The organism is Nonomuraea sp. NPDC052265, assembly GCF_044547985.1.
Taxonomy (GTDB): domain Bacteria; phylum Actinomycetota; class Actinomycetes; order Streptosporangiales; family Streptosporangiaceae; genus Nonomuraea.
In genome coordinates this window covers 56,997-167,593 of sequence record NZ_JBIUBJ010000001.1, presented here as the reverse complement: position 1 = coordinate 167,593, position 110,597 = coordinate 56,997, and the positions used below count along the sequence as shown (strand labels likewise).

Sequence of the window (110,597 nt, the reverse complement as noted above, 5' to 3'; positions counted from 1 at the left end):
GGCGCAGGCCGGTGGCCACGGTGTGGGCCAGCTCCTCGTGGTCCTCGACGATCAGCACCCTCATGGTCCGCCCAGCATGCCCGGAGCGGGGTTACAGCGGGGTAACGACCGTCGTTCCCGGGCGGTAACCGGGGGCACGGTTCGCCATGAGCTTTTCGGGGCTGCCCGTCCTGTCCTGATTCGGGGTGGGACGGGCATGGCGCAGGACGGGGAAGATCCGTAGAATCTTGTTCGGTTCCGAGCGAGGAGGCACTGTGGGCGCGTTCGACCTGTCCGGCAGGACGGCTCTGGTCACCGGGGCGTCGAAGGGCATCGGACGGGCCATCGCGCTCGCCTACGCCGCCGCGGGCGCCGACGTCGCCCTGGTCTCCAGGTCGGCCGAGACCCTGGCCGAGGTCGGCAAGGAGGTCGAGGCGCTCGGCAGGCGGGCCGTCGTGATCGCCGCCGACCTCACCGACCGCGACGTACGCCGCCGCCAAGGCCGGGCTGGTGGCCCTGACCAAGACGCTCGCGGCCGAGTGGGCGTCGGCGGGCGTCCGGGTCAACGCCCTGTGCCCCGGCTGGACGGCCACCGACCTCAACCGCAACCTGTGGGAGGACGAGGCCACAAGCGCCGCCACGATCGCCGGCGTGCCCATGCGGCGGTGGGGGACGCCGGTGGAGATGGCCCAGCCGGCCGTGTTCCTGGCGGGGGAGGCGTCGTCGTACATGACCGGGCAGGTGCTCTTCATCGACGGCGGGGCCACCGCGATCGGCTGAGCCTGCTCGCGCGGCGGGCGGGCATATCGCGGTATACCGGCATACGTCAATAAGTGATTGTCAACGGGAACCGGGCTACCGTGTGGTCCGTGCAGCTCTACACGAGATCGGCCGGGACCGGACTCCCGGTTGTGCTGCTTCACGCGTTCCCGCTGTCGTCGGCGATGTGGCTGGCCCAACGCGAAGGGCTGTCGAGGGTCTGCCGGGTCGTCACCCCCGACCTGCGCGGGTTCGGCGGCTCCCGGCTGGGCGACGACGAGCCCTCCCTCGACCTGATGGCCGACGACGTCGCCGCGCTGCTCGACGAGGAAGGCATCGATCGGGCGGTGGTCGGCGGGTTGTCGATGGGCGGCTACGTGACCATGGCCTTCTGCCGACGGCATCCCGACCGGGTGCTCGGCGTGATCCTGGCCGACACCAAGGCCGGCCCCGACCCGCCCGCGGCCAGGGACAACAGGGAACGCATCGCGCGGGCCGTCCTGGACGAGGGGAGCGAGGTGCTGGTCAGCGAGGTGCTGCCGGCGCTCATCGGCCCCACGACCAAGGAACGCAGGGCCATGGTCTTCGGCCGGGTCAAGGGCCTGGTGCAGTCGGCCCCGCCGGGAGCCGTGGCCTGGGCGCAACGGGCCATGGCCGCCCGTCCCGACTCCTTCGGCACGCTGGGCGAGCTGAAGGTGCCCCTGCTGATCGTCGTGGGGGAGGAGGACGAGCTGTCGCCGCCGGCCGACGCCGAGGCCATGGCGCGGGCCGCGCCCGAGGGCAGGCTGGAGGTCATCCCCAAGGCCGGTCACCTGAGCGCGGTCGAGCAGCCGGAGGCGTTCAACGCGACGGTGACCGAGTTCCTCAGGACCGAGCTTGGCGGGGCAGCACGATCTCCCGGATGATCAGCGCGATGGCGGCGGCCACCGGGATCGCCAGCAACGCTCCGACGATGCCGAGCAGGGCGCCGCCGAACAGCGCGGCGATCACCGTCACGGCGGGCGTCACGTCCACCGAGCGCTTCATCACCCTGGGGTAGATGAAGTAGTTCTCGACCTGCTGGTAGACCACGAAGAAGATCGCGCACGCGATGCCGGCGGGCAGCGACTGCAGCAGCGCGACCCCGGTGACGAGCACCGCGCCGATCGTGGCGCCCACCAGCGGGATCAGGTCGGTCAGGGCCACGACGAGGGCGAGCGCGAGCGCGTACTGCACCCCGGCGATCGACAGGAAGATCCACGTCAGCACGCCCGCGATGACCGAGATGAGCACGTTGCCCGCGACGTAGCCGCCGATGCCGGTGAGGATCTGCTCGGTGATGGCCGACGTACGCGACCGGCGCGAGGCCGGGACGAGCTTGAGCAGGTACTCCTTGATCGTGTGCAGCGAGCCGAGGAAGTACAACATGAGCACCAGCAGCGTCACCGTGGTGAACACGCCGTTGAGCACCACCAGCCCCGCGCCCATGATGCCGCTGGCCAGCGCGGGCCCCAGCGTGCTGGTCACGAACTGGCGCACCTGCGCGAGCACGTGGTACTCGGCCTCGATCTGGCGGACCGTCGGATGGTTGCTCAGGTCGGTGATGTAGCCGGGCACGGCCGCGATGAACTCCGACAACTGCTGGCTGACCGGCGGCACCACGGCCAGGCCGAACAGCGTGAACGCCACGATCACCCCGGTGAACACGATCGAGATCGCCAGCCGCCTGGCCAGGCCGCGCCGCTGTAACGCCTCGACCGCCGGGTTGAGGCCCACGGCCAGGAACATCGCCACGACGATGAGGATGATCGTGCTGAGCGACTTCTCGATCATCTGCGCGAGCGCGATGGCGGTCAGCACGCCCAGCCCGCCCACCAGCCCGAACAGGAACGGCCCGCGGGCCAACGGCTTGCCGGGCAGCCCGTACGGCGCCGCCTCCTCGGACGGCCCGGCCTCCTGGGGCGACTTGGCCTCCTCGGCGGTCCTGGGCTCGGTTTCTGCGGACACGGAGGGCTCCTAGGGGGACGGGAGATGTCGGGATACACGTGTCGGTGAAGCGGTGTCGTGAAACAGAAAGAGAGCCTAGCGACCCAAGGTCACCAGGCTCTCTTTCCAGCCGTGCTCAGCCCCCGTGTGCAGTCTCCGTCTAGCCCGCCGTCACTCCTGCCACCACTCCGCGTCGTCCTCGCTCCTGGCCTCGACCTTGGGAGCGGGCGTCGTGGGCGGCGCGGCCGGCTCGGCGGCCGGGGCCGCGATGGCCGGCTTGGCCGGGGCCGCGGCGACCGCGGGCTCCGGCTCCAGGCCCGGCAGGGCGGCGCCGCCGAGCAGCTGGCGCAGCTGGGCCAGGTGGCTGGTGATGCTGTCGCGCTGCCTGGTCAGCTCGTCGACCTGGCGCTGCATCGTCGTACGGGTGCGCTCGGCGTCGTTCTTCGCCTCGGTGACGATGGTCTCGGCGCTGGTCTTGGCCTCCGACATGATCGTCTCGGAGCTCTTGCGGGCGTTCGCGACGAGCTGCTTGGCGTGCAGGTCGGCCTCGCGGCGCGTCTGCTCGGCCTGCTGGGTGGCCTTCGTGGCGCGCGACTCGGCCGTGGCGGCCCGCTGCTCGGCCTCGGCGACCATCTTCTGCGTGTTGGCCTGGGCGGTGGCGTGGCGCTCGGCCTCCTGGCGCTCGGCCTCCTCCCGGCGGGAGGCGAGCTGGATCTCGAACTCCGCCTCGTCCTGGGCCCGCTTGGCCTCCGACTCCTCCAGCACCCGCTGAGCCTGTGCGCGCATCTCGTCGGCCTGCCGCTTGGCGGTGGTCAGCACCTCGTCGCGCTCGCGCTTGGTCGAGGCGCGCAGCTGCGCCACCTCGCGCTCGGTGGTGGTGCGCAGCTTGGCGATCTCGCGCTCGGCGTCGGCCCGCTTCTCGGCCACCTCGTGGTCGGCGGTGGCCCGCAGCTTGGCGGCCTCGCGCTCGGTGGTGTTGGTCAGCTCGTCGGCCTCGCGGCGGGCGGTGGAGCGGATCTCCTCGGCGTCCCGCTCGGCGGTGGAGCGCATGTCGTCGCTCTCGCGCGTGGCCTGGGCCCGCTTCTCGGCGGCCTCGGCCTCGGCGGCTGCCCGCAGGTCGGCCGCCTCGACCTTGGCGGCGGCCTTGATCTCGTTGGCCTCGGTCCTGGCGGCCTGCACGAGCTCGGTGGCCTGCTCCTCGGCCAGGCGCAGCAACTGCTCGATGCGGGCGCCGAGACCGGAGTACGTCGGACGCTCCTGCTCCTGCAACTGGCGCTGGGAGTCGGACAGATCGCGCTGCAGGTTGGTGGCCTGCTCCCTCGCCTGGCGTAGCTCCAGGTCGAGCTGCTTGAGGTGATCGTGTACCTGGTGCCGGTCGTAGCCCCTGAGCACGACGTCGAACTCGCGTGCCGGGGCGTCCTCGAAGAAGTTGTTGAGCTGGGCGTCGATGTCGGACTGCATGGAGGCTCGATCCTGGGTTGTCGAGACGGCTACACGGGCCGGACGGGGGGTTCGGGGCAGCCGAGCCAGGAGCCTGTGCCTCGCGGCAGACTCCCTGTCCGGTGGGAAGCCAGCGTACTCCGCTGGTGCCACCTTCGGGCCCCGTCCAGCTTTCTGCGTGACTAGTTACTTATGTACGAATATCTGTTTGCTAGCGCGAGGCTGCTTGGACCAACTCGGTGAGCATTCCTCCCACATCTTTGGGATGCAAGAACGCGATCTGCGACCCCATGGAACCGTGGCGCGGACGTTCGTCGAGCACCCTCACGCCCTTCTCGTTGATCTTAGTCATGGCCTCGGTGACGTCGGAAACCCCAAATGCCACATGGTGGACACCTTCGCCCCGCTTAGCGAGGAATTTTCCCACAGGCGAGTCGTCGGAGAGCGGTTCCAGCAGCTGAATGTAGGAGCCCCCGCCCTCGCCGTCGGCGATGTGCAGCATGGCCTCCTTGACGCCCTGCGCCTCGTTGACCTCGCGTGCCACGACGGTCAGTTCGAACGTCTCCGAGAAGAACGCGATCTTCTCCTCCAGGTCGTGGCAGGCGATCCCGATGTGGTCGATGCGCATGAACATTGTGTGGCCTACCTCCATAGCGGGCGAGCTCCTACTCGTGGGTATGGTGTCAAAGAACCCCCCATGAACACAGGAGGCCGCCGCCAATGTCCAGTTCCGTCATCGTCGCCGGAGCTCGTACCCCCATCGGCAAGCTGCTCGGCGCCTTGTCCGGGCTGCCCGCCGTCGAACTGGGCGGCATCGCCATCAAGGCCGCGCTGGAACGTGCCGGAGTGGCCCCCGAGGCCGTCGAGTACGTGATCATGGGCCAGGTCCTCCAGGCGGGGGCCGGCCAGATCCCCTCCCGCCAGGCCGCGGTCAAGGCCGGCATCCCGATGACCGTGCCCTCGCTGACCGTCAACAAGGTCTGCCTGTCGGGCCTCGACGCCATCGCCCTGGCCGACCAGCTCATCCGCGCCGGCGAGTTCGACATCGTGGTCGCGGGCGGCATGGAGTCCATGACCAACGCCCCCCACCTGCTGCCCGGGCTGCGCAAGGGCGTCAAGTACGGCGGCTCCGACGTGGTCGACTCGATGGCCAACGACGGACTGTTCTGCGCCTTCGACCAGTGCGCGATGGGCGAGTCGACCGAGCGGTACAACGCCAGGCTCGGCATCGGCCGCGAGGAGCAGGACTCCCTGTCGGCCCGCTCCCACCAGCTCGCCGCCGCCGCGACCAAGAACGGCGTCTTCGAGGAGGAGATCGTCCCGGTCGAGATCCCGCAGCGGCGTGGCGAGCCGGTGATCGTCCGGGAGGACGAGGGCGTACGCGGGGACACCAGCGTCGAGACGCTGGCCAAGCTGCGCCCGGCCTTCGCCGCCGACGGGACCATCACCGCCGGGTCGGCCTCGCAGATCTCCGACGGGGCGTGCGCCGTGGTGGTCATGTCGAAGGCCAAGGCGGAGGAGCTCGGGCTGCCGTGGCTGGCGGAGATCGGACGGCACGGCAACGTGGCCGGGCCCGACGCGTCCCTGCAGTCGCAGCCGGCCAACGCCATCAAGCACGCGCTGTCCAAGCAGGGGCTCACCGCGGACGACCTGGACCTGGTCGAGATCAACGAAGCCTTCGCCAGCGTCGTGCTGCAGTCGGCCAAGGAGCTCGGGGTGCCGCTGGACAAGGTGAACGTCAACGGCGGCGGCATCGCGCTGGGGCACCCGATCGGTGCCTCGGGGGCGCGGATCGTGCTGACGCTGGCGTACGAACTGAAGCGGCGAGGCGGCGGGCTCGGGGCGGCGGGGTTGTGCGGCGGGGGTGGGCAGGGGGACGCGCTCATCATCCGCGTTCCCTGACCTTCCTGAGCCCGCCCCCCCGTTGCCTGGCTACCGGGTGGGCTTGTCGGCGCCTTCGGCGCCCATGGCCCACCCAGCCCGTCGCCTGGCTACCGGGTGGGCCCGCTGGAACCCGACCATGAGGGCCGCCTTGGGCGTTTCATGGTCGGCGCTGCCCACCCGGTCACCGCCACCCGTGAACGATGGGGGCACCCCTCAACGGCGCCCACTCGCCGTACGCCGCCCGTCCGACGGAACCAGCTCGCACCGCCCCTCGGAGCAGGACCGCTGCATCCGTCCCATGGACACGAGCTGCACCAACGCCATGACCCAGCACGCCGGACACCCCCGCAGGGCGATCGCCCCGACGATGGCCAGCACCAGGCTGACCGGCCCCACCAAGGGGATCAGCGCGACCGACGCGACCAGCGCGCCGAAGCCCAGTGCGCCGCGTGCCAGATGCCGGGGCAGTGACGCCCCCGCAGCGTGATCAGTCATGGAGGGCTCCTTGGGACAGCAGGCCGTGCACGGTCGCACGGGCGCGGTGCAGGCGGGACTTCATCGCGGGGACGCTCAGCCCGAGGGCGTCGGCGACCATACGGCCGCTGAGGCCCTGGACGTCCCGCATGATGAGCACCCGTCGCTGGTCGGCGGGGAGTGCCGCGATGGCGGCGGCCACCCGCGCGGCCTCCAGGCGCTCGAACATCTCCTCCTCGGCCGACTGTGCGGCGGCCGAGGAAGGCACGGGCGGGTGGGGGCGCAGCATCAGGCGGGCCCGCCTGATGCATTCGTTGCGGATGATCCGGAACATCCACGAGGCCAGCGCTCCGGACGCGCGCAGGGTGCCGATCTTGCGGTACAGGACGATCAGCGCCTCCTGGGCGGCGTCCTCGGCGTCCTCGGGCGTGGCGCACAGGGTGTGGGCGAAGCGCCGCACGTGCGGGTGGGCGCCCGACACCAGCGCGGCGATCGAGTCGGCATCCCCTGCGCGGGCCGCGCTCACCAGCCTCTCGTCCGACCACGCCCGCCCGGCCGCGCCGGAGGAGACCGGCCGCTCGTCCGACCACGCCTGCCGTGCGGGGCCGGGCGTGTCGAGGTGCTGCGGGTCAGTCACGATTCTTGCCCCTTCGCCGCAGGACGACCACACACGTGCAGATCAGTACGGCCGCCACCCCGACCGCGATGCCAACCACCATGACGAACTCCCATTGTCTCGTTCAGCTGTACGGACATGAGAGGCATCAACCCCCGAAAAGGATTCAGGAGGTACGGGTGAAGTCGGCGATCCAGTTCGTCTCCCAGGTCGCCCCGCCGTCGGGGGAGAACCGCTGCTCCCAGCGGCACGACTCGCCGGTGATGTCCGACCAGACGTACGCGACCTCGATCGGCCGGCCGTCGTACACGTCGTCGCAGGTGAACACCCCGCGCCCGGTGTCGTCGAAGCGGCCCACGACGGGCGGCAGGGACATGCCGGTGGCGCTGCCGGCCCAGTAGAGCGCCCATTCGTCGGCCGCCTTGTCGTACAGGCGTAAGGTCACCCCGGCGGAGCCCTCGCTGGGGAAGGTGACCTCGTCGATGTTGCCGGCGCCGTCCAGGACGCTCCAGCACCTGGTGTGGCCGGTGAACTCGTACCACTCGTCGCTGCCGGCCAGCGCCTTGCGCAGCCGCCGCTGCCGTGAGGTCCAGGTGCCGACGAAGAAGTCGAAGCTGTTGTCCATGCCCGGACGGTAAGCGTCGATCCCTGACATCTTCCGTCAGTGTCCCTGGCGGCGGCGCGTTCACGCCGTACGAGCCCCCGCGACGTACGGCGTGAACGCGCGACACCCCGGTCCCACCAGGAACGGGAACCGGGGTGTCGCAGACGCTGCGCTCGGGCCGGCCAGGAATCCGGCACCGGACGCGCCCCCTAAGGGGGCATTTCAGCCCGGCCGCGAGGGAGGTTGCGGCCGGGCTGCTTGTGGGACGTCATGAAGCCAGGAACTTGGCGAAGACCGAGCGGTGGCGACGCTCGGAACGCTGTCCCTTCAGCGCTTCCCGTACGCGCCGCTGCTCGGCGGCGGCCTGACGGAGTTCGGCGGCGTGGTGCTGCATGACGGTGTATTCGAGTTCGGCGTTCATCCGAGTGCTCCTGCTGTTCGTGTTCCTTGTTCCCTGCACTCTTGAGACTCCTCCTAAGGCCCCTCCCGCCACATCGGGCGGATGTCCTATCTGCCGGGGTTCGGGCAGGTAGGGAGGTACTTAGGCGGACGCGTCCATGGACTAAGGACGCGCGGGGATACCTAGGCGGGAACACGGACGGACCGCCTCAACCGAGGTGAGGCGGTCCGCCGGCAGGGCCGGAACGCAGGTCGGGGACGGGGTCAGGGCTCGTCGGTGAACTTGACGGTCACCTTGGAGAACCCCAGCGACCTGAGCATGCCCGTGAGCATCGACTTGGTGTTGGCGTCCGCCCGCGCCCGCAGGTCGCTGGCCACGGCCGCCTCGGTGATCTTCTTCTCCGCCAGCAGGTAGAGCTCGCGCTGGTCGCCCGGGGAGCCCGACAGGAAGTCCTGGACGCGGTCGAGCAGGCCACGCTGCTGGGCGAACACGTACGAGCGGTTGTTGTCCAGGTTGGGCTTCTCCAACTGGGCGCGCGGGAGCCGGACGGTGGCCTCGGTGCGGTCCTTGTTCACGGTCACCGCGCCCGCCGCCATGGCCGAGAAGTCCACGTACGCGTCGACGCCGCCGGCGCCCACGAACAGCGTGCGGGTGCCCTTGACGGCGTCGGGCAGGAAGTTGGCGTCCTTCTCCAGGTCGACGACGACCTGGAAGGTGCCCGTGGCCGCCTCGAACCGGCTCAGGTCCTTGATGGACTGCAGCAGCACCGGCTGGCTGCGGTCGACGGTCTGCTCCCCGAACGGGTTGAGCCAGGTCCAGGCCAGCCGGCCGCCCACCACGAGCAGGACCGCCAGGACGAGGAACCCCGCCGCATATCGCCACCTGCGGCGCCGCCGGGGAGCCAGGTCCGGCGGCGTCGTCTGGGATGTCGTCATGGGGCATGACTACCCGCTGGGCGATCATCAGTGCCACCCGTACGGTGACATCTTCGTCGTCAGCCGGAGGTGCCCGCGGTGCCGGGGTCGGGGTAGACCGGGTAGACGTGGTTGCTCTCGGGCGTGGCGCCGGCGGGAGGCGTCATGACCGCGGTGGGGGCCGGACCGCCGCCGAAGTGCGTGCTGGACAGGCGGCACGCCTGGAAATCGCTGTAGAACATGCGCAGCCACTCCCTGCGCTGGTGCTCGTCGAGGCCGGAGAACCAGGACGCGGCGTACTGGTGCTCGGGCAGCGGGCCGCCGGGCAGCGGCTCGCCGCGCAGCCAGGCCATCACGATCTCCCGGTAGCCGTCGGCCGGCGTGCCGGGGCAGCGGGCGGCCAGCGCGTCGATGTACTCGTAGGCCGCCTCCTCGGCGAACCCCGCCGACAGGTCGGGCACGTGGATCGGCGCGAGGCCGTTGGAGGGCTTCAGCGGCTCGTCCAGCGGCCGCTGCTCCACCCGCGTGAACGCGGCCGGCGTGCCGGCCAGGCGCGAGGCGATCTGCGTGAACACCGCGCCCAGCTCGGTCTGCCCGGCCCGCATCCCGGGATGCAGGCAGACCGTGATCGGCCATTCCTGGCAGGCGTAGGCGATGTCCTCGGCCGCGGCCGGCTTGGGGTGGGCCAGCATCCGCGACACGCCCATGCCCGCCGCCAGCACGGCCAGCAGCGCGCACGCCAGCACCAGGGCCTGCCTGGTCACCAGCGCCGCCCAGCCGAGCAGCAGCGCGCAGGTGATGCCGAGCAGCCAGATCGTCTGGTCGAAGAACGGCGCCCCGCCCAGCCCCTGGAACAGGTCGTACGGCTCGCCCGTGCCCGGCACCAGCCGGTCGGCCAGCCCCCGGTCGTCGGCCAGCCACGAGAAGGCGACATAGCAGGCGAGCCCGGCGATCGGCGGCGTGAGCGCCTTGGGAACGACCCAGCCGGCCACCCACCCGATCACCGCGTAGAGCGCCAGGCCCGCCATGCCCATGCCGAGGCCGGACAGGCTCAGCCGCCCCGCCTGGTCGGTGAGCACGGTCTTGACCGCCAGCACCAGCACCGTCGCGCCGAACGAGCCCAGCACCACCACCACGATCGCCAGCGGCGCCTTGAGCGCCCGCCACGTGGTCAGCGAACGCCCGCGCAGGGCGCGCCGCTTGCGCAGCGCCACCCACGCGGCGAACGCGGCCGCCACGGGCCCGGTCATCCGCAGCGAGCCGATGACCGCGGCCAGGATGTTCTCCCACGCGTCGACGCCTGGAATCAGGACGTTCCACGCCGCGACCAGGCCGAGAGCGAGCAGGACCGCCACTGTCACGGCCGCGCTGTGCTTCAGCTCCTCGCGTGTAACGCCCGAGTGCTCACGCACCCTGTATCCCGTTGAAGTTCACCAAGCACCCCCCGTGCCCCTGGCAAAGCGGAAGAATGCCAGCCCCAACCCGTCCCCACGGCAGATGGACTTGGCTTCCGCGTCACCTTACGTAAGAGAACCATAACGGAGCGTGATGATTGACGGTCGGATTCTTGGTCAAGCGGTGAAGCCTGTCGCTCCAGGTAGCCCGACGAAACCGGGACGAGAGGCGCGCTAACGTAGCGCTGTGTCCCAGCCGAAGCCGCTCAATCTGCCGTTCGATCCCATCGACCGCGCCGCGGAGAGCTGGCGTGCCCGCTTCGGGCCTTCCTCCGCGATGGCCGCGGTCACCTCGATCATGAGAGCACAGCAGATCCTGCTGTCGCAGCTCGACTCCCTCCTGAAGCCCCACGATCTCACCTTCGCCCGCTACGAGGCGCTGGTCCTGCTGACCTTCAGCCACACCGGCTCGCTGCCGCTGTGGAAGATCGGCGAACGGCTGATGGTCCACCCCACCAGCGTCACGAACACGGTTGACAGGCTGGAGAAGTCCGGGTTCGTCTGCCGCCTGCCCAACCCCCGCGACGGCCGCGGCGTGCTCGCCGAGATCACCGTCAAGGGCAGGGAGGTCGTGCGCCGGGCGACGGACGACCTGATGGCCGCCGAGTTCGGCCTGACGATGTACGCCGAGGACGAACTCCAGCAGATCTTCGACCAGCTCCGCACGCTCAGGGTGGCGGCGGGTGACTTCGCCGGCCCGTCCATGCGGCAAGATGAGGAGCATGGCGGACTTCTCTAGGCCCGGGTCGCTCTACGGAGCTGTGGACCTGGGCGCGCGCAAACAGGCACTGGAGGCCCAGGCCCGGCGGGAGACCGTCGGTCCCCAGGGGGCCACCTCGGCCTCGGTCGTCGACGTGACCGAGGAGACGTTCACGACGGACGTCATCGACCGTTCGATGACCGTGCCGGTGGTGCTCGACCTGTGGTCGCCGAGGGCGCCGGGCAGCGCCCAGCTCAGCCCCGTGCTGGAGAAGGTGATCGGCGACCTGGGTGGCCGGGCCGTGCTGGCCAAGGTCAACGTCGACACCAGCCCCCAGATCGCGCAGGCGCTGCGGGTGCAGGCCGTGCCGACCGTGCTGGCCATCTTCCAGGGGCAGGCCGTCACCGGCTTCCAGCAGGTGCTGCCCGAGCAGGAGGTGCGCCGCTGGCTCGACGAGCTGATGGGGGCGGTCGAGCAGTTCTACGAGGCCAACCCCGACGCCCGGCCGCCCGCGGCCGAGGAGGGGCCGGAGGTGCCCGCCGGGCCGCCCGCCGACCCCGACCTCGTGGCGGCCGAGCAGGCCATCGACGCCGGAGACCTCGACGCGGCCGAGGCGGCCTACCAGCGCCTGCTGGCCCGCGTCCCCGGCGACGAGGACGCCAAGATGGGCCTGGCGGGCGTCGGCCTGATCAAGCGCACCTCCGAGGCCGACCCGGCCGACGTGCAGCGGCGCGCCCAGGACCCGTCCGACATCGACGCGCAGCTCCTCGCCGCCGACCTGGAGATGCTCTCCGGCGCGGTCGACGAGGCGTTCGAGCGCGTCGTGGCCGTGGTCAAGCGCACCTCGGGCGACGACCGTGACCGGGCCAGGAAGCACTTGCTCGGACTTTTCGATGCGTTGCCGACAGACGACCCATCTTTGGTGAAAGCGCGTAGAGCATTGGCGAGCGCCCTGTTCTAACCTGGGGGTATGCGGGTCGTCACGATCTCCGCGGCCTACGGCACGGCCGGCAGCCACATCGGCCCGGCCGTCGCCGAACGGCTCGGCGTGCCCTTCGTCGACCGTGCCATCCCCAGCGCGGTCGCCAAGGAACTCGGGTGCACGCTGGAGGAGGCGCTGGCCCACGACGACCGCGCCGAGCACGGCCTCGGCCGGCTGTTCTCCGGCGCCATCCGGCTGCCCACGGTCACCTTCGGCGGCGTGGACATGTACGTCCCGGGCGCGATGCCCCTGCCGCCGGAGGAGTTCGTCCGGCGCACCGAGCGCATGATGAAGGAGATGGCCCTCGCCCAGGGAGGCGTCTTCCTGGGCCGGGCCGGGGCCCTGGTGCTGGCCGACCATCCGGGCGCGCTGCACGTCCGGCTCGACGCGCCGATCAAGCGCCGGATCCGCCAGACGGCCACGCTGAGCGGGACGAGCGAGCGGGAGGCGAAGTCCGTCATCGAGGACAACGACCGGGCCAGGACGGCGTACGTGCGCCACTTCTACCGGGCGGATCCGGGCGATTCGTGCCATTATCACCTTGTGCTCGACAGCACCACGATCCCCGTCCCCGCGTGTGTCGAACTGATCGTCCTCGCTGCGACGGCACTGGATTGACCTGATGCCCCCTATCCTGGGATGACTTCTTGGTCAGTCCCGAAGGAGCGATTGACGTGGCGACCGTCCCGAGTGTGTCGTACTCCATAACCGTGCGTCTTGAGGTGCCGGCAGGCGGCAAGGCCGTGAGCCAGCTCACCCACGCCGTAGAGTCGGCCGGAGGCGTGGTGACCGCCCTCGACGTCACCAATGCGGGCCACGAGAAGCTCCGCATCGACGTCACCTGCGCCGCCCGTGACACCGACCACGCGCAGGCCATCGTCGACCAGCTGGAGGCCGTCGAGGGCGTCGTCATCCACAAGGTGTCCGACCGCACGTTCCTCATGCATCTCGGCGGCAAGATCGAGATGAAGTCGAAGGTGCCGCTGCGCAACCGCGACGAGCTGTCGATGGCCTACACCCCGGGCGTGGCGCGCGTGTCGATGGCCATCGCCAGGAACAAGGAGGACGCCCGCCGCCTGACCATCAAGCGCAACTCGGTGGCCGTGGTCACCGACGGGTCGGCGGTGCTGGGGCTGGGCAACATCGGGCCGGAGGCGGCGCTGCCGGTCATGGAGGGCAAGGCGGCCCTGTTCAAGCGGTTCGCGGGCATCGACGCCTGGCCGATCTGCCTCGACACCCAGGACGTCGACGAGATCGTCCGCACGGTGCAGTTGATCGCGCCCGGGTTCGGCGGCATCAACCTGGAGGACATCGGCGCGCCGCGCTGCTTCGAGGTCGAGCGCCGGCTGCGCGAGCTGCTGGACATCCCGGTCTTCCACGACGACCAGCACGGCACGGCGATCTGCGTGCTGGCGGCCCTGACCAACGCGCTGCGCGTGGTGAACAAGCCCATCGAGAACGTCAAGATCACGATGGCCGGCGCCGGCGCGGCCGGGAACGCGGTGCTACGGCTGCTGCTGGCCGCCGGCGCACGCAACGTGGTGGTCTGCGACTACCTCGGCGCCGTGCACAAGGGCCGCGACGACCTCGACGAGTCGCTGCGCTGGATCGCCGAGCACACCAACGCCGACGGCTACGCGGGCGACCTGCGCGGCGCGGTCAAGGACGCCGACGTGTTCGTGGGCGTGTCCGCGCCCGGCATCCTGACCGGCGACGACATCGCGACGATGGCCAAGGACTCCGTGGTGTTCGCGCTGGCCAACCCCGAGCCCGAGGTCTCGCCCGACGACGCGCGCGAGCACGCCGCGGTGGTGGCGACCGGGCGCTCCGACTACCCCAACCAGATCAACAACGTGCTGGCCTTCCCGGGGGTGTTCCGGGGGCTGCTCGACGCGCAGGCCGGCGGGGTGACGCAGGAGATGCTGCTGGCCGCGGCGGGCGCGCTGGCGGCGGTGGTGACGCCGGAGGAGCTGGGCCCCAACTACATCGTGCCGAGCGTGTTCCACCCCGACGTGGCGACGGCGGTGGCGGCCGCGGTCCGCGAGAGCGCCGGCGGCCGGGCCCGAGGCTTCACCGAGGCGTGACGCGTGAGGGGCCGATCCATCCGGGTTCGGCCCCGTACGCCAGACGGAAGCCGTGAAGACGGATGGCCGGGAGCGGACCGTCTACGTGTGGGTGACGGCGGGGATGAGGCGGTAGCTTTCCTGGAAGACCAGGTTGTGGGCGTCGGCGGCGGCGATGGCGCGCAGCGTGGTGAGCTGGCCGGCCGCGTCCGAGTGGCCGTAGACGTTCAGCGGCCAGTCGCCCACCGTGTTGCCGCGCAGGTGCGGGTGGTGGAAGTCGGCGCCGTAGTGGGCCACGATCGCGATCGGCAGGATGTCCTTGTCGCGCTGCTCCGGCCAGGTGAGTGACCACATGGCGTTGAGCCCGCCCTCCTGAGACCTGGTGAGCCCGCTGGCCACCACCTGCCCCGTGCCGAGGAGCAGGTCGGCGTTGAACTCGTCCAGCGTGGCCCGCGCCACGGGGTCGAGCAGCTCGACCGCCGTGGCGAACAGGCGTTCCTTGTCCTCCCGCGCGGTGACGCCGCCGTGGACGCCGTCGCGCAGGTCGGTGAAATGCCTGATCAGGGCCTCGTTCATGGCAGTGCGCATGCCTACCCTCTTCCCCCGGGACGGCGGCGACACCCCGTGCGGCGGCGATGCGCCGCACGGGTACGCCCAGGTCAGGCGGCGAACGGGGCCGGACACCGGTCGCGGATGGCCAGCTCGTAGATCTTCTCGTAGGCCATGGCCATGCCGAGCGCGTCGAAGTTGCGCCTGACGTGCATGCGGCAGTCGGCCGGGTTCAGGCCGCCCGCGGCTGCGACGGCCTCGGCCAGGTCGGCAGGGTCGTCGCAGACGTAGCCGGTGATGCCGTCGACCAGGACCTCGCCCACGGCGCCGCCGCGCAGCGCGACCACCGGGGTGCCGCTCGCCATGGCCTCGGTCATCACCATCCCGAAGGACTCCTCCCGGCGGCTGGGGAAGAGCAGGCAGTGCGCGTTCGCCAGCAGCTCGCGCTTGCGCGGGCCGTCGGCCTCGCCGACGTAGACGGCGTCGTCGCCGAGCCGGGGGCGGATGTGGGTGTCGAAGTAGTCCTGCTCGGACGGCTCGTTCAGCCCGCCGGCGAGCAGGATGCGCCGTCCGGCCTTCCGGGCGGCGTCGATGGCCAGGTGGGCGCCCTTGTCGGGGCTGAACCGGCCGAGGAAGAGCGTGTAGTCCTCCTTGCGCTCGCGGAATGGGAAGCTCTTGAGGTCCACGCCGTTGTGCACGGTGCCCACCCAGTTGAGGTCGGGGGCCTGCATCCGCTGGAACGTCGAGGTGGACACCAGGCCGACGGAGTCGCCGAGCCGGCGGCAGCGCTCGGCCTGCTCGCCCGAGGCCGGGCCGTGCACGGTCGTCACCGTCGGGATCCGGGGGGTCAGGGCGGTCAGCGGGCCGGTCGGGGAGTGGTCGTGGACGACGTCCACGTCCAGGTCCTCCAGCCGGACGCCGGGGACCGCCGTCCCAGGGGCGGGTTCGTCCAGCGGGTGGGAAGGGGGTTCGGTGTAGGCGGCGAGGAAATGGGCGGAGGTGCCAGGACGGCCGGCTCCGATCAGGGTGACCTGGTGGCCCAGTCTGAGCAGGGACCGCGCGAGGTCGTCCATCATGACCTTGACACCGCCGTACGAGCGGGGCGGGTTCTCGAACCTCGGGGGAGTCACCATCGCGATGTGCAGCCGGGACTTGGCGGACATGACGTCACCTCCGTTGGGGCGGCAGAAGAGGGTTCAGCCGGTCGGCGGCCCGCCGCCTCGATGCGGGCCCGGGGGTTCCCGGCGGCCATCGGCGACGGACGCAGACGTTGCCGATTCCCGGAATCGACCGCTTTGAACCTGTGATCTGCGGTGACGCCCGTCACCCGGCCGCGGTGGCGGGGGCGCCGCGGCCGGGTGACGGTCAGCCGAGGAGCTGCTCGATCCGGGTGCGGACGTCGGGCGTGTCGAGCCCGCGCACGGTGAGCGTGGTACGTCGGCGCACGACGTCGTCCACGGTGGCCGCCCACTCGTGGTCGCGGGCGTAGACGGCCTGGGCCCAGATGTCGGGCCCGTCGGGGTGGATGCGCTCGCCGAGCGAGGGGTCCTCGCGGATGAGCCGGGCCACGTCGAAGGCGATCGTGCCGTAGTGGGTGGCCAGGTTGCGGGCGACCAGCGGGTCCATGCGGGCGCCCGGCTCCCGTTCGGTCCACAGGCGCATGGCGACGGCGTCCGGGCTGGCCAGGCCGGGCAGCGGCACGGCCGGCAGGATGGCCGCCAGGTCGTCGCCGAGCGGCCTTCCCGGCAGGCGGGCGAGCGTCTCCAGGACGTGCCTGCCGATGTGGCGGTACGTCGTCCACTTGCCGCCCGCGACCGACAACATGCCGCCCGCGCCCCTGGTCACCACGGTCTCCCGCTTGGCGGCCGACACCTGGCCGGGGCCGCCGGGGAGCACCCGCAACCCGGCGAAGGCGTAGGTGATGTCCTCGCGGCGGAGCTGGCAGTCGCGTACGGAGTGGCCGGCCTCGTCCAGGATCTGGGCGATGTCGGCGTCGGTGGCGCGCACGTCGGCCGGGTCGCCCTCGTACGCCTCGTCGGTGGTGCCGAGCAGCAGGTGGTCCTCCCACGGGATGGCGAAGGAGACCCGGTACTTGTCGATCGGCGTGGTGAGCGCGGCCTTCCACGGGTCGTGGCGGCGCATGACCAGGTGGGCGCCCTTGGACAGCCGGATGCTCGGCGCGGCGTGCGGGTCCTCCATCCGCCGCAGGTGGTCCACCCACGGGCCGGTGGCGTTGAGGACGAGCCGGGCGTCCACCCCGAACTCGGTGCCGTCGAGGCGGTCGCGCAGCTCGGCCCCGGTCACGTTGCCGCCTGACTTGCGCAGTCCGACGACTTCGGCGTGGTTGAGCACGACCGCGCCCGCGTCCACGGCGGCGCGCACGGTCATGACGGCGACGCGGCTGTCGTTCATCTGGTGGTCGCCGTAGACGGCGGCGGCGCGCAGGCCCTCGCTGCGCAGCGCGGGCACCCGGGACATGGCCTGGTGCGGCGTGATGACCTTGCCCATGCCGTCGCCGAACACCGACAGCGCGGAGTACAGGAAGACGCCGGCGCCGAGCTTGGCGGCGCCGTGCGGGCCGCCCTTGTAGATCGGCACCAGGAAGGTGAGCGGTTTGACGAGGTGGGGCGCGATGTCGGCGGCCAGGGCGCGGCGTTCGCGGTGGTTCTCGGCGACCAGCTTGACGTTGCCGGTCTGCAGGTAGCGCAGGCCGCCGTGGACCAGTTTGGACGACGCGCTGGAGGTGGCCCCGGCGAAGTCGCCGGCCTCGACCATCGCCACCCGCAGCCCGGCCTGTGCGGCCATCCAGGTGACGGAGGTGCCGAGGATGCCGCCGCCGATCACCAGCAGGTCGTACGTGGCGCGGGAGAGCTCGTCCCGGATCTCGGCCCGGTCGGCGCCGATGGCGATGTTCATGACGTGCTCCAGTCCTACTGTTCGACCCAGTCGAGGGTGCGGGCCACGGCCTTCTTCCAATTGCGGTACTCCCGCGCGCGGGCCTGTTCGTCGATCTCCGGCCGCCACTCCGACGCCTTGTGCCAGTTGGCGCGCAGGCTGTCGAGGTCGGGCCAGTAGCCGGTGGCCAGGCCGGCGGCGTACGCGGCGCCGAGCGCGGTGGTCTCGGCGACCATCGGCCTGATCACGGGAACCGCCAGCACGTCGGCCAGCGTCTGCATGAGCAGGTTGTCGGCCGTCATGCCGCCGTCGGCGCGCAGCGTGGTCAGGTCGAGCCCGGAGTCGGCGTTCATCGCGTCGACGACCTCGCGGGTCTGCCAGGCGGTGGCCTCCAGGACGGCCCGCGCGATGTGGCCCTTGGTGACGAACCCGGTCAGCCCGGCGATCACGCCGCGGGCGTCGGAGCGCCAGTGGGGCGCGAACAACCCCGAGAAGGCCGGGACGAAGTAGCAGCCGCCGTTGTCGTCGACGGTCTTGGCCAGCGTCTCGATCTCGGCGGCGCTGGAGATCAGGCCCAGGTTGTCGCGCAGCCACTGCACCAGCGAGCCGGTGACGGCGATCGCGCCTTCGAGCGCGTAGGTGGCCGGGCCGTCGCCGATCTGGTAGCCGACGGTGGTGAGCAGGCCGTGCCGGGAGACGACGGGCTCCTGGCCGGTGTTCATCAGCAGGAAGCTGCCCGAACCGTAGGTGCTCTTGGTCTCGCCGGGCTCGAAGCAGGTCTGGCCGAACAGCGCCGCCTGCTGGTCGCCGAGCGCGGAGGCCACCGGCACGCCGGCCGCGGTGTGGCCGTAGACCTCGGCGGACGGGCGGATCTCCGGCAGCATCGCGCGCGGCACGCCGAGGGCGGCGAGCAGCTCGTCGTCCCAGCTCAGCGTGTGGATGTTCATCAGCATCGTGCGGCTGGCGTTGGTCACGTCGGTGAGGTGGCGGCCGGTCAGGTTCCACAGCAGCCAGCTGTCCATCGTGCCGAACAGCACCTCGCCGCGCTCGGCCCGCTCCCGCAGCTCGTACGCGTCGAGCAGCCAGCGGATCTTCGGCCCGGAGAAGTACGTGGCCAGCGGCAGCCCCGCCTTCTCCTTGAACAGCCCCTCGTGCTCGGCGAGCGTGCGGGTGAGCGCGTCGGTGCGGGTGTCCTGCCACACGATCGCGGGGCAGACGGGACGCCCGGTCCCCCGGTCCCACAGGACGGTGGTCTCGCGCTGGTTGGTGATGCCCAGCGCGGCGATGTCGAGCCCCTCGGTGGCCTCGGCCATGACGGTGCGGACCGACTGCCAGATCTCCTCGGCGTCGTGCTCGACCCAGCCCGGCTTGGGGAAGATCTGGCGGTGCTCGCGCTGGGCGACGGTGACGATGTTGCCGGCCTGGTCGAAGACGATGCACCGGCTGGACGTGGTGCCCTGGTCTATGGCTGCGATGTAGTGCGGTCGAGGCACGAGGTTCCTCGCTTGGGAGTCGGGGTTCGACATTGTCGAACGATGTGAGCGATGTTACGTGTTTGCCCCGGTGTTGTTCAACCGGTCATCTGGCCAGATCTCGGGTGATCGCGCGGGCGGCGTCGCGGACGTAGGAGACATACTCCATGGTCAGGGCCCCGTCGGCGGTCAGTCGTTCGACCGCGCCCCGGATGCCGATGGCGCCCACCACGAGGCCGCGCGGGTCCTTGATGGGAGCCGCGATGGCGACCTCGCCCTCGGTCAGCTCCTCCATCTCGGCAGCCCATCCCCGCGCCCTGACCTGCTCCAGGTCCTCCTCCAGCTTGGCGGCGTCGACCAGCGTCCGGTCCGTGTACGCCGGCAGCGGCGGCGCCGCCAGGGACTCCCCGTAGGGGTCGTAGGCGAGCAGCACCTTGCCGAGCGCGCTGGCGTGCGTCGGCAGGTAGGTGCCGACCTGGAGGGTCTGCATGCTGTCGTCGGGGCGGAACACGTGGTGGATCACCAGCACGTGGCCCTCGTGCAGGGTGCCGATCCAGGCGCTCTCCCTGCTCCGCCCGGCCAGGGCGTCGGCCCAGTTGATCGAGCGGGTGCGCAGCTCGTTGACGTCGAGGTAGCTGCTGCCCAGGTGGAGCAGCGTGGCCCCGAGCCGGTACTTGCCGGTCGTCGCGTCCTGCTCGACGAAACCGACCCGGACCAGCGTGCGCAGGATGCCGTGGAGCGTGCCCTTGGGCAGGCCCAGCGCCCTGGCCAGCTCGGCCACGCCGAGCTGGCGGGGGCCGGAGGCGAGCAGCCGCAAGATCGCGGCCGCCCGCTCCACCGATTGAATCGTCTCTCCCACGGCGGCAACCATAGCGCAGATCAGTTCGACATTGCCGAACGCTTTCGCGGAATCAGCGCTCCCGCGAACGTCAGCGCGGCATTGACGAGCACCGCCACGATCACGCCCTGGAGTACGGTGCCCATCGCGGCCGTGGCCACGGCGCTCATGACCGGGATGCCCATGGTGATGCCGACCTGCTGCGTCATCGTCGCCAGGCCGGTGGCCAGCCCCTGCTCGGAGTCCGGCAACCCGGACGTGGCCGTCACCATGAACCCGACGATCGCCACCATGTTCCCGACCCCGCCCGCGAACGTGGCGGCCAGCAGCAGCCAGATCCAGCCGGGGCCGGTGCCGAGCAGGGCCAGCGAGGCCGTGGCGACGGCCTGGAGCCCGAACCCGGCCGCCAGCGCCCTGCCCGTGCCGAGCCGGCCGAGGACCCGGGGCGCGACCACGCCGCCGAGCACGGTGCCGAGCCCCAGTACCCCGAACGCCAGCCCGGTCGCCAAGGCCGAGTAGCCGAGCACCTTCTGCAGGTAGAGGGTCATGAGGAAGACGAGGGACGTCTCCGTGGCGAAGGCGATCAGGCCGGCCAGGTTGCCCCACGTGACGTTGGGCCTGGCCAGGACCGTGACGGGCACCAGGGGCGCGGCGGCGCGGCGCTCGACGTACCAGAAGGTGACGAGCAGGGCGGCGCCGGCCGCGAGCGCGCCGAGGCCGAGGGGGTCGGCGAAGCCGCGCTCGCCGGCCCTGGTCAGGCCGAAGACCAGCGCGAGCAGGCCGGCGGTCACGCTCGCCGCGCCGGGCACGTCCATCCTGGGCCGCTCGGCGGGACGGCTCTCCTTCAGCACGGCGGGCGCGGCGACGACCACGGCCAGCGCGACGGGCACGTTGACGAAGAACGCCCACCGCCAGCTCAGCAGCTCGGTCAGCAGGCCGCCCAGCACCGCGCCCGAGGTGAACCCGGCCGACATCAGCGCGCCGTTCAGCCCCAGCGCCCTGGCCCGCAACGGCCCCCCGGGGAAGGCCGTGGTCAGCAGCGCGAGCCCGGCGGGCGTGACGACGGCCGTGGCCAGGCCCTGGGCGACGCGGGCGACCAGCAGCACGCCCGGCGAGGTCGCCAGGCCGCCGGCGAGCGAGGAGAGCCCGAGCAGCACCATGCCGATCAGGAACAGCCGGCGCCGCCCGAACAGGTCGGCGATCCTGCCGAACAACAACGTGAAACCGGCGGCGGCCAGCGCGAACGCCGTCGCCACCCACTGCAGGTCGGCCAGCGCGAAGCCGAGACCCGAACCGATGACCGGCAGTGCCACGTTCAGAATGGAGAAGTCCACGGCGAGCATGAACTGGGACCCCAGCAAGAGCACCAGAACCAGCCGTTGTGCGGGCGTCATCCGATCGGATCGGGGCCGGTCGGCGAGTACGGTCATGTCAACTCCCTAATGGGACATGTGTTCCGTTAAGATGCGTCATGACGGTAGCACGAAAGGAGTGTTAATGGAACAAGAATCCCGTTTGGCGGGAACTGTGCGGCCGGGGGGCCGCACCGCGCGCGTGCGCGCGGCCGTGCTGGAGGCCACTCAGGACGAGCTGGTCGAGCACGGCTTCCATGGGCTGACCATGGATCAGGTGGCGGCCAGGGCCGGCGTGGGCAAGACCACGGTCTACCGGCGCTGGGGGAGCAGGGCCGGGCTGGTCACGGACCTGATGATCGAGCTGGCCGAGCAGTCGTCACCGCACGCCGACACGGGATCCGTCGAGGGCGACCTGCTGGCCAACGCCATGGCCGTCGTGGGCGCGGTCAACGACCACCGGCTCGGGGCCACGTTCCAGGCGGTGATCGCGGCGGGCACCTCCGACGCGCAGGCCGTCCAGGCGTTGCGGGCGTTCTACCTGCGGCGCATCGAGGAGTGGGCCAAGGTCGTCGACCTCGCGGTGAAGCGGGGGGAACTGCCCGAGGGCACTGACGGGATGGAGGTGATCCGGGCGATCTCCGCGCCGCTCTACTACCGCCTGCTGGTCACCAAGGAGCCGGTGGACCAGGGGGTCGCCAGGGACGCGGCGCTGCGCACACTGGCGGCGGCGCGGGCGGGCGCGTTCGTTCCACGGGACGCCTGAAACGACACGGGCGGGGTCACCGGGGGCCGTCGGGGACCGAACGCGGCCAGACGGAGCCGTACCACCACATGATCCCGCCCATCACCACGAGCCCGCCGCCCGTGGCCAGCTTGCCCAGCAGGTCGGAGGGCGGCCCGGTGTACGGCAGGCGGCGGCTGTGCCCCCGTCCCCAGGCGCAGTCGTTGCGCACCCGGGTGGAGTCGATGAGCGTGTCGGGGTGGGTGTCGGTGACGGAGTAGGCCTCGATCTCGCGGGTGGTGCCCCGGCTGATCCTGACCGTCCTGACCACCTGCTTGCGGGCCGGGATCGAGCCCGTCGCCACGCTGGTCGCGTCCGCCCGCAGGTCGAACCGGGCGAGCTGGGGGGTCTGGTTGCGCAGCGTGACCCGTACGGACCCCGACCCGCACGCGAGCTTGTCGGTCGTCATCGTGAACGGGTCGCCCCGGTCGGGCAGCGGCCACGCCTCGGCGGACGACGGCAGCAGCAGGACCGCGCCCACGGGAAGGGCGGCCAGGACGAGGCGTGTACCGATGCGCATGTGCTCCTCCCGAGCCCTCCGCAAGAGTGATCTTTGCTACACATCGTGCCCATACGCGCACACAAAGTAACATGGCCGAGCCGGGGGAGCGGAAAGCCCGTCACACCCTTCATGATGGAGGTATGGCGGAAGCGATCTACGTCGGCGGTTTGTTGGTGGCGACGCCGCTTCTTGACGACCCCAACTTCCGGCGTAGCGTCGTGCTGATCCTCGAACACGACCACGACGGCGGCACTCTCGGCGTGGTGCTCAACCGGCCGAGCGACATCTCGGTCACCCAGGTGCTCCCGGTCTGGGATCCGCTGGTGACGGGGCCGCCGGTGCTGTTCGAGGGCGGTCCCGTGCAGACCGACAGCGCCCTCGCCCTGGCGGCGGTCCCGAGCGGTGAGGAGCCGCTCGGCTGGCGCCGGCTCCACGCGGGCACCCCGGCCGTCTCGCGGCTGGGCACGGTCGACCTCGACGCGCCTCCGGAGATCCTCCAGGACGAGATCGCGCAGATGCGGATCTTCGCCGGATACGCCGGCTGGACCTCGGGCCAGTTGGAGAGCGAGATCGCCGAAGGCGCCTGGTACGTCGTCGACTCCGAGGCCGGCGACACCTTCCACGGCGACCCCGGCTCGCTCTGGCGGCACGTCTTGCGGCGTCAGCCGGGCGAGCTGGCCTTCGTGGCGACCTGCCCCGACGACCCCACGATGAACTAGGCCGACGGGCGGGTGTCCCAGCCCGGCCGCAGCGACGCCTCGGCCAGCGCGACCGCCTCGGAGATGCGCGTGACGATCTCCGGCATGGTGGTCTCCCTGCGGGGGCACTCGAAGCCGATGCGCATGGTGGACATCGCGAACGCCACGATCAGGTAGGTCAGCTGATCGTCCTCGGGGGCGACGCCCCTGCGGGCGGCGACGGCCTCGGCCAGGCGGACTTCGGTCTCGGCGCCCCGGGCCACGGACTGGCCCACCAGGTGCGGATATTTATCGAAAAGTTGCCGCAGCTTCAGGAACCTCTCGGTGTCCTCCGGCGTTGACCCCTGCATGTCGTCCACCATGGCCCGCAGGCCGTGCATGAGCGACGTGAACGGGGGCTCGTCCGCCGGACGACCGGCGAAGGCCTCCAGCAGGATCTCCTCGCCGTGGTCGTGGAACCACAGAACGAGATGGTCCTTGCTGGTGAAGTAGCGGAAGAAGGTACGAGGAGAGACTTCGACCGCCCCCGCTATCTGGTCGATCGTGGTGGACTCGTATCCTTGTTCGAGGAACAGGTCGAGCGCCGCGTCGAGGAGCGCGAGGCGCGTCTTCTCCTTCTTGCGTTCCCGTAGACCCACTGCGGACACCCCTTCGCCACCTTTCTGTCACAGTGTGCCAGAAGTCATGCGGCGTCTTTTTAAAATCGTTTGTCATAAGTCACGGCCTGACATACCCTACCTGAGGCTTACGAGACCTATGCCGCTTGTTGAGGCGGTATGTAACTGAGGGGGACCTTATGGCTAACGCGAAGGCGGTCGTCGAACCGTCGTCGCCCGGCCTCGGTAAGACGGGGACAGGTGGCGGAAACCCGTGGCTGGTGCTGCTGGCGGTGAGCCTCGGCGTCATCATGGTGATGCTGGACGGCACGGTGGTGGGCATCGCCAACCCCGTCATCCAGACGGATTTGAAGGCGTCGCTGTCCGACCTGCAGTGGGTGACCAGCGGCTACCTGCTCGCGCTGGCCGTGTTCCTGATCACCGCGGGCAAGCTCGGTGACCTGTTCGGGCACAAGCGCGTCTTCCTGATCGGTGTGACCGGCTTCGCTCTGTCCTCGGTGGGCATCGGTCTCAGCCAGGAGCTGGCCGACATCGTTCCCGGCCTTTCGCCGGTCGGCGCGCTGATCGGCCTGCGGGTGCTGCAGGGCCTCTTCGGCGCCCTGCTCCAGCCGGCCGCCCTGGCCCTGCTGCGTGGCGCCTTCCCCGGTGAGAAGCTGAACCAGGCGATGGGGGCCTGGGGGGCCATCATCGGCCTGTCCAGCGCCGCCGGCCCGATCGTGGGCGGCGTGCTGGTGGAGAAGGTGAGCTGGGAGTCGGTCTTCTTCATCAACGCCCCGGTGGGCATCGTGGCGCTGATCATGGGCATCCTCCTGATCAAGGAGAACCGCGTCCAGACCTTCGCCAGGATCGACTGGCTCGGCGTGCTGCTGCTGTCCGGCGCGATGTTCTCGCTGGTCTGGACGATCATCAAGGCCCCCGAGTGGGGCTGGGGCGACTCGACGACGCTGACCTTCATCGGCGCGTTCGTGGTGCTCATCGGCCTGTTCATCTTCTGGCAGAGCAGGGCCAGGCAGCCGCTGGTGCCGCTGTCGCTGTTCAGGAACGCCTCGATCTCGATCGGCACCCTGCTGATGATGATGGTCGCGTTCGCGATGTTCGGCGCGATGTTCTTCCTGGGCTTCTTCTTCCAGGGTGTGCACGGCCTGACCCCGCTTGAGGCCGGTATGCGGATGTTGCCGATGAGCGCGGGCATGATCGTGGCCTCGCCCCTGGCCGGCATGGCGATCGGCAAGCTCGGGCCGAAGATCACGATGGCCGCCGGTCTGCTGATCACCGCGTGCTCGATGTTCCTCATGTCGCGTCTCAGCATCGACGCCTCGTTCATCGAGAGCGGCCTGCCGTTCGTGCTGCTGGCCTTCGGCCTCTCGCCGGTGTTCGTCGGCGCGACCGAGATCATCGTGGGCAACGCGCCGGTCGAGCTGAGCGGTGTCGCGGGTGGCCTCCAGCAGTCGGCCATGCAGGTCGGCGGCGCGCTCGGCACCGCGATCCTGGGCGCCGTGATGGCCGGCGAGATCGCCGACACGCTGCCCGGCTACCTCGGCCCGGCGGCGCAGGCGATCCCGCCGGGGCAGCTCACGCTGCTGGAGAAGGCCGCCGCGTTCGGCTCCGCCCCTCAGGGGCTGCCACAGGTGGTCACGGACGCCGTGCACAACTCGTTCATGGACGGCATGCACCTCGCCTTCCTGGTCAGCACCGGTGTCGCGGTGCTGACGGCCCTGCTGACGCTGTTCGTCAAGGCCGGCCGCAAGAGCGAGGGCGCGCCGGTCCACATGGGCTGACCGCTTCCCGCCGGAACGGCCCCCGCCACCGTGGCGGGGGCCGTTCCGCTATTTGGGGGTGACGGTGAGGGTGACGCGGCCCGACGTCTTGGTGGTGACCGTCAGGACGCGCCTGGCGGCGTTCCAGACGGCCGTGCCGCCGTCCACGTCGGCGCCGTCCGGGAAGCCGCGCTCGGGCAGGTAGATCTCGGTGGGGCCGGTCTCGTTGGCGTCGAAGACCACCTGGAGGCGGTTCTCGCCGTACGTGACGCCGACCGGGACGCCGCCGATCGCCCTCGGGTACGCCCTGACGTACGCGCCCGGCAGCGGAGTGGCCTTCCCCTTCACGTCGTACGGCCCCCACGCGTCGGCGTCCCGCGACCAGTACGCCATGCCCGTGCCCACCTGGTCGCTCACTCCCTGGACCTTCCGCACCAGCTCGGACGCGCCGGGCCTGGTCATGTCCAGCCCGAACTCGCCCAGCAGGACCGGCGCCCGCATACGGTCGGCCGTCCGCGCGATGTTGTCGCGCCACCAGCCCAGCGTGCGGTCGGTCCACTCCTTGGAGCCGGCGGTGTAGTCGTCGCCGAGGTCAAGGGGCAGCGGGTAGACGTGCGGGGCGAAGGCGATGCGCGCCGGGCCGCCACGCGGGTCCTCGAAGTACGGCAGCGCCGACGGCAGACCCCAGTTGACGCCCACGGCCTGCGGCTCCAGGAAGATCCAGCCGTCGGGGTCGACCTCCCTGATCCGGGCGATGGTCTTGCGGTAGAGGATGGCCAGGGGGCCGCTCTCAAAAGCCGCGCCCTGGACCGAGCCGCCCCACGGCTCGTTCATCAGGTCGTACCCGAGGACGCCCGGCACGTCTTTGAAGCGGGCCGCGACCGCCGCCCACGCCTTGGCGTAGTGGTCCAACAGCTCGGGATACTCGCCGGTGGTGTTCCAGAAGTGGTCGAAGGCCCGGATGACGCCGGGCTCCAGGTAGTACATCTCCCAGGTGAAGTGCTCGGTGGCCACCGGCAGGCCGTCGGTGTGGGTGGCCCAGCCGGGCGCGCCGTTGCCGGCGACGCCGGTGGGGGTGATGCCGCTGCCCCACAGGTCCTGGTGCATGTCGAGCATGACGTGGTAGCCGCGGTCGGAGTACCACCGCACCCGCTCAGCCACCTTGTTCAGATATTTCGTGTCATAGGTGCCGGGGGAGGGCTCCACGGCCCGCCATTGGATGAGGAAACGCACGAAGTTCGTGCCCATGTCCCGGTACTCGCGGTCGATGTCGTCCGGGGTCAGCTCCGGCAGCGCGTCCGGGGCGCCCTTGGCGCTGCCCGCCGTGTTGAACCCGTGCAGGATCAGCGCCCGTCCCCGGTCGTCGGTGACGTAGCGGGGCGTGGACGGGGGAGCGTCCCTGGTCGCGGCGGCGACGGCGCCTCCGGCCAGCAGGACGAGCACGGCTGCCGTCGCGAGCAACCTGGCACGCTTCATCTGATCTCCGCGGATGCCGGGAAATAGGGTCTTCCATCAGAATCATGGACGCGGCTAGCCTGCCGAACATGAGCCTTGTTCGCAATAGCCTGCCGGCGATCGTCGCCTTCTTGATCGTCCTGGGGTTCGGTCTGTTCGGCGCGGTCCTGGTCACGAGGGTCGGCTACCTGGCCGTGCCGTCCGCGATCGGGGCCCCGTACGCGCTGCCGGGGCTGCGCGTCGTCCCCCTGGGCGAGACGACGTGGCTGCTCACGATCGCCGACACGGTCCTGGCGCTGGCCCTGGTCGGCGCGGTGGCCTCCACGCGCGGCGGTTTCCGGCGCACCTGGGCCAGGTTCCTGGTCGCCGCGGTCGCGGTGAACCTGCTGCGCGCCGCCCTGCTAGCCACGGTCGCGCAGGCCGGGATCGGCGCCTACCTCGGCTATCTCGGCGGCGGCCTGGCCGCGGGGCTGATCTGGGGAATCGCGCTCGGCTGGCTCCCCGGGCTCGCCGCGCTGCCACGCCGGTCCGAAGCGCGGGACCGGTCGCCGGCGGGCATAAACTCGATGGGGTGAGCACGAAGATCCTCCCCGAGCAGGAGACCATTCCGCGCACCTCTCACGGTGACGGCGACCACGAGCGCTTCGCCCACTACGCGGACAAGCACAAGATCACTGAGAGCATGGTGACGGGCACGCCCATCCGCGCTCTGTGCGGCAAGATCTGGGTGCCCAGCCGGGACCCGAAGAAATACCCGGTCTGCCCGGAGTGCAAGGAGATCTACGAAGGTCTTCCGTCCGGCGGCGGTGACGGCGACGACAAGAAGCAGTGAGTGTTGCTGAAGCCCAATCCCCTCGGGTGAGGCTACGGTCGGTAATCTGACCAGCCCATACCGTCACGGGGGGATTGCATGGCCCGGCGCGCGACCGCCGTCTCGTTGGCATGCCTGCTCGCGGCCGGGCTCGCCCCGCCGCCCCCGCTCGGCGCCGCGCCGACGTCCGTCTGCATCCCGTCGGCCGCGCGCCTGGCCCCCGGCGTGCCGGGCGGCACGGGCCCGCGCTCGCCGCTCCCCGAAGACGTCGCCAAGGTCACGGCCGAGCTGAAGACCCGGCTGCGTGGGGTGACCGTGCCCACGCGCATCACCGTGCCCACCCGGGTGATCGTCCTCACCGACGGCCGGCGCAAGATCTCCGAGCAGGTGGTCAGGACCCAGATCGACGTGCTCAACGCCGCGTACGCCGGCCGCAACGGTGGCGTCGACACCGGCGTGCGCTTCAAACTGGAGTCCGTCTCCGTCAAGGAGCACGCCGGCTGGTTCGCCGACCCGGTCGGCGTCGAGAAGGCCATGAAGACCCGCCTGCACCAGGGCGGCGCCCAGACGCTCAACCTCTACATCGCCCAGCTCAGCGAGCTCATGCTGGGCTTCGCCAGCTACCCCTACTGGTACGCCGGCGCCCCCGCCCTCGACGGCGTCGTGATCGACTGGCGCAGCCTGCCCGGCGGCGCGATGACCAACTACGACAAGGGCTTCACCGGCGTCCACGAGATCGGCCACTGGCTCGGCCTGTTCCACACCTTCGAGAACGGCTGCGACGAGCCGGGCGACGGCATCGCCGACACCGCCCCCGAGGCCCGCGCCACCGAAGGCTGCCCCGAGGGCAAGGACACCTGCCCCCAAAACGGCCCCGACCCGATGCACAACTACATGGACTACGCCCATGACCGGTGCATGTCGGAGTTCACCCAGGGCCAGGCCGACCGCATGCACGAGATGTGGGCAGCCTACCGACGCAGCGCGGATGCGTAGTTTGGGGGCAATTACGATGTGTAGGTGACAGCACCGAAGGCGATCGACGCTCCCGACATCTCACCCCGGATCCTCGGACCCGAGTACCGCACGGCCACCTTGGGGATCGTCCTCGTGGTCACCCTGATCGCCTTCGAGGGGATGTCGGTCGGCGTCGTGATGCCGCAGGTCTCCCAGGACCTCGACGCCCTCAACCTCTACGGCATCAGCTTCTCCGCCTTCCTCATCGCCAGCCTGTTCGCCAACGTGGTCGCCGGGCTCTGGTCGGACCGTCGCGGCTACCCGCTGCCGTTCCTCGTCGGGGTGGTGCTGTTCGTCGCCGGGATGGCGCTGGCCGGCGCGGCCGACGCCAAGGAGCTGTTCCTGGTGGCGCGGGGCGTCCAGGGGCTGGGGGCCGGTTCCTCGATCGTGGCGCTGTACGTGATGATCGCCCGGGTCTACCCGGCGGTCGTGCGGCCCAAGGTCTTCGCGGCGCTGTCGGCCGCCTGGGTCGTGCCCTCGATGGTCGGGCCCGCCGTGGCGGGGGCCGTCGCGGAGCAGTGGGGCTGGCGCTACGTCTTCTACGGGATCATCCCGCTGGTGGTGCCCGCGCTGGTGATGCTCGTCCCCGCGCTCCGGATGGCCTCGCCCGAGCAGGACGAGCAGGGGCCGCGCGGGCCCCGTTCGCAGCCGCTGGCGATGACGCTGGCCGCCACCTCCGCCGCCGGCGGCGCGGGCGTGCTGCTGTGGGGTGTGGACGAGCTGCACAAGCAGCCGGTGGTCGGCACGGTCGCCACGCTCGGCGGGCTGGGCTTCCTGGTCTACGGCCTTCACCGGCTGCTGCCGCCGGGCGCGCTGCGGCTCCGGCGCGGGCTGCCCACGACTGTGCTGATGCGCGGGTTCTTCTCGGCGGCCTTCTTCGGCGTGAACTCCTTCATCCCGCTGCTGCTGACGTCGGTCAAGCTCTTCGACGCCAGGGCCGCCGGGATCGCGCTGACCACGGGCGCGCTCGGCTGGTCGGCGGGCTCGTTCCTGCAGAGCAGGCGGACCGCCGAGCCGCACCGGCGGATCAGGCTCGGGGCGGTGTGCGTCACGGCCGGGATCGTGATCGCGCTGTTCGCGGCGCTGCCCGCGGTGAGCGGGTGGATCGCGGTGCCGGCCTGGATCGCGGCCGGGTTCGGCATGGGCCTCGGCATGACCACGGTCAGCGTCACCGCGCTCAGGCAGTCGCCGGTCAGCGAGCAGGGCGCCAACTCCGCGGCGCTGTCGGTCACCGACATGCTGGGCTCCGCGCTCACCGTCGGCCTGGGCGGCGCGGTGATCAACTTCATCGGGCACGGACCCGGGCAGATCGCCACCGGGTTCGTGGTGATCTCGGTCCTGATGGCGCTCATCGGGCTCGCCGCCACCTTCCTGGCCGCCCGTACGCGCTGATCGTGTGATTCTGCCCCTCCCGCCACAGCGATCACGGATCGCCAGATCTTCGTCCCGAGGAGTGATAGGACAACGGGACGAGGAGGTGTCATGGAGGATGATCACCGGGTCTGGCCCCCCGCTTCCGGGCCTCGGCATCGCCGCACTCCTCCCCGGGACGCGGACCCTCCGGACGACTCCGACGGGGACGAGGAGGAGGCTCCCTGGCCGCCGCGCCGGGGGCGCGACCCGTACGAGCGGGAGACGGCGTGGAACCCGATCCGCAGGACCGTCCCGCCCGGGCCGCCGTCCTCCTCCGAGCCGCTGCCCCCCTCGGCGCGGCTCTACGGCACCCCGGCCGACCCCGGACCGCTGGAGGAGCCCCCGAGGCGCGGACGGCGCGTGGCCGGCGTCCTGGTCGCCCTGGTGGCGGCGGCCGGGCTGGTCGCGGGGGTGAGCGCGGTGGCGTCCCGGCTCACCGCGCCGCCGCCGGAGTCCGCACGGCTGAGCGACGCCGTGGCGGGCGTGTCGCTGCGGCTGCCGCCCGGCTGGAGCGCCGGGACGATCCCGCCGGTCACCGGCTTCACGTCGGTCGCCAGGGACGGCAACGGCGCGCTGGTCATGGCCATGCGGGTCCCCGAGCCCGTGCCCAACGCCAAGAAGGCCGCGGGGGAGGCCGCCGAGCTGTACTCCAGGCTGCTGCTCAAGGGCGACAAGGTCACGGTCGTCGACGACCGCGACATCCCGCAGGGACACACCAGGGCGCTGCGTGCCGAGTACCAGGACGTCGTCAACCGGCCCGCCTTCCTGCGCGTGATGCTTCTCACCCGCGCGGGCCGCGCGGTGCTGCTCCTCGGGCTGCTCCAGCCCGAGGCGACCACCGGCAGACAGGCGCTCGAAGCGGTGATGACGAGCTTCAGATAAGCCACATAGCACGTAGGGAAGACCTTGGCCAGAATCCTCGGTGCACGGCACGTCTTGTCGGTGAGCCCGATTACTCTTGGGTCACTGTGAGAGAGCGAAGCACACGAACCCCAGAGGTGATGCGGTGAGCACCTTCGCCGCGTCCCACCTTTCGCCTTCCTATCCAGACCGCGCCGCGTGGGGCACCGCGCCCAAGTTGCGCGCCTGGCAGCAGCAGGCGTTCGACCTGTACTTCAGGCGCGAGCCGCGTGACTTCCTCACCGTGGCCACCCCCGGCGCGGGCAAGACGACCTACGCCCTGCGCATCGCCAGCGAGCTGCTGGCCAACGGGGTGATCAGGGCCGTCACCGTCGTCACGCCCACCGAGCACCTCAAGCGCCAGTGGGCCGACGCCGCCGCCCGGGTCGGCATCGGCATCGACCCGGAGTTCAAGAACAGCCAGGGCACGACCTCGCGCGACTACACCGGGGTGGCGGTGACCTACGCGCAGGTCGCGATGCACCCCGCGCTCCACCGGGCGCGCACCGAGGCCCGCAAGACGCTGGTCATCTTCGACGAGATCCACCACGCGGGCGACGCCAAGTCGTGGGGCGACGGCGTGCGCGAGGCGTTCGAGCCCGCCACCCGCCGGCTCCAGCTCACCGGCACGCCGTTCAGGTCCGACGACAACCCGATCCCGTTCGTGGGCTACGAGGAGGACGCCGAGGGCGTCAAGCGCAGCGTCTCCGACTTCTCCTACGGCTACGGCCCGGCGCTCGACGACGGCGTCGTGCGTCCGGTGATCTTCCTGGCCTACTCCGGCGAGATGAAGTGGCGCACCCGCGCGGGCGACGAGATCGCCGCGACGCTCGGCACCCCGCTCACCAAGGACCAGCTCTCCCAGGCGTGGCGGGCCGCGCTCGACCCCAAGGGCGACTGGATCCGCCAGGTCATGCAGGCCGCCGACCGCCGCCTTACCGAGGTCCGCCGGGGGGTGCCCGACGCGGGCGGCCTGGTGATCGCCACCGACCACGAGACCGCCCGGGCCTACTCCCGCCACCTGCGCAACATCACCGGCGAGGGCGCGGCGGTCGTCCTGTCCGACGACCCGGGGGCGTCCAAGAAGATCAAGCAGTTCGCCACCTCCGAAGACCGCTGGCTGGTGGCCGTCCGCATGGTGTCCGAGGGCGTCGACATCCCGCGCCTGTGCGTGGGCGTCTACGCCACCTCGACCTCGACCCCGCTCTTCTTCGCCCAGGCCGTGGGCCGCTTCGTCCGCGCCCGCAAGCGCGGCGAGACGGCCTCGGTCTTCCTCCCCTCGGTGCCCACCCTCATGGGGCTGGCCAACGAGATGGAGGTCGAGCGCGACCACGTGCTCAACAGGAAGCCCCCGGAGGACGGCCTCGACGACAGCCTGCTGGAGCAGGCCAACCGGCAGAAGGACAACCCCGACGTCCTGGGCGACGAGCTGCCGTTCGAGACGATGGAGACCTCGGCCACCTTCGACCGCGTGCTCTTCGACGGCGGCGAGTTCGGCACCGGCGCGGAGATCGGCTCGGCCGAGGAGGAGGACTTCCTCGGCCTGCCCGGCCTGCTCGAGCCCGACCAGGTGGCCACCCTGCTGCGCAAGCGCCAGTCCGACCAGCAGGCCGCCAAGCGCAGGCAGAGCCCGGCCGAGCAGCCCAAGGAGACCCTGGCCCCCCATGAGCAGATCGCCGAGCTGCGGCGCGAGCTCAACGGCCTGGTGGGCGCCTGGAACCACCGCACGGGCCAGCCCCACGGGGTCATCCACGCCGAGCTGCGCCGCACGTGCGGCGGCCCGCCGATCGCGCAGGCCACGTCCGAGCAGATCCAGGAACGCATCGACGCCATCCGCCGCTGGGCCACCCAGCGACGCTAGCCGAGCCCCCTCCGCCGGTTCACCGCGAACCGGCGGAGGGGTCGGCGGGGACCCTGCGTATTTGGACACAGAGCAGTGACCTTCCGTTAGAAGGCCGGCCGGAGCGGCAACAACCTTCTTGGCTGTCTCGGGATACCAGAAGGATCTTGCCCATGTCGTCTGAGGCCCTTGGCAAGTCGACGCTCACCGTCACTTCCGGCCTCTCCCGAAACGCCGTCGTCATCCGGCTCGAAGGGGAGCTCGACGTCTACGCGGTCCCGATCCTGCGCGAGCACATGCTGCGCGTCTGGGAGCTTCCCGCCAAGCCGTTCCTGATCCTGGATCTCGACGAGGTCGCCTTCTGCGACTCGATGGGCATGAACGAGCTCGTCGAGGTCATGCAGCGGTGCGAGTCGCGGGGCACCCGGCTGCTGCTCGCGGGGGTGCACGGGGTGACGGCGCGGGTGTTGTCGATCACCGGGTTGCGGCACGCGTTCGAGGTGTTCACCAGGTTCGACGACGCCCTGCGGCTGGCCGTCGCGACCCTTTAGAGGTGCGCGGGGGCCGGGATCCTCTTTCCGGAGCGGCCGTCCACCGGGATGTAGCGCTCCTGGGCCGGGAGCGGGACGGTCAGCGCGGCCCGGCCGTCCTTGACGCGGACGGGAAGGGTGCGGACGCCCTGATGGTCGCCGCTCAGCGGGCCCTCGTGCACCCACACCAGCAACCGGCGGCCCTCGGGACGGGCGATCACCTTGGCCGTCGCGCACTCGTGCGGCGCGGCCGACCACGACAGCACGAGCTGCCGGCCGACCTTGGCCCACTGGGGGATCGGGGTGCGCTCGTCGCACGCGGGCAGCGCCGGCCCCGGCGGCATGTCGTGGGCCACGACCGCGGGCCCGTGGCCGGAGGGCACATCGCTCATCGCGACCGTCGCGACCTCCAGCAGCGCCAGTGTCACGACCGCCCCCACCCGCGCCCCGGGACGGCCCTTGACGAGCACCCAGAGGGCGAGAGGGGCGAGGAGCAGCCAGGCCGCGCCCAGGGAGATGGCAAGCATGAGGAACCTCGCACAGGATGAAGAGATATGACTCTACGTACTACTTCGACTGCGGAGGGGTTAGGTCATCCTTGGATATCACATGACCGCAGGGTTGCGCACTGTGTACCGTCCGTGATCAGCGCGGGCGCGGCGAAACCCCGCCGGTCGGGCGGGGCGGTCAGCCCTCCACGGGGGCGCCCGTCAGCGTCACGCCCGCGGCCTCCATCTGGGCCATGGCCGACTGCGTGGTCGCCGAGGAGACGCCCGCGGTGAGGTCGAGCAGCACGCGCACGGCCAGCCCGTTGGCCACCGCGTCGAGCGCGGTGGCCCGGACGCAGTGGTCGGTGGCGATGCCCACCACGTCGACCTCGGTCACCCCGTGCTCGCGCAGCCAGTCGGCCAGCGGCGCGCCGTCGCCCGAGACGCCCTCGAAGCCGCTGTAGGCCGCCGCGTAGGAGCCCTTGCTGAAGACCTCCTCCACCTCCGACACGTCGAAGGAGGGATGGAAGTCGGCGCCGGGGGTGCCGGCCACGCAGTGGGCGGGCCAGGTCGTGACGTAGTCGGGGGTGTCGGAGAAGTGGCTGCCGGGCTCGACGTGGTGGTCGCGGGTGGCCACGACGTGGTCGTAACCGTGCTCGCCGAGGTGGTGGGTGATCGCGGCGGCCACTTCGGAGCCGCCTGCCACGGCCAGGCTGCCACCCTCGCAGAAGTCGTTCTGCACATCGACGATGATCAACGCGGTGCCCATAAGAGCACGATACGTCAGGCGAACTCCGTGGGGATCGCCGCGTACCCCCTGCCGAGGTGCAGCGCCTCCTGGGGGAGCAGTGCGACGGCCTCGGCGTGGCGGTCGCGGGCGGCGGACAGGGGCTCCCGGCCGACGACCTCGCCGTCGCGCACCAGCTCGTGCAGCAGGGGGATGCCGCCCTCGGGGACGATGCCGCCGGTGGTGATCAGCTCGGTCTCGACGTGGCCGCCGGGGTCGAGCAGCCGGTACGCCTCCTTGCGCCCGCCGCGCGACGGCTTGCCGACCGAGCGCTTGGCCACGGCCTCCAGCCGGCCCGCCCCCGTCTCCCGCGCCACCAGCTTGTACACCAGGGCCGCCGTGGGGGCGCCGGACCCGGTCACCAGGGAGGTGCCCACGCCGTAGCCGTCCACGGGGGCGGCGGCGAGCGCGGCGATGGCGTACTCGTCGAGGTCGGAGGTGACCACGATGCGGGTGTCGAAGGCGCCGAGCGAGTCGAGCAGCTCGCGCACCTCCTGCGCGGCGGCGGCCAGGTCGCCGGAGTCGATGCGGACCGCGCCCAGCTTGCTCCCGGCCAGCTCGACCGCCGTGCGCACCGCCTGCTCCACGTCGTACGTGTCCACCAGCAGCGTCGTGCCCACGCCGAGGGTGGCGATCTGGGCCTCGAACGCGTCGCGCTCGGAGTCGTGCAGCAGGGTGAACGCGTGCGCGGCCGTGCCCGCGGTGGGGACCCCGTACAGGTGGCCGGCCATGAGGTTGGAGGTGGAGGCGAACCCGGCGATGTAGGCGGCGCGGGCGGCGGCGACGGCGGCGTGCTCGTGCGTGCGGCGCGAGCCCATCTCGATGAGCGGGCGCTTGCCGGCGGCGTTGGTCATGCGGGAGGCGGCCGAGGCGATGGCGCAGTCGTGGTTGAGTATCGACAGCGTCAGCGTCTCCAGCAGCACGGCCTCGGCGAAGGTGCCCTCGACGATCATGATCGGGGAGGCGGGGAAGTAGAGGTCGCCCTCGCGGTAGCCGTACACGTTCCCGGAAAACCGGTAATCGGCGAGAAACGCCAGGGTCGATTCGTCGACCACCTCCTGCTCGCGGAGAAAGGTGAGTTCTTCGTCACCGAAACGGAAGCGTTCGAGCTCGTCCAGGACGCGTCCGGTGCCGGCCACGACCCCGTACCGGCGCCCGCCCGGCAGGTGCCGGGCGAACACCTCGAAGACCGCGCGCCGGTGCGCGGCGCCGCTGCGCAGCGCCGCCTGGAGCATCGTCAGCTCATAGTGATCTGTGAGCAACGCAGTGCTCATGGTCATTCTCACGACTCGAAGACTACGACCCAGATAGGGCAGACTCGGGGATGTGGGTAGCACCGCTCCAATCACCGTCGAGCGTCCGTCATCGGACGTCCGGCCCGATCTGCCATGGGTGACCATCGTCTGGAACGACCCGGTCAACCTCATGTCCTACGTGACCTATGTCTTCCAAACCGTCTTCGGCTACACCAAGGAGAAGGCGGAGAAACTGATGCTGGACGTCCACCACAAGGGCAAGGCGGTCGTGTCCAGTGGCACGCGCGAAGAGATGGAACGCGATGTGCAGATTCTTCACTCCTACGGTCTGTGGGCGACGGTCCAGCCGGATTCGGTCAAGTGAGGCGGCGGCGGTGAGTTCGGGGTTCTCGGCCGGGCGGAACGGTTCGGTCATCGCGCAGTTCGAGGCGGCGGAGGTCTCGCTGCTGCGCTCGCTCGTCTCGATGCTGCTCGGCCTGGTGTCGCCGGGCGAGACGAGCGACGATCCGCTGGAGCGGGCGCTCGGCATCGGGGCGGCCCAGGCGCCGACCGATCCGGTGCTGGCCCGGCTGTTCCCCTCGGCGTACGAGGACGAGAAGGATGCCTCGGAGTTCCGCCGCTACACCGAGGCCACGTTGCGCGACGGCAAGCGCGCCGACGCCCAGACCGTCCTGGACACCGCGCGTTCGGGCCGCGCCGACCTGACGCCCGAGCAGGCCCAGGCGTGGCTGCGCTCGCTCAACGACGTCCGCCTGACGCTCGGCACCAAGCTCGACGTGACCGAGGAGATCCACGACGAGATCGCCGTGATGTCCGAGGACGACCCCCGCTACCCGGCCTACGTCACCTACGACTGGCTGACCTACCTCCAAGACAGCCTGGTCCGGGCCCTCTGGTAGCTTCCGGGGCATGCTCACGATCTCGCAGGAACTGGTGGACAAGATCGTCGCGCACGCGCGGGCCGACCATCCCGACGAGGCGTGCGGTGTGATCGCGGGTAGCAACGGCGTCCCCGAGCGGTTCGTCCCGATGGAGAACGCCGAGCGTTCGCCCACGTTCTACCGGTTCGACTCCATGGAGCAGCTGCGCGTCTGGCGCGAGATGGACGACCGCGACGAGGAGCCCGTCGTGATCTACCACTCCCACACCGCCACCGAGGCGTACCCGTCGCGCACCGACGTGTCCTACGCCTCCGAGCCGCAGGCCCACTACGTCCTGGTCTCGACCAGGGACGAGAACGAGGTCGAGTTCCGCTCCTACCGGATCCTCGACGGAGTGATCGAGGAGGAAGAGGTAAGATTCCTCCCATGATGGTCCGGCCGGTGCAGAGCTACCTCTTCGCGCACACTCCGGCCGTCGTCGTCTACGACTGTCGCTGATCTGGAATCCGTACCCAGCCATCGGTGTTGCCGCCGATGGGACGACGACCAGATAAGAGGAGAATGACCGCGATGGCCATCGAGGTTCGCATTCCCACCATCCTGCGTAACTACACCGACGGCGCCAAGGCCGTCGACGCCGAGGGCGACACCCTCGACGAGCTGATCAGCAACCTTGAGTCCCGCCACCCCGGCATCAAGGACCGCCTGATCGACCAGGGCAGCCTGCGCCGCTTCGTCAACGTCTACCTCAACGACGAGGACGTGCGCTTCCTCGGCGGCCTCGGCACCCCGGTGTCCGACGGCGACACCGTGACCGTGCTGCCCGCCGTCGCCGGCGGGTGACATGCGGTTCGACTCGCTGATCGACTCGGTCGGGCGCACGCCGCTCGTCGGGCTGCCGCGACTGTCGCCCTCGCCCGAGGTGCGCGTCTGGGCCAAGCTCGAAGACCGCAACCCGACCGGGTCGATCAAGGACCGGCCGGCGCTGTGGATGATCGAGCAGGCCGAGAAGGACGGGCTGCTCACGCCCGGCTGCACGATCCTTGAGCCCACCAGCGGCAACACCGGCATCTCGCTGGCGATGTCGGCCAGGCTCAAGGGCTACAAGCTGATCTGCGTGATGCCGGAGAACACCTCCGAGGAGCGCCGCCAGCTCCTGCGCATGTGGGGCGCGGAGATCATCTCCTCGCCCGCCGCGGGCGGCTCCAACGAGGCCGTGCGCGTGGCCAAGGGCCTGGCCACGGAGAACCCGTCCTGGGTGATGCTCTACCAGTACGGGAACCCGGCCAACTGGCGTTCCCACTACGAGACCACCGGCCCGGAGATCCTGGCCGACCTGCCCACGATCACCCACTTCGTGGCCGGGCTCGGCACGACGGGCACGCTGATGGGCGTCGGCCGGTTCCTGCGCGAGCGGGTGCCCGGCGTGCAGATCGTGGCCGCCGAGCCGCGCTACGGCGAGCTGGTCTACGGCCTGCGCAACGTCGACGAGGGCTTCATCCCGGAGCTCTACGACGAGTCCGTGCTGACCACCCGCTTCTCCGTCGGCTCGGCCGACGCGCTGCGGCGCACCCGCGAGCTGCTGGCCGCCGAGGGCATCTTCGCCGGGGTCTCGACCGGCGCCGCGCTCCACGCCGCGCTGGGCGTGGCCAGGAAGGCGGTCAAGGAGGGCGAGCGCGCCGACGTCGTCTTCGTGGTGGCCGACGGCGGCTGGAAGTACCTGTCCACGGGCGCCTACGAGGGCACCCTGGAGGAAGCCGAAGAGCGTCTTGAAGGGCAGCTCTGGGCCTGACGACATGAGAAGGGGGCGGCCGGACCGGCCGCCCCCCTTTTTTCATGGTCAGTTGAACAGGACCCGCAGCGAGAAGTCCGCCTCGGTGGCGGTCTGCTTGCCGCTCAGGCCGACCGCCCGCAGGACCTGCGCGTTGGCCTTGTCGTCGCCGTCCATGCTCTGCAGGTACAGGTGCTCGACCTTGTCGAGGTCCACGAAGAGCGCGAAGGTGGCCTCGCCGGCGTTGGGGATCGCGGTCTGGAACGTCTCGGAGTCGCCCAGCGTGCCCTCCTCGGCCAGCTTCTTGGCGTACTCCTCGCTCGTCGCCGCCGTGAGGACGCCGTCACCGGGGACCTTGGCGATCTGCGGAGCGGGCTGCCCGCTCGCCGCCAGCGCCTTCTCGATCTTGTCGACGACCGCCTGGGCCTTGGCCGGGTCGGTGACGACGCGGACGCCGGCCTTGATCTGGTCGCCGTCCAGGCCCTGGCTGTCCACCGCGACCGTGAAGTTCTTGCCGAGCACCGTGGCGAGGTCGCCGGGCAGGTCGAGGCCGAACTTGGTCTTGGCCTGGTCGAGCAGCTGCTGGACCTCGGCGCCGCCACTGGCCGCGGCCGACTTCTGGATCTGGGCCCACTGCTTGGTGATCATCTGGTCCATGCCGGAGACCGACACGGCGCCGGCCGTGCCTGCGGGCAGCGTGCCCAGGGCGGCCGGCTGGAGGTCGTCCGCGGTCACGCCCTTGGCGCCCCTGACCAGGCCGGCCAGCTCGACGTACGCGCTGTCGAAGCGCAGCGCGCCGGCGAACCGGGCGTCCTTGATGGGCTCGATGCTCGCGGCCTGCTCGGCGGGGATGGGGGTGAGCTTGGCCAGCCCGCCCATGTCCGCCCAGAACGACAGCACACCCTGCTCGCCGACGTCGCCCATGTCGTCGCTGAACTCGTTGTTGTCGGCGAGGGTGGCCTCGCCCTTGGCGAACTTGTCGGCCAGCGCCTGCGTCGAGGACAGCAGCGCGTAGTCGTCGCGGAAGGCGATGCCGTACTTGTCGCCGTCCATGAGCTTGGCGATGCCCGCCTTGGCCTGCGCCTGGTCCTTGACCTGGACGGCGACCGCGAAGTCGGGCTCGGACTTGCCGGAGGGCACGGCGGCGAAGCCGACCCTGCTGCCCAGCCACGGGTCCACGTCCTTGGCGAAGTCGACCTTCTTGTCGCCGCTCTCGTTGACCAGGTTGAACAGGGCCTGGCGCGGGTCCTCGCCGGTGAAGGAGCCCTTGGTGACCGTGAACTTCCTGGCGAGCTGGAACAGCGCCAGCTTCTGGTTCGCGGCCGGGTCGAGGTCGAGGCGGGCGTAGGCGATCGCGTTGGCGGGCAGGACCTCGTCCGGCTGCGTGCCGCCGCCGCCGATCGCGCCCACGGCCCACACCGCGCCGCCGCCGAGCAGCACCACCGCGAGCGCCGCGGCGCCGGCGATCAGCCAGCCCTTCCGGCCGCCCTTCTTCGCCGGTTGCGGTGGGCCGAAGCCGTCGGGGCCCTGTTGCTGCCAACCCTGCTGCGCGTACTGGTCCTGCTGCTGCCAACCTTGCTGCTGCTGCGCGTACTGGTCCTGTTGCGGCCAGCTCTGCTGCTGCGCGTACTGGTCCTGTTGCGGCCAGCTCTGCTGCTGCTGTTGTTGCTGTTGCTGCCAATTCTGCTGCGCCTGGCCGCCGTACGGGGCGCCGTAGGCGGGCTGCCGGCCGTAGGCGGACTGGGGGCTGTACGAAGCTCCCTGGCCCGGCTGCGGGGCCTGCTGACCATGGGGCTGCTGGTACGGCTGCTGCGGCGGGTACGGCTGCTGCTGCGGTTCCTGCGGCTGTTCCCAGCCGCCTCGGTACACCGTGGTGCGGTCAGGATCCTCGCCGTGCGGGGGATTATTCGCAGACATCACTCAACTCACAATGTGGACTTATGACCACAGAGAAGGTAGCTGATGTTGCTAGATGGCCGCTTGCAATGTGCTGAAGTCGGGATTAGGCCCGGTTCAGCTCCTTTTTCAGCACATCGAGGTGAACCTCGCCGCCTGTCCAGTCCGCCACCGTGGCCCAGGGCACGAACGTGGACCCGACGTACACCGTGCGCGCCAGCGTCCTGGACAGCCAGGGGGAGCGGCCGTGGCGGTCACGCGTGAGCCCGAGCAGGACGGGCGCACGCCGCCCCGAGACGACCAGCCCGTAGACCGTCTGGCTCTGCTGGAGCTCGCCCCTGTGCTTGTGGACGCGGATGTCGACGACGTGACCGACCCACACCCCGTTGGAGTCCCACACCGAGTGACCGATGAGTTCGGTGACAGTTGCCATGATCGAACTGTCCCATCGGGAGGATGTTTTCGCAGGTAGGCGCGCTGATTGCGGAACGGCGTGGTGCGAACGCCGCGCCCACGCGTAAGGTGGGGGGACTACTAGAATATAGTTCCGTACGGTGAAGGCAGGGCGGGATGAGCAAGTTCGACGAGGCCACACAGGCGATCAGGGTCGACGAGACCACCTATGACGTGTGCCTCGACCCCGGATACTCCATCGGCGGCCCGCTCAACGGCGGCTACCTGATGGCCGTGGTCCTGCGCGCAGCCGTGGACGCCTCGCCGTTCGAGCACCCGGTGAGCACCACCTCGCAGTTCCTCAGGTCGCCGGTGGCCGGGCCCGCCCAGGTCAGGGTCGAGCCGCTGAAGTCGGGCCGCACGGCCGCGTTCGGCAGGGCCACGCTCGTCCAGGACGGCGTGCCGCAGATCGAGAGCCTGATCACCACCGCCACCCTGGCCGGCGCCGACCCCGTCTACACCGACGCGCCCTCGGTCGTCATGCCGGCGGTCGAGGAGTGCACCAAGCTCCCCGATCCCAAGCCCGAGAACAACATGACCCTCAACGCCCAGATGGACATGCGCTTCGACCCGCCCACCATCGCCTGGCTGGCCGGCGACCCCACCGGCCGGCCGGAGTCCCGGGCGTACTTCAGGATGGCCGAGCCGCAGGACGCCGACCCGTACGTGCTGGCCCTGGCCGTCGACGCGCTGCCGCCCGTGGTGTTCTCCGCCGGCGCCCGCGGCTGGGCGCCCACCGTCGAGCTCACCTGGCACCTGCGCGCCCTGCCCGCCCCCGGCTGGCTCACCCTGATCGGCAGCGGCCGTCTCATTTCGGACGGCTGGTTCGACGAGGAGGTCGAGGTGTGGGACTCCGCGGGCCGCCTCGTCGCCCAGTCGCGCCAGCTCGCCAGGGTCGGAAGGGGCTGATGTGAGCAACACGACAGTCCCGCCTTCACCAGGTGTGAGCATTCTTACGCAGTGTTGATCGCGCAGGTCGCCTACCCTCTAGAACGTGCCGGACGCGAGTATTGGGATCTTCGACAGCGGGGTGGGCGGCCTGACGGTCGCGCGCGCGATCATCGACCAGCTCCCCCACGAGTCGATCACCTACGTGGCCGACACGGCCCGCCAGCCGTACGGGCCGAAACCCATCGCGGAGCTGCGCGCCTACGCCCTTGAGGTGATGGACCACCTCGTCGGTCAGGACGTCAAGATGCTCGTCATCGCGTGCAACAGCGCCAGCGCCGCCGTGCTGCGCGACGCCCGCGAACGCTACGACGTGCCGGTCGTCGAGGTGATCCAGCCCGCCACCAGGCGGGCGGTGCGCGCCACCCGCACCGGCCGGGTCGGCGTGATCGCCACCCAGGCCACCATCGCGTCCCTGGCCTACCACGACGCCTTCACCGCGGCCCCCGACGTGCAGCTCACCGGCGTGGCCGCCCCACGCCTGGTGGAGTACGTCGAGCGCGGCGAGACGATGAGCAAGGAGCTCATCGACGTCCTGCGCGGCTACCTCGAGCCCATCAGGGCGGCCTGCTGCGACACGCTCATCCTCGGCTGCACCCATTACCCGCTGCTCACCGGCGCGATCTCCTACGTCGTCGGCGACGGGGTCACGCTGGTCTCCAGCGCCGACGAGACGGCCAAGGACGTCTACCGGATCCTGCACGACCACGGACTGGCGGCGGGAGGCGAGGCCACCCCCCGGCACTGCTTCCGCGCCACCGGCGACTCCCGGCTCTTCGCCCGCCTGGGCAGACGATTCCTGGGCCCGGAGATCGACGTGGTCGAAGTCGCGCCAGTGGGGGGTACTACCTTTAGCGGGAGGCCCACATGAAGGTGACCATCGTCGGATGCTCGGGCAGCTACCCGGGCCCCGACAGCCCCGCGTCCTGCTATCTCGTCGAGGCCGAGGGGTTCAGGATGCTGCTCGACCTCGGCAACGGGTCGCTGGGCGCGCTCCAGCGCCACATCGGCCTCTACGACGTGGACGCCATCTGCCTGTCCCATCTGCACGCCGACCACTGCCTCGACGTCTGCGGCTACCACGTGGCCCGCACGTACGGGCCGGACGCGCCGTACCCGCCCGTGCCGGTCTACGCGCCCGAGGGGGCACCGGCCCGGCTGGCGGCGGCGTACGGGATGCCGGACGAGCCCGGCCTGGAGACCGCCTTCGACTTCACGGTGTTGTCGCCCGGCTCGTTCGAGGTGGGGCCGTTCATCGTCACGGCGGGCCTGGTGAACCATCCGGTCGAGGCGTACGGGTTCCGGGTGGCCAGCGACGACGTGTGCGTGGCGTACTCGGGGGACACCGGGGAGTCGGCGGAGCTGGTCAGGCTGGCCGCGGGGGCCGACCTCCTGCTGTGCGAGGCGTCGTTCATCGAGGGCCCCGGCCTGCCGCCCGACCTGCACCTGACCGGCCGCCAGGCGGCCGAGCACGCGGCCAAGGCGAACGCCGGCAAACTCGTGCTCACCCACCTCGTGCCGTGGAACGACAACGCCAGGGTGCTGGAGGACGCGTCGAAGGGCGGCTACGCCGGGCCCGTCGAGCTGGCGCGCAGCGGCGCGGTCTACGAGCTGGCCTGAGCCTGGTCGAAGTCACGTAACCAGGGCAGCGGCGAGAACAGCAGCGGCACGAACGACACGACGCGCCCGATCATGAACACCCATAAGGCCGTCCGGACGCCCAACTGCTGGGCGACGAGCCCGCCGAGCAGCGCGCCCAGCGGGACCGAGCCCCACATCAACGACCGGAACGAGGCGTTGACCCGGCCCAGCAGCTGCTCGGGGACCGTCGTCTGCCGGTAGGTGATCTGCCCGACGGTGCTCAGCGCCGAGCTCCACGACAGCGCGATCGAGGTGACGGCGAAGAACGCCACCCGCCAGTCGGACTGGGTCATCGGCAGCAGCAGGGCGAAGGGCGCCGGCACGGTGAGGGAGAGCCAGGTCATCCTGGCCGTGCCGATCCTCCTCGACAGCAGGCCGCCGAGCAGGCCCGCGGCCACGCCGCCGAACCCGCCGGACATGAGCAGCACGCCGATGAGACCGGGCGCCAGGCCCACGTCCTCGGCCAGGAACAACACCGACAGGCCGAGCACGGCGCCGACCGTGACGTTGGCCACCACCGAGGACGCGGCGAACATGCGCAGCAGGCCGTCGCGCCACACGTAGCGCAGCCCGGCGCCGATGCCGCGCAGGAGCGGCTCGCGCTCGCCCGTCGCCGGCGGCTTGTCGGGGGTCTTGATGCCGCTGAGGAACAGCACCGACGCCAGCGCGCCCAGCGCGGTCGCGAACATCGTGCGCGGCGCGCCGATGAGCTGCACCAGCAGGCCGCCGACGCCCGGCCCGGCCAGGAAGCCGCCCGAGCGCACGACCTCCAGCTTGGAGTTGCCGTCGCCGAGCTGCGACGCGCTCACCAGGCTGGGCAGGTAGGTCTGGTCGGCGACGTCGTTGAACACCTGCGCCACACCGGCCAGGAAGGCGACCGCGAACATCATCCCGATCGACAGCACGCCCAGGTACGCCGCCAGTGGAATGGTCGCCAGCAGCACGAACCTGGCCAGGTCGGAGACCACCATCACGCGGCGCCGGCGCATCCGGTCGACCCACACCCCCGCGGGCAGGCCGAGCAGGAGGAACGCGGCGGTCTGCAGCGCGGACAGCAGGGCCACCTGGGCCGGCTGCGCGTGCAGCGTGACGACCGCCACGAGCGGGAGGGCCACGCGCGAGATGTTCGCTCCCAGTTCGTTCCCCACATGCGCAGTCAGGAACCGGAGGAAGTCAGGGTTTCGCAACACCCCCGTTGTCATTGCGTAAGGATCCATGTGTCGGACACATTTGGTCAAGAGCGTCGTGCCGCGGAGATAGGGTGATCTGCATGTCCCGACAGGATGGCCGCACCCCCGACCAGCTACGCCCCATCACCATCACCCGGCAATGGCTGACCCATGCCGAGGGTTCGGTCCTGGTCGAGTTCGGTGGCACGCGGGTGTTGTGCGCGGCGTCGGTGCAGGACAGCGTGCCGCGCTGGCGCAGGGGCAGCGGACAGGGCTGGGTCACGGCCGAATACGCGATGCTCCCGCGGGCGACCAATACCCGTAATGATCGTGAATCGGTCCGCGGCAAAATCGGCGGGCGCACCCACGAGATTTCCCGGTTGATCGGAAGATCACTGCGCGCCTGCGTCGATTACAAGGCCCTGGGCGAAAACTCCATTCTGCTCGACTGCGACGTCCTCCAGGCCGACGGCGGCACCAGGACCGCCGCGATCACCGGCGCGTACGTCGCGCTCGCCGACGCCGTCGCCTGGATGAAGGCGCGCAAGATGTGCCCGGGAGACCCGCTGATCGACTCGGTCGCGGCAGTGTCCGTCGGGGTCGTCGGCTCGGTCCCCATGCTCGACCTGTGCTACACCGAAGACGTCGCCGCCGAGACCGACATGAACGTCGTGATGACCGGTGAGGGCGCCTTCGTCGAGGTGCAGGGCACCGCCGAGGGCGTGCCCTTCGACCGCGCGGCCCTCGACCAACTGCTCGACCTGGCCGCCGCCGGGTGCGAGGAGCTCACCCTGATCCAGCAGGAGGCGCTGGGCGCATGAAGATCGTGCTCGCCACCCGCAACCCTGGCAAGATCGCGGAGCTGCGGCGCATCCTCGTCGGGTTCGAGATCGTCGGCCTGGAGGAGTTCCCCGAGATCGGCGAGGTCGCCGAGACCGGCGTCACCTTCGAGGAGAACGCGCTGCTCAAGGCGCACGCCGTCGCCAAGGGCTCCGGGCTGCCGGCCGTGGCCGACGACTCCGGGCTCTGCGTCGACGTGCTCAACGGCATGCCCGGCGTCTTCTCGGCCCGCTGGTCCGGCCGCCACGGCGACGACCAGGCCAACCTCGACCTGCTGCTCGCCCAGCTCTCCGACGTGCCCGCCGAGAAGCTGTCGGCGCACTTCGCCTGCGCCGCCGCGCTCGCGCTGCCGACCGGGGAGCACCGGGTGGTGGAGGGCACGCTGCCCGGCCACCTGATCACCACCCCGCGGGGCACCAACGGCTTCGGCTACGACCCGATCCTGGTGCCGCTCGGCCACGACCGCACCACCGCCGAGCTGTCCCCCGACGAGAAGGACGCCATCAGCCACCGGGGCCGCGCCTTCCGCGCGCTGGCGCCGATCGTGCGCGACATCGTCGGCTCGTAACCACCGCGTAAGAACATCCTGACGACGGGCGACGTAACGTCGTACCGTGCAGAAGAACGAGACGGTGCCCGCCTGGGCCGGCGCCCTGGCGGGGCTCACGGCCGGCGCGCTGGCGCTGGGGATCGCGCAGCTCGTCGCGGGGCTCGCGGGTCCTGAGACTTTTCCGGTGGTGGCGGTGGGGGACACCGCCGTCGACTTCACGCCCGCGCCGGTCAAGGACTTCGCGATCAACACCTTCGGGGAGAACGACAAGACCGTCCTCATCGGGGGCGTGCTCGTGGTGCTCGCCGGGATCGCGGCCGTGATCGGGGTGCTGGCCCGGCGGCGGTTGGTCTACGGATACGCGGGGCTGGCCGTTTTCGGGGTGGTGGGGGCGGTCGCGGTGCTCACCCGTCCGGGGGCGGTCGCGGTGGACGTGCTGCCGACGGTGGCGGGGGTCGTGTGCGGGGGGGCGGCGCTGGGGTGGCTGCTCCGGCGCGCCGGTGGCGGGCGAGGTGCGGTTCGGCCTTCCGCGGCCGGTACGGTTCCGGCCCCTGAGCGGCCTGAGGTTCCCCGGCCTGAGGTTTCGCGGGCCGAGGAGCCTGAGGTTTCCCGGCCTGAGGTTTCGCGGGCCGAGGAGCCTGAGGTTTCCCGGCCTGAGGTTTCGCGCGCCGAGGGTTCCCCGGTTGAGGGCGGGGGCGTGGAGCGGCCGGCCGTGATGCGGGCCGGGCCGGGGGAGCGCGGCTTCGACCGGCGGCGGCTGATCACCGGCGTGGCGGGCGGGGCCGTGGTCGCCGGGGCGGCGGCCGTGCTGGGGCGGCAGTTGGGCGGGCAGCGGGAGCTGAACACGGCACGGGTGAACATCGCGCTACCCAGGCCCGCGACGCCCGCAAGGCCACTTCCGGCCGGTACGGACTTCCACATCCCCGGCCTGTCCTCCTTCATCACGAAAAATCGGGACTTCTATCGGGTTGATACGGCCCTCGTCGTCCCCCAGGTGGACCCGCGCACCTGGAAGCTTCGCATCCACGGCATGGTGGACAAGCCGGTCGAGATCACCTACGCCGAGCTGCTGAACCTGCCGCTCACCGAGGCCGACATCACCCTGACCTGCGTCTCGAACGAAGTGGGCGGCCCGTACGTCGGCAACGCCCGCTGGCTGGGCGTCCGCATGACCGACGTGCTGCGGCGTGCCGGGCTGCGATCGGGTGCCGACATGCTGCTGTCCACGTCCGACGACGGCTTCACCTGCGGCACCCCCGTGGACGTCGTGATGGACGGCCGCGACGCGCTCTTCGCGATCGCCATGAACGGCGAGGCGCTCCCCTTCGAGCACGGCTTCCCCGTACGCCAGGTCGTGCCCGGCCTGTACGGCTACGTGTCGGCCACCAAGTGGGTGGTGGACGTCAAGGTGACCAGGTTCGACCGGGACGAGGCGTACTGGACGCCGCGCGGGTGGGCAGCCAAGGCGCCGATCAAGACGGCGTCGCGCATCGACGTACCGAAGAGCGGAGACTCCCTGAAGGCCGGGCGCACGACCATCGCCGGGGTGGCGTGGGCCCAGCACACCGGGGTGGACGCCGTCGAGGTGCGGGTCGATCGCGGCGAGTGGCGGCAGGCTCGGCTGGCCGCCGTGCCGGGGCCGGACACCTGGCGGCAGTGGGCGCTCGACTGGGACGCCACCCCCGGGGAGCACACGATCGAGGCGCGGGCGACGGACGCGGCGGGACGTACCCAGACCGAGCAGCAGGCGCCCCCCGCGCCCGACGGCGCCAGCGGATGGCCCGCGGTGACGGTCCAGGTGGCCTGATTCGCGGACGTTTGCGCAGATAAAGCCGGTGGTCCGGACGGATAATCTTCCTCACTTCACCCTCCGGGACGCGACGACGGCCCTACGATCGGTCGTCCAAGCAGGACAGGAGGCAGGACGTGTTCCGCGAACGCAAGTCGAGCGTCCGAGGGGTCCTTCCGGAGGGGCAGTACAACCCGGTGGTGGGGGAGGGGGTCCGGTGGCTCGACTACGAACGTGCCGCCGAGGACGTCCCCGGCGACGCGCCCGCCGCCACCGAGGCCCCCTCTTCCCGTGAGGGCTCGGCTCCCTTGGCGCCCCCTCCCTCCCACGCCGGACACAGCCCCGCGGAGGGACCCACTCCGCCGCCCGGCCTCCCCGCGCAGGCCCCACCTTCCTCCCACCCGGCCCCCGCCCCTGACACGACGCAAGCCGCGGGCACGCCCTCACCTTCCGTCACGACCTCCGCATCGGACGTGGCCGCAACTTCCGACGTCGGCTCCGACCAGGGCGCGGCCTCGGCTTCGAGTGTGACCACCGCCTTCGGCGTGGCCTCCGCCCTGGACGTGCTCACCGGCCTCGCCACCCGTCCGGCCGCGCCACCGTCCGGCCGGGGCCGCCCCGGCACGCCGTACGGCCTGATGTTCAGCCTGGACGCCCTGAACCGCCTCGCCGCACAGGCCCCCACCGTCGGGGAGACGCGGACGAACGCGCATGACCTTCGGGAGGAGCCGTCGGGCGCGCCCGACGGCCGAGAACTCCTCGGGGAGGGGGCGCCGGGCGTGACAGCCCCCTCGCACACGGACCGCGATCCGCACGAGGCCGCACCGGCGCCGGGCGACCCGCACAGGACCGGCCTGCGCGGCGCCGACCCGGGGGCAGGTGAGGTGTCTGTTTCGGCAGGAGCCGACGCAGTGGCGAACGGGGGCGGTCTCGACGCGAAGCCGGGGAGCGGTCCCGGTGGAGCCGGTCCGGATGGGATTGGGCCCGGCAAGGCAGAGGTGAACGGCGGTGGCGCTGATCCCGGGGCCGTGGCGACGGAGGCCGGTTCGCGCGACGGTGAGTCGGGAGTTCGGCGGTTCGGGGTGGCGGCCGGCGGGATGCGGCCGTTCGAGCTGGGGAGGAGCGGCGGGGCCGCGGTCGGCTCCGGGCGCGAGGGAGGCGGGCGGCATCCGCTGGAGGTCCGGATCGACCGGACGAGGAGCGGGGCCAACGCCGACTGGTTCGAGGGGAGTCGCAGGCCACCGAGGCTGGTCGAGTCCCGGCCGTACGGGCTGCCGGGAGGGCTGGCACAGCCGGACCCGCAGGTCGAACGGGAGCTGAGGCACGCGCTGGAGGGCGGGGCCAGGTTCCCCGACCCGCGTGGCACCTGGGTCAGGCTGATCAACGGCGGCGGCCCGGCGGACGACCCGTTCCGGGCCTCCAACGCCGCCGACTGCGCCCTGGCCGTGTTGTCCACCTGGCACGGCGAGCCGGCCACCGCCGCTCCCCGGCTCCCCGAGTACGACGGGATAGGCCGCCCGCTGCTCACCGGCGAGCAGGGGGGAGCGGCCAGGATCGAGCGGTGGACCGGTCAGCGCTTCCAGTACGCGGGCCAGGGGCGGCACGCCTACCCCATGGTCTCCCGGAGGCTGATGGAGGCCGGGCACGGCGCGAGCGCGGTCATCGTGGTGCGCTGGCCCGGCGGCGGCTCGCACGTCTGGAACGCGGTCAACTCCGGCAGCGAGGTGATCTGGATCGACGCCCAGCGGGGGCACATGTCGGTCGAGCCGCCGTACGCGACGGTGACGGGGGTGTTCTGCATGATCCTCGACCGGCAGGGGCGGCCACGATGAACATGGACCAGGCCAGGGCGCTGGCGGAGGAGTACTTCAACGGGACCCGCCCGCCGGACGAGCCGCTCTCGGTGGGCCTGTACGGCTTCCACGACGGATATGTCGCCTGGATCCGGGAGCTCGACCCCGACGATCCCACCACCTTGCCGGAGACGATCGGCGGGGCCTGCATCGTGATCGACAAGGCGTCGGGGGAGGTCGTCGTCCGGCCGCTGCTCGATCCCGAGACCGTCGCGGAACTCTGGCCCGGCCGCACGCCCCGCTGATCGCCCGACACCCCGTGAGGCCGGGCGCCGCCCCCATGGGGCGCCCGGCCCGCCGGCACGAACGTTGGCCGCGCGGCCCCGGCGTCCCCCACGACACCTCGTCCCATGAGGCCGCGCAGCCCCTGCGCGTACCTTCTATCCTGATATTTCGCTTTTATTCGGTTTTATCGGGATCAGCCCGTGGCCAACGACCCCACGATCGACGCCCTGGCCGCACGCCGCGCCGGCACCACGGCGGCCAGCACGCCCGCCAGCCCCGAGAGCACCACGAACAGCGCGATCTGCCCGAGCGGCGCGGAGAAGACCGCCCCGGGCAGCATCGCCCGTACCGCGGCCCAGCCGAACACGCCGCCCAGCACCACGCCGACCAGCGCCCCGATCAGGCCGAGCATCAGCGCCTCGACGGAGAGCATGCGCCGCAGCTGCGGCCGGGTCAGCCCGAGCGCCCGCAGCAGTGCCGACTCCCTGGTGCGCTCGTGCACCGACAACGACAGGGTGTTGGCGATGCCCAGCAGCGAGATCAGGATCGCCAGCCCGAGCAGCCCGGTGACAATCATGAGCAGCATGTCCAGGGTCTCGTCGAACTGCCCGCGTACCTCGGTCGAGCTGGCCATCTGGACGGTGGGATGGGCCGCGATCGCGGCCATGACCACCTGGCGGGCCTGGTCGGCCGCCACGCCGTCGCGGATGTTGATCATCACGCGGGAGTCCGGCACGCGGTCGTAGTAGGTGTCGAACGGCCGCTCGGCGACGGTGAGCGGCGGCAGGGTGGAGTTCGTCCCGGCGAGGACGGCGACGACCTTCAGCGGCACCGACCCGGCCCGCTCGGTCCTGACCGTGACCGTGTCGCCGACCTTGACGCCCAGCGCGGAGGCCGCGTGGTCGAGCAGGGCGACCTGCCCGGCCGACAGGCCCGCCATCGAGCCGGACAGCACTTCGGGGGTGACGGTCCCGTGGTAGGTGCCGATGTCGAAGCGCCGGTCGCCCACCTTGCCCGGGGTCTCGCGGATCTGCAGGACCGAGGCCAGCTCGGGCCGGCCGCGCAGCTTCTCGGCCACCGACCGGGGCACCCCGCTGTCCTGCACCTGGCCGGCCAGCATGTAGTCGACGGGGAACTGCTCGTCGAGCTTGTTCCACACGGTCAGCCGGGTGGAGGCGCTGAGCACCGAGATCAGCGTCATCAGCGTGACGCCGATGGTGAGCGCGACCGTGGTGGTGGCGGCGCGCCGGGGGTTGCGGGCCGAGTTGTCCAGCGCGAGGCGTCCGGGCACGCCGAACAGCTTGGCCGGGACCCAGCCCACCACCGCGCTCAGCGGCCTGACCAGCACCGGCCCGAGGATCAGCACGGCCAGGAAGACCAGCGCGCCGCCGGCCATCACGACGAACAGCGTGCTCGGCTCGCCCGCCGGCAGAGCCGCCACGCCGAACGCGGTCGTCCCGGCCCCGGCCAGCAGGAACAGCCCGGCGAACACCCAGCGCAGCAGGCCGGTGCGGAAGTCCTGCTCCTCCGGCTGGGCGCGCAGCGCCGCGACCGGCGGCACGTGGGTGGCCGCCCGTGCGGGCAGCAGGGCCGCGAACATGGTGACCACCAGGCCGACGGCCAGGCCGATGCCGATGGTGACCGGCGTCAGCGCGACCGCCGCGTCGGTGGGCATGGGGGCGTCGAACGCGGCCAGCAGCGTCAGCGCGAGCACGGCCAGCCCGTACCCGGCGAGCAGGCCGAGCGCGGAGGCGAGCAGCCCGACCGCGAGCGACTCCAGCACGATCGAGCCGAACACCTGCCCGCGCGTCGCGCCGATGCAGCGCAGCAACGCCATCTCGCGGGTGCGCTGCGCGACGAGGATGGTGAAGGTGTTGTAGATGACCAGCGCGGCCACCATCATCGCCACGGCCCCGAACAGCAGCAGGCCGACGGTCAGCGTGCGCATCGACAGCCCGGCCGAGGCCGCCAGGTCGTCGGCCAGCTCCGCGCCGGACTTGACCTCGTACGCGCCGCCGAGCGCCGCCGCGACGGCCTGCTTCAGCCCGGGGGCCGAGCCGGCGACGTCGATCTCGCGGTAGCCCTTCGCGCCGGTCATGCGCTGCGCGGTGGCCGCGGTGAAGCCGACCGCGCCGGTGAAGGACAACTCCAGGTCCACGCCGGGGTCGAGCAGGCCGACCAGCCGGAACCGCTGCGGCGCCTGCTCGCGGTCGAGCACGGTGATCGTGTCGCCGAGCCGCAGGCCCTGCGACTTGGCGGTGTTCTTGTCCAGCACGGCCGCCTGGTCGTCGCTGCCGGGGCCGGTGCCCGCGACGATCGAGGTGCGGTCCAGCGGGCCGGGGACGATGGACAGGGCCGTGGTCGGGCTGCTGCCGACCGCCCTGCCGTCCTTGCCGAGCAGCGGCGCGGGGGCGCGGATCAGGCCCTGTGCCTCGGTCACGCCCGGGAGGGCGCGCACCCGTTCGAGCGCCTTGTCCGGCAGGACGCCGTCGCGCTCCTTGGGCAGGACGGCCACGTCCACCTTGTCCGCGTCGGCGGTGACGCGCTGGGAGAAGCCCGCCTGGATGGTGTCGTTCAGCACGAACGTGCCCGCGATGAAGCCCACGCCCAGCGTGATCGCCAGCGAGGTGAGCAGCAGCCTGAGCTTGTGCGCGCGCAGCCCGGCCAGCGCCGTCTTCAGCACCTCAGCCCTCCAGCTTCACGAGCGTGTCCAGGACCGCCTGCGGCGACGGCGAGGTGATCTCGGTGACCAGCTCGCCGTCGCGCAGGAACACCACCCGGTCGGCGTACGCCGCCGCGACCGGGTCGTGCGTGACCATGACGATGGTCTGGCCCAGCTCGCGGACCGAGGTGCGCAGGAAGGAGAGGATCTCCGAGCCGCTGCGCGAGTCGAGGTTGCCCGTGGGCTCGTCGGCGAAGATCACCTGCGGCTTGCTGATCAGGGCCCTCGCCACGGCCACGCGCTGCTGCTGGCCGCCCGACAGCTCGCTCGGCCGGTGCCCGAGGCGGTTCCGCAGCCCGACGGTGTCGATGACCCGGGCGAACAGCTCCTCGTCCGCCTGCCGGGCGGCGATGTCCAGGGGCAGCCTGATGTTCTGCTCGGCGGTCAGCGTGGGCAGCAGGTTGAACGCCTGGAAGATGAAGCCGATCCGCTCCCGGCGCAGCAGCGTGAGCTGCCGGTCGGCCAGGCCGGTCAGCTCCACGTCACCGATGTGCACCGTGCCCGAGGTGGCGGTGTCGAGGCCGGCCAGGCAGTGCATGAGCGTCGACTTGCCGGAACCGGACGGCCCCATGATCGCCGTGAAGGCGCCGGTCGCGAAGGCCACGTCCACGCCGCGAAGGGCGTGGACCTGGGCGTCGCCCTGGCCGTACACCTTGGTCAGGGCCTTGGCCACCACCGCGGGCGGGGCCGCGCGCCAGGACTCGGTGAGGGTCACGTTCACTCCTTGTCGCAATTTCTCGTCGCGACCAACGCTAGGAGTGGAAAGTTCAGGATTTGTGGGCCCTGAGGAGGGACTTCGTGTAGGACCTCAGACGACCCCCGTCAGACTTTCGGCCGATGCGAGGGCACGACGAGCCCCGCCTCGTACGCGTACACGACCACCTGGGCCCGGTCCCGCAGCCCCAGCTTGGCCAGTACGCGGCCCAGATGCGTCTTCACGGTGGCCTCGGCGACCTCAAGGCGGTTGGCGATCTCCATGTTGGACAGGCCGCGGGCCACCATGAGCAGCACCTCCCGCTCGCGCGGGGTCAGCTCGGTCGCCGCGGGCAGCTCCTCCACGGGTAACTGGGCGGCGAACCGGTCGAGCAGCCTGCGCAGCGTGCGCGGCGAGACCACCGCGTCGCCCGCGTGCACCTGCCTGATGGCGTTGACGAGGTCGGCGGGCGGCACGTCCTTCAGCAGGAACCCGGCCGCGCCCGCCTTGACCGCGGCCAGGGCGTACTCGTCGAGGTCGAACGTGGTCAGGATGAGCACCTTCGGCCCGTCGATGCGCCTGGTCGCCTCGACGCCGTCCATGCGCGGCATGCGGACGTCCATGAGCACGACGTCCACCTCGACGCGTTCCAGCAGCTCCAGGGCCGCCTCGCCGTCGCCGGCCTCGGCCACCACGTCGATGTCGGGCTGGGCGCCGAGGACCATCTTGAACCCGGCCCGCAGCAGTTCCTGGTCGTCGACCAGCATGACTCTGATCATCACGCCGCCCTGGCCGTCGGGAGGCGGGCCAGCACCTCGAAGCCGCCGCCGGTCAGGGGGCCCGCCGAGACCGCGCCGCCGTACATGCCGACGCGTTCGCGCATGCCGATCAGGCCGTGCCCGTCGGGGCTGCGCGGCGCGGCGGCGCCCCGGCCGTCGTCGGTCACCCGGACGACCAGCTCGGGGCCGCCGTAGTCGATCTCGACCCGCGCGTGGACGTGCGGGCCGCCGTGCTTGAGCGCGTTCGTCAGCGCCTCCTGGACGATGCGGTAGACGGCGAGCTGCTGCCCTTCGGGAAGCTCGCCGGGCACGCCGCCGATCCGCAGGCTGGCGGGGACGCCGGCGCCGCGTACCAGCTCTTCGAGCTGTCCCAGGCCGGGTTGCGGGGTGTACTCGGTGTCGTCGTCCTCGCTCTCGCGCAGCACGCCGACCATCCTGCGCATCTCGGCCAGGGCCGCCCGCCCGGTCTTGGAGATGTTCCGTACGGCCAGCCGGGCCTGCTCGGGGTCGCTGTCGAGGGCGAAGCCGGCGCCGTCGGCCTGCACCACCATCACGCTGACGTTGTGGGCCACCACGTCGTGCAGCTCCCTGGCGATCCTGGTCCGCTCGGCCGCCGCGGCCATCCTGGCCTGCTGGTCGCGTTCGCGCTCGGCCCGTTCGGCGCGTTCCTCCAGCCCTTCGAGGTAGCGTCGGCGGGTGTTGGCGTACAGGCCGGCGAGCCAGATGGTGACGACGAAGATCGAGCCGCTGAAGAACATGCCGAAGGTGGCCACGGACCAGTTCACCAGCGCCAGGAAGATCCCCAGCTCGGCCACCAGCCCGGCCGCCAGGGCCCATCGGAAGGCGCACTCGGAGGCGACCGTCCAGAGCGCCACCATGACCGCGAGGTTGGCGGGCAGCGGGTCGACGTGGGCCAGCCACTGGCCGAAGGAGAGCAGCGCGACCGCCGCGTACGCCGCCAGCGGCCTGCGCCGCCAGAGCAGCGGCAGCATCAGCAGCACCGAGAGCGCCACGTAGCCGGGCACGCCCAGGTATCTGCTGCCCTGCGCCGGGGTGAGCCAGGCGTAGGGAATCGCCAGGAGCAAGCTGAAGACGGCGAGGGGGGCGACCCGCAGGACGCTCGCCAGCCCGCCGTGGCGCCTCGACCACGCCCGTACCCTGCCGAACACATCATCACGATATGTAAGCCCCGCCGGGGGTTTGTCCGCCTCAAGGGGGAAGTCCGACTACGACCCAGGTCTTACATGGGTCTTACGGCGGACCGGGCATGGTGGTTCATGGGAGCGCCCCTCGCGGGCGAGTAAAGGGAGATCGTGATGGCGGATCATGATCGAGACGCGGGTCGCGCGGTGAAGAGGAAGCACCGCGCGACCCGACCTCCCGAGCCGCCGCCGGTGCGTGTGCGGGCGGGGGGACTCGAACCCCCACAGTGTCTCCACCAACAGGACCTAAACCTGCCGCGTATGCCATTTCGCCACGCCCGCGATCCCGCCGAGGCGGGCTGGGAACAGCTTAGCGCTCCGGCCGTCGCCGGGCAGCCTTCCGCGACGACCGCGGGCCCCTGGTGCGCAGGGCCCGCGGACCGGGGTCAGGCCAGGCCGAGCTTCTTCTTGAGCGAGGCCACGTGGCCGGTGGCCTTCACGTTGTAGAGCGCCTGCTCGATCTTCCCGTCGGCGTCGATCACGAACGTCGAGCGGATCACGCCGATCATCTCCTTGCCGTAGAGCTTCTTCGGGCCGTACGCGCCGTACGCCTGGTGGACGGCCAGCTCCGGGTCCGACAACAAGGGGAAGGTCAGGGCGTCGCGGGCGACGAACTTGGCCAGCTTCTCGGGCTTGTCCTTCGACACGCCGAGGACGGCGAAACCCTCGCCGGTCAACTGGCTCAGGTTGTCACGGAAGTCGCAGGCCTGTTTGGTGCAGCCCGGCGTCATCGCGGCGGGGTAGAAATAGAGGATCACCCTCTTGCCGCGAAGGCTGTCGAGGGAGACGGTGCCGCCGTCGGCGGTGGGTAGCGTGAACTCGGGCGCGGCGTCGCCGGGCGCGAGCTTGGTCTCTGTCATGGGCCCTCCTGAGTTCTCCCGGCAAACCTACCGGCCTGGCCGCTGTGCCGTACGGCACGCCGACCTGACAGACTGATCACGACCAGAACGGACGGAGCTCGCGACGGACCGCGTGGCGGGCGCGACCACGCGTACGGTCGGAAGGAGAGCCATGGCTGACACCGATCCCGACGAGTTGGAGCGGCGGATCGCGCGCACGCGCGCGGAGTTGGCGCAGACGGTCGACGCCATCGCCGACCGGGTGAGCCCCAAGCGGGTCGCCGAGCGTACGGTCGCCGATGTCAGGAGCAGGGCGGGCCACCTTGTGGCGTCCGTGGGGGACGCCCTCGGGGTGACCGCCCGCCCGGTCGACTACGGCGACAAGCCCGAAGGGGTGTGGGACGAGGAGCAGCCCAACCTGGCGCCGGTGCTCATCGGCGTCGGCGCGGTGCTGGTCGTCGGCGCCGCGATCGTCCTGTTCCGGCGCAGGCGCCGCCGGCGCTGAACACCGGGGCCGGGGCCGGGGTCACAGGAACGTCCTGCCCTCGCCCCGGTACGTGGGCACCGACTCGGCCAGGGCGTCGCCGTCCACGAGGTGGAGGGTGTCGAAACGCTCGCACATCTCGCCCGCCTTGGCGTGCCTGAACCACACCCGGTCCCCGACCCGCAGCTCCTGGGCCGCCTGGCCCAGCAGCGGGGTCTGCACCTCGCCCGCGCCCTCGTCCTGCGCGTACCGCAGGCCGGCGGGCAGGTACGGCTGAGGCAGGCGGCTCGGCCCGGGAGGGCCGGAGGCGAGGTAACCGCCACCCAGCACCGTCACCGTGTCCGGCCCCGGGCGGCGGACGACCGGCAGCGCGAACAGGGCCGCCGGACGCCCGCTGAAGCGCCGGTAGAAGTCGAACAGCCGCGGGTGGAAGAAGCCCGAGCCGGCGGCGACCTCGGTGACCGCCTTCTCCCTGACCGTCGTCTCGATCGAGCCGGTGCCGCCGCCGTTGACGAACTCCAGGTCGGCGACCTGGCGTACGGCGTTCACGACGCGACCTCGGCGGACGATCAGCTCGCGGGCCGAGCGGGCCTGCATGAGCCGGACGACCCGGGCGAAGGCGGCGTTGCCCGGCGGGGCGTCGCCGACCCCGGCGATCTGCGCCTCGTAGGCCATGAGCCCCACCAGACGGAACCCGGGACGCTTGGCGATGGCCGTGGCCAGCTCGGCGGCCTGGTGGGGCTCGCGTACGGGGGAGCGGAGCGCGCCGGCCCGGAACTTGCCGCCGAGTGCGACGTAGCCGGCGTCCAGGTCGAGGGAGAGCCGCAGTTCGGCCCTGGGGTGCACGTCCGACACGGCCCTCTCGACGAAGTCGAGCTGCTCGCGGGAGTCGACGGTGATCGCGATCTCGGCGGCGGCGCGCGGGTCGGCGGCCAGGGCGGCGAGCGCCTGCCGGTCGGCCGTCGGGTAGGCGACCAGGATGTCGGTGAAGCCCTCGCCGGCCAGCCACAGGGCCTCGGGGAGGGTGAAGGCCATGATGCCGCGGAAGCCGTCCATGGCCAGGATGCGTTCCAGGACGGCGCGGCTGCGTACGGACTTGCTGGCCACCCGGATGGGCTTGCCCGCGGCGCGGCGTACCAGGTCGGCCGCGTTGGCCCGCATGGCCGCCAGGTCGAGGATCGCGAAGGGCGGTTCGAGCGCCGCGGTGGCGCGGTCGTAGCGCTGGCGGTCATCCATAGCAGCAGGGTAACGGCATATCGGGCTAATGAATATGAGGGGGGTTCATATTACTTCGCGGCCCCGGGGCGGCAGGTGGCAGGTGGCCCGGCGGTCCTGTCCGTGGGGGGCGTCCTCGTTGACCGCGCTCTATGCGGGCGGTGTGACGCCGGAGAGGTTCGCATTCCTTGGTGCGGCCGTAATGATCGGGCAAATGGGCGGCGAGGGCGCGGACGCGGCCCCCGCGCACCCATGTACGTCTGTCGTTGTGATGACCACGCTTCAGCAGATGGTGCCCGCAGCCATCACCGCCCAGCACACCGGGCTGCGCAGGGCGAGAAGGGCGCTGAGACCGGCACGTACGCTGCCCGGCGCCCTCGTCGCCCTCTTCCTGGCCGCCGTGCTGGGCGCGACGACCGCCGAGGTGGTGACGTCGTTGCTCGGCAAGCCGCTCGGCTGGGTCCCGGTGAACGAGGCGATCGAGCTGGCCGGCGCGCGGACGTGGCCGCAGGTCTCCTCCGCCGCGCTGCTCACCGCCGGGGCCGGGCTGCTGATGTTGCTGCTCGCGATCGTGCCGGGACGCTCCAGGACGGTCCCGGTCGAGACGTCCGACCCGCTCGTCGTCATCGGCATCACCCGCGCCGGGCTGCGCCGGACCCTGCGCTCGGCCGCCCAGAAGGCGAACGGCGTGGACCGGGCCCGCGTACGGCTGCGCCGGCGCACCATCGAGGTCACCGTCCTGACCGGGCCGGAGAGCTCGGGCGCGATGCTCCGGCAGGTCGGCACGGCGGTCGGCGACCGGCTGGCCGGCGTCGGCACGCTCGGCACCGGCGAGGTCGTCGTCCGGTTGCGCAGGAAGGGCGTGTGATGCGGCAGTACACGGGCAACCGCGTCGGCCTGGCCCTGGTCGGGCTCACCCTGCTGGGCGCGGGCGGCTACGGCTGGCTGCGCGGCCGGGGCCTGCTCTTCGACCTGCCGCGCAACGCCAAGGTCCTGCCCGCCGAGTTCGCCCGTACGCTGGCCGCCGACCCCTGGACGTTGTGGCTGTTGGCCTTCGCCATGCTGATCCTGGCCATGCTCGCCGTGCGCTGGCTGCTGCTCAGCCTGGGGTGGGGCCGCCGGGGCGCGGCCAGCGGCACCGGCACGGCCATGCTGTGCGTGGGCCTCAAAGGCGTGGACGGCCTGGGCCGGGCGGGCGTACGGGTCGCCGACAACGGCCTGCGCGTCGCCCTGACCTGCCCCTCCGACGCGGACGTCGGCGCGGTGGTGACCAAGCTCGACCAGGACATCGTCGGCCGCATCCGCCGTGAGGTACGCGACGACGAGACGCCGGCGGTCGTCCGCGTCCACGTCCGCCGCCAACCGGCCGAGCGCCGCTGACCACTCAACCGGCTGCTCGTACCTGAAGGGAGAAGGCGCGGACCAGCGCCTTCGTCGTCGAATCCGATCGGGAGGTCGTCATTCACCGCATCATCGGCGCTTTCGCCGCCGCAGCCCTCGCTCTCACCTTCGCCACGCCCGCCGCACACGCGGCGACGGGTGACGGTTTCCCGCTGATCCCCTGCAAGATCGGGGACGACGGCCAGATGCACTGCGTGGGAGACCACCTGGCCGGCCTACTGGCCCAGGCGCTCAGCCCCGCGTTCGGCCTGGTCTGCGTGGACGAGCACACCACCACGGTCATCTGCCGCTCGTCCGCCTGACACGCAGGACGACCAGGGCTCCTCCCACCCGGAGGGGCCCTGACGCGTCAGCACTCGATCACGTTGACGGCCAGGCCGCCGCGTGAGGTCTCCTTGTACTTGTCCAGCATGTCGCGGCCGGTGTCGCGCATGGTCTTGATGGCCTTGTCCAGCGCCACGAAGTGGCGGCCGTCGCCGCGCAGCGCGATCCGGGCGGCCGTGATGGCCTTGTTGGAGGCCACGGCGTTGCGCTCGATGCACGGGATCTGCACCAGGCCGCCGATCGGGTCGCAGGTGAGCCCCAGGTTGTGCTCGATGCCGATCTCGGCGGCGTTCTCCACCTGCTCGGGGGTGCCGCCCATGACCTCGGTGAGCCCGGCCGAGGCCATCGAGCAGGCCGAGCCCACCTCGCCCTGGCAGCCGACCTCGGCGCCGGAGATCGAGGCGTTCTCCTTGAACAGCACGCCGATCGCGGCCGCCGTGAGCAGGAAGCGCACCACGCCGTCGTCGTCGGCTCGCGGGACGAACCTGGTGTAGTACGTCAGCACGGCCGGGATGATGCCGGCGGCGCCGTTGGTGGGCGCGGTGACGATGCGGCCGCCCGCGGCGTTCTCCTCGTTGACGGCCAGGGCGAACAGCGCCACCCAGTCCATCGCCTGGAGCGGGTCCTTCTCGGCCGACTCGGCCTGCAGCCGCCGGTGGAGCTGGTTGGCCCGGCGCTTGACCTTCAGGCCGCCGGGCAGCACGCCCTCCTTGGCGATGCCGCGCCGCACGCACTCCGACATCACGCGCCAGAGGTTGAGGATGCCCGAGCGGATCTCCTCCTCGGTGCGCCCGAACGCCTTCTCGTTCTCCAGCATCAGGGCGGAGATCGACAGGCCGGTGTTCGAGCAGTGCTTGAGCAGCTCCTCGCCCGAGGCGAACGGGTACGGCAGGACGGTGTCGTCGGGCTTGATGCGGTCGGCGCCCGTGGCCTTCTCGTCCACGACGAAGCCGCCGCCGACGGAGAAGTAGACCTTCTCGCGCAGGGTCTCGCCCTGCTCGTCGCGGGCGGTGAAGCGCATGCCGTTGGGGTGCTCGGGCAGGGAGATCTTGCGTTCGAAGACGAGGTCCTGGCCCACGACGAAGGGGATCTCGCGGGCGCCGAACAGCGTGACCGTGCCCGAGGCGCGCATCTCGGCCAGGCGGGCGTCGATGGAGTCGACGTCGACCAGCTCGGGCTTCTCGCCGGACAGGCCCAGCAGCACCGCCTTGTCGCTGCCGTGGCCCTTGCCTGTCAGGCCGAGCGAGCCGTACAGGATGACCTCGACGCGGGCCACGCGGGGGAGCAGGCCGTCGTCGTGCAGTCCGCGGGCGAACTTGTGCGCGGCGGCCATCGGGCCGCCGGTGTGGGAGCTGGACGGTCCGATGCCGATCTTGAAGAGGTCGAAGACGCTGATCGCCATTGATGGGCGCCCTTCAGTTCAGAAAAAGCCGGGGCCCGACGCGGGCCCCGGCGTCGATGTCAGGACTCGCCCGAGGTGAGCGCCGTGTACTCCTCGGCGGACAGCAGGTCCTCCGCGTCGCCTTCCATGCGGACGCGGAACATCCAGCCGTCGCCGTACGGGTCGGTGTTGGCCAGCGACGGGTCGTCGACCACGGCCTGGTTCACCTCGACGATCTCGCCGCCGACGGGCGAGTAGATCTCGCTCACCGACTTGGTGGACTCGACCTCGCCGACCGAGTCACCCGTCTCGACGGTCGCACCGACCTCGGGGAGCTGCACGAAGACGACGTCACCAAGAGCCTCGGCGGCGAAGGCCGTGATGCCGACGGTCACGGTGATGCCGTCGTCCACGCCCGACACCCACTCGTGTTCCTTGGTGTAGCTCAGGTCGTCAGGGATGTTGCTCACTTGTTCCTCCTGTAGAAGGGCAGCTCGACCAGGTCCATAGGTTCTTGGCTGCCCCGGATGTCCACGGCCAGACCTGTGTCGGCCCCGGTGTCCACGTAGGCCATCGCGATGGGCTTCCCCAGGGTCTGGGAGGGCGCACCGCTCGTGACCTCGCCGACGACGGCGCCGTCGCGGGTGACCGGGTAGCCGTGACGCGGCACCCGGCGGCCCTTGGCGACCAGGCCGACGAGGCGGCGGCGGGGCTGGTCGTCCTTGACCGCCTCCAGTGCCGCCCTGCCGACGAAGTCACCGGGCTTGTCGAATTTCACCACTCTGCCCAGCCCCGCGTCGAACGGGGTCAGGTCGGAGCTCAGCTCGTTGCCGTAGAGCGGCATGCCGGCCTCCAGCCTGAGGGTGTCGCGGCTGGACAGGCCGGCGGCCTTGAGCCCGTACGGCTCGCCCGCCGCCTCCAGGGCGCGCCAGAGCGGCACGGCGTCCTGGTTGGCGACGAACAGCTCGAAGCCGTCCTCGCCGGTGTAGCCGGTACGGGCGATGAGCGCCTGGCGGCCGTCGACCTGGCCGGGCAGGCCCGCGTAGTACTTGAGGCCGTCGAGATCGGCGTCGGTGAGCGTGGCCAGGATCTCCTGGGCCCTCGGGCCCTGGATCGCGATGAGGGCGTACTGCTGGGAGCGGTCATCGACCACCACGTCATACGACTTAGTGCGATTTTTCAGTTCATCCGCGACTTTGTCGGAGTTCGAGGCGTTGGCCACCACCATGAACTCCTCGTCCGCCAGCCGGTAGACGATCAGGTCGTCGAGCACCCCGCCGCGCTCGTCCACGATCATCGTGTACCTGGCCCGGCCGGGCACGAGCGCCGACAGGTGGCCGACCAGCGCGTAGTCGAGGGCGTCGGCGGCCTGCGGGCCGGTCAGGAAGATCTCGCCCATGTGCGAGAGGTCGAACAGCCCGGCCGCCTCGCGTACGGCTTTGTGCTCCGCCGACTCGCTGCCGTACCGGAGCGGCATGAGCCACCCGGCGAAGTCGGTCAGCGTGGCGCCTAGGGCCTCGTGGACGTCTCGTAGCGGCGTAGGTCGGGACATTTGTCGCACCTCAGGACAGGATTGGATGCCAGCATCCTCCCCCTCTGTCATGGATGCCTGAGAGCTTCGCCCGAGTTTTACCGGACTTTCACCTTCGGCGAGGCCCCAGGGCCTGCTTTCCAGAGGTCACCTCCCCGTAAGAACGCCTTACAGGGCTGCCGCGCGGTCCTTTGCCTTGAGAGGTTCGCGGGGAGGGCTTGCTCCTTCAGGGACCCTGACCGGATGTCAGAGTGCTCTCCCGCACGGTTTCGCCGGTGATGTCCGTCAGCCTAGTGCCGTCATGGGGGTGTTGTCGCGCTTCGCCCCTGTATCTGGCAGCACACCGCACGCAGCGAAAAGCGGCCGCGGCCCCGGAGAGGCGGGGCCGCGGCCGCGTTGGTGGCCGCGCGCGAGCCGGTCATGGCAGGTCAGCTCGCACGCGGCGGCCTGGAGGCGGGCCGGTGCGAACCGGCCCGCGTGCGGATCAGGCGCGCGCCCAGAGGGCGGGCACGTTCGGCGGCTCCCAGCCCGGCAGGCTGGTGTGCGCCTGGAGGCAGCGGTAGCCGACCCCCTGGTAGGTGACGACGTCCCCGGCCGTGTACGGCTTGTAAGCCGTCCAGGTGGTGCCCTGGCCGTCCCCTCCGACGGTCAGGGTGAAGGAGGCGGAGTGGTCCGCCGTCGCCCCGTCGCCGTTGATCCCTATGGTGTACGTCCCCGCCGCGACGCCGCTGGTGGTGGCGACCGTGACGGTGGACGACTGGCCCGCCTGGATCGTGGACGGGCTGAAGGAGACGGTGACCCCGCTCGGCACGTTCCCGGCGGAGAGCGCGACGCTCTGCGCCTGGCCGGACGTGACCTGGGTACTGACCGCCGCGGTAGCCGACTGACCGGCCTGGACCGATGCCGACGACGGGGTCACCGAGATCGAGTAGTCGTTCTCCGTGGGCGTGCCGGTGCCCACGGCGAGCTTCCATATGGCGTACGCGATGGCGTCGGTGTTGCGGTCGAGCGCCGTGGTGTTGACGGCGCTCGGGTAGCTGTCGCACGCGCTGTGGTAGCAGCGGTCGAACGCCTGCCCGGCCGAGCCTCCCCACTTGGCGGCCTGCGCCGAGCTCTTGACCGCCCCGGCCCCCGTGGCCAGGCCGCCGACCCGTACGCCGGCGCTCTTGAACGAGGCGTGGTCGCTGCGGCCGTCGCCTTCCCTGTCCCCCTCGGTCTGCAGGCCGATGGTGGCGAAGTAGTCGTTGAAGGTCCGCTGGATCGCCGCGTCGTCGTCGTAGACGAAGTAACCGGCGTTGGTCGAGGCGATCATGTCGAAGTTCAGGTACACCTCGACGCCGCTCGCGCCGCCGTTCTGGACGTAGTACCTGGACCCGACCATGCCCGCTTCCTCGGCGCCCCACCAGCCGAACCGCACGTGCTTGGTGAGCGTGGGCCTGCGGGCGGCGAGGGTGAGGGCGTTCTCCAGGAGCGCGGCCGAGCCGGAACCGTTGTCGTTGATCCCGGGTCCGGCCGCGACGCTGTCGAGGTGGGCGCCCAGCATCAGGGTCTGGTTGGCCGGGCCGCCCGGCCAGTCGGCGATCAGGTTGCTGCCGCCGCTGAAGCTCTGCACCCGGGTGGTGAACCCGGCCGCGTCGAGCTTGCCCTTGATGTAGTTGATCGAGGCGGTGAAGCCCGGCCTGCCCGAGGCGCGGTTGCCGCCGTTGCTCGTGGCGATGGACTGCAACTGGCTCAGATGCGCCGTCACGTTCGAGACGGGGATGTCGGGCGCGGGGTCGGCGGCGGCGCCGGCCGGTCCGGCCGGCGTGGTGAGGGTGAGGGCGAGCGCGGCGGTGGCCGCGGCGCCCAGCCTGAGCATGGCGTTCACGATCTGTGGCTCCTGAAGGGGGCTCCAAAGGGGCTGGGCGGCCACCCCGGCGTGACCGCCCAGGTCGTGCGACTTAGACCGGCTGCCAGAGGGCAGGGGTGTTGGGCGGCTCCCAGCCCGGCAGGCTCGTGTGCGCCTGGAGGCAGCGGTAGCTGACGCCCTGGTACGTGACGGTCTGTCCGGCCGTGTAGGCCGTGTAGGTCTGCCACGTGGTGCCCTGGCCGCCGCCCACCGTCAGGCTGAAGGAGGCGGAGTGGTCGGCGCTCGCGCCGTCGGCGTTCAGATTGATCGTGTACGTGCTGGGCGTCACGCCGCTCGTGGTCGCGAACGTCACCGTGGACGACTGCCCGGCGGTGATCGTGGACGGGCTGAAGCTGACCGTCACGCCCGAGGGCACGTTGCTCGCCGACAGGGCGATGCTCTGCGCCTGGCCGGCGGTGACCTGCGTGCTGACCGTGGCGGTGGCCGACGAGCCGGCCTGCACCGAGGCCGACGACGGGGTCACGGCGAACGCGTAGTCGTTCGGCGAGCTCTGCCCGATCTGCAGGTTGTAGGTGGCCTGCCGGTCCACGTCGGTGCCGTCGGCCGTGATCGCGATCGAGTGGTTGCCCTGCGGGCTGCTCGCCGAGGTGCTGATCGTCAGCGTGGAGGTCTGGCCCGCGGTGATCGTGGCGGGGCTGAACGAGGCGGTCACGCCGGCCGGCAGGGTGCCGGTCCGCAGGGTGATCGACTGCGCCGAGCCGCCGGTCACGGTGGTGCTGACCGTGGCCGTGGTGGACTGGCCCGGCGTGACGCTGCCGGAGGCGGGGTTCAGGTTGACCGAGAAGTCGTTGCTGCCCTGGGTGCAGCTCGGCTCGCCGGACTGGGCCCGTACGCTGACGCCGTCCCAGGCGTTCTTGACCACGTTGAACTCGGTGCAACTGCCCGGGTACAGGGTCTTGGCGGCCTGGAGGGTGGCGACCCTGGCCTTGGCGTGCGTCCACGGCTGGGTCTTCGTGTTCAGCGCGGACATGAACACCTCACCGGCCTTGCGGATGCCGATGCCGGTGATCGCGGCGCCGTTGTCGCACCGGGTGCTCGCGGGCTTGCCCGAGGGGTTGGTGCCCTCGGCCACGAGGTAGAACCAGTGGTTCTGCGGGCCGGCCGCCGCGTGCACCTCGGTGCTGGGGATGGAGGCGCTGTAGCAGTTGGGGTGGCTGAGGGCCGACGGGTTGTACATGTTGCGGATCGGCCCGGCCCCGGAGAGGTTGACCTCCTCGCCGACCAGGTAGTCCGGCGGGTCGTTCGGGTTGTTGGCGTACGCCTCGGTGAGCGCGCCGAAGATGTCGCCGGTGGACTCGTTCATGCCGCCGGTCTCGTTGCCGCTGCCCGAGCCGCCGCTGGTGAACTGGAAGATGCCGTGGCCGAACTCGTGGCCGACGACGTCCATCGACGTGAGCTGCTGGGAGTTGGCGGAGTTGTGGCCGAAGGAGCCGTACTGGCCGTTCCAGTAGGCGTTGACGTCGGCCAGGCCGACGCGGGCCGGGTAGCCGCCGCCCTGGCCGTTGATGCCGTTGCGGCCGAGCCAGGCGCTCAGCATGTCCCATTCGCGCTGCGCGGCGTACAGGGCGTCGACGCAGGCGGTCTCCAGGTTCGTGCCCGAGCCGTTGCCCCAGGTGTCGGTGGTCTTCGTGTACGGCGAGCCGTTCTGGCCGCCGCACGCCACGCCGCTCCTGCGGGGGTCGCGCATCGTGTACGCGGGGCTGGTGTCGATGGTGACGGTGCCGACGTAGTAGCTGTTGCCGGTGCCGTCGCGCACCTCGTCCCAATCGTCGATGACCCTGCCGGTGAGGGCGTCCACGTAGACGTGGAGCTTGGTCTCGTGGCCGGTGGCGTTGGCGCCGGTGACCAGGACCTCCCAGGCCAGCCGCGGGGTCGTCGTGGTGGCGTGGACGGACAGCACGGGCGTGGCGACGGTCTCGACCCTGGCCACCTTGGCCCTGGCCGTCACCGCGGCCTGGGCCGCGGTCACCTTCGCCTTCGTGCCGATCCCGATCTTCGTGCGCTGTCCGGTGGCGACCGTGTCGACCACCGCGCCGGACGCGTCCGTGGCGACGACCACGTCGCCGCCGTATACGGGCAGGCCCGCGTGCTCACGGGCGTAGGTCAGGTACTGCAGGCCGCGGACGCCTTCGACGGTGGACGTCAGCGTGAACGTGTCCTGCTCGGATGCCAGCAATGCCGCCGAGTCGGCCAGGATCGCGTTGTGTGCGGTCGCGATCGCGTTCCTGCGCTCGTCGGGGCTGGGAGGATCGGCCACCTGCGACGCTTGGGCCGCGGCGCTCGTGGCGCCCACAAGCGAGCTGGCGGTCAGGGCTAGCGCGAGCATTGCGGCAGCCCCCAACCTGAGTTTGGGGTTCACTCTCTGGCTCCTCAGGGGGGTGTGGAGTGGAAGAGCCCCGGCCGGCTGGGGATGAACACAGGGTGACACCGGGATGGCGCGGCCCGGTACCCAACAAGTTTCCTATAACGCGGTGATATGGCCCCCTGAGCTGGGATTTCGTGCCGTTTGAGGTCACAGAAAAGGTAAAGAAGCTTTCCAGTAACGGCCTCAGCAGGCCGCCGTGAACGCCTCGAAGAGCGCCAGGCCGTCGCCCGCCTCCGGATGCCACTGGACCGCCACCGCGAACCCGGCGGCGTCGAGCTCCACCGCCTCGATCGTCCCGTCGGCGGCCGTGGCGGTGACCGAGAGCCCCGGGGCGAGCCGGTCGATGGCCTGGTGGTGGTAGTGCGGGACCGTCACCGGGTCCGTGCCGAGCGCCTTGGCCAGGCGGCTGCCGGGGACGGGCGCGACCGGCAGGTGGCCGAACTCGCCGGGCGCGGGCGAGTGGCCGGTGTGCCCGGTCACGTAGGGCAGGTGCTGGTGCAGGCTGCCGCCGAGCAGCACGTTGAGCACCTGGAGGCCCCGGCAGACGCCCAGGAACGGCAGCCCCGCCTCCAGGGCCGCCGACAGGAGGGCGAACTCGGCCTCGTCCCGGAACTCCCGGACGTAGCCGGTGCGCTCGTGCGGCGCCCGGCCGTACCTGGCCGGGTCCACGTCGCCGCCACCGGCCAGGAGGAGACCGTCGAGCCGGCCCACGACCTGGGCGGGCTCGCCGGCCGGCGGCAGCAGCACGGGCTGCCCGCCGGCCTGGACGACCTTCTCGACGTACATGTACGGCAGGAGCGCGACGGGCAGGTCCCACACGGTGAACCGGGCGGGCTCCACGTACGTCGTGATCCCGATGACCGGACGGGTCACAGCGGCGTCACGTACGCACCGGAGATGCCGCCGTCCACCAGGAACTCGGCCCCCGTGATGAAGGAGGCGTCGTCGCTGGCCAGGAACGCGACGGCGGCGGCGATCTCCGACGCCTCGGCGAAGCGGCCCACGGGGACGTGCACCAGCCGCCGCTGGGCCCGCTCGGGGTCCTTGGCGAACAGCTCCCGCAGCAGCGGCGTGTTCACCGGCCCCGGGCACAGCGCGTTGACCCGGATGCCCTCGCGGGCGAACTGCACGCCCAACTCGCGCGACATCGCCAGCACGCCGCCCTTGGAGGCCGTGTACGAGATCTGCGACGTGGCCGACCCCATCACCGCCACGAACGACGCGGTGTTGATGATCGAGCCCTTGCCCTGCCGCCGCATGTACGGGATGGCGTGCTTGCAGCACAGGTAGACGCTGGTCAGGTTGACCTCCTGGACGCGGCGCCAGGCGTCGAGGCCGGTCTCCAGGATCGAGTCGTCGTCGGGCGGGGAGATGCCGGCGTTGTTGAAGGCGATGTCCACGCTGCCGTAGGTCTCGTGGGCCGTGGCGAACATCCGGACGACGTCGTCCTCGCTGGTCACGTCGGCCTTGACGAAGAGGCCGCCGACCTCGCCCGCCGCCTTGGCGCCCGCCTCCTCGTCGATGTCGACGCAGACGACCCTCGCGCCCTCCTGCGCGAACCTGCGCGCCGTGGCCAGCCCGATGCCGCTGCCCGCGCCGGTGATGACGGCCACCCGGTCCTGCAATCGCTGCACTGTACCTACTCCCTGTCCAATTGGTCGTTCACCTTCCTCGTTCGCTTCGCGAAGTGCCTCGTTCCTCAGCCCTTCACTCCGCTCACTGCGTCCGGTTCACTCCCATGAGATGAAGACGTTCTTGGTCTCGGTGAAGGCGGTCAGGGCGTCCGGGCCGAGCTCCCGGCCGAGTCCGGACTGCTTGAAGCCGCCGAACGGGGTCCAGTAGCGCACGGAGGAGTGCGAGTTCACCGACAGGGCGCCCGACTCCACCGCGCGGGCCACCCGCAGCGCCCGGCCGACGTCGCGCGTCCAGATGGACCCGCTCAGCCCGTACGGGGTGTCGTTGGCGATGCGCACGGCCTCCGCCTCGTCGGTGAACGGCACCACCGACACGACCGGGCCGAAGATCTCCTCGGTGAAGGCGCGGTCGGTGACCTTCGAGGTGAGCACGGTCGGCGGGAACCAGTAGCCCTTGCCCTGCGGGCAGTCGCCCTGGAGGTAGGGCGTGCCCTCGACGAAGCCGCGGACCCGTTCCAGGTGCTCGGCGCTGATCAGCGGGCCCATCTCGGTGGACTCGTCGAGCGGGTCGCCGACCTTGACGCCGCGCACCGCCGCCGACAGGCGCTCCAGGAACTCGTCGTACGCCTCGGCCTGGACGAGGATGCGCGAGCGGGCGCAGCAGTCCTGGCCGGAGTTATCGAAGACCGCATAAGGAGCCGTTTTTGCCGCTTTTTCGAGATCCGAGTCGGCGAAGACGATATTTGCGGACTTGCCGCCCAGCTCCAGCGTCACCCGCTTGACCTGCGCCGCCGCCTTGGCGGCGATCTCCTTGCCCACCTCGGTCGAACCGGTGAACACGATCTTGGCCACGCCGGGATGCTCGACCAGCCGGGCGCCCGCGACCTCCCCTGCCCCGGGCAGCACCTGGAGCACCCCCTCGGGGAGGCCCGCCGCCAGGGCCAGCTCGGCCAGCCTCAGCGCCGTGAGCGGCGTCCATTCCGCCGGCTTGACGATCACCGTGTTGCCCGCCGCCAGCGCCGGTGCGACGCCCCACGACATGATCAGCATCGGGAAGTTCCACGGCACGATGACGCCCACCACGCCCAGCGGCTCCTGGAACGTGATGTCCACGCCGCCGGGCACCGGGATCTGCTTGCCGTGGTTGCGCTCGGGGGCGGCGGCGTAGAAGTGCAGCACGTCGCGGACGGCCCCGGCCGCCCAGCGCGCGTTGCCGATCGGGTGCCCGGCGTTGTCCAGCTCCAGCCGGGCCAGCTCCTCGCCGTGGGCGTCCACCAGGTCGGCGAACCGGCGCAGCAGCCGCGCCCGGTCGCCCGGCGCCACCTCCCGCCAGCTCCGGTACGCCTTCGCGGCCCGCTCCACCGCCCGGTCGACCTCGGCCGCGTCGGCCATCTCGACCTCGGCGACGACCTCTTCCGTCGCCGGATTAACGATCTTCATGCCTACCGTCACATTCGCTCGAAACCACGGAACAGCTCCCAGTCCGTCACCGCCGCGTCGAAGGCGGCCAGCTCCACGCGCGCGTTGTTCGCGTAGTGCTCGACCACGTCGTCGCCGAACGACTCCCTGGCCAGCTTCGACCCCTCGAACAGCGCGAGCGCGTCCCGCAGCGTGTGCGGCACGGTCTCGGCGCCGGAGTCGTAGGCGTTGCCCTGGAAGGCGTCCTCAAGCGGGAGCTCCTGGTCGATGCCGTCCAGCCCGGCCGCGATCAGCGCCGCCACCGCCAGGTACGGGTTGACGTCCCCGCCCGGCACCCGGTTCTCCACCCGCAGCGACGGGCCGTGGCCCACCAGCCGCAGGGAGCAGGTGCGGTTGTCGACGCCCCACTTGACGGCGGTCGGCGCGAAGCTGCCGGGCACGTAGCGCTTGTAGGAGTTGACGTTGGGCGCGTACATCAGGGTGAGCTCGCGCATGTGGGCGAGCTGGCCGGCGATGAACCGCGCGCCGAGCGGCGAGAGCCCGTACGGCCCCTCACCCGCCATGGCGGGGTCGCCGTCGAGGCCGCGCAGCGAGATGTGGATGTGGCAGGAGTTGCCCTCGCGCTGGTTCGGCTTGGCCATGAAGGTGATCGAACGGCCCTCCTGGGCGGCGATCTCCTTGGCGCCGTTCTTGTAGATCGAGTGGTTGTCGCAGGTGCGCAGCGCCTCGTCGTAGCGGAAGGCGATCTCGTGCTGGCCGAGGTTGCACTCGCCCTTGGCCGACTCGACGTACATGCCGGCGCCCTCCATGTCGCGCCTGATGCGCCGCAGCAGTGGCTCGACGCGGGCGGTGCCGAGGAGGGAGTAGTCGACGTTGTAGAGGTTGGCGGGGGTCAGGTCGCGGTAGGCGCGCCGCCAGGCCTCCTCGTAGCTGTCGTCGTAGACGACGAACTCCAGCTCGGTGCCCACGTACGCGGCCAGGTCCCGGTCGGCCAGGCGGGCGAGCTGGCGGCGCAGGATCTGGCGCGGCGAGGCGGTGACCTCGCCGCCCTCCTCCCAGGCCAGGTCGGCCATGACCAGGGCGGTGCCGTCCTGCCAGGGGACGCGGCGCAGGGTGGACAGGTCGGGTTTCATCGCGAAGTCGCCGTAGCCCCGGTCCCAGGAGGACATGTCGTAGCCGGAGACGGTGTTCATGTCCACGTCGACCGCGAGCAGGTAGTTGCATCCCTCGGAGCCGTGATGCAGCACCTCGTCCAGGAAGTACCGGGCGGAGAGCCGTTTGCCCTGCAACCTGCCCTGCATGTCGGCTATGGCGAGCAGCACCGTGTCGATCCGTCCGACCGCGGCCTCGCCCCGCAGTTCCTCGACGGACAGGAATCCGTGGCCCGCTGGTTCGCTCACCCTAGGTCGCTCCGATCTGGTCTGAAGCGCTTTCCCGCTGATTGGGCTAGTCTCAGACCATTGATGTGCATGCCGGGATCGCTTGTCAAGACCTGAGGACACCTTGGACGATTCGGCGCGTTTGATGACAGTGCTCCGCCCGGTCAAGGCCGGAAACGCCTTCGAGGAGACCGTGGAACGGCTGCTCCAGGCGATCAAACTGGGCGTGGTGGCGTACGGCGACAAGCTGCCGCCCGAGCGCGAGCTCGCCGTGCGGCTGGGCATCAGCAGGGTCACCCTGCGCGAGGCCATCCGCGCCTTGCAGGAGGCGGGCTACCTCGACGTGCGGCGCGGCCGGTACGGCGGCGCGTTCGTCACCTACGTGCCGCCCCGGCCCGACGCGGGCGACCTGCGGCAGGCGGTGGCCGACATGGGCATGGCCGAGCTGTCCGACGCGCTCACCTTCCGGCTGGCGGTCGAGTGCGGGGCGGCGCAGGTGCTGGCCACCGCCGAGCTCACCCCCGGCAAGCGCGAGGTGCTGCTGCGCCGGCTGACCGAGCTGAACGAGGCGCCGCTGGAGGACTACCGGCGCCTCGACACGGCCTTCCACCTGTCGATCGCCGAGCTGACCGGCTCGACGCTGCTCGCCACGACGTGCGCCGACGCCCGCTCCCGGGTGAGCGACCTGCTGAACGCGATCCCGATGCTCCAGGTGAACATCGAGCACGCGGCCGCCCAGCACCGGGCCATCGTGGACGCCATCCTGTCCGGCGACCCCGACGCGGCCCGCCGGGCGATGGCCGAGCACCTGGAGGGAACGGCGGCGCTCCTGCGCGCCTTCCTGTCCTGACCGGCGCCCGCCTCGGCGGGACCGTCAGGCGGTGTCGCCGCCCGGTTCGCGGACGGGGAAGGCGTGGCGGGTCCCGTCGGGCCAGGTCAGCGTGATGACGTCAGCCGTCACCGCCGCCGACGGCACGCCGGTCGAGCCGTCGCCCAGGACGGCCGCGCCGACCGCCCAGCCGTCCTCCGCGACCCCCTCCAGGACGGGCACGCGCGCCGGCGCCCCGAAGGCGCTGCCCTCGGGGTCGTCGGCGACGTACGCCCGGCTGTAGCCGCGCATCGCCACCAGCTCCGAGACCAGCCCGTCGCCGTCCAGCACGCGTGCGCCGGGCCCGGCGGCCGGGCCGGCGGACGCGACGAGCGCCCAGCCGGTCTGCCGGACCGGCGAGCCGGGGGCGACCCGATGGACGCGGACCTCGACCGCCCCCCTGATCACGCTCAGGCTCTCCACGCCGTCGCCCGCCGACGCGGCCCACGCCAGGTCGCCCGCCGAGCCCGCGCCCCGGGGCGTGATCGTGCCGCGCTCGGTGACCGTGCCGTCCGGGCGGACCAGGCCGAAGTGGTTGTCGGGGACGCGCGTGGTCGGGGCGGTGCGGGTGGAGTAGGCGTAGCGGTCGTACAGGGGGTCGCCGGGGTGGTGCTGACTGCCGTGGTTGAACAGGCGGGCGACCTCACCGGTGTTCTGGACGACCAGGCCGGGGCCGGGCAGCGCGGCCAGGCCGGTGGGGCCGGGCTCCTCGGGGGCCGTCCAGACCGGATGGCCGGCCGGCAGCAGCAGCCCGAGGAACGCCTTCGAGGCCCAGTACGGGGACGCCGAGCCGGAGTAGGACTGCAACGAGGGCTCGTGGGGGCCGTGCCAGCCGAGCGTGAGCAGCCCCTCGGCGGAGAGCGCGCCCGCGTCGAGGAAGCGGCGCAGGACGCCGGAGGCGACCCGGCGGGTCTGACCGGGGGAGAGCGGGGTGGAGCCCAGCAGCGCGCCCGCGAAGAGCGAGGTCGCCGAGGCGAAGCGGTAGGTGAGCGAGCGGCCCTGGTAGAGCATGCCGCCGTCCTGGTCGAAGGTGAGCGCGTAGCTCTCCAGGAAGCGGCGCAGGCGGGGGCCGGGGGAGCCCTGGCCCGACAGGTGGGCCAGCAGGGCCGGGTAGAGGTGCATGGCCCAGCCGTTGTAGTGGTCGAACGAGCGGTTGTCGCCGTCGGCGTACCAGCCGTCGCCGGCGTACCAGGGCTCGATGCGGGCCAGGCCGCGCGCCACCGCCGCGTCGGCCTCCTCGGCGTGCAGGCCGGCGGCCGACAGGAAGCCGCCCACCATGGCGGGGAACAGCCACCAGTTGTTGTCCACCGGCTCGTGGCGCAGGGCCTCGGCGAGGTAGGCGGCGACGCGTTCGCGGGTGGCGGGAGCCAGCCGGTCCCACAGGCGCTCGCGGGTCAGCCAGAGGGACAGGGCGATCGAGGCCGCCTCGACCATGGGCTGGGTGCGGTCCTCGATGGGCTGCCAGACGCCGGGGCCGGACTCCAGGCCGCGCGCGTACGGGGCCAGCAGCTCCTCGGGGCCGCCGCCGGCCACGCGGAAGGCGGCGAGCAGGAAGGCGCGCGCGTACCCCTCCAGGCCGTCGCAGCGCGACCAGCTCTCGCGTCCCGGCAGGTTGATCACGGCGCCGTCCGCGGAGCGGTACGGTTCCACCGCGGCCAGCAGCCCGTCGGCCACCGCCTCCCAGTGGGCGCGGGTCCAGCCGGTGTACGGGCTGAGCGTTCGATCCTCCGGCGGAAGCGGGAACATGCGGCACTCCAAAGGGACGTCCGGTCTCCGGCGGGACCTTAGCATCCTGATCGAAAGAAAGCATCCGTTCAAAAACGAAAGCACTTCCCGCTAGGATCGTAGGGTCGAGTCAGAAGGAGTCGCGGTGTTCGCCGAACAACGTCATGAACTGATCCTGCGCGAGGTGCGCGAGCGCGGTTCCGTACGCCTGGCCGAGCTGGTCGACCGGCTCGACGTCTCGATGGTCACCCTGCGCAGAGACGTCGAGCACCTGGCCGGGCAGGGCCTGGTCAACCGCGTGCACGGCGGCATCACCCGGCCCGAGTCGGTGCCCGCCCCGGCGCGGGAGCGCTCGCTGACCCTCGGCATGCTGGTGCCCTCGGCCACCTACTACTACCCGGCGGTCATCAAGGGCGCCCGTGAGCAGGCCGAACGCCTGGGCGCCCGGCTCGTCCTGGGCGTCTCGCGCTACGACGACGAGGAGGACCGCACCCAGGTCAGGCAGCTCGTGGACGGCGGCATCGAGGGCCTCCTGCTCACCCCGAGCAGGCAGCCGGACGCCTCGCACGAGCACTGGCTGGCCGAGCTGGGCGTGCCGGCCGTGCTCGTCGAACGGCGGGCCGAGCTGGGCGGGCCCGCCTCGCTGCTGGACGCGGCGGCCTCCCACCACGCCCACGGTGCCTTCCTCGGCGCGCGGCACCTGGCCGGGCTCGGGCACCGGCGGCTGGCCATGGTGTCGCGGGACAGCCCGACGGCCCCGCGGGTGCGGGCCGGGTTCCTCGCCGCCGTCCGCGACCTGGGGCCGGCCGAGCCCGTGCACCTCGACGTCGCGCAGGAGGGGCCCTCGCGCGAGCAGGTGGCCGCCGTGGTCGCGGCGATCAGGGGCGGGGTCACGGCGATGCTCGTGCACAACGACGAGGACGCGTTGCTGCTGGTCCAGCATCTGCGGGTGGCCGGGGTGCGCATTCCAGAAGAGGTGTCGCTGGTCGCCTACGATGACGAGGTGGCGGCGCTCAGCGACCCCCCGCTCACGGCCGTCGCGCCCCCCAAGGCCGCGGTCGGCCGCTGTGCCGTCGACCTGCTGGTGAGCCGGATCCAGGAGGGCCCGCGGCGCCCTGTCCAGCACGTGGCGCTGCTGCCCGAGCTGAGGGTCCGGGAGTCCACGGTCGCGCCGCGCCCGTAAAGGTACGCATCCATTTCGTTATTGATCGATTTGCGGCCTCTCTCTAGACAACCGATCGAATATGAGCGAATGATGCCTTATCGATCGAAAGCGATGAGGAGCCATCGATGGGACGCAAGAGCGCCGGCATTGCCGGACTGCTGGCCGGTATGAGCCTGCTCGCCGCCGCGTGCGGCAGCACGGAGCCGGCGCAGCCCGCGGGTGAGGCGGGCAACCCCGTCCAGGTGACGTTCTGGGGCTGGGCGAAGGGCACCCAGCAGGTCGTGGACGCCTTCAACAAGTCCCACCAGGACGTGCAGATCAGGTACGAGGAGATCCCCTCGGGCAACGCGGGCGGCTACGCCAAGTTCTCCAACGCCGTCAAGGCCGGAAACGCCCCCGACGTCATGTCCGTGGAGTACCCGCAGCTCCCCGACTTCGTGAACCAGGGCGCCCTCCAGGACATCTCGGCCGACGTGGCCGACGTCAAGTCCAAGTACCCGGCCGAGGTCTTCAGCCTGGTCGAGCTGGGCGGCAAGGCGTGGGCGCTGCCCATGGACGCCGCCCCGCAGGTGTTCTTCTACCGCAAGGACCTGTTCGAGAAGAACAAGATCGAGGTCCCGAAGACCTGGGACGACTTCCGCGCCGCCGCCGAGAAGGTCAAGAAGGCCGACGGCAGGTCCCGCATCGCGACCTTCTTCCCCGACGACCCGAGCGTGCTGGCCGCGCTGTCGTGGCAGGCGGGCGGCAAGTGGTTCGGCACCGAGGGCGACGCCTGGAAGGTGACGATCAACGACGAGCCCAGCAAGAAGGTCGCCGAATACTGGCAGGGCCTGGTCAAGGACGACCTGCTGAAGGTCCAGCCGTCCTTCAGCCAGGAGTGGAACGCCGCCTTCGAGGACGACACCCTCTGGGGCTACGTCGGCGCCAACTGGGGCGCGGGCGTCATGAAGGGCAACCACGCCGGCCAGTCCGGCAAGTGGGCCATCGCGCCGATCCCGAACTGGGGCACCCCGGCCAGCGGCATGCTCGGCGGCACCACGTTCGGCGTGAGCAAGGGGTCGAAGAACGCCAAGGCCGCCGTCGAGGTCGTCAAGTGGCTGACCGGCTCGGAGGAGGCGTGGACCGCCCGCCTGTCCTCGGGCACCTCCAGCGGCTTCCCGGCCATCGCCGACCTCGTGCCGGTCGCGGCCAAGAGCTTCGACGCCTCCTTCTACGGCGGCCAGGACATCTACGCGCTGTTCTCGGAGTCGTACAAGACGGTCCAGCCCGGCTGGACGTGGGGCCCGAGCATGGTGCAGACGCTGACCACGTTCAAGGACGCCCTCGGCAAGGTCGGCAGCGGCGGGACCACCATCCCCGGCGTGCTGGACACCGCGCAGACGGCCACCGTCGGCGAGATCAAGAGCCGCGGCCTCAACGTCGCCCAGCAGTAGCACGACGCGCGCGGCGGAGCGCCGGCTCCGCCGCGACCCACCGAAAGGCAGCTTGTGACTCCTCCAGTAGGAAGCGGTCGCGGCGGCGAGGGGTGGCGGCGGCGGGGGGCGATCCTGCTGTTCGTCGGGCCGTTCTTCGCGCTGTTCGCGGCCGTGATCGTGGCCCCGCTGGCCTACGCGGTCTACCTCAGCCTGTTCAGCGAGAAGTCCTCGGGGCTGGGCTTCGGCGGCGCGGAGACCGTGTTCGTCGGGCTCGGCAACTACCTGGACACGCTCAAGGACTCCGCGTTCACCGACGGCTTCCTGGTCATCCTCGGCTACTGCGTGTTGTACATCCCGCTGATGATCGGCGGCGCCCTCACGCTGGCGCTGCTGCTCGACTCCGGGCTGGCCAGGCTGGGCAGGTTCTTCCAGCTCGCGCTGTTCATGCCGCACATCGTGCCCGGCGTGATCGCCGGGCTGATCTGGCTCTACCTGTACCTGCCCGGCATCAGCCCCATCGTGGACCTGCTCGGCGACGTCGACTTCCTCGGCGGCGACCACGTGCTCGGCTCGGTGGTCAACATCGCGCTGTGGGAGTGGGTCGGCTACAACATGATCATCTACTTCGCGGCGCTCCAGGCCATCCCGGCCGAGGTGGTCGAGGCGGCCAGGATGGACGGCGCGGGCCCGCTGCGCGTCGCGCTCCAGGTCAAGGTGCCGCTGATCCGCGGCGCCGTGGTCACCACCGTGCTGTTCACCATCATCGGCTCGCTGCAGCTGTTCACCGAGCCGATGGTGCTCGACAACGTCAGCGACGGCGTGGTCAGCACCTGGACGCCCAACATGTACGCCTACAACGAGGCGTTCGGCAACAACGACTACGGCCAGGCCGGCGCGGCCTCCATCCTGCTCGCGCTGCTCGCCGCCGTGCTGTCCTACGCCGTCACGAAGTGGGGGAACCGCCGGTGAAGTGGATGTCCCGCGCCACGGTCAACGTGCTGCTGATCATCTCCGTCCTCTACACGCTGCTGCCGCTGACGTGGCTGCTGTTCGCCTCCACCAAGTCGCTGTCCGACCTGTACTCGACGCCCGGCTTCTCCTTCGCCGGCTTCAACCTGTTCGAGAACATCGGGGCGGTCGCGCAGGAGGGCGGCGGTGTCTTCTTCCGCTGGTACCTCAACAGCGTCCTGTACGCCGGTCTCGGCGCGGCGGTCAGCTCGTTCGTCACCGTGATGTGCGGCTACGCCTTCGACAAGTACTCCTGGTTCGCCAAGGAGAAGATGTTCGGGCTGGTGCTGCTCGGCGTGCTGGTGCCGACCACAGCCACGGCCGTGCCGCTCTACCTGCTGGCCTCCAAGGTCGGCGTGGTGAACACGTTCTGGTCGGTGTTCGTGCCCGTGCTGGTCCACCCGTTCGGCGTCTACCTGGCGCGGGTGCTGTCGTCCGGGTACGTGCCCGGCGAGGTGCTGGAGGCCGCCAGGTCCGACGGGGCCGGCGAGCTGCGCACGTTCGCGTCCGTGGCGCTGCCGATGTTGCTGCCCGCGTACGTGACGATCTTCCTGTTCCAGTTCACCGCCATCTGGAACAACTTCTTCCTGCCCCTGGTCATGCTGAGCGACCAGCGGCTCTACCCGCTCAGCCTCGGCCTGTACGGCTGGGAGAAGCAGGGCCACGCCTTCCCCGAGTTCCACAGCCTCGTGATCACCGGGTCGCTGCTGTCCGTGGTGCCCCTGCTGCTGGTGTTCGTGTCCCTGCAGCGCTTCTGGAAGGCCGGGATGACGGCGGGCAGCGTCAAGTGAACGAGCTCACGGGGGAGAACATGAACAAGCCGGTGACCGTCGTCGCCATGGCCGCGGAGGTCGCCGGGCGCATGCTCACCGGCGAGGTGCGGGCCCGCCTGGACCGGCTGGCCGACGTCCGGGCCGAGGTCGCCGCGTTCGACGGCGCCGACCTGTCGCAGGCCGAGGTGCTGTTCACCTCGTGGGGCTGCCCGCCGGTGACCGCCGAGGTGCTGGCCCGCGCGCCGCGGCTGCGCGCGATCGTGCACGCGGCGGGCTCGGTCAAGCACCACGTCACCGACGCCTGCTGGGAGCGCGGCATCGCGGTCTCCTCGGCCGCCGCGGCCAACGCCGAGCCGGTGGCCGAGTTCACGCTCGCGGCGATCCTGTTCGCGAACAAGCGGGTGATCGACATCGCCCGCGACTACCGCGCCCGGCGGGCCAACGACGACTGGGACGCCCGCTTCCCCGGCTTCGGCAACTACCGGCGGGTCGTCGGGATCGTGGGGGCGTCCAGGATCGGGCGGCGGGTGATCGAGCTGCTGCGGCCGTTCGACTTGGAGGTGCTGGTCAGCGATCCGTACCTGGGGGAGGACCTGGGGGCGCGCAGGGTCGAGCTGGACGAGCTGGTCGCCCGCTCCGACGTGGTCAGCCTGCACGCGCCCGACCTGCCCGAGACCCGCCACCTGATCGACGCGCGCCGGCTGGCCGCCATGCGCGACGGCGCCACGCTGATCAACACCGCGCGGGCCGCCCTGGTCGACCAGGACGCGCTCGTCGCCGAGCTGGCCTCAGGACGGCTGTACGCGGTGCTCGACCACACCGAGCCGGAGTTCCTGCCCGCCGGATCCCCCCTCTACGACCTGCCGAACGTGCTCGTCACACCGCACATCGCCGGTTCGCTGGGCGGCGAGCTGGCCAGGATGGCCGACCTCGCGCTCGACGAGCTGGCCCGGCACGCCCGGGGGCTGCCCTTCGAGCACCGGGTCGAGCCCGCCACGCTGTCCCGTTCCGCCTGAACCCCTCTGAAGCGCTCATGACGCGGCTCTCGCCTGGAGAGCCCGTTCGTGGCCCTCGATGACGAGCTGCCGACTGAGGTTGTCGCGTACCTGCTCGAAAGGGGGAGCGCCGGGGCCCGCCGTGCGGGCGTACCGTGCGCGCAGCCGGCGTTCGGACAGGTCCAGGGTGGCCGCGTGCAGCTTGCCCAGCGCCGAGCCGGCCGGCGCAGACGGTCCCGGCCCGCGCCCCCACAAGGGACATACAACGCTCTTCCGGCTCGTACCATCGACTTCAACGGTCATGGGGAACTGGTTCCAGAGCAACATCGTCGCCACAGGACGGCTGCCGCTGTTCTGTTACTTCGTCACGCTCATCGTGGCGTTCATCGCCACCCGCATCAACGTCCGCCTGATCAGGGCCAAGATCGGCTGGTTCCGCAACGTGAACGTGGGCGAGATGCACATCCACCACGTCGTGTTCGGCGTCGTGCTCATGCTCATCGGCGGCGTGGCGGGGCTCATCGTCAACGGCGCCTCGCAGGCCGGGCAGGTGGTCGCCGCCTGCGTGTTCGGCATCGGCTCCGCGCTGGTGCTGGACGAGTTCGCGCTGATCCTGCACCTGCACGACGTCTACTGGGAGGAGGAGGGGCGCACCTCGGTGGACGCCGTCTTCATCGCCGTCGCCGTGACCGGTCTGCTCCTCATCGGCCTACGCCCGCTGACCTGGGACTACGGCACGCCCGTCAACCCGGCGGTGCTGATCGTGGGCAACCTCGCGCTGGCGGTGGTCACGCTGCTCAAGGGCAAGATCTGGACCGGGATGGCGGGGCTGTTCCTGCCTTTACTGCTCGTGGTGGGCGCCGTGCGCCTGGCCCGGCCCGACTCCCCGTGGGCCCGCTGGTTCTTCCGCGGCGGACGTTCGCCCCGAAAGCTGGCCACCGCCGTCCACCGTGAGGAACGCTGGCGGCGGCCGGCCATCAGGGCCAAGATCGCGTTCCAGGAGTTCCTGTCGGGGCGGCACGACCTGCCCTCCACCCGGCGCGGCCGTCGGCATACTTGATCCATGACATCGCGCGCGCCCCGGACTCCGCTCTGATGCGCTTACCGCCGTTCCCCGAGCGCCTGCTGCGGGCCCTGTCGCCGGCCGGCGAGCGGTACGGGCTGCTGCTCGCGGGCGGCCACGCCCTCCGGGCCCACGGCTTCACCGACCGCCTGGTCGAGGAGGTCGAGCTCGTGACCGCCGGCGAGAGCCCGCTCCCGGCCGTCGCCGACGCGGCCGCGGCGGCGCAGGAGTTCTCCTTCCGCGACCTCGAACGGCTCGCCGCCGCCCACCTCGACGACTTCTCCCCGCGGGAGCTGCTCATGCGGCTGGAGTTCGTCGAGCTGATGAGCGACGAGCGCTTCGAGGCCCACGGCCTGGACGAACGGCACATCGTGGACATCCGCGCCGTCGCCCGGGAGTGGGCCGAGGACATCAAGCTGCGCAGGGCCGATGACGGCGACGCCGACTACGACGACCCCGACCTGCCCGAGGTCGACTGATCCGGCACGGGCACAGGCACGGGGGCGAGCGCCGGGCGCTTGCACACGCGGCCGTCGCCCGACGAACGCCCCCGGATGCGCCGCGCGATCCACGGGCCCGCGAACGAGCCCAGCCAGCGCACCTCGGCCGCCGCCGTACGCAGGCGGCCGGGCGGGGGCAGCACGGGCAGCGGCAGGTTCCAGGTGTCGTCGCTGCCGGGCACCTCCAGCGCGTACGCCACCGCCGCGGCGAACCTGGCGTGCCCGGCCGGGCTGGCGTGCAGCCGGTCGGAGCTCCACAGCCGCGCGTCGGTCACCCCCGTGTCGGGGAAGGTGTCCACCAGCGTCACGCCGTGCCGGGCGGCGGCCTCGCGGACGCGAGCGTTGAGGTCGAGCACGCGCGGCAGCAGCGGCCTGGCCATGGGCGCGATCCTGCCGATGTCGGGGAACGTCACCGTCACCACCCGCGCGCCCGCCCCGGTCAGCGCCGCGAACATGTGCTCCAGGTCGGCCGCGACGCCGGCGGCGTCGAAACCGGGACGGATGACGTCGTTCATGCCCGCCATGACCGTGACCAGGTCGGGACGGAGCTCCAGCGCGACGGGAAGCTGCTCGGCGCGGATCTGGGCGGCCACCCGGCCGCGCACGGCGAGGTTGGCGTAGAGCAGGCCGGGATTGTCGCGGGCCAGGTGCTCGGCGAGCCGGTCGGCCCAGCCGCGGTGGCCCAGGACGTCGTCGCCGTCGCCGAGGCCCTCGGTCTGGCTGTCGCCGAGCGCGACGTAACGGGTGTAGGTCACGGACTCTCCTCTGTGCTCCGGGCGGCGCGCTCGCCGAGCGTACGGGCGGTGCTCAGGCACCAGTCGCGCATCTCCCGCTCCAGCCGGCAGCCCCCCAGGCAGGACAGGTACGGGCCGACGTGCTCTGCCTCGCGCAGGAACGACTCCTCGTCACGGTCGCCGCGCAGGCGCAGCAGGGTCTTCTCGAAGAACGCGAGCTTGGCGGCGGCCTCCTCGGCGCGGTCGAGGAGCTGGGCGATCAGCGGCGCCGGGTCGAGCCGGTCGGCCGCGTGGACCTTGACGGCCAGGTCGTCGCGGAGGAGCAACGGTCTGGCCGGGGCCGCGGCGAAGGCGGCCAGCTCGTCCAGGCCCGCACCGGTGACCGCGAACAGGCGTTTGTTGGGACGGCCGCGCTGGACCACCTCCCGGCCGGTGACCAGGCCGTCGGACTCCAGCTTGGCCAGCTCGGCGTAGAGCTGCTGGGGGGCGGCGTACCAGAAGTTGGAGACGCCCACGTCGAAGACCTTGGTGAGCTGGTAGCCGCTGTACTCGCCGTCGAGGAGCGCGGCCAGCACGGCGTGCCGCAGCGCCATCAGGGATGCTCAGGACGATGACTACTCATGGACATGACTATAGGGCCGTCCGGGGCTCTGGGGCCAGAGGCCGAAACGGCCGGGCGAGGCCGTGTTCGTCCCCGGATGTCGGGTCCTTCTCCTCCTCAAGGAGGAGTCGTCAACGAATGTTGACATACTTAGGTCGTCAATCTAAGTTGACCCTGTCGCGGCGGTGCGGATTGCGCTGTCCCGTTCGTTGGGAAATTTCGAGAAATGTCGTGAGGGGAGTTGGGGTGCTCAAGGAGCTGCTGGCCTACATCCGGCCGCATCGGAAAGTCCTGATCGCGGGTGGTCTGCTCGGGTTGATCGGCTCGGTGGCGGGGCTGGCGATGCCCCTGCTGGCCAAGTACGTCGTGGACGCCTTCGGCGAGGACCAGTCGCTGGCCGCGCCGCTGTTAGGGCTGACCGTGGCGGTGCTCGTGGGGGCCGTCGTCTCGGCCGGGGGCAACTACCTGATGGAACGCACCGGCGAGGGCGTCGTCCTCGGCGCCCGGCGCAGGCTCGTCGACCGGATGCTCCGGCTCAGGGTGGCCGACGTCGACCGGCTCAAGCCCGGCGACCTGATGTCACGGGTGACGAGTGACACGACGCTGCTGCGCGCGGTGCTGACCAACGGGATCGTGGAGTCGGTCAGCGCGGTGTTCATGCTGGTCGGCGCGATCGTCATGATGGCCACCATGGACGGCGTGCTGCTGCTGGTCACGCTGCTCGTCGTGGTGGTGATCGGCGGCCTGGTCGCGCTCATCATGCCGAAGATCCAGCGGGCGCAGACGCAGGCCCAGGAGGCCGTCGGCGAGATGGGGGCCGTGCTGGACCGGGCGCTCCAGGCGTACCGGACGGTCAAGGCCAGCGGCGCGGAGGAGCGGGAGATCGCCGTCGTCGGCGAGGCGGCCGAGCGGGCCCGCGACCGCGGGCTCCAGGTGGCCGGCTGGACGTCGCTGGCCGGCGTGGCGACCTGGATGGCCGTGCAGATCGCCTTCCTGTGCGTGCTGGCCGTCGGCGGGTCGCGGGTCGCGTCGGGCGTGCTGGAGGTCTCGTCGCTGATCGCGTTCCTGCTCTACCTGTTCTACCTGGTGCCGCCGATCGGGCAGCTCGTCCAGGGCGCGGTCCAGCTCCAGAACGGGCTGGCCGCGATGCGGCGCATCAAGGAGATCGAGGACCTGCCCGGCGAGCCGGTCAGCGTCGCCGTCCCGGCCGACAGCACGCCGGTGGGCGTCCGGTTCGAGGACGTCGTCTTCCGGTACGGCGACGACCGTCCCACCGTGCACGACGGCGTCTCCTTCGACGTGCCCGCGGGCGGGCTCACGGCGCTGGTCGGGCCGTCCGGCGCGGGCAAGTCCACGGTGTTCGCCCTGCTCGAACGCTTCTACGAGCACCAGGACGGCCTGATCACGATCGGCGGCCGCGACATCCGCGACTGGCCGCTCGGCGAGCTGCGGGCCGCGCTCGGCTACGTCGAGCAGGACGCCCCCGTCCTGGCTGGCACGCTGCGCGAGAACCTGCTCTTCGCCGCCCAGGACGCCACCGAGGACGAGCTGCGCCGCGCCGTCAGCCGCACCCGGCTCGACGACCTGGTCGCCCGGCTGCCCGAGGGGCTCGACACGGCGGTGGGCCACCGCGGCGTGCTGCTGTCCGGCGGCGAGCGGCAGCGGGTCGCCATCGCCAGGGCGCTGCTGCGCAGGCCCCGGCTGCTGCTGCTCGACGAGGCCACCTCGCAGCTCGACGCGGTCAACGAGCTGCGGCTGCGCGAGGTCATCGCCGAGGTGGCGGCCGAGACGACGGTGCTGGTCATCGCGCACCGGCTGTCCACCGTGACGAACGCCGACCGGATCGTGGTGATGGAGGCGGGCGGCGTACGGGCGGTCGGCACCCACGCCGAACTGGTGGCGGCCGACGACCTCTACCGCGAACTCGCCGCCACCCAGTTCCTGGTGAGCTGACCAAAGAACGGTGGACCGCGGCCTGTGGTGGACCGCTGGACGCGGGGACCGTAGGCGCAGACTCCGCGGCCTGTGGTGGACCGCTGGACGCGGGGACCGTAGGCGCAGACTCCGCCGCCTGCGGTGGACCGCTGGACGCGGTCCACCGTAGTCTTCGGGTGACAAAGGTGAATGTGTTCATTCAGGAGGGTCACCATGAGCCGCAGCGTGCGCGCACCGCGAGGCACCACGATCACCGCGAAGGGGTGGCCGCAGGAGGCGGCGCTCCGCATGCTCCAGAACAACCTGGACCCCGAGGTCGCCGAGCACCCCGAGCAACTGGTCGTCTACGGCGGCTCCGGGAGGGCGGCCCGCGACTGGCCCTCCTTCGACGCCATGGTCAGGACCCTGACCACCCTGGAGGGCGACGAGACGCTGCTCGTCCAGTCGGGCCGCCCGGTGGGCGTGTTCCGCACCCACGAATGGGCCCCCCGGGTGCTCATCGCCAACTCCAACCTGGTCCCCGACTGGGCCAACTGGGAGGAGTTCCGCCGCCTGGAGGCGGCCGGCCTCACCATGTACGGCCAGATGACCGCCGGTTCGTGGATCTACATCGGCACCCAGGGCATCCTCCAGGGCACGTACGAGACGTTCGCCGCAGTGGCCGCCAAGCGGTTCGGCGGCTCGCTGGCCGGCACGATCACCCTCACGGCCGGCCTCGGCGGCATGGGCGGCGCCCAGCCGCTGGCCGTCACCATGAACGGCGGCGTCGCGATCTGCATCGACTGCGACCCCCGCTCGGTCACCCGCCGCATCGAGCACCGCTACCTCGACGTGCAGGCGGCCTCCCTGGAGGAGGCGCTCCGCCTGGCCTACGAGGCCCGCGACGCGCGCCGCCCGCTGTCCATCGGCGTCGTGGCCAACGCCGCCGAGGCCCTGCCCGAGCTGCTGGCCGGGGGCGCCGAGATCGACATCGTCACCGACCAGACCTCGGCGCACGACCCGCTGATGTACCTGCCGCTCGGCGTCGCCTTCGAGGACATGTCCGCCGAACGGGACAAGGACCCGGCCGGCTTCACCGAGCGGGCGCGCACGTCGATGGCCCGGCACGTCGAGGCCATGGTCGGCTTCAAGGACGCCGGGGCCGAGGTGTTCGACTACGGCAACTCCATCCGCGGGGAGGCCCAGCTCGCCGGGTACACGCGGGCCTTCGACTTCCCCGGCTTCGTGCCGGCGTACATCAGGCCGCTGTTCTGCGAGGGCAAGGGCCCGTTCCGGTGGGCCGCGCTGAGCGGCGACCCGGCCGACATCGCCGCCACCGACCGCGCGATCCTGGAGCTGTTCCCCGACAACGAGCCGCTGGCCAGGTGGATCGCGCAGGCCGGCGAGAAGGTGCACTTCCAGGGGCTGCCCGCGCGCATCTGCTGGCTCGGCTACGGCGAGCGCAACGTCGCGGGCGAGCGGTTCAACGACATGGTGGCCTCCGGCGAGCTCCAGGCGCCGATCGTGATCGGCCGCGACCACCTCGACAGCGGGTCGGTGGCCTCGCCGTACCGGGAGACCGAGGCCATGGCCGACGGCTCGGACGCGATCGCCGACTGGCCGCTGCTCAACGCCATGCTCAACACCGCCTCCGGCGCGGCCTGGGTGTCCATCCACCACGGCGGCGGCGTGGGGATCGGGCGTTCCATCCACGCCGGTCAGGTCACGGTCGCCGACGGCACCGCGCTGGCCGGGGAGAAGCTCAACCGCGTGCTCACCAACGACCCGGGCACGGGCGTGATGCGGCACGTGGACGCGGGCTACGACGAGGCCGCCCAGGTGGCCGAGGCCCGCGGCGTGCGCATCCCCATGCGCGAGTCCTGACACCCGCCGTCCCGTCCCCCACGGGGTGTGGGGGATGAGAATGCAGGGCGAGGAACGTTGGAGGTGGCGTGGCTGACGCATATCTCGGTGGGCTCGGCATGCTGCTCGACGGCCGGAGGTTGTCGCCGGTGCAGCGCAGGATCGCCCACTACCTGAGCGAGCATCTCGACGAGGCGATCTTCCTGTCCAGCGTCGAGCTGGCCGAGCGGTCCGGGGTCAGCCAGCCGTCGGTGACCAGGTTCGCCATGGTGCTCGGCTTCGCCGGCTATCCCGAGCTGCGCCAGGCGCTGCGCCCGCTGGTGCTCGGCGGCGGCTTGGTCGCGCCCCAGGAGAGCCTGCTGCGGAACGCGATCGACAGCGAGATCCGCAACCTCGCCGTCGTCCGCGAGCGGCTGGCCGCGCTCCCGCTCAAGGAGCTGGGCGAGCAGCTCGCCGCCACCGAGCCGCTGCCCGTGCTGGGCCTGCGGGTCTCCTGCGGCCTGGCCACCACCTTCGCCTACTACGCCAGGCGCATCCACCCCGACGTGCGCCTGCTCACCCACGGCGGCTCCGAGCTGGTCGAGGGGCTGCACGCGGCGCGGCGGGCGGGCGCGGAGTGGGTGGTGGCCGTGGTGCTCCCGCGCTATCCGGCCGAGGTCGTCCAGGCGCTGGAGTACGCGGAGAAGCTGGGCCTGCGCGTGGCCGCGATCACCGACAAGCCGGGCTTCCCGGCCGAGGTCGTGCTCGACGGCCCGGTCGGGGACCGCCTGGTGTTCGACTCCCACGCGGCCCCCCTGGCGCTGGCCATGGCTCTGGTCGAGGCCATGGCCGACGCCGCGCCGCTGCGTACCCGGGCCAGGCTGGAGGAGTACGAGCGGATGACCGACGAGGCCGGCACCTTCCTACCCGGCGATCCTGCGTAGCGACCGCATCGACCAGATCGTCGTGAGCACCGCGAGCACGATGAACAGCGCGAACGCGATCGGGATCGACGAGTCGCCCAGCCGCCCGGCGAACAGCGCCCGCCCGGCCTCGACCGCGTGGTAGAGCGGGTTGACCGGCGCGATCGCCCGCATCCAGCCGGGCGCGAACGAGATCGGGATGAACAGCCCGGCCAGCAGCATGATCGGCAGCATGAACAGGTTGAGCGTCTGCGACATGCCGTTCTCGTCGCGTACGGTCAGCGCCAGCCCCTGCGACAGCCCGGAGGCGAACAGCCCGGTCGCCGCCATGAGCGCCAGCACCAGCACCAGCTCGACGCCGCCGATCCGCACGCCCATGGCCACGGCCACGACCAGCACCAGGACCGCCTGGCAGACCAGCACGACCATGTCCTTGGCCACCCGCCCGAGCACGATGGCCGGCCGCCAGGCGGGGCTGACGGCGTACCGTTCGAGCGAGCCGTTGCGCAGCTCGGCGATCAGGCCGAACCCCGAGAACAGCGAGCCGAACACGGCGATCATCATCATCGACGCGGGCGTGAACATGCGCAGGGCGTCGACCGTGCTCCCGCCCGGCGTCAGGTCCTTCAGCAGCGGCGCGAACATCAGCAGGTAGAGCACCGGCTGCAGGATGCCGAACAGCGGCCAGACCGGGTTGCTGAAGGACTTCTTCAGCTCGTAGCCGGTGAACAGGACGATGTGGCGGATCATGCGGCGGCTCCCGTGTCGCGGAGGGATCGGCCGGTCTTGGCCAGGAAGACGTCGTCGAGCGTGGAGCGGTCGAGCGCGATCGAGCGCAGGCCGATGCCCTGCTCCTCCAGGATGCGCAGCAGCGCGGGCAGCGTGTGCTCGCCGTCGTCGACGTAGACGCGCAGGGCGTCCTCGTCCAGGCGGACCTCGCGGGCCAGGGGCCTGAGCGCCTCGGCGGCCCGTTCCGGGTCGTCCAGCCGCAGCGTGACGACGTCGCCGGAGACCTCGCGCTTGAGCTCGCCGGGCGTGCCCTCGGCCACGATCCGCCCGTGGTCCACGATCACCAGCCGGTCGCAGAGCGCGTCGGCCTCGTCGAGGTAGTGGGTGCTGAGCAGCACGCTCGTGCCGGCCTCGCGGAGCTGCCTGATGCGGTCCCAGAGGTTCGCGCGGTTCTGCGGGTCGAGGCCGGTGGTGGGTTCGTCGAGGAAGAGCAGCGGCGGGGCGTGCACCAGCCCGAGCGCGACGGCCACCCGCCGCTTCTGGCCGCCGGAGAGCGTCCGGCCGGGCCGGTCGGCCATCTCGGTCAGGTCGAAGCGTTCGAGGACGTCGGCCGTGGCCTGCTTCGGGTCGGCCACGTCGTGGATCCTGGCGGCCATCATGATCTGGGCGCGGGCGCTCGTGGTCTCCTCCACGCCGCCCGCCTGGCTGACGTAGCCGAGCTTGCGGCGGACGGCCCCGGGCTCCTTGCGCAGGTCGTGCCCGGCGATGACGGCGGTGCCGGAGTCGGGCGTGATCAGCGTGGCCAGCATGCGGATCGTCGTGGTCTTGCCGGCGCCGTTGGGGCCGAGGACGCCGAAGATCTCGCCCTTCTCGACGTCGAGGTCGATGCCGCGGACGGCCTCGACGGTCTGGGAGCCCTTGCGGCTCCTGGTGGTGAACGTCTTGCGTAACTCACGTGCCTCAATGATCATCGTTCTCCTCAGGGCAGTTCGTCCTTCTCGACCCGGCCGATCGCGCCTTCGACCCAGTCGAGCTGGGCCTGGAGCACGGCCTGGGTCAGGCGGAGGTTCTCGTCGAGATGCCTGGGCTCGCCGTAGCGCTGCTTGGTGCCGTACGCGTGGTCGATGGTCTCGATGTTCAGTCGCAGTTGCCGAATCCTGCCATGCAGGACGTCGAGAATCTCCTGCTTTTTCATCCGGTTCATGAACGTCAGCGCGACCTGGAAGGGATCGACGACCGGCCGCACCTCCGACCAGCTCTGCATGAGCAGCCGGTGGAACTCGTAGCGGCCGGCCTCGGTCAGCTCGTAGACGACCTTGCCGCCCCTGCCGGCCTCGACGACCGCGAGCAGTCCTTCGTCGGCCATCTTGCCCAGGCCGTGGTAGATCGAGCCGAAGGCCACGTTCGCCCAGGTGTCGGCGCCCATCATCTCCAGCCGGCGGCGTACGCCGTAGCCGTTCATGGGGCCGTCGAGCAGGGAACCGAGGATCAGGATGCGCGTTGACGCCGACATGTGCTCAAGTTTGTACTCAAATTTGAGTAATCGTCAAGGTCCTAAACTCGGCGGCATGACTGAACGACCGATCGCGCTGGTCACCGGCGCTTCCCGTGGTGTGGGCGAGGCCGTGGCGCGGGCGCTGGGCCCCACGCATCATGTCATCCTCGGCGGCAGGGACGAGCCCGCGCTCGCGAAGCTGGCCGCCGAACTGCCCGACGCGCGGCCCTGGCCCGTCGAGCTGACCCGGCTCACCGAGGCCGACGTCAGCGGCGTCGAACGGCTCGACGTGCTCGTGCACAGCGCCGGGATCGCGCTGCTCGGCCGGATCGCCGACCAGCCCGCCGACAACTGGCGCACGACCATGGAGCTCAACGTCGTCGCGGTCGCCGAGCTGACCCGGCTGCTGCTGCCCGCGCTGCGCCGCGCCCGGGGGCACGTCGTCTGCGTGAACTCCGGCTCGGGGCAGCGGGCCAACCCCGAGTGGGCCTCGTACGCGGCCAGCAAGTTCGCCCTGCGCGCCTTCGCCGACGCGCTGCGCCTGGAGGAGCCCGAGCTGCGGGTCACCACCGTCTATCCGGGCCGGGTGGCCACCGACATGCAGCGCGGCGTACGAGCCCAGGAGGGCGGCGCGTACGAACCGGACAAGTACCTCACCCCGGAGAGCGTGGCGCGGGCGGTGCTCGCCACGATCAACGCCGGACCCGACGCCCACCTCACCGAACTGACCATCAGACCGAGCGCGGGCCCGGTCAACTGACATCTGAATGGATCCATTCACTACAGTGGACCCATGCTTGAACCACTCGCGCACATAGGACGAGATCCCCGCTCCGGCGGATACGTGAGAGACGCCTGGTCGGCCGCCGACATGGAGCTACGCGGGTGGTTCGCGGGCGAGGCCGCGCGCCGCGGGCTCGACCTGCGGGAAGACCGCAACGGCAACCTCTGGGCCTGGTGGGGCGACCCCTCGCGCCGTCCGGGCGTCGTCACCGGCAGCCACCTCGACTCGGTGCGCCACGGCGGCGCCTTCGACGGCCCGCTCGGCGTGGTGTCCGCCTTCGCCGCCCTCGACCTGCTGCGCGAACGGCAGGTCACGCCGGGCAGGCCGGTCGGCGTCGCCTGCTTCACCGACGAGGAGGGAGCCAGGTTCGGCATGCCGTGCATGGGCTCCCGGCTGCTCACCGGCGCGCTCACCCCGGAACGCGCGCTCGCGCTCACCGACGACGAGGGCGACACGCTGGCCGACGTCATGGCACGGGCCGGCCGCAAGCCGGAGGCCATCGGGCGCGACGCCGAGACCCTGGCCACCGTCGGCACGTTCGTCGAGCTCCACGTCGAGCAGGGCCGCGGCCTGGTGCACGAGGGCCGGCCGGTGGGCGTGGCCAGCGCCATCTGGCCGCACGGCCGGTGGCGGTTCGACTTCCACGGCAGGGCCGACCACGCGGGCACCACCCGGCTGGCCGACCGCGACGACCCGATGTTGCCCTTCGCCCGCCTGGTGCTGGCCGCCCGCGAGGCGGCCGAGCGGCACGACGTGGTGGCCACGGTCGGCAAGACCCGCGTCTCGCCCGGCAACGCCAACGCCGTCCCCGGGCTGGTCTCGGCCTGGCTGGACGCCCGAGGCCCGGCGGAGCCCGCGGTCCGCGCCCTGGTCGAGGAGCTCTCCGCGGCGGCCGGGGCGGACGTGCGCGAGGAGTCGTGGACCCCCGAGGTCGCCTTCGGCGCCGCGCTCAGGGACCGGCTGGCCCGCGTGGCGGGCGGCGACACGCCCGCGCCGATCCTGCCGACCGGAGCGGGTCACGACGCCGGAATCCTCGCCACGGCGGGCGTCCCGAGCGCGATGTTGTTCGTACGCAACCCCACCGGCGTGTCCCATTCCCCCGAGGAGCACGCCGACCAGGCAGACTGCCATGCGGGAGTGGTGGCACTCGCGGACGTGCTGGAGGATCTGTGTCGCTGACCTACTGGTGCGAGCAGGCCTGGTTGCCCGACGGGGTCGCCCATGGCGTCCTCATCGAGGTCGAAGGCGCCCGGATCGCCCGGATCGCCCGAGGGGAGCCCGGTTCGGCCGAGCGGCTGCCAGGCCTGACCATCCCCGGCCTGGCCAACGCCCATTCCCACGCCTTCCACCGGGCCCTGCGCGGTGCCACCCAGCGTGGCAAGGGCGACTTCTGGACCTGGCGCGACCAGATGTACGAGGTCGCCGGCAAGCTCGACCCCGACACCTACTTCCAGCTCGCCAGGGCCGTCTACGCCGAGATGGCGCTGGCCGGGGTGACCTGCGTGGGCGAGTTCCACTACCTGCACCACGCCCCCGACGGCCGCCCGTACGAGGACAGGAACGTGATGAGCCACGCGCTCATCCAGGCCGCCCGCGAGGCCGGGCTGCGCATCACGCTGCTCGACACCTGCTACCTGTCCGGCGGCATCGGCGTGCCGCTGTCGGGCACCCAGCTCCGCTTCAGCGACGGCAGCACCCACGGCTGGGCCGCCCGCGCCGACGAGCTGGCCGCCGCCTACGAGGGGCAGCACGACGTGGAGATCGGGGCCGCCGTCCACTCGGTGCGCGCGGTGCCGCCCGACCAGATGCCGGTGGTGGCCGAGTTCTCCCACCGGCACGCCGCCCCGCTGCACGTGCACGTCTCCGAGCAGCGCGCCGAGAACGCGGCCTGCGCCGAGACGTACGCCGCCACCCCGGTCCAGATCCTGCACGAGCGCGGCGTGCTGGGCCCGCGCTCGACCGCCGTGCACGCCACCCATCTGACCGACTCCGACGTGGAGCTGCTCGGCCAGTCGGGCACGTACATCTGCATGTGCCCCACCACCGAGCGCGACCTCGCCGACGGCGTCGGCCCGGCCAGGGCGGCGGCCGACCGGGGCACGCCGATCACGCTCGGCTCCGACGGCCACGCCGTGATCGACCTGTTCGAGGAGGCCCGCGCGGTCGAGCTCGACGAGCGGCTGACCAGCGAGCGGCGCGGCCACTGGAGCGCCGCCGACCTGCTCACCGCCGCCACCGGCGCCGGGCACACCTCGCTCGGCTTCGCCGACGCCGGCCGCCTCATCCCCGGGGCGTGGGCCGACCTGGTGTCGGTCCGCCTCGACTCGGTGCGCACGGCGGGCATCGGCGGGCTGGAGGCGGTGGTGTTCGCGGCCACGGCCTCCGACGTGCACTCGGTGGTCTCCGGCGGACGCAGGGTGGTCGCGCAGGGCCGCCACGAACTGGGCGACGTCGGATCCATGCTCTCCGAGGCGATAGGAAAAGTGCGATGACCACGCTGATCGACGGGATCGGGCTGCTCTACACCGGCGACCCCGAGCGCGAGGAGATCATCGACGCGGCGCTGGTCGTCGCGGACGGCGTGGTGGCCTGGCTGGGCCCCGCCGCCCAGGCGCCCGACGCCGACGAGCGCGTGCACGTCGGCGGCCGGGCCGTGCTGCCCGGGTTCGTGGACAGCCACGCCCACCTGATCTTCGCCGGCGACCGCACGGCCGAGTTCCAGGCCCGCATGTCGGGGCAGCCGTACACCGGCGGGGGCATCAGGACGACCGTCGCCGCCACCCGCGCGGCGAGCGACGCCGACCTGGCCACGCACGCCCGCGCCCTGGTGGAGGAGATGCTCGCCCAGGGCACCACCACCGTGGAGATCAAGAGCGGCTACGGGCTCTCGGCCGAGCACGAGCGCCGCTCCCTGGAGATCGCCACCACCCTCACCGACGAGACCACCTACCTCGGCGCGCACGTCGTGCCCGAAGGCGCGGACGCCGACGACTACGTCCGGCTGGTCACGGGCGAGATGCTCGACGCCTGCGCCCCCTACGCCAAATGGGTGGACGTCTTCTGCGAGCGCGGCGCGTTCGACGGCGACCAGACCAGGGAGATCCTGAACGCCGGGATCAAGGCCGGGCTCCAGGCCCGGGTGCACGCCAACCAGCTCACCGAGGGGCCCGGCGTGCGCATCGCCTGCGAGCTGGGCGCGGCCTCGGCCGACCACTGCACCCACCTGTCGGCGGCCGACGTCGACGCGCTCGCGGCGAGCGGCACGGTGGCGACGTTGTTGCCGGGGGCCGAGTTCTCCACGCGGTCGCCCTATCCCGACGCGCGGCGGCTCATCGACGCGGGCGTCACGGTCGCGCTGGCCACCGACTGCAACCCGGGCTCGTCGTTCACCTCGTCGATGCCGTTCTGCGTGGCGCTGGCGGTGCGCGAGATGGGCATGACGCCGCTGGAGGCGGTGCGGGCGGCGACGTACGGCGGGGCCCGCGCGCTGCGCCGTACGGACGTAGGGTGGTTGCGTCAGGGAGCCCGCGCGGACCTGGTCGTGCTCGACGCCCCCTCCTATGTCCATCTGGCCTACAGGCCCGGTGTTCCCCTTGTCCACCAGGTGTTTCAGGCGGGTCTCCTCCTTTAGGAGGACGTTCAAGACCCTCCCTCTGGCGTAGCTGTTTAGGGAATCTTTGCTTCCGGCCGGACGTTGGCCGGATATAGGACGCAGCTGCGGAACGAGGTGCCAGGGGATGGCAAGGCCTACGGGGAGTCGCACGCAGGAGCAGCACGTCGCTGACCGCGACCTGCTGGGGACGTATCTGGCCGAGATCGGCCGGGTCCCGCTGCTCACGGCGGAGGAAGAGGTGGAGCTCGCCAAACGGATCGAGGCGGGCCTGTTCGCCGAGCAGCTTCTTGACAGCGGAGGCTCCGAGCCGCGGATCGGGGACGCGGCCGACGAGGAGCTGGAGCGCCTGGCCATCTCGGGCCAGCGGGCGAAGGACGAGTTCATCCAGGCCAACCTGCGCCTGGTGGTGGCGGTGGCCCGGAAGTACTCGGGTCGGGGGATGCCGCTCATCGACCTGGTCCAGGAGGGGAACCTGGGCCTGGTGCGAGCGGTCGAGAAGTTCGACTACCGGCGGGGGTACAAGTTCTCCACCTACGCCACGTGGTGGATCAGGCAGTCGGTCGGACGGGCCATCCACGAGCAGGCCCGTCCGGTCCGGCTGCCGACGCACGCCGGCGAGCAGATGACCCGGCTCATGCGGGTGCGCCGCGACCTGCTGGCCGAGTTCGACGCCGAGCCGACCGACGGCGACCTCGCCGAGATCCTCGACCTGCCGATCGAGCGGGTGCGCGAGCTGCGCCGCTGGGCCTCCGACCCGGTGTCGCTGCAGCTCGGCGTGGGCGACGAGGACGAGACCGAGCTCGGCGACATGATCGCCGACGAGACGTGGGCCGATCCCGAGCAGCAGGCCATCGACATCCTTGAGCGCGAGCGGCTCGACCAGTGGCTCACCGACCTGGAGGGCGACACCAGCGAGATGCTGCGGTGGCGCTACGGCCTGGTCGACGGGCGCGAGCACACGCTGACCGAGGTGGGGGAGCGTTACGGCATCGGCCGCGACCGCGCCCGCCGCATCGAGCGCGACGCCCTGGCCCGACTGCGCCGCATGGCCAACGCCGCCGCCTGATCTTTCTCCGCCTCTTCGGCGCCGCCGCCCGGCCTCCCCGGGCGGCGCCGCCGTTTCCAGGGCCCTGAGGGCCTTCTACGGCCTGAGGACGCGGCGCAGGAACTCCTCCACGGCCGACTCCGCCGTCGCCGTGTCGCCGCCCCTGGCGACCAGCAGGGCGCTCTCGTTGATGGCGGCCAGCAGCATGTGGGCGTGCAGGTCGACGAACTCGTCGGGCACCGCCCCGGTCGCCTGCAGGGCCGCCTTCAGCATGCCGAACGAGTAACGCTCCTCCATCGCCCGCCAGCTCTCCCACCCCAGCACCGCGGGGGCGTCGATGAGCACGATGCGCCGGATCACCGGATCGCCCGCGAGCCTGACCCAGGCCAGCGCGCCCGCCCGCAGCGCCGCCGCCGGGTCGCCGATGCCGCGCACCGCCTTGGCGATCTTGACGCCGATGGCCGACTCGGTGGCCTCCAGCACCGCCTCGAACAGCGCGTCCTTGCCCGCGTAGTGGTGGTAGAGCGCCCCGCGGCTCAGCCCCGACTCCTGCAGCACGGTCTCGATCGACGTGTCGTCGTAGCCCCGCTCGGCGAACAGCCGCGTGGCGATGGCGAGGACCTTGTCGCGGGTGGCCGCGCCGCGCTCCGCCTTGAGGTTCATGCCCCCACTCTAGACAAACCGACCGACGGTCGGTAATTTCCTAGACCGACAGTCGGTCTGCAATCCTGGAGGAGTGGTCATGGACGGCATCACCTGCGTTGACGTGGGCCAGGGCCCGGTCACCTTGTTCGTGCACGGCGTGGGCACCAGCTCGTACCTGTGGCGCAACGTCATCGCCGAGCTGCGCGACGAGCGCCGCTGCGTGGCCGTCGACCTGCCGTTGCACGGCGGCAGCGAGCCGCGCGACGACCTGTCCATCCCCGCGCTGGCCGAGGCCGTGGAGGAGCTGTGCGCCGGGCTCGGCCTGGACGAGGTCGACCTCGTGGCCAACGACACCGGCGGCGCCGTGGCCCAGGTCTTCGCGGTCCGCCACCCCGCCCGGCTGCGCTCGCTCACCCTCACCAACTGCGACGTGCACACCAACACCCCGCCCGAGGCGTTCAAGGACACCGTCGAGCTGGCCGTCAGGGGCGAGCTGGCGGGGCTCGTGGCCGCCGTGCTCGACCATCCCGAGCTGCTGGCCAGGACCGCCCTGGGCGCCGGCTACGAGCACATCGACGACCCCGCCGCGCTGGTCGACGCCTACCTGCGCCCGATCCTGGCCAAGCCCGGCGGCGGGCGCGCCTTCGAACGCCTGCTGACCTCGATCGACGCCGAGGACATGGTCGCCATCGAGCCTCAGCTCACCGTGCTCACCGTGCCGACGCTGGTCGTGTGGGGCACCGGCGACACGTTCTTCGACGTGAGCTGGGCCCACTGGCTGCGCGACACGATCCCCGGCGTGAAGGAGGTCGTCGAGATCGAGGGCGGCCGGCTGTTCTTCCCCGACGAGCGGGCCGCCGAGCTGGTTCCCCACCTGCGCCGCTTCTGGGGCCGCCCGTAAGCTCTCGATCATGTACGTCGAGGCGTTGCGCCGCTATCCGGTCAAGTCGATGCTGGGCGAGGAGATCGCCGAGAGCGAGGTGACCGAGCGCGGCCTGACCGGCGACCGGGGCCGGGCGGTGCTCGACGTCGCCACGGGGAAGATCGCCAGCGCCAAGAACCCGAGGCTGTGGCGCGACCTGCTGACCGTCGAAGGCGCCCGCGCGCCGGGCGACGCGGAGCTGTCGAAGCTGCTCGGCCGCGAGGTGCGGCTGATCGACGTGCCGCCGGAGGGCGCAGAGCTGGAGCGGTCGGTGCCCGAACGGGTGCTGGCCGAGGGCATCGAGGCGGAGGTGCCGTACACGGTGGGCACGCTCGGCGGGGCCTCGCCGGAGGGCACGTTCTTCGACTTCGCGCCCCTGCACCTGATCTCCACCTCGACGATCGACCGCATCGGCGAGCTCAGCCCGCGCGGGCACGTCGAAGCCCTCCGCTACCGGCCCAACCTGGTCATCAGGACCGAGGCGGAGGGCTTCGCCGAGAACGACTGGGTGGGGCGCGAGCTGCACGTCGGGGACGAGGTCGTGCTCCAGGTCATCGTGCCCAGCCCGCGCTGCGCGGTGCCGACGCTGGCCCACGGCGCGCTCGGCCGCGACATCGAGGCGCTGCGCGTGGTCGCCCGGCACAACCGGGTCGAGGTCCTGGACGCCGGGCTCCAGGCGTGCGCGGGCGTCTACGCGCGGGTGCTGCGCCCCGGCCGGATCGCCCAGGGCGACGCCGTCAGGCCAGGGGGCTGAGGTACTTCTCCAGGTCGTCGAGGATCTTGCCGGCGGCGGTGACGCCGATGCCGGTCATCCAGATCTCGTCGTCCACGTCGTGGGCGTGGCCGGCCTTCACCGCGGCCAGGTTCTTCCACAGCGGGCCGCCGGTCACCGTGGCCTGCGACTTGGCGGCGGCCTCGCCGTAGGCGCTGTAGAAGATCGCGTCGCCGTCGGCCTTGGCGATGTTCTCCTGGCTCAGCTTGCCGAAGCGCTTGTCGTCCTGGTCGGCCAGGCGCTGGGCCTCCGGCCGCTGGACGCCGGCGTCGCCGACCACGATGCCGCTGAACGACTCGGGGCCGTACACGCGGATCTCGGTGGGCATGAAGCGCACGATGCTCACCGACAGCTCGGAGAACTTCGCGCCCACCTCCTTGGCCCGCTGCTCGTACGACGACAGCAGCCCGGACGCCTGCTCCTTCTTGCCCAGGGCCTCGGCGTCCAGCAGGAAGTTCTCCTTCCAGGTGACGCCCACCTTCTCGGTGAACACGGTCGGCGCGATCTTGCTGAGCTTGTCGTAGAAGGCGGCCTGGCGGAACTTCGAGCCCAGGATGAGGTCCGGCTTGAGCGCCATGATCGCCTCGATGTTGGGCTGCTGGAGCGTGCCGACCGGCTTGGTGGCCGACAGCGCCGAGCCGAGGTACTCCGGCCAGGTCTGGTTCTCGCCCGCCTGGGCCGCGCCGACGGGGGCCATCCCGAGGGAGACCATCGTGTCCAGCTTGTCGGTGTCGAGCACGACCACCCGCTTGGGGGTCATCGGCACTTCGCTCTCACCCATGGCGTGCTCGACCGTCCGGGTGGGGCCGGCGTCCTCCGTGCCGGTCGAGGTGCCGCAGGCGGCCAGGGCGAGGACGGGAAGCAGGGCCAGAAGCCGGAGACGCATGAGGATTCCTTGATCTATTAGGTTAGGCAACCCTAAGTATCTCATGGCCGGATCGAAGCGTGTGAGGGGGCCGAAACTTACCCGAAACACCGTGCCGACGAGATTCACGCATGCGAAACACTCCAGGTCGAGCCACGAAACCCCGGCCGAACACGCTGTGGCAACACGTCACATGTAAGGAGGGTCGCGTCGTGAAGATCGATAGCGGCACCACAGCCTGGATGCTCGCGGCCACCGCGCTGGTGTTGCTGATGACTCCGGGCCTCGCGTTCTTCTACGGGGGCATGACCAGGGCCAAGAGCGTCCTGAACATGATGATGATGTCGTTCGGCGCCATCATCACGGTCACCGTGGCCTGGGTGCTGTTCGGGCACTCGATCGCCTTCACCGACAACGGCAGCACGGTGCTCAACAACATCGTCGGCGGCTTCGACGCCCTGGGCCTGCAGAGCCTGGTCGACACGGCCACCAAGGACGACGGCACCGGCATGCCGAGCCTGGTCTTCTCGGCCTTCCAGCTGACGTTCGCCATCATCACCGTCGCCCTGATCAGCGGCGCGATCGCGGACCGGGCGAAGTTCGGCGCGTGGATGTTGTTCACCGTCGTCTGGGCCACCGTGGTCTACTTCCCGGTCGCCCACTGGGTGTGGGGCACCGGCTGGCTCAACACCATGGGCATCGAGGACTTCGCCGGCGGAACCGTCGTGCACATCAACGCCGGCGCCGCGGCGCTGGCCCTGGCCCTGGTGATCGGCAAGCGCAAGGGCTGGCGCAAGGAGCCGATGCGGCCGCACAACCTCACGCTGGTGCTGCTCGGCGCGGGCCTGCTGTGGTTCGGCTGGTTCGGCTTCAACGCCGGCTCGGAGCTGGCCGTGGACGGCACCGCCGGGCTCGCGTTCATGAACACCCAGATCGCCACCGCGGTCGCCGCCGGCGCCTGGCTCGTGGTGGAGAAGCTGCGCGACGGCCACGCCACCAGCCTCGGCGTCGCCTCCGGCGCGGTCGCCGGCCTGGTCGCCATCACACCGGCCTGCGGCTTCGTGGACCCGTGGGCCGCGATGGTCATCGGCCTGGCCGCCGGGGCCGTCTGCGCCTACGCCGTGGGCCTGAAGTACCGGCTGGGCTTCGACGACTCGCTCGACGTGGTCGGCGTGCACCTGGTCGGCGGCGTCATAGGCGCGGTCTCGCTCGGGTTCCTGGCCGCCTATCCCTTCCTCGACCAGCAGAGCAAGGGCCTGTTCTACGGCGGCGGCCTCGGCCAGCTCGGGCTGCAGGTGCTCGGCCCGGTCGCGATCGGCGGCTACTCCTTCGTCGCCACCTGGATCGTCGGCAAGCTCATCGACAGGACGATGGGCTTCCGCATCTCCGCCGAGGACGAGCTCACCGGCATCGACGTCACCACGCACGCCGAGACCGGGTACGACCTCGGCACGGTCTACGCCTCCGGCGTGACCACCCCGAACGGTCCGCTCACCCCGGCTCCGGCTCCGGCTCCCAAGAAGGTGGAGGCATGAGGCTCATCACCGCGATCATCAAGCCGTTCAAGCTCGACGACGTCAAGGCGGCGCTGGAGCAGTTCGGCGTCAAGGGCATGACGGTCAGCGAGGCCAGCGGCTACGGCCGCCAGCGCGGCCACACCGAGGTCTACCGCGGCGCCGAGTACCAGGTGGACCTGGTGCCCAAGGTGCGCCTGGAGGTGCTGGCCGAGGAGGACGACGCCGAGGACGTCCTCGACGTCATCGTCAAGGCGGCCCACACCGGCAAGATCGGCGACGGCAAGGTCTGGTCCGTGCCCGTCGACACGGTCGTCCGCGTACGCACCGGAGAGCGAGGGCCGGAGGCCCTGTGAGGGGAGAGGCGCGTTCGTACGCCGCGGCCCGCAAGGAACGGACCGCGGACACCGACCGCTGGCTCAAGGACCTCTTCAGGACGGCGAGCGACGGCGACCAGGTCTCCCTGGTCGCCGTCGGCAGTCTCGGGCGCGGCGAGCCGGCCCCGGGCAGCGACCTGGACCTGGTCCTGCTGCACGACGGGCGGGCCGACGTGGCCCGGATCGCCGACCGCATCTGGTACCCCATCTGGGACTCCGCCGTCGGCCTCGACCACTCCGTGCGGACCGTGGCGGAGGCCGTGGCCGTGGCCAGGCAGGATCTCAAGGCCGTGCTCGGCCTCATCCAGGCCAGGCACGTCGCCGGCGACCCCGAGCTGACCAGGAAGGCCAGGGAGGCGGTGCTGGCCGAGTGGCGGGCCGACTCGCGGCGCAGGCTGGGCGAGCTGCGCGCGTCGGCCGACCACCGGGCGCAGGTCAGCGGCGAGCTGGCCTTCCTCCTCGAACCCGACCTCAAGGACGGCCGCGGCGGGCTCCGCGACGTCCAGGCCATGCAGGCCGTGGCGGCGGCGTGGGTGGCCTCGGCCCCCGGGCCGCGGGCGCGCGAGGCGCACGAGTTCATCCTCGACGTGCGGCACGCGCTGCACGTCGTCACCGCGCGCGGTGCCGACCGGCTGGTGCTCCAGGAGCAGGACGCGGTGGCCGGGCTGCTCGGCCTGCTCGACGCCGAGGCCCTCATGCGCAGGCTCGCCGAGGCGGGCCGGACCGTCTCCCACGCCTTCGACGCCACCTGGCGCACGGTTGACAAACTGCTGTCAGGACCGGTCCCGCGCGGGCGCCGTCCGCTGGCCGACGGCGTGGTCGAGCACGGCGGGGAGGTGGTGCTCGCCAGGGGCGCCGACCCGCGCAAGGACCCCGTCCTGGTGCTGCGGGCGGCCGCCGCCGCGGCGGACTCGGGGCTGCCGCTGGCGCCTGCCACGGTGTCCGTCCTGGCCGCTCAGTCGGCTTCCATGCCGGTGCCGTGGCCCGAGGAGGCACGCGACGCGCTGGTGTCGATTCTCGGCGCCGGGCGGGCCGCCGTGCCCGTGTGGGAGGAGCTCGACCAGGCGGGCGTCCTTGTCAAGCTGCTTCCTGACTGGGAGCGCGTACGGCACCGTCCGCAGCGCAATCCCATCCACCGCTTCACCGTGGACCGGCACCTGATCGAGGCCGCCGCGAACGCCGCCGGGCACACCCGCGAGGTCTCCCGTCCCGACCTGCTGCTGATCGGCGCGCTGCTGCACGACATCGGCAAGGGCTGGCCGGGCGACCACTCGCAGACGGGCGAGGTCGTGGTCCGCGACATCGCCGGCCGCTTGGGGCTGCCCGCCCATGACGTCGAGACGCTGGCCACCGTCGTACGCCACCACCTGCTGCTGCCCGAGACCGCCACCCGCAGGGACCTGGACGACCCGGTCACGATCGAGAAGGTCGCCGCCACGGTCGGCTCCCGCGAGGTGCTCGACCTGCTGGCCGCGCTGGCGGTCGCCGACGGCAACGCGACCGGGCCGGCCGCCTGGAACGCCTGGAAGGCCGGCCTGGTCGCCGATCTCGTCCGCCGGGTCAGGTCCGTGTTGTCGGGCTCGCCGCCGCCCAAGGCGCCCTCGATCCCGCCCGAGCAGGCCGCGCTGGCCCGGCACGGCGGCGGGGCGGTCCGGGTCAACGGCGGGGCGGTCACGGTCGTCGCCCCCGACCGGGCCGGGCTGCTGTGGAGCGCCGCCGGGGTGCTGGCCGCCCACCGGATGGTGGTGCGCTCGGCGTCGGCCGCGTCGGCGGGCGGCACGGCGGTCATCGAGTTCGCCGTCGTGCCCGAGTACGGCTCCCCGCCCGACCCCGCGACCCTGGAGGCCGACCTCCGTCTCGTCCTTGCCGGCCGTCTTGACATCGAGCAGCGGCTGGCCCGCAGGAGCCGGTCCGTCCGGCCGCCCCGGGTACCTGTGGCTCCACCTCGGGTGACACTGGTCGACGACGCCTCAGCGACGGCCACCGTGGTGGAAGTCAGGGCCCATGACAGGCCGGGGCTCCTGTGGCGCATCGGACGGGCGTTCGGGGAGTGCGGTCTTGACGTGAGAGCCGCTCGCGTGGAGACTCTCGGCGCGGAGGCGGTGGACGTCTTCTATGTCGTGGACCGCGCCGGTCGCCCCCTCAGCGACAGCGCGCAGCGAGCTCAAGTCCACGATCAGGTGCTGGCCGCATTGCGATAACCAACAGTGAACAACTGTCGGTCACATATGTAACGATTGTGTCCGAAATGCCTGATAAGTCGGATACTGCGGATACCTTGTGGACGGCTTGAACACCCGTCGTTGAACGGGACGATTGAGGGGTACCGAAAGCAGTGATCACGGGGAATTCCGACAGCGGCCATGCCGCGAGGCGGGACCGCGGGAAGCGGTCGCTGCCTCGGCTCGGCCTACGCAACTGGCGCGTGAGATGGCGTCTGACGGCGCTCATCCTCGTGCCCACCATCGCCGGCGTCGTGCTCGGGGGAGCGCGTGTGGTCGGCTCGGTCCAGAGCATCGGCGACTACGACCGTACGGCCACCGCGGCCGAGCAGTCGGGCCGGATCCGGGACCTGGTGCAGGCACTCGGCCTGGAGCGTGACACGGGGGGCTGGATCGGCGCCTATCCCAAGCTCCGCAAGTCGAAGGCGGGCGAGCTCAACGAGTACAAGGCCGCCGTCGACAAGCTGGTCACGAGCGTCCGCCAGGACCTCGACACCATGGACGAGTCCTACGGCGAACGCGTCGTCAAGGCCGCAGGCCAGGCCAAGTACGACCTCAGCCGGCTGGCCAAGATCCGCGCCGAGGGCCAGGCCGACACCATCCGGTACGACTTCCTGACCGACACCCTGCTCAAGCTGCACGACGAGCTGGCCCTGCTCTCGGACGACTCCCAGATCATCGGCCACTTCCGCGCCCTGAGCGCGCTCGCGCAGGCCAAGGAGGAGATGTCCCGCCAGCGCGTGCAGCTGCTGAAGAACTCCTACAACGTCGACCGCGTCGACGCCAAGGACGTCGAGCGGTTCATCGCCTCCAACGCCCGCGAGCAGAGCGACATCGCCACCGTGGGCGCCGAGGCCGGCGTGGAGATCGGCCTGCAGCTGTCGAAGCTGCTGACCGGCAAGAACGAGTACGTCAACGTCCAGCTCACCAAGGCCCGCGCGGTCACGCTGGCCAGCGGCCGGGCTCCGGGCGTGCGGATCGCCGACAACCTGATCTCCTCCCGGTCCAACGCCCGCGAGCAGTGGTTCGCCGACAACACGGTCGCGATCGGCGTCCTGCACGAGATCGAGAAGGACCTCGCCGACAAGGTGAACCTGCGCAGCCAGGAGCTGCGCGAGTCCGAGATCCGCAACGCCATCATCGCCGGTGTGCTGATCCTGGCGCTGCTGCTGATCGTGCTGCTGCTCACCGTGGCCATCGCCCGTTCGATGGTCGGCCCGCTGCGCCGGCTGCGCACGGAGGCCCTGGAGATCGCCGGCTTCCGGCTCCCCGACGTGGTGCGCCAGCTCCGCGTCTCGGGCGAGGCCAGCACCGAGGTGCGCCCGATCGAGGTCGAGGGCCAGGACGAGATCGGCGAGGTCGCGCGGGCCTTCGACCAGGTCCACCGCCAGGCCGTACGCCTCGCCGGCGAGGAGGCCGAGCTCCGCAGCAACATCAGCTCGATGTTCGTCAACCTCTCGCGCCGCACCCAGACGCTGGTCGAGCGGCAGATCTCGCTGATCGACGGCCTGGAGAAGGGCGAGCAGGACGGCGGCCGCCTGTCCGACCTGTTCAAGCTCGACCACCTGGCCACCCGCATGCGCCGCAACTCCGAGAACCTGCTGGTCCTCGCCGGACACGAGGCCACCCGCCGGCGCAGCCAGCCGGCCAAGCTGGTCGACGTCGTGCGCGCCGCGCTGTCGGAGGTCGAGGGCTACGAGCGCGTCCAGGTCAAGGTCCACCGGGCCACGTCCGTGCAGGGCAGCGCCGCCAACGACCTCGTCCACCTGGTGGCCGAGCTGGTCGAGAACGCGATCCAGTTCTCCCCGAGCAACTCCCAGGTCCTGGTGTCCAGCAGCCTCATCGAGGGCGGCGGCGCGCTGCTGTCGGTGAGCGACTCCGGCATCAGCATGACCGAGGAGGAGCTGGCCGAGGCCAACCGCCGCCTGGCCGAGCCGCCGGTCGTGGACGTGTCGGTCTCCCGCCGCATGGGCCTGTTCGTGGTCGGCCGCCTGGCGCTGCGCCACGGCATCCGGGTGCAGCTCAGGAAGGGCGAGGGCGCCGGCCTGATCGCCATGGTGCTGCTGCCGCCCACGCTGATCGCCGACGGCATGCAGCAGCCGCTGCCACAGCGTCCGGCGTTCGGCGGCGGGACGGTGACGCCGCCCTCGCAGAACGGCTCGTTCCGGTCGTTCGGCAGCTTCGACTCGGTCGAGGCGAACGGGTCCAGGCCGGGTCCTGGCGACTCGGCCAGGTTCGGCGCCGGGCCGTCGGGGGCCTTCGACAGCGCCCCCTCGGCGCCGTCCGGGCCTTTCGACAGCGCGCCCTCCGCGCCGTCCGGGCCTTTCGACAGCGCGTCCTCCGGGCCGTCGTCCTTCGACAACCCGCCGCCGGCGCCGAGGCACGGGCTCGGGGCGTTCAACTCCGACCCGGGCCGTCCGGTCAACGGCTTCACCGCCGACACCGACGGCGGCTCCTACCGGCGGCAGCCGTCCTCGTTCGACTCCGGGGCCTACCCGTCGCTGTCGTCGGGCACCGGCTCGTTCCCGTCGTACCCGGCGAACGGGGGGACGTTCCCGACGCCGCCGCCGTACGCGACGAACTACGGGACGAACGACGTACGCCGTCCCGACCCGGCTCCCTCGGTGGAGGTCTCGCCGATGGAGCCGGAGCAGGAGGAGTTTCTGCCGATCTTCGCGTCGGTGGAGTCCGCGTGGTTCCGCAGGCCGCCGGGGGAGTCGGCGCCCGAGGCGCCCTCGTCCGGCGAAACCGGCGGTGAGGCGAGGCCTGCGCAAGCCGTACCCTCTGGGGAGGAAGCGTGGCAGACGGCCGCGGACGCCGGTTGGCGTGCGGCGGCCAAAGCCAGCGAGCCCAGCCTCGGCGGCGTGACCGCCGCGGGGCTCCCCAAGCGCACCCCCAAGGCCAATCTGGTCCCCGGCACGGCGAGCCAGCCCGCTCAGCAGCAGGCTCAGCAGTCGCAGCCGCCGGTGCCCCCGGTCTCAGCCGACCGGATGCGCAGCCGTATGGCCAGCTACCAAAAGGGTGTGCGACGGGGCCGCCAGGAAGTACGTGGACAGGAGGAACAGAGTGAGTAAGCGTCCCGCTGGGGAGGATGCGTGACAACGCTGAGCCATGAAGCGAACCGCTTCGACTGGCTGATCACCGACTTCGTGCGCAACACTCCGGGGGTCGCGCACGCCGTGGTCGTCTCCGCCGACGGCCTGTGCCTGGCCGCCTCGGAGGGCTTCCCGCCGGACCGGGCCGACCAGCTCGCGGCGGTCTCCGCCGGTCTGCTGAGCCTGACCGTGGGCGCGTCCAGGGTGTTCGAGGGCGGCGCGGTGTCGCAGACCGTCGTCGAGATGCAGCGCGGGCTGCTCCTGGTCATGGCGATCAGCGACGGTTCGGTGCTGACGGTGCTGGCGGGTCCGGATTGTGACATGGGGCTGGTGGCGTACCAGATGACGCTGCTGGTAGACAGGGCGGGACAGGCGCTCACGCCGGCCCTGCGCGCCGAACTCCAGGCCGCAAGGACCCGGTGATGTGATGGAACTGATGGGAGAGGGCCGTGTACGGCAGTGACGGGATCGGGGACGACGAGCCCCTGTTCCGTCCCTACGCGGTGACCGGCGGCCGTTCCGAGCCGCGCTATCACCTCGCGATGGAGACGCTGATCTCGTCGATGTCGATCCCGGACGACGAGATGGCCATGCTCACCCCCGAGCAGGAGGCCATCATGCAGCTCTGCAGGACGTTCCGGTCGGTCGCCGAGATCTCGGCCCTGCTCCGCGTCCCGCTGGGCGTGGCGAGGGTGCTTGTGGCGGACATGTCAGACGAAGGTCTCGTCCGCCTGCACCAGCCACGCCTCAGCCAGGGACAGCCAGACCTCAACATGCTCGAAAGGGTGCTCAGTGGACTTCGCAGGCTCTAGCCCCGGGCTCACTTCGACGAAGATCGTCGTCGCTGGTGGGTTCGGCGTCGGCAAGACGACGTTCGTGGGGGCGGTGTCCGAGATCCTCCCGCTCACCACGGAAGCGGTGATGACCGACGCGTCCGCGGGCATCGACGACCTCGGGTTGACGCCGAACAAGCAGACCACGACCGTCGCCATGGACTTCGGCCGCCTCTCGCTCGACCGCGACCTGATCCTGTACCTGTTCGGCACGCCCGGACAGCACCGGTTCTGGTTCATGTGGGACGACCTGGTCCGCGGCGCGATCGGCGCGGTGGTGCTGCTCGACACCCGCCGCCTGGCCGACAGCTTCCCGGCCATCGACTATTTCGAAGAGGCCAAGCTGCCGTTCGTGGTGGGCATCAACGGCTGGGACGGTCAGTTCCTGCACACCGACGACGAGGTGCGCGAGGCGCTGGCCCTGGGCTCGCACGTGCCGATCGTGCGCACCGACGCGCGCAACCGGGACTCGGTCAAGTCGACGCTGATCTCGCTCGTCGAGCACGTCGTACGGCTGCGCGCGGCCCCCGTCCGCTAGCCGCGGACCGCCCACGGGACGCGATCACCGAACGGCTCGGCTACGCGCCACGGCCTGGCGGGCCGCCCTCGATCCGCTGACGCCGCAGGAGCGGCGGACGTTCGTGCGCACCCTGCCGGCCAGCGAGCAGGCGTTGTCAGGCCGATGACCGGCTGTTGACCAGCACCTGCACGCCGTCGAGCACGCGCTGGAGGCCGAACTCGAAGGCGTGCTCGGGGCTGTAGGCGGCCTGGAGCGCCTCCCCGGCCGCCTGGCCGACGCGCGAGGCCGTCGGGAACATGGCGGGGTCGGAGATCCGGCTGAGGAAGGGCGCGTGCGCGGCCCACCACTGCAGGTCCGTCATGCCGGTCCGGCTCTCGGCCTGGGCGGCCTCCACCGCGCCCCTGGCCGTGCCGTGCACGAAGCCGGTGACCAGTGTGATCACCGAGTCCATCTCCAGGTCGGTCAGGCCGATGCCGTCGACGGCGCGCAGCTCGTAGTCGTACTTGGCGGTGACGTTCGGGCCGAGGACCGGGCGGCTCGCGGCCACCTGGAGCAGCCACGGGTGGCGCAGGTAGAGGGCGAAGTTCTCGCGGGCGATCAGCTCCAGCCGGGCCCGCCAGCCGCCGGGCACGTCCTCGGGGCGGGCGGTCTCGCCGTAGACGGTGTCGAGCATGACGTCGAGCAGCTCGGGCTTGCCCGGCACGTACGTGTAGAGCGACATCGTGCCCACGCCCAGCTTCTCGGCCACCCGGCGCATGGACAGCGCCGCCAGCCCCTCGGCGTCGGCCACGTCGATGGCTGCGCGGACGATGCGCTCGACGCTCAGCTCCGGCCTGCCCTTGCGGCTGGCCCGCTCGCTCGTCCGCCACAGCAGCGCCAGGCTGCGCGCCGGGTCGCCCTTGCCGGGGTACTCAACAGTCACCCTCGTACGGTACACCGTACGGTTGCCGACTTTGATCGTATGTTGTACGGTACGCCGTACGATTCGATGAGGAGGTGGCCATGTCCGCAGTGCTCGCCCAGGGCCTGCGCAAGACGTACGGCTCGAAGACGGCGCTGGACGGCATCGATCTCGACGTGTCCGCAGGCACGGTCTTCGGCCTGCTCGGGCCCAACGGCGCGGGGAAGACCACCGCCGTCCGCATTCTCACCACGCTCCTGCGCCCGTCCGGCGGCCGGGCGGAGGTGGCCGGGTTCGACGTGATGGCCCGGCCCCGCCGGGTCCGCGCCGCCATCGGCCTGGTCGGCCAGCAGACGGCCGTGGACGAGATCCTGACGGGCAGGCAGAACCTGGAGCTGTTCGGCCGCCTCTACCACCTGAGCGCGCCCGCCGCCCGCGCCCGGGCCGCCGAGCTGCTGGAGCGCTTCGGCCTGGCGGAGCACGACGGCCCGGCCAAGGAGCTGTCCGGCGGTCTGCGCCGCCGCCTCGACCTGGCCGCGAGCATGATCCTGGCGCCGCCCGTGCTCTTCCTCGACGAGCCCACCACGGGCCTCGACCCGCGCAGCCGCGCCGGGATCTGGAGCGCGGTGCGCGACCTTGTGGCGGGCGGCACGACCGTGCTGCTGACCACCCAGTACCTGGAGGAGGCCGACCAGCTCGCCGACCGCGTCGCGGTGATCGACTCCGGCCGGGTGGTGGCCGAGGGCACGCCGGAGGAGCTGAAGTCCAAGCTCGGCGGCGACCGGCTCGACGTGGTGGTCAACGACCCGGGGCGGCTCGACGAGGCGGCGGCGATCCTCTCGGCGACGGCCTCGGGCGCCGCCGAGATCGACCGGGACACCCGGCACGTCAGCGCCCCGGTGGCCGACCGCGTGGGCGCGCTCACGCGGGTCCTGCCCGCGCTGGCGGCGGCCGGCATCGAGGCCGAGGACGTCGCGCTGCGCCGTCCGACCCTCGACGAGGTCTTCCTGAACCTGACGACCGCGGGAGGCGATCGATGACCGCACTCAGATGGGCGCTGGCCGACGGCTGGACCGTCGCCCGCCGCGACCTGATCCACTGGGCCAACCAGCCCATGACGGTGGTCTTCGGGGTGCTCTTCCCCGTGGTGATCACCCTGGCCTTCGGCTACCTGTTCGGCGGCGCGGTCGAGGTGCCCGCGGGCGCGGACTACTTCGCCTTCCTCATGCCCGGCATGTACGGCATGACGATGCTCTTCGGCCTGAGCTCCACCATGATGGCGGTGTCCTCGGACGTCTCCAAGGGCGTCACCGACCGCTTCCGGTCGATGCCCATGGCCCCCTCGGCCGTGCTGATCGGGCGGGCCGTCGCCGACCTGCTCAACTCGGTGCTGATCCTGGGCGGGCTGCTGCTCTGCGGCCTGGCGGTGGGCTGGCGGCCCGCGAGTGCCGGGGGCGCGCTCGGCGCGGTCGGCCTGCTGCTGCTCCTGCGCTTCTCCCTGCTGTGGGCGGGCATGTACCTGGGCCTGCTCACCCGGGAGCCGGGCGCGGTGGTCGCGATCCAGACGCTGGAGTTCCCGATCGGCTTCCTGTCCAACGCCTTCGTCGCGCCCGCCACCATGCCCGGCTGGCTGGGCGCGATCTCGGAGTGGAACCCGCTCTCCTCCACGGTTGCCGCCGCCAGGGAGCTGTTCGGCAACCCCGGCTGGGGCGGCGACTCGTGGGTGGCCCGGCACGCCGTGCCGATGGCCGTGCTGTGGCCGGTGGCGATCACCGTCGTCTTCTTCGTCCTGTCCGTACGCCTGTACCAGCGCCTGGACCGGTGAGGACGGCTCAGGCGCGGCGGTGGAAGTCCGCGGGGTCGGGGGGCAGGGGGGTGTTGCCGAGGATCAGGTCGGCGGACTTCTCGGCGAGCATCATGACCGGGGCGTAGATGTTGCCGTTGGTGACGTACGGCATGGCGGAGGCGTCCACGACGCGCAGGGCGTCGAGGCCGTGCACGCGCATGGTGGCGGGGTCCAGGACGGCCAGGTCGTCCACGCCCATCTTGCAGGTGCACGACGGGTGCAGGGCCGTCTCGCCGTCCTTGGCGACCCAGGCCAGGACCTCCTCGTCGGTCCGGACGTCCGGACCGGGGGAGATCTCGCCGCCGTCCAGGCCGGCCCAGGCGGGCTGGGACAGGATGGCGCGGGCGTGCCTGACGGCCTCCACCCACTCGCGGCGGTCCTGCTCGGTCGAGAGGTAGTTGAAGCGGAGCGCGGGCTTGTCGCGGGGGTCGGCCGACCGGATGCGCACCGAGCCGCGGGCGTCGGAGTACATCGGGCCGATGTGCACCTGGTAGCCGTGGCCCCCGGCCGGGGCCGAGCCGTCGTAGCGCACGGCGATCGGCAGGAAGTGGAACATCAGGTTCGGGTACGCCACGTCGTCGTTCGAGCGGACGAACCCGCCCGCCTCGAAGTGGTTCGTGGCTCCGGGGCCGCGCCGCAGGAACAGCCAGTCGGCGCCGATGAACGGCCGCCGCCACATGGCCAGCGACGGCTGCTGCGAGACCGGCTGGAGGCAGGCGTGCTGGACGTAGACCTCCAGGTGGTCCTGGAGGTTCTCGCCCACGCCGGGCAGGTCGTGCACCACCTTGACGCCCGCGGACTCCAGGACCGCCTTCGGGCCGACCCCGGAGAGCTGGAGGAGCTGGGGGGTGTTGATCGCGCCGCCGCACAGCACGACCTCGCGCGCCTCGATGCGCTCGCCGCCGCACTGGACGCCCACCGCCCGCGTCCCCTCGAAGAGCACCTTCTCCACGTGCGCCCGCGTCCTGACCGTGAGGTTGGGACGGCGGCGCACCGGATGCAGGTAGGCGCGGGCCGCGCTGAGCCGGCGGCCCCGGTGGACGTTGCGGTCGAAGGCGGCGAACCCCTCCTGGCGATAGCCGTTCACGTCGTCGGTGAGGGGGTGGCCGGCCTGCTGGACGGCCTCGAAGAACGCCTCGAACAGCGGGCCGCGGGCCGGGCCGCGCTCCAGCTTCAGCGGGCCGTCGCCGCCCCGGAAGGGGGAGCCGGGGTCGGCCAGGCAGTTCTCCATGCGCTTGAAGTAGGGCAGGCAGTGGGCGTAGTCCCAGTTCTCCATGCCGGGGTCGGCGGCCCAGCGCTCGTAGTCGAGCGGGTTGCCGCGCTGGAAGATCATCCCGTTGATGCTGCTGGAGCCGCCCAGGACCTTGCCGCGGGCGTGGTAGATGCGCCGGCCGTTCATGTGCG

At 71.4% G+C, this 110,597-nt stretch carries 109 protein-coding genes, 1 tRNA gene, 2 pseudogenes and 2 riboswitches (2 of these 114 cut by a window edge); of the genes and pseudogenes, 61 read left to right on the top strand and 51 right to left on the bottom strand.

Translation table 11 applies throughout. From position 1 onward, the window contains the following. Nucleotides 1-64 (bottom strand): annotated as a pseudogene (locus ACIHAD_RS00830) (DNA-binding response regulator); its annotated part reaches 276 nt to the left of the window's first position; the annotation flags it as partial. Nucleotides 65-185: 121 nt separating this feature from the next. Here ACIHAD_RS00830 and ACIHAD_RS00825 point away from each other — a divergent pair. The 3 genes and pseudogenes from ACIHAD_RS00825 to ACIHAD_RS00815 form a co-directional block, all read left to right on the top strand. Further along, nucleotides 186-404: pseudogene (locus tag ACIHAD_RS00825) on the top strand (SDR family NAD(P)-dependent oxidoreductase); the annotation flags it as partial. 85 nt (nt 405-489) lie between these two features. Next, on the top strand, nt 490-759 hold the full coding sequence (locus ACIHAD_RS00820; RefSeq protein ID WP_397352221.1) for an SDR family NAD(P)-dependent oxidoreductase: 270 nt from the start codon (nt 490-492) through the stop codon (nt 757-759). Between the two features lie 131 nt (nt 760-890). Further along, nucleotides 891-1,643, top strand: a complete 753-nt coding sequence (locus tag ACIHAD_RS00815; protein ID WP_397352220.1) for an alpha/beta fold hydrolase — start codon at nt 891-893, stop codon at nt 1,641-1,643. On the opposite strand, the gene ACIHAD_RS00810 is transcribed toward ACIHAD_RS00815, so the two are convergent. From ACIHAD_RS00810 to mce, 3 genes are all read right to left on the bottom strand, one after another. Continuing rightward, entirely contained in the window at nt 1,603-2,724 is a 1,122-nt protein-coding gene (locus tag ACIHAD_RS00810) for an AI-2E family transporter (RefSeq protein WP_397352219.1), read from the bottom strand. The genes ACIHAD_RS00815 and ACIHAD_RS00810 overlap by 41 nt on opposite strands. A 150-nt stretch (nt 2,725-2,874) precedes the next feature. After that, complete coding sequence (locus ACIHAD_RS00805) at nt 2,875-4,164, bottom strand: DivIVA domain-containing protein (RefSeq protein ID WP_397352218.1); 1,290 nt, start codon at nt 4,162-4,164, stop codon at nt 2,875-2,877. A gap of 190 nt (nt 4,165-4,354) precedes the next feature. After that, on the bottom strand, nt 4,355-4,777 hold the full coding sequence (mce, locus tag ACIHAD_RS00800) for a methylmalonyl-CoA epimerase (RefSeq protein ID WP_397352217.1): 423 nt from the start codon (nt 4,775-4,777) through the stop codon (nt 4,355-4,357). Between the two features lie 86 nt (nt 4,778-4,863). Between mce and ACIHAD_RS00795 the strand changes: the two genes are divergently transcribed. Continuing rightward, nucleotides 4,864-6,045 (top strand): acetyl-CoA C-acetyltransferase, encoded by a 1,182-nt coding sequence (locus tag ACIHAD_RS00795; RefSeq protein ID WP_397352216.1) that lies wholly within the window; start codon nt 4,864-4,866, stop codon nt 6,043-6,045. A 195-nt stretch (nt 6,046-6,240) separates the two neighbouring features. Here ACIHAD_RS00795 and ACIHAD_RS00790 read toward each other — a convergent pair whose 3' ends face one another. The 6 genes from ACIHAD_RS00790 to ACIHAD_RS00765 form a co-directional block, all read right to left on the bottom strand. Continuing rightward, complete coding sequence (locus ACIHAD_RS00790) at nt 6,241-6,522, bottom strand: hypothetical protein (RefSeq protein WP_397352215.1); 282 nt, start codon at nt 6,520-6,522, stop codon at nt 6,241-6,243. Next, the gene (locus ACIHAD_RS00785; protein ID WP_397352214.1) at nt 6,515-7,138 is read right to left on the bottom strand and encodes an RNA polymerase sigma factor; all 624 of its coding nucleotides are present in this window, start codon (nt 7,136-7,138) and stop codon (nt 6,515-6,517) included. The genes ACIHAD_RS00790 and ACIHAD_RS00785 overlap by 8 nt, the downstream gene beginning before the upstream one ends. Nucleotides 7,139-7,283: 145 nt before the next feature. After that, on the bottom strand, nt 7,284-7,742 hold the full coding sequence (locus ACIHAD_RS00780; protein WP_397352213.1) for a hypothetical protein: 459 nt from the start codon (nt 7,740-7,742) through the stop codon (nt 7,284-7,286). A gap of 247 nt (nt 7,743-7,989) precedes the next feature. Next, the gene (locus ACIHAD_RS00775; protein ID WP_397352211.1) at nt 7,990-8,142 is read right to left on the bottom strand and encodes a hypothetical protein; all 153 of its coding nucleotides are present in this window, start codon (nt 8,140-8,142) and stop codon (nt 7,990-7,992) included. Between the two features lie 242 nt (nt 8,143-8,384). Further along, complete coding sequence (locus ACIHAD_RS00770) at nt 8,385-9,056, bottom strand: DUF4230 domain-containing protein (RefSeq protein WP_397352210.1); 672 nt, start codon at nt 9,054-9,056, stop codon at nt 8,385-8,387. 59 nt (nt 9,057-9,115) lie between these two features. Next, on the bottom strand, nt 9,116-10,447 hold the full coding sequence (locus tag ACIHAD_RS00765; protein ID WP_397352209.1) for a hypothetical protein: 1,332 nt from the start codon (nt 10,445-10,447) through the stop codon (nt 9,116-9,118). Between the two features lie 229 nt (nt 10,448-10,676). Between ACIHAD_RS00765 and ACIHAD_RS00760 the strand changes: the two genes are divergently transcribed. Genes ACIHAD_RS00760 through ACIHAD_RS00745 form a run of 4 tightly spaced genes read left to right on the top strand, consistent with a single transcriptional unit; the run spans nt 10,677 to nt 14,255 of the window. Next, nucleotides 10,677-11,228 (top strand): MarR family winged helix-turn-helix transcriptional regulator, encoded by a 552-nt coding sequence (locus ACIHAD_RS00760; protein WP_397352208.1) that lies wholly within the window; start codon nt 10,677-10,679, stop codon nt 11,226-11,228. Beyond that, nucleotides 11,212-12,150 carry a tetratricopeptide repeat protein gene (locus tag ACIHAD_RS00755; RefSeq protein ID WP_397352207.1) on the top strand — a complete coding sequence of 313 codons (939 nt, stop codon included), beginning with the start codon at nt 11,212-11,214 and terminating at the stop codon, nt 12,148-12,150. The genes ACIHAD_RS00760 and ACIHAD_RS00755 overlap by 17 nt, the downstream gene beginning before the upstream one ends. 9 nt (nt 12,151-12,159) lie before the next feature. After that, on the top strand, nt 12,160-12,789 hold the full coding sequence (locus ACIHAD_RS00750) for an AAA family ATPase (RefSeq protein ID WP_397352206.1): 630 nt from the start codon (nt 12,160-12,162) through the stop codon (nt 12,787-12,789). A gap of 56 nt (nt 12,790-12,845) precedes the next feature. Then, nucleotides 12,846-14,255: an NAD-dependent malic enzyme gene (locus ACIHAD_RS00745; RefSeq protein ID WP_397352205.1), complete on the top strand. Its 1,410-nt coding sequence runs from the start codon at nt 12,846-12,848 to the stop codon at nt 14,253-14,255. A gap of 81 nt (nt 14,256-14,336) precedes the next feature. Here ACIHAD_RS00745 and ACIHAD_RS00740 read toward each other — a convergent pair whose 3' ends face one another. The 6 genes from ACIHAD_RS00740 to ACIHAD_RS00715 form a co-directional block, all read right to left on the bottom strand. After that, complete coding sequence (locus ACIHAD_RS00740; protein ID WP_397352204.1) at nt 14,337-14,822, bottom strand: hypothetical protein; 486 nt, start codon at nt 14,820-14,822, stop codon at nt 14,337-14,339. Nucleotides 14,823-14,893: 71 nt separating this feature from the next. Next, on the bottom strand, nt 14,894-15,946 hold the full coding sequence (locus ACIHAD_RS00735; protein ID WP_397352203.1) for a glycosyltransferase family 4 protein: 1,053 nt from the start codon (nt 15,944-15,946) through the stop codon (nt 14,894-14,896). A gap of 202 nt (nt 15,947-16,148) precedes the next feature. Further along, on the bottom strand, nt 16,149-17,699 hold the full coding sequence (locus ACIHAD_RS00730) for an FAD-dependent oxidoreductase (protein WP_397352202.1): 1,551 nt from the start codon (nt 17,697-17,699) through the stop codon (nt 16,149-16,151). A 14-nt stretch (nt 17,700-17,713) separates the two neighbouring features. After that, complete coding sequence (gene glpK, locus ACIHAD_RS00725; RefSeq protein WP_397352201.1) at nt 17,714-19,171, bottom strand: glycerol kinase GlpK; 1,458 nt, start codon at nt 19,169-19,171, stop codon at nt 17,714-17,716. Between the two features lie 85 nt (nt 19,172-19,256). Continuing rightward, entirely contained in the window at nt 19,257-20,021 is a 765-nt protein-coding gene (locus tag ACIHAD_RS00720; RefSeq protein WP_397352200.1) for an IclR family transcriptional regulator, read from the bottom strand. A gap of 8 nt (nt 20,022-20,029) precedes the next feature. After that, nucleotides 20,030-21,418 (bottom strand): MFS transporter, encoded by a 1,389-nt coding sequence (locus ACIHAD_RS00715; RefSeq protein ID WP_397352199.1) that lies wholly within the window; start codon nt 21,416-21,418, stop codon nt 20,030-20,032. Nucleotides 21,419-21,485: 67 nt separating this feature from the next. Between ACIHAD_RS00715 and ACIHAD_RS00710 the strand changes: the two genes are divergently transcribed. Further along, entirely contained in the window at nt 21,486-22,106 is a 621-nt protein-coding gene (locus ACIHAD_RS00710) for a TetR/AcrR family transcriptional regulator (RefSeq protein WP_397352198.1), read from the top strand. A 16-nt stretch (nt 22,107-22,122) separates the two neighbouring features. Here the strand turns inward: ACIHAD_RS00710 and ACIHAD_RS00705 are convergent, their stop codons facing one another. Further along, nucleotides 22,123-22,644, bottom strand: a complete 522-nt coding sequence (locus tag ACIHAD_RS00705; protein WP_397352197.1) for a hypothetical protein — start codon at nt 22,642-22,644, stop codon at nt 22,123-22,125. A 122-nt stretch (nt 22,645-22,766) separates the two neighbouring features. Between ACIHAD_RS00705 and ACIHAD_RS00700 the strand changes: the two genes are divergently transcribed. Then, a complete protein-coding gene (locus ACIHAD_RS00700; protein ID WP_352350082.1) occupies nt 22,767-23,345 on the top strand; it encodes a YqgE/AlgH family protein in 579 nt (192 codons plus the stop codon). On the opposite strand, the gene ACIHAD_RS00695 is transcribed toward ACIHAD_RS00700, so the two are convergent. Next, on the bottom strand, nt 23,342-23,971 hold the full coding sequence (locus ACIHAD_RS00695) for a TetR family transcriptional regulator (protein WP_397352196.1): 630 nt from the start codon (nt 23,969-23,971) through the stop codon (nt 23,342-23,344). The two genes, ACIHAD_RS00700 and ACIHAD_RS00695, sit on opposite strands and share 4 nt — an antisense overlap. 149 nt (nt 23,972-24,120) lie before the next feature. On the opposite strand from ACIHAD_RS00695, the gene ACIHAD_RS00690 reads away from it, so the two are divergent. Then, nucleotides 24,121-25,719 carry an MFS transporter gene (locus ACIHAD_RS00690; protein WP_397352194.1) on the top strand — a complete coding sequence of 533 codons (1,599 nt, stop codon included), beginning with the start codon at nt 24,121-24,123 and terminating at the stop codon, nt 25,717-25,719. A 48-nt stretch (nt 25,720-25,767) separates the two neighbouring features. Here ACIHAD_RS00690 and ACIHAD_RS00685 read toward each other — a convergent pair whose 3' ends face one another. After that, a complete protein-coding gene (locus tag ACIHAD_RS00685) occupies nt 25,768-27,174 on the bottom strand; it encodes a cellulase family glycosylhydrolase (RefSeq protein WP_397352192.1) in 1,407 nt (468 codons plus the stop codon). A 68-nt stretch (nt 27,175-27,242) separates the two neighbouring features. Here ACIHAD_RS00685 and ACIHAD_RS00680 point away from each other — a divergent pair, with 68 nt between their 5' ends. The 7 genes from ACIHAD_RS00680 to ACIHAD_RS00650 all read left to right on the top strand — a co-directional run bounded on the left by ACIHAD_RS00680 (nt 27,243) and on the right by ACIHAD_RS00650 (nt 33,685). Continuing rightward, nucleotides 27,243-27,728, top strand: a complete 486-nt coding sequence (locus ACIHAD_RS00680) for a hypothetical protein (protein WP_397352191.1) — start codon at nt 27,243-27,245, stop codon at nt 27,726-27,728. Beyond that, a complete protein-coding gene (locus tag ACIHAD_RS00675) occupies nt 27,725-27,985 on the top strand; it encodes a DUF3039 domain-containing protein (protein WP_397352190.1) in 261 nt (86 codons plus the stop codon). Before ACIHAD_RS00680 ends, ACIHAD_RS00675 begins: the two co-directional genes overlap by 4 nt. A 78-nt stretch (nt 27,986-28,063) precedes the next feature. Then, nucleotides 28,064-28,960, top strand: coding sequence for a zinc metalloprotease (locus ACIHAD_RS00670; protein WP_397352189.1), 897 nt, complete (start codon nt 28,064-28,066; stop codon nt 28,958-28,960). A gap of 24 nt (nt 28,961-28,984) precedes the next feature. Then, nucleotides 28,985-30,373, top strand: a complete 1,389-nt coding sequence (locus tag ACIHAD_RS00665; RefSeq protein WP_397352188.1) for an MFS transporter — start codon at nt 28,985-28,987, stop codon at nt 30,371-30,373. A 90-nt stretch (nt 30,374-30,463) separates the two neighbouring features. After that, nucleotides 30,464-31,276: a hypothetical protein gene (locus tag ACIHAD_RS00660; protein ID WP_397352187.1), complete on the top strand. Its 813-nt coding sequence runs from the start codon at nt 30,464-30,466 to the stop codon at nt 31,274-31,276. 124 nt (nt 31,277-31,400) lie between these two features. Further along, entirely contained in the window at nt 31,401-33,155 is a 1,755-nt protein-coding gene (locus tag ACIHAD_RS00655; protein ID WP_397352186.1) for a DEAD/DEAH box helicase, read from the top strand. A gap of 152 nt (nt 33,156-33,307) precedes the next feature. After that, nucleotides 33,308-33,685, top strand: coding sequence for an STAS domain-containing protein (locus tag ACIHAD_RS00650; protein ID WP_397352185.1), 378 nt, complete (start codon nt 33,308-33,310; stop codon nt 33,683-33,685). Here the strand turns inward: ACIHAD_RS00650 and ACIHAD_RS00645 are convergent. From ACIHAD_RS00645 to ACIHAD_RS00635, 3 genes are all read right to left on the bottom strand, one after another. Continuing rightward, the gene (locus ACIHAD_RS00645) at nt 33,682-34,191 is read right to left on the bottom strand and encodes a hypothetical protein (RefSeq protein ID WP_397352184.1); all 510 of its coding nucleotides are present in this window, start codon (nt 34,189-34,191) and stop codon (nt 33,682-33,684) included. The genes ACIHAD_RS00650 and ACIHAD_RS00645 overlap by 4 nt on opposite strands. 160 nt (nt 34,192-34,351) lie before the next feature. Then, nucleotides 34,352-34,921, bottom strand: coding sequence for a nicotinamidase (locus ACIHAD_RS00640; RefSeq protein WP_397352183.1), 570 nt, complete (start codon nt 34,919-34,921; stop codon nt 34,352-34,354). A 14-nt stretch (nt 34,922-34,935) separates the two neighbouring features. Continuing rightward, a complete protein-coding gene (locus ACIHAD_RS00635) occupies nt 34,936-36,219 on the bottom strand; it encodes a nicotinate phosphoribosyltransferase (RefSeq protein WP_397352182.1) in 1,284 nt (427 codons plus the stop codon). Between the two features lie 46 nt (nt 36,220-36,265). On the opposite strand from ACIHAD_RS00635, the gene clpS reads away from it, so the two are divergent. From clpS to ACIHAD_RS00610, 5 genes are all read left to right on the top strand, one after another. Continuing rightward, nucleotides 36,266-36,559, top strand: a complete 294-nt coding sequence (gene clpS, locus ACIHAD_RS00630; protein ID WP_397169595.1) for an ATP-dependent Clp protease adapter ClpS — start codon at nt 36,266-36,268, stop codon at nt 36,557-36,559. 10 nt (nt 36,560-36,569) lie between these two features. Continuing rightward, the gene (locus ACIHAD_RS00625; RefSeq protein WP_397352181.1) at nt 36,570-37,094 is read left to right on the top strand and encodes a DUF2017 domain-containing protein; all 525 of its coding nucleotides are present in this window, start codon (nt 36,570-36,572) and stop codon (nt 37,092-37,094) included. A 10-nt stretch (nt 37,095-37,104) separates the two neighbouring features. Continuing rightward, a complete protein-coding gene (locus ACIHAD_RS00620) occupies nt 37,105-37,506 on the top strand; it encodes a Mov34/MPN/PAD-1 family protein (protein WP_397352180.1) in 402 nt (133 codons plus the stop codon). Between the two features lie 140 nt (nt 37,507-37,646). Then, a complete protein-coding gene (locus ACIHAD_RS00615) occupies nt 37,647-37,919 on the top strand; it encodes a MoaD/ThiS family protein (protein ID WP_397352179.1) in 273 nt (90 codons plus the stop codon). Between the two features lies 1 nt (nt 37,920). Next, nucleotides 37,921-38,868 carry a PLP-dependent cysteine synthase family protein gene (locus ACIHAD_RS00610; protein WP_397352177.1) on the top strand — a complete coding sequence of 316 codons (948 nt, stop codon included), beginning with the start codon at nt 37,921-37,923 and terminating at the stop codon, nt 38,866-38,868. 48 nt (nt 38,869-38,916) lie between these two features. Here the strand turns inward: ACIHAD_RS00610 and ACIHAD_RS00605 are convergent, their stop codons facing one another. Together ACIHAD_RS00605 and ACIHAD_RS00600 are read right to left on the bottom strand one after the other, a co-directional pair. Next, on the bottom strand, nt 38,917-40,764 hold the full coding sequence (locus ACIHAD_RS00605) for a DUF3352 domain-containing protein (protein WP_397353018.1): 1,848 nt from the start codon (nt 40,762-40,764) through the stop codon (nt 38,917-38,919). A gap of 85 nt (nt 40,765-40,849) precedes the next feature. Then, nucleotides 40,850-41,176: a hypothetical protein gene (locus ACIHAD_RS00600; protein ID WP_397352176.1), complete on the bottom strand. Its 327-nt coding sequence runs from the start codon at nt 41,174-41,176 to the stop codon at nt 40,850-40,852. Between the two features lie 137 nt (nt 41,177-41,313). Between ACIHAD_RS00600 and ACIHAD_RS00595 the strand changes: the two genes are divergently transcribed. The 3 genes from ACIHAD_RS00595 to ACIHAD_RS00585 all read left to right on the top strand — a co-directional run bounded on the left by ACIHAD_RS00595 (nt 41,314) and on the right by ACIHAD_RS00585 (nt 43,764). Next, nucleotides 41,314-42,105 (top strand): thioesterase family protein, encoded by a 792-nt coding sequence (locus ACIHAD_RS00595; RefSeq protein WP_397352175.1) that lies wholly within the window; start codon nt 41,314-41,316, stop codon nt 42,103-42,105. An 85-nt stretch (nt 42,106-42,190) separates the two neighbouring features. After that, nucleotides 42,191-43,015: a glutamate racemase gene (gene murI, locus ACIHAD_RS00590; RefSeq protein ID WP_397352174.1), complete on the top strand. Its 825-nt coding sequence runs from the start codon at nt 42,191-42,193 to the stop codon at nt 43,013-43,015. Continuing rightward, nucleotides 43,012-43,764, top strand: coding sequence for an MBL fold metallo-hydrolase (locus ACIHAD_RS00585; protein WP_397352172.1), 753 nt, complete (start codon nt 43,012-43,014; stop codon nt 43,762-43,764). The genes murI and ACIHAD_RS00585 overlap by 4 nt, the downstream gene beginning before the upstream one ends. On the opposite strand, the gene ACIHAD_RS00580 is transcribed toward ACIHAD_RS00585, so the two are convergent. Further along, entirely contained in the window at nt 43,749-44,987 is a 1,239-nt protein-coding gene (locus tag ACIHAD_RS00580; protein ID WP_397352170.1) for an MFS transporter, read from the bottom strand. The genes ACIHAD_RS00585 and ACIHAD_RS00580 overlap by 16 nt on opposite strands. A gap of 68 nt (nt 44,988-45,055) precedes the next feature. On the opposite strand from ACIHAD_RS00580, the gene rph reads away from it, so the two are divergent. The 5 genes from rph to ACIHAD_RS00555 all read left to right on the top strand — a co-directional run bounded on the left by rph (nt 45,056) and on the right by ACIHAD_RS00555 (nt 50,231). After that, nucleotides 45,056-45,775 (top strand): ribonuclease PH, encoded by a 720-nt coding sequence (gene rph / locus ACIHAD_RS00575; RefSeq protein WP_397353017.1) that lies wholly within the window; start codon nt 45,056-45,058, stop codon nt 45,773-45,775. Next, complete coding sequence (gene rdgB / locus ACIHAD_RS00570; protein ID WP_397352169.1) at nt 45,772-46,362, top strand: RdgB/HAM1 family non-canonical purine NTP pyrophosphatase; 591 nt, start codon at nt 45,772-45,774, stop codon at nt 46,360-46,362. The genes rph and rdgB overlap by 4 nt, the downstream gene beginning before the upstream one ends. Before the next feature lie 46 nt (nt 46,363-46,408). Beyond that, the gene (locus tag ACIHAD_RS00565) at nt 46,409-48,151 is read left to right on the top strand and encodes a molybdopterin-dependent oxidoreductase (protein ID WP_397352168.1); all 1,743 of its coding nucleotides are present in this window, start codon (nt 46,409-46,411) and stop codon (nt 48,149-48,151) included. 455 nt (nt 48,152-48,606) lie between these two features. Continuing rightward, nucleotides 48,607-49,965, top strand: a complete 1,359-nt coding sequence (locus tag ACIHAD_RS00560) for a toxin glutamine deamidase domain-containing protein (RefSeq protein WP_397352167.1) — start codon at nt 48,607-48,609, stop codon at nt 49,963-49,965. Beyond that, nucleotides 49,962-50,231 carry a hypothetical protein gene (locus ACIHAD_RS00555; protein WP_397352166.1) on the top strand — a complete coding sequence of 90 codons (270 nt, stop codon included), beginning with the start codon at nt 49,962-49,964 and terminating at the stop codon, nt 50,229-50,231. Before ACIHAD_RS00560 ends, ACIHAD_RS00555 begins: the two co-directional genes overlap by 4 nt. A gap of 173 nt (nt 50,232-50,404) precedes the next feature. On the opposite strand, the gene ACIHAD_RS00550 is transcribed toward ACIHAD_RS00555, so the two are convergent. The 6 genes from ACIHAD_RS00550 to bcp all read right to left on the bottom strand — a co-directional run bounded on the left by ACIHAD_RS00550 (nt 50,405) and on the right by bcp (nt 56,468). Continuing rightward, nucleotides 50,405-52,894, bottom strand: coding sequence for an ABC transporter permease (locus ACIHAD_RS00550; RefSeq protein WP_397352165.1), 2,490 nt, complete (start codon nt 52,892-52,894; stop codon nt 50,405-50,407). A gap of 1 nt (nt 52,895) precedes the next feature. Further along, the gene (locus ACIHAD_RS00545) at nt 52,896-53,648 is read right to left on the bottom strand and encodes an ABC transporter ATP-binding protein (protein WP_397352164.1); all 753 of its coding nucleotides are present in this window, start codon (nt 53,646-53,648) and stop codon (nt 52,896-52,898) included. Between the two features lie 107 nt (nt 53,649-53,755). Further along, on the bottom strand, nt 53,756-54,406 hold the full coding sequence (locus ACIHAD_RS00540) for a response regulator (protein ID WP_397352163.1): 651 nt from the start codon (nt 54,404-54,406) through the stop codon (nt 53,756-53,758). Further along, complete coding sequence (locus tag ACIHAD_RS00535) at nt 54,406-55,575, bottom strand: sensor histidine kinase (protein ID WP_397352162.1); 1,170 nt, start codon at nt 55,573-55,575, stop codon at nt 54,406-54,408. Before ACIHAD_RS00535 ends, ACIHAD_RS00540 begins: the two co-directional genes overlap by 1 nt. Before the next feature lie 232 nt (nt 55,576-55,807). Beyond that, nucleotides 55,808-55,890: transfer RNA gene (locus tag ACIHAD_RS00530), tRNA-Leu, on the bottom strand. Nucleotides 55,891-55,994: 104 nt separating this feature from the next. Next, the gene (gene bcp, locus ACIHAD_RS00525) at nt 55,995-56,468 is read right to left on the bottom strand and encodes a thioredoxin-dependent thiol peroxidase (RefSeq protein ID WP_397352161.1); all 474 of its coding nucleotides are present in this window, start codon (nt 56,466-56,468) and stop codon (nt 55,995-55,997) included. Between the two features lie 151 nt (nt 56,469-56,619). Between bcp and ACIHAD_RS00520 the strand changes: the two genes are divergently transcribed. Further along, complete coding sequence (locus ACIHAD_RS00520) at nt 56,620-56,952, top strand: DUF3618 domain-containing protein (RefSeq protein ID WP_397352160.1); 333 nt, start codon at nt 56,620-56,622, stop codon at nt 56,950-56,952. A 21-nt stretch (nt 56,953-56,973) separates the two neighbouring features. On the opposite strand, the gene ACIHAD_RS00515 is transcribed toward ACIHAD_RS00520, so the two are convergent. Further along, nucleotides 56,974-58,167, bottom strand: coding sequence for an amino acid deaminase/aldolase (locus ACIHAD_RS00515; protein WP_397352159.1), 1,194 nt, complete (start codon nt 58,165-58,167; stop codon nt 56,974-56,976). A gap of 268 nt (nt 58,168-58,435) precedes the next feature. Between ACIHAD_RS00515 and ACIHAD_RS00510 the strand changes: the two genes are divergently transcribed. Continuing rightward, nucleotides 58,436-59,014: a DUF6286 domain-containing protein gene (locus tag ACIHAD_RS00510; protein ID WP_397352158.1), complete on the top strand. Its 579-nt coding sequence runs from the start codon at nt 58,436-58,438 to the stop codon at nt 59,012-59,014. Then, nucleotides 59,014-59,526: a hypothetical protein gene (locus tag ACIHAD_RS00505; protein WP_397352157.1), complete on the top strand. Its 513-nt coding sequence runs from the start codon at nt 59,014-59,016 to the stop codon at nt 59,524-59,526. Before ACIHAD_RS00510 ends, ACIHAD_RS00505 begins: the two co-directional genes overlap by 1 nt. A gap of 370 nt (nt 59,527-59,896) precedes the next feature. Here ACIHAD_RS00505 and ACIHAD_RS00500 read toward each other — a convergent pair whose 3' ends face one another. From ACIHAD_RS00500 to ACIHAD_RS00460, 9 genes are all read right to left on the bottom strand, one after another. Beyond that, complete coding sequence (locus ACIHAD_RS00500; RefSeq protein WP_397352156.1) at nt 59,897-61,273, bottom strand: L-serine ammonia-lyase; 1,377 nt, start codon at nt 61,271-61,273, stop codon at nt 59,897-59,899. 59 nt (nt 61,274-61,332) lie between these two features. Next, nucleotides 61,333-61,722: a glycine cleavage system protein GcvH gene (gene gcvH / locus ACIHAD_RS00495; RefSeq protein WP_397352154.1), complete on the bottom strand. Its 390-nt coding sequence runs from the start codon at nt 61,720-61,722 to the stop codon at nt 61,333-61,335. Further along, complete coding sequence (gcvT, locus tag ACIHAD_RS00490; RefSeq protein WP_397352152.1) at nt 61,719-62,804, bottom strand: glycine cleavage system aminomethyltransferase GcvT; 1,086 nt, start codon at nt 62,802-62,804, stop codon at nt 61,719-61,721. Before gcvT ends, gcvH begins: the two co-directional genes overlap by 4 nt. Nucleotides 62,805-62,838: 34 nt before the next feature. Next, a riboswitch (glycine riboswitch) is annotated at nt 62,839-62,937 on the bottom strand. Nucleotides 62,938-62,957: 20 nt separating this feature from the next. Then, nucleotides 62,958-63,055: riboswitch (glycine riboswitch) on the bottom strand. 212 nt (nt 63,056-63,267) lie between these two features. Continuing rightward, nucleotides 63,268-64,641 (bottom strand): M28 family peptidase, encoded by a 1,374-nt coding sequence (locus ACIHAD_RS00485; protein WP_397353016.1) that lies wholly within the window; start codon nt 64,639-64,641, stop codon nt 63,268-63,270. Nucleotides 64,642-64,723: 82 nt separating this feature from the next. Further along, nucleotides 64,724-66,949, bottom strand: a complete 2,226-nt coding sequence (locus tag ACIHAD_RS00480; protein ID WP_397352150.1) for a M4 family metallopeptidase — start codon at nt 66,947-66,949, stop codon at nt 64,724-64,726. Nucleotides 66,950-67,240: 291 nt separating this feature from the next. After that, nucleotides 67,241-67,930, bottom strand: a complete 690-nt coding sequence (locus ACIHAD_RS00475) for a gamma-glutamyl-gamma-aminobutyrate hydrolase family protein (RefSeq protein WP_397352148.1) — start codon at nt 67,928-67,930, stop codon at nt 67,241-67,243. Next, nucleotides 67,927-68,691 carry a 3-oxoacyl-ACP reductase gene (locus ACIHAD_RS00470; protein WP_397352147.1) on the bottom strand — a complete coding sequence of 255 codons (765 nt, stop codon included), beginning with the start codon at nt 68,689-68,691 and terminating at the stop codon, nt 67,927-67,929. Before ACIHAD_RS00470 ends, ACIHAD_RS00475 begins: the two co-directional genes overlap by 4 nt. A 96-nt stretch (nt 68,692-68,787) precedes the next feature. Then, nucleotides 68,788-70,131, bottom strand: a complete 1,344-nt coding sequence (locus ACIHAD_RS00465) for an aldehyde dehydrogenase family protein (RefSeq protein WP_397352146.1) — start codon at nt 70,129-70,131, stop codon at nt 68,788-68,790. Nucleotides 70,132-70,139: 8 nt separating this feature from the next. Further along, complete coding sequence (locus ACIHAD_RS00460) at nt 70,140-71,510, bottom strand: glutamine synthetase family protein (protein ID WP_397352145.1); 1,371 nt, start codon at nt 71,508-71,510, stop codon at nt 70,140-70,142. Nucleotides 71,511-71,634: 124 nt separating this feature from the next. On the opposite strand from ACIHAD_RS00460, the gene ACIHAD_RS00455 reads away from it, so the two are divergent. Further along, complete coding sequence (locus tag ACIHAD_RS00455; RefSeq protein WP_397352144.1) at nt 71,635-72,339, top strand: FadR/GntR family transcriptional regulator; 705 nt, start codon at nt 71,635-71,637, stop codon at nt 72,337-72,339. Between the two features lie 24 nt (nt 72,340-72,363). On the opposite strand, the gene ACIHAD_RS00450 is transcribed toward ACIHAD_RS00455, so the two are convergent. After that, a complete protein-coding gene (locus ACIHAD_RS00450; protein WP_397352143.1) occupies nt 72,364-74,103 on the bottom strand; it encodes a DUF2264 domain-containing protein in 1,740 nt (579 codons plus the stop codon). 124 nt (nt 74,104-74,227) lie between these two features. Here ACIHAD_RS00450 and ACIHAD_RS00445 point away from each other — a divergent pair, with 124 nt between their 5' ends. The 7 genes from ACIHAD_RS00445 to ACIHAD_RS00415 all read left to right on the top strand — a co-directional run bounded on the left by ACIHAD_RS00445 (nt 74,228) and on the right by ACIHAD_RS00415 (nt 80,980). Beyond that, nucleotides 74,228-75,265, top strand: a complete 1,038-nt coding sequence (locus ACIHAD_RS00445; protein ID WP_397352142.1) for a substrate-binding domain-containing protein — start codon at nt 74,228-74,230, stop codon at nt 75,263-75,265. A 107-nt stretch (nt 75,266-75,372) separates the two neighbouring features. After that, nucleotides 75,373-76,680 (top strand): ABC transporter substrate-binding protein, encoded by a 1,308-nt coding sequence (locus tag ACIHAD_RS00440; protein WP_397352141.1) that lies wholly within the window; start codon nt 75,373-75,375, stop codon nt 76,678-76,680. Nucleotides 76,681-76,734: 54 nt separating this feature from the next. Then, a complete protein-coding gene (locus ACIHAD_RS00435; RefSeq protein WP_397352140.1) occupies nt 76,735-77,631 on the top strand; it encodes a carbohydrate ABC transporter permease in 897 nt (298 codons plus the stop codon). Between the two features lie 5 nt (nt 77,632-77,636). Further along, nucleotides 77,637-78,461: a carbohydrate ABC transporter permease gene (locus tag ACIHAD_RS00430; protein ID WP_397353015.1), complete on the top strand. Its 825-nt coding sequence runs from the start codon at nt 77,637-77,639 to the stop codon at nt 78,459-78,461. After that, nucleotides 78,458-79,459 carry a hydroxyacid dehydrogenase gene (locus tag ACIHAD_RS00425; RefSeq protein ID WP_397352139.1) on the top strand — a complete coding sequence of 334 codons (1,002 nt, stop codon included), beginning with the start codon at nt 78,458-78,460 and terminating at the stop codon, nt 79,457-79,459. Before ACIHAD_RS00430 ends, ACIHAD_RS00425 begins: the two co-directional genes overlap by 4 nt. 280 nt (nt 79,460-79,739) lie before the next feature. After that, nucleotides 79,740-80,498 carry a hypothetical protein gene (locus ACIHAD_RS00420; RefSeq protein ID WP_397352138.1) on the top strand — a complete coding sequence of 253 codons (759 nt, stop codon included), beginning with the start codon at nt 79,740-79,742 and terminating at the stop codon, nt 80,496-80,498. A 35-nt stretch (nt 80,499-80,533) separates the two neighbouring features. Beyond that, nucleotides 80,534-80,980 (top strand): hypothetical protein, encoded by a 447-nt coding sequence (locus tag ACIHAD_RS00415; protein ID WP_397352137.1) that lies wholly within the window; start codon nt 80,534-80,536, stop codon nt 80,978-80,980. Here the strand turns inward: ACIHAD_RS00415 and ACIHAD_RS00410 are convergent. Beyond that, complete coding sequence (locus tag ACIHAD_RS00410) at nt 80,947-81,756, bottom strand: SGNH/GDSL hydrolase family protein (RefSeq protein ID WP_397352136.1); 810 nt, start codon at nt 81,754-81,756, stop codon at nt 80,947-80,949. The genes ACIHAD_RS00415 and ACIHAD_RS00410 overlap by 34 nt on opposite strands. Further along, nucleotides 81,753-82,328, bottom strand: coding sequence for a PadR family transcriptional regulator (locus tag ACIHAD_RS00405; protein ID WP_397352135.1), 576 nt, complete (start codon nt 82,326-82,328; stop codon nt 81,753-81,755). Before ACIHAD_RS00405 ends, ACIHAD_RS00410 begins: the two co-directional genes overlap by 4 nt. A gap of 254 nt (nt 82,329-82,582) precedes the next feature. Here ACIHAD_RS00405 and ACIHAD_RS00400 point away from each other — a divergent pair, with 254 nt between their 5' ends. The 3 genes from ACIHAD_RS00400 (at nt 82,583) to ACIHAD_RS00390 (ending at nt 87,036) form a co-directional block, all read left to right on the top strand. Continuing rightward, the gene (locus ACIHAD_RS00400) at nt 82,583-84,289 is read left to right on the top strand and encodes an ABC transporter ATP-binding protein (RefSeq protein WP_397352133.1); all 1,707 of its coding nucleotides are present in this window, start codon (nt 82,583-82,585) and stop codon (nt 84,287-84,289) included. Nucleotides 84,290-84,484: 195 nt separating this feature from the next. Continuing rightward, a complete protein-coding gene (gene hutU, locus ACIHAD_RS00395) occupies nt 84,485-86,134 on the top strand; it encodes a urocanate hydratase (protein ID WP_397352131.1) in 1,650 nt (549 codons plus the stop codon). Between the two features lie 68 nt (nt 86,135-86,202). Further along, on the top strand, nt 86,203-87,036 hold the full coding sequence (locus ACIHAD_RS00390) for a MurR/RpiR family transcriptional regulator (protein ID WP_397352130.1): 834 nt from the start codon (nt 86,203-86,205) through the stop codon (nt 87,034-87,036). Here the strand turns inward: ACIHAD_RS00390 and ACIHAD_RS00385 are convergent. The 3 genes from ACIHAD_RS00385 to ACIHAD_RS00375 are packed head-to-tail and all read right to left on the bottom strand — an operon-like array spanning nt 87,016 to nt 89,257. Next, complete coding sequence (locus tag ACIHAD_RS00385; RefSeq protein ID WP_397352129.1) at nt 87,016-87,765, bottom strand: ABC transporter permease; 750 nt, start codon at nt 87,763-87,765, stop codon at nt 87,016-87,018. The genes ACIHAD_RS00390 and ACIHAD_RS00385 overlap by 21 nt on opposite strands. Next, entirely contained in the window at nt 87,762-88,715 is a 954-nt protein-coding gene (locus ACIHAD_RS00380) for an ATP-binding cassette domain-containing protein (RefSeq protein ID WP_397352128.1), read from the bottom strand. Before ACIHAD_RS00380 ends, ACIHAD_RS00385 begins: the two co-directional genes overlap by 4 nt. 8 nt (nt 88,716-88,723) lie before the next feature. Further along, nucleotides 88,724-89,257 carry a PadR family transcriptional regulator gene (locus ACIHAD_RS00375; protein ID WP_397352127.1) on the bottom strand — a complete coding sequence of 178 codons (534 nt, stop codon included), beginning with the start codon at nt 89,255-89,257 and terminating at the stop codon, nt 88,724-88,726. Nucleotides 89,258-89,312: 55 nt separating this feature from the next. Between ACIHAD_RS00375 and ACIHAD_RS00370 the strand changes: the two genes are divergently transcribed. The 5 genes from ACIHAD_RS00370 to ACIHAD_RS00350 all read left to right on the top strand — a co-directional run bounded on the left by ACIHAD_RS00370 (nt 89,313) and on the right by ACIHAD_RS00350 (nt 94,702). Beyond that, nucleotides 89,313-89,999, top strand: a complete 687-nt coding sequence (locus tag ACIHAD_RS00370; RefSeq protein WP_397352126.1) for an SDR family oxidoreductase — start codon at nt 89,313-89,315, stop codon at nt 89,997-89,999. 33 nt (nt 90,000-90,032) lie between these two features. Further along, the gene (locus tag ACIHAD_RS00365; RefSeq protein WP_397352125.1) at nt 90,033-91,202 is read left to right on the top strand and encodes an allantoate amidohydrolase; all 1,170 of its coding nucleotides are present in this window, start codon (nt 90,033-90,035) and stop codon (nt 91,200-91,202) included. Further along, entirely contained in the window at nt 91,193-92,515 is a 1,323-nt protein-coding gene (locus ACIHAD_RS00360) for a formimidoylglutamate deiminase (protein WP_397352124.1), read from the top strand. The genes ACIHAD_RS00365 and ACIHAD_RS00360 overlap by 10 nt, the downstream gene beginning before the upstream one ends. Further along, complete coding sequence (hutI, locus tag ACIHAD_RS00355) at nt 92,512-93,654, top strand: imidazolonepropionase (RefSeq protein ID WP_397352123.1); 1,143 nt, start codon at nt 92,512-92,514, stop codon at nt 93,652-93,654. Before ACIHAD_RS00360 ends, hutI begins: the two co-directional genes overlap by 4 nt. Before the next feature lie 106 nt (nt 93,655-93,760). Beyond that, nucleotides 93,761-94,702 (top strand): RNA polymerase sigma factor RpoD/SigA, encoded by a 942-nt coding sequence (locus tag ACIHAD_RS00350; protein WP_397352122.1) that lies wholly within the window; start codon nt 93,761-93,763, stop codon nt 94,700-94,702. A gap of 75 nt (nt 94,703-94,777) precedes the next feature. Here the strand turns inward: ACIHAD_RS00350 and ACIHAD_RS00345 are convergent, their stop codons facing one another. After that, the gene (locus tag ACIHAD_RS00345; RefSeq protein ID WP_397352121.1) at nt 94,778-95,344 is read right to left on the bottom strand and encodes a TetR/AcrR family transcriptional regulator; all 567 of its coding nucleotides are present in this window, start codon (nt 95,342-95,344) and stop codon (nt 94,778-94,780) included. 79 nt (nt 95,345-95,423) lie between these two features. On the opposite strand from ACIHAD_RS00345, the gene ACIHAD_RS00340 reads away from it, so the two are divergent. Both ACIHAD_RS00340 and ACIHAD_RS00335 read left to right on the top strand, forming a co-directional pair. Continuing rightward, nucleotides 95,424-96,227, top strand: a complete 804-nt coding sequence (locus ACIHAD_RS00340; protein ID WP_397352120.1) for an alpha/beta fold hydrolase — start codon at nt 95,424-95,426, stop codon at nt 96,225-96,227. A gap of 10 nt (nt 96,228-96,237) precedes the next feature. Beyond that, nucleotides 96,238-97,002: an MOSC domain-containing protein gene (locus ACIHAD_RS00335; RefSeq protein ID WP_397352119.1), complete on the top strand. Its 765-nt coding sequence runs from the start codon at nt 96,238-96,240 to the stop codon at nt 97,000-97,002. Here ACIHAD_RS00335 and ACIHAD_RS00330 read toward each other — a convergent pair. Further along, nucleotides 96,986-97,906, bottom strand: coding sequence for an ABC transporter substrate-binding protein (locus ACIHAD_RS00330; protein ID WP_397352118.1), 921 nt, complete (start codon nt 97,904-97,906; stop codon nt 96,986-96,988). The genes ACIHAD_RS00335 and ACIHAD_RS00330 overlap by 17 nt on opposite strands. Before the next feature lie 191 nt (nt 97,907-98,097). Between ACIHAD_RS00330 and ACIHAD_RS00325 the strand changes: the two genes are divergently transcribed. The 7 genes from ACIHAD_RS00325 to ACIHAD_RS00295 all read left to right on the top strand — a co-directional run bounded on the left by ACIHAD_RS00325 (nt 98,098) and on the right by ACIHAD_RS00295 (nt 106,464). Continuing rightward, the gene (locus tag ACIHAD_RS00325; RefSeq protein WP_397352117.1) at nt 98,098-99,420 is read left to right on the top strand and encodes an ammonium transporter; all 1,323 of its coding nucleotides are present in this window, start codon (nt 98,098-98,100) and stop codon (nt 99,418-99,420) included. Further along, nucleotides 99,417-99,755: a P-II family nitrogen regulator gene (locus ACIHAD_RS00320; RefSeq protein ID WP_357695321.1), complete on the top strand. Its 339-nt coding sequence runs from the start codon at nt 99,417-99,419 to the stop codon at nt 99,753-99,755. Before ACIHAD_RS00325 ends, ACIHAD_RS00320 begins: the two co-directional genes overlap by 4 nt. Next, nucleotides 99,752-101,977, top strand: a complete 2,226-nt coding sequence (locus tag ACIHAD_RS00315) for a [protein-PII] uridylyltransferase (RefSeq protein WP_397352116.1) — start codon at nt 99,752-99,754, stop codon at nt 101,975-101,977. The genes ACIHAD_RS00320 and ACIHAD_RS00315 overlap by 4 nt, the downstream gene beginning before the upstream one ends. 224 nt (nt 101,978-102,201) lie before the next feature. Further along, on the top strand, nt 102,202-105,072 hold the full coding sequence (locus ACIHAD_RS00310; RefSeq protein WP_397352115.1) for a nitrate- and nitrite sensing domain-containing protein: 2,871 nt from the start codon (nt 102,202-102,204) through the stop codon (nt 105,070-105,072). 21 nt (nt 105,073-105,093) lie between these two features. Next, nucleotides 105,094-105,516 (top strand): roadblock/LC7 domain-containing protein, encoded by a 423-nt coding sequence (locus ACIHAD_RS00305; protein ID WP_357971168.1) that lies wholly within the window; start codon nt 105,094-105,096, stop codon nt 105,514-105,516. A gap of 26 nt (nt 105,517-105,542) precedes the next feature. Next, nucleotides 105,543-105,905 (top strand): DUF742 domain-containing protein, encoded by a 363-nt coding sequence (locus tag ACIHAD_RS00300; protein ID WP_397352114.1) that lies wholly within the window; start codon nt 105,543-105,545, stop codon nt 105,903-105,905. Beyond that, nucleotides 105,886-106,464, top strand: a complete 579-nt coding sequence (locus ACIHAD_RS00295; RefSeq protein ID WP_397352113.1) for a GTP-binding protein — start codon at nt 105,886-105,888, stop codon at nt 106,462-106,464. The genes ACIHAD_RS00300 and ACIHAD_RS00295 overlap by 20 nt, the downstream gene beginning before the upstream one ends. A gap of 136 nt (nt 106,465-106,600) precedes the next feature. On the opposite strand, the gene ACIHAD_RS00290 is transcribed toward ACIHAD_RS00295, so the two are convergent. After that, on the bottom strand, nt 106,601-107,368 hold the full coding sequence (locus ACIHAD_RS00290; RefSeq protein ID WP_397352112.1) for a TetR/AcrR family transcriptional regulator: 768 nt from the start codon (nt 107,366-107,368) through the stop codon (nt 106,601-106,603). An 80-nt stretch (nt 107,369-107,448) separates the two neighbouring features. On the opposite strand from ACIHAD_RS00290, the gene ACIHAD_RS00285 reads away from it, so the two are divergent. Together ACIHAD_RS00285 and ACIHAD_RS00280 are read left to right on the top strand one after the other, a co-directional pair. Beyond that, nucleotides 107,449-108,387, top strand: a complete 939-nt coding sequence (locus tag ACIHAD_RS00285) for an ATP-binding cassette domain-containing protein (RefSeq protein ID WP_397352111.1) — start codon at nt 107,449-107,451, stop codon at nt 108,385-108,387. After that, entirely contained in the window at nt 108,384-109,172 is a 789-nt protein-coding gene (locus ACIHAD_RS00280) for an ABC transporter permease (RefSeq protein ID WP_397352110.1), read from the top strand. Before ACIHAD_RS00285 ends, ACIHAD_RS00280 begins: the two co-directional genes overlap by 4 nt. Nucleotides 109,173-109,179: 7 nt before the next feature. Here the strand turns inward: ACIHAD_RS00280 and betA are convergent, their stop codons facing one another. Beyond that, on the bottom strand, nt 109,180-110,597 hold the 3' portion of the coding sequence (gene betA / locus ACIHAD_RS00275) for a choline dehydrogenase (protein ID WP_397352109.1). It continues 229 nt past the right edge of the window; only the last 1,418 of its 1,647 coding nucleotides appear in the window; its start codon lies off the right edge, out of view — the gene reads right to left on this strand; the stop codon is at nt 109,180-109,182.

Coding starts and splice junctions, on each gene's coding strand:
- ACIHAD_RS00805 (WP_397352218.1), bottom strand. CDS start 4,164: ATGCAGTCCGACATCGACGCCCAGCTCAACAACTTCTTCGAGGACGCC.
- mce (WP_397352217.1), bottom strand. CDS start 4,777: ATGTTCATGCGCATCGACCACATCGGGATCGCCTGCCACGACCTGGAG.
- ACIHAD_RS00795 (WP_397352216.1), top strand. CDS start 4,864: ATGTCCAGTTCCGTCATCGTCGCCGGAGCTCGTACCCCCATCGGCAAG.
- ACIHAD_RS00790 (WP_397352215.1), bottom strand. CDS start 6,522: ATGACTGATCACGCTGCGGGGGCGTCACTGCCCCGGCATCTGGCACGC.
- ACIHAD_RS00780 (WP_397352213.1), bottom strand. CDS start 7,742: ATGGACAACAGCTTCGACTTCTTCGTCGGCACCTGGACCTCACGGCAG.
- ACIHAD_RS00775 (WP_397352211.1), bottom strand. CDS start 8,142: ATGAACGCCGAACTCGAATACACCGTCATGCAGCACCACGCCGCCGAA.
- ACIHAD_RS00770 (WP_397352210.1), bottom strand. CDS start 9,056: ATGACGACATCCCAGACGACGCCGCCGGACCTGGCTCCCCGGCGGCGC.
- ACIHAD_RS00755 (WP_397352207.1), top strand. CDS start 11,212: ATGGCGGACTTCTCTAGGCCCGGGTCGCTCTACGGAGCTGTGGACCTG.
- ACIHAD_RS00750 (WP_397352206.1), top strand. CDS start 12,160: ATGCGGGTCGTCACGATCTCCGCGGCCTACGGCACGGCCGGCAGCCAC.
- ACIHAD_RS00740 (WP_397352204.1), bottom strand. CDS start 14,822: ATGCGCACTGCCATGAACGAGGCCCTGATCAGGCATTTCACCGACCTG.
- ACIHAD_RS00735 (WP_397352203.1), bottom strand. CDS start 15,946: ATGTCCGCCAAGTCCCGGCTGCACATCGCGATGGTGACTCCCCCGAGG.
- ACIHAD_RS00730 (WP_397352202.1), bottom strand. CDS start 17,699: ATGAACATCGCCATCGGCGCCGACCGGGCCGAGATCCGGGACGAGCTC.
- ACIHAD_RS00720 (WP_397352200.1), bottom strand. CDS start 20,021: ATGGTTGCCGCCGTGGGAGAGACGATTCAATCGGTGGAGCGGGCGGCC.
- ACIHAD_RS00715 (WP_397352199.1), bottom strand. CDS start 21,418: ATGACCGTACTCGCCGACCGGCCCCGATCCGATCGGATGACGCCCGCA.
- ACIHAD_RS00710 (WP_397352198.1), top strand. CDS start 21,486: ATGGAACAAGAATCCCGTTTGGCGGGAACTGTGCGGCCGGGGGGCCGC.
- ACIHAD_RS00705 (WP_397352197.1), bottom strand. CDS start 22,644: ATGCGCATCGGTACACGCCTCGTCCTGGCCGCCCTTCCCGTGGGCGCG.
- ACIHAD_RS00700 (WP_352350082.1), top strand. CDS start 22,767: ATGGCGGAAGCGATCTACGTCGGCGGTTTGTTGGTGGCGACGCCGCTT.
- ACIHAD_RS00690 (WP_397352194.1), top strand. CDS start 24,121: ATGGCTAACGCGAAGGCGGTCGTCGAACCGTCGTCGCCCGGCCTCGGT.
- ACIHAD_RS00685 (WP_397352192.1), bottom strand. CDS start 27,174: ATGAAGCGTGCCAGGTTGCTCGCGACGGCAGCCGTGCTCGTCCTGCTG.
- ACIHAD_RS00680 (WP_397352191.1), top strand. CDS start 27,243: ATGAGCCTTGTTCGCAATAGCCTGCCGGCGATCGTCGCCTTCTTGATC.
- ACIHAD_RS00670 (WP_397352189.1), top strand. CDS start 28,064: ATGGCCCGGCGCGCGACCGCCGTCTCGTTGGCATGCCTGCTCGCGGCC.
- ACIHAD_RS00660 (WP_397352187.1), top strand. CDS start 30,464: ATGGAGGATGATCACCGGGTCTGGCCCCCCGCTTCCGGGCCTCGGCAT.
- ACIHAD_RS00650 (WP_397352185.1), top strand. CDS start 33,308: ATGTCGTCTGAGGCCCTTGGCAAGTCGACGCTCACCGTCACTTCCGGC.
- ACIHAD_RS00645 (WP_397352184.1), bottom strand. CDS start 34,191: ATGCTTGCCATCTCCCTGGGCGCGGCCTGGCTGCTCCTCGCCCCTCTC.
- ACIHAD_RS00640 (WP_397352183.1), bottom strand. CDS start 34,921: ATGGGCACCGCGTTGATCATCGTCGATGTGCAGAACGACTTCTGCGAG.
- ACIHAD_RS00635 (WP_397352182.1), bottom strand. CDS start 36,219: ATGACCATGAGCACTGCGTTGCTCACAGATCACTATGAGCTGACGATG.
- ACIHAD_RS00620 (WP_397352180.1), top strand. CDS start 37,105: ATGCTCACGATCTCGCAGGAACTGGTGGACAAGATCGTCGCGCACGCG.
- ACIHAD_RS00615 (WP_397352179.1), top strand. CDS start 37,647: ATGGCCATCGAGGTTCGCATTCCCACCATCCTGCGTAACTACACCGAC.
- ACIHAD_RS00610 (WP_397352177.1), top strand. CDS start 37,921: ATGCGGTTCGACTCGCTGATCGACTCGGTCGGGCGCACGCCGCTCGTC.
- ACIHAD_RS00605 (WP_397353018.1), bottom strand. CDS start 40,764: ATGTCTGCGAATAATCCCCCGCACGGCGAGGATCCTGACCGCACCACG.
- ACIHAD_RS00600 (WP_397352176.1), bottom strand. CDS start 41,176: ATGGCAACTGTCACCGAACTCATCGGTCACTCGGTGTGGGACTCCAAC.
- ACIHAD_RS00595 (WP_397352175.1), top strand. CDS start 41,314: ATGAGCAAGTTCGACGAGGCCACACAGGCGATCAGGGTCGACGAGACC.
- ACIHAD_RS00585 (WP_397352172.1), top strand. CDS start 43,012: ATGAAGGTGACCATCGTCGGATGCTCGGGCAGCTACCCGGGCCCCGAC.
- ACIHAD_RS00580 (WP_397352170.1), bottom strand. CDS start 44,987: ATGACAACGGGGGTGTTGCGAAACCCTGACTTCCTCCGGTTCCTGACT.
- rph (WP_397353017.1), top strand. CDS start 45,056: ATGTCCCGACAGGATGGCCGCACCCCCGACCAGCTACGCCCCATCACC.
- rdgB (WP_397352169.1), top strand. CDS start 45,772: ATGAAGATCGTGCTCGCCACCCGCAACCCTGGCAAGATCGCGGAGCTG.
- ACIHAD_RS00555 (WP_397352166.1), top strand. CDS start 49,962: ATGAACATGGACCAGGCCAGGGCGCTGGCGGAGGAGTACTTCAACGGG.
- ACIHAD_RS00540 (WP_397352163.1), bottom strand. CDS start 54,406: ATGATCAGAGTCATGCTGGTCGACGACCAGGAACTGCTGCGGGCCGGG.
- bcp (WP_397352161.1), bottom strand. CDS start 56,468: ATGACAGAGACCAAGCTCGCGCCCGGCGACGCCGCGCCCGAGTTCACG.
- ACIHAD_RS00520 (WP_397352160.1), top strand. CDS start 56,620: ATGGCTGACACCGATCCCGACGAGTTGGAGCGGCGGATCGCGCGCACG.
- ACIHAD_RS00515 (WP_397352159.1), bottom strand. CDS start 58,167: ATGGATGACCGCCAGCGCTACGACCGCGCCACCGCGGCGCTCGAACCG.
- ACIHAD_RS00510 (WP_397352158.1), top strand. CDS start 58,436: ATGGTGCCCGCAGCCATCACCGCCCAGCACACCGGGCTGCGCAGGGCG.
- ACIHAD_RS00505 (WP_397352157.1), top strand. CDS start 59,014: ATGCGGCAGTACACGGGCAACCGCGTCGGCCTGGCCCTGGTCGGGCTC.
- ACIHAD_RS00500 (WP_397352156.1), bottom strand. CDS start 61,273: ATGGCGATCAGCGTCTTCGACCTCTTCAAGATCGGCATCGGACCGTCC.
- gcvT (WP_397352152.1), bottom strand. CDS start 62,804: ATGTCCCGACCTACGCCGCTACGAGACGTCCACGAGGCCCTAGGCGCC.
- ACIHAD_RS00485 (WP_397353016.1), bottom strand. CDS start 64,641: ATGCTCAGGCTGGGCGCCGCGGCCACCGCCGCGCTCGCCCTCACCCTC.
- ACIHAD_RS00465 (WP_397352146.1), bottom strand. CDS start 70,131: ATGAAGATCGTTAATCCGGCGACGGAAGAGGTCGTCGCCGAGGTCGAG.
- ACIHAD_RS00455 (WP_397352144.1), top strand. CDS start 71,635: ATGACAGTGCTCCGCCCGGTCAAGGCCGGAAACGCCTTCGAGGAGACC.
- ACIHAD_RS00450 (WP_397352143.1), bottom strand. CDS start 74,103: ATGTTCCCGCTTCCGCCGGAGGATCGAACGCTCAGCCCGTACACCGGC.
- ACIHAD_RS00440 (WP_397352141.1), top strand. CDS start 75,373: ATGGGACGCAAGAGCGCCGGCATTGCCGGACTGCTGGCCGGTATGAGC.
- ACIHAD_RS00430 (WP_397353015.1), top strand. CDS start 77,637: ATGTCCCGCGCCACGGTCAACGTGCTGCTGATCATCTCCGTCCTCTAC.
- ACIHAD_RS00420 (WP_397352138.1), top strand. CDS start 79,740: ATGGGGAACTGGTTCCAGAGCAACATCGTCGCCACAGGACGGCTGCCG.
- ACIHAD_RS00415 (WP_397352137.1), top strand. CDS start 80,534: ATGCGCTTACCGCCGTTCCCCGAGCGCCTGCTGCGGGCCCTGTCGCCG.
- ACIHAD_RS00405 (WP_397352135.1), bottom strand. CDS start 82,328: ATGGCGCTGCGGCACGCCGTGCTGGCCGCGCTCCTCGACGGCGAGTAC.
- hutU (WP_397352131.1), top strand. CDS start 84,485: ATGAGCCGCAGCGTGCGCGCACCGCGAGGCACCACGATCACCGCGAAG.
- ACIHAD_RS00385 (WP_397352129.1), bottom strand. CDS start 87,765: ATGATCCGCCACATCGTCCTGTTCACCGGCTACGAGCTGAAGAAGTCC.
- ACIHAD_RS00380 (WP_397352128.1), bottom strand. CDS start 88,715: ATGATCATTGAGGCACGTGAGTTACGCAAGACGTTCACCACCAGGAGC.
- ACIHAD_RS00375 (WP_397352127.1), bottom strand. CDS start 89,257: ATGTCGGCGTCAACGCGCATCCTGATCCTCGGTTCCCTGCTCGACGGC.
- ACIHAD_RS00370 (WP_397352126.1), top strand. CDS start 89,313: ATGACTGAACGACCGATCGCGCTGGTCACCGGCGCTTCCCGTGGTGTG.
- ACIHAD_RS00365 (WP_397352125.1), top strand. CDS start 90,033: ATGCTTGAACCACTCGCGCACATAGGACGAGATCCCCGCTCCGGCGGA.
- hutI (WP_397352123.1), top strand. CDS start 92,512: ATGACCACGCTGATCGACGGGATCGGGCTGCTCTACACCGGCGACCCC.
- ACIHAD_RS00350 (WP_397352122.1), top strand. CDS start 93,761: ATGGCAAGGCCTACGGGGAGTCGCACGCAGGAGCAGCACGTCGCTGAC.
- ACIHAD_RS00345 (WP_397352121.1), bottom strand. CDS start 95,344: ATGAACCTCAAGGCGGAGCGCGGCGCGGCCACCCGCGACAAGGTCCTC.
- ACIHAD_RS00340 (WP_397352120.1), top strand. CDS start 95,424: ATGGACGGCATCACCTGCGTTGACGTGGGCCAGGGCCCGGTCACCTTG.
- ACIHAD_RS00335 (WP_397352119.1), top strand. CDS start 96,238: ATGTACGTCGAGGCGTTGCGCCGCTATCCGGTCAAGTCGATGCTGGGC.
- ACIHAD_RS00330 (WP_397352118.1), bottom strand. CDS start 97,906: ATGCGTCTCCGGCTTCTGGCCCTGCTTCCCGTCCTCGCCCTGGCCGCC.
- ACIHAD_RS00320 (WP_357695321.1), top strand. CDS start 99,417: ATGAGGCTCATCACCGCGATCATCAAGCCGTTCAAGCTCGACGACGTC.
- ACIHAD_RS00285 (WP_397352111.1), top strand. CDS start 107,449: ATGTCCGCAGTGCTCGCCCAGGGCCTGCGCAAGACGTACGGCTCGAAG.
- ACIHAD_RS00280 (WP_397352110.1), top strand. CDS start 108,384: ATGACCGCACTCAGATGGGCGCTGGCCGACGGCTGGACCGTCGCCCGC.